The 115,343-nt window shown below is 44.7% G+C and carries 105 protein-coding genes and 1 pseudogene (1 of these 106 cut by a window edge); 58 read left to right on the top strand and 48 right to left on the bottom strand.

What is annotated here, in order from left to right:
* Positions 1 to 284 precede the first annotated feature (284 nt).
* The 5 genes from R7Z50_RS10460 (at position 285) to R7Z50_RS10440 (ending at position 6,655) form a co-directional block, all read left to right on the top strand.
* Positions 285 to 1,589, top strand: a complete 1,305-nt coding sequence (locus R7Z50_RS10460; protein WP_225455759.1) for an MATE family efflux transporter — start codon at positions 285 to 287, stop codon at positions 1,587 to 1,589.
* Positions 1,590 to 1,761: 172 nt separating this feature from the next.
* The gene (locus tag R7Z50_RS10455; protein WP_225455758.1) at positions 1,762 to 2,523 is read left to right on the top strand and encodes an ATP-binding cassette domain-containing protein; all 762 of its coding nucleotides are present in this window, start codon (positions 1,762 to 1,764) and stop codon (positions 2,521 to 2,523) included.
* A gap of 20 nt (positions 2,524 to 2,543) precedes the next feature.
* Positions 2,544 to 3,392 (top strand): dipeptide/oligopeptide/nickel ABC transporter ATP-binding protein, encoded by an 849-nt coding sequence (locus R7Z50_RS10450; protein WP_318149062.1) that lies wholly within the window; start codon positions 2,544 to 2,546, stop codon positions 3,390 to 3,392.
* The gene (locus R7Z50_RS10445; RefSeq protein WP_054578660.1) at positions 3,382 to 4,896 is read left to right on the top strand and encodes an ABC transporter substrate-binding protein; all 1,515 of its coding nucleotides are present in this window, start codon (positions 3,382 to 3,384) and stop codon (positions 4,894 to 4,896) included. The genes R7Z50_RS10450 and R7Z50_RS10445 overlap by 11 nt, the downstream gene beginning before the upstream one ends.
* A gap of 4 nt (positions 4,897 to 4,900) precedes the next feature.
* Positions 4,901 to 6,655 carry an ABC transporter permease subunit gene (locus R7Z50_RS10440; RefSeq protein ID WP_372052375.1) on the top strand — a complete coding sequence of 585 codons (1,755 nt, stop codon included), beginning with the start codon at positions 4,901 to 4,903 and terminating at the stop codon, positions 6,653 to 6,655.
* Positions 6,656 to 6,832: 177 nt separating this feature from the next.
* Here R7Z50_RS10440 and R7Z50_RS10435 read toward each other — a convergent pair whose 3' ends face one another.
* Positions 6,833 to 7,591, bottom strand: a complete 759-nt coding sequence (locus R7Z50_RS10435; protein WP_005375354.1) for a DeoR/GlpR family DNA-binding transcription regulator — start codon at positions 7,589 to 7,591, stop codon at positions 6,833 to 6,835.
* Positions 7,592 to 7,865: 274 nt separating this feature from the next.
* On the opposite strand from R7Z50_RS10435, the gene ltnD reads away from it, so the two are divergent.
* The 6 genes from ltnD to R7Z50_RS10405 all read left to right on the top strand — a co-directional run bounded on the left by ltnD (position 7,866) and on the right by R7Z50_RS10405 (position 14,005).
* A complete protein-coding gene (ltnD, locus tag R7Z50_RS10430; protein ID WP_318149061.1) occupies positions 7,866 to 8,774 on the top strand; it encodes an L-threonate dehydrogenase in 909 nt (302 codons plus the stop codon).
* Between the two features lie 25 nt (positions 8,775 to 8,799).
* A complete protein-coding gene (otnK, locus tag R7Z50_RS10425; RefSeq protein WP_206970811.1) occupies positions 8,800 to 10,056 on the top strand; it encodes a 3-oxo-tetronate kinase in 1,257 nt (418 codons plus the stop codon).
* An 11-nt stretch (positions 10,057 to 10,067) separates the two neighbouring features.
* Positions 10,068 to 10,715 carry an aldolase gene (locus tag R7Z50_RS10420; RefSeq protein ID WP_005385078.1) on the top strand — a complete coding sequence of 216 codons (648 nt, stop codon included), beginning with the start codon at positions 10,068 to 10,070 and terminating at the stop codon, positions 10,713 to 10,715.
* A complete protein-coding gene (gene otnI / locus R7Z50_RS10415) occupies positions 10,715 to 11,491 on the top strand; it encodes a 2-oxo-tetronate isomerase (RefSeq protein WP_017635261.1) in 777 nt (258 codons plus the stop codon). Before R7Z50_RS10420 ends, otnI begins: the two co-directional genes overlap by 1 nt.
* A 61-nt stretch (positions 11,492 to 11,552) precedes the next feature.
* Positions 11,553 to 12,512 (top strand): D-erythronate dehydrogenase, encoded by a 960-nt coding sequence (gene denD / locus R7Z50_RS10410; RefSeq protein ID WP_258481723.1) that lies wholly within the window; start codon positions 11,553 to 11,555, stop codon positions 12,510 to 12,512.
* Positions 12,512 to 14,005 (top strand): GntP family permease, encoded by a 1,494-nt coding sequence (locus tag R7Z50_RS10405; protein ID WP_005375369.1) that lies wholly within the window; start codon positions 12,512 to 12,514, stop codon positions 14,003 to 14,005. Before denD ends, R7Z50_RS10405 begins: the two co-directional genes overlap by 1 nt.
* Before the next feature lie 266 nt (positions 14,006 to 14,271).
* Here the strand turns inward: R7Z50_RS10405 and rcnR are convergent, their stop codons facing one another.
* Entirely contained in the window at positions 14,272 to 14,544 is a 273-nt protein-coding gene (rcnR, locus tag R7Z50_RS10400) for a Ni(II)/Co(II)-binding transcriptional repressor RcnR (RefSeq protein WP_005375370.1), read from the bottom strand.
* Positions 14,545 to 14,679: 135 nt separating this feature from the next.
* Between rcnR and R7Z50_RS10395 the strand changes: the two are divergent.
* Positions 14,680 to 15,756, top strand: a pseudogene (locus tag R7Z50_RS10395) (nickel/cobalt efflux protein RcnA).
* Between the two features lie 549 nt (positions 15,757 to 16,305).
* Complete coding sequence (locus R7Z50_RS10390; RefSeq protein ID WP_017635256.1) at positions 16,306 to 17,865, top strand: methyl-accepting chemotaxis protein; 1,560 nt, start codon at positions 16,306 to 16,308, stop codon at positions 17,863 to 17,865.
* A 147-nt stretch (positions 17,866 to 18,012) separates the two neighbouring features.
* Here R7Z50_RS10390 and R7Z50_RS10385 read toward each other — a convergent pair whose 3' ends face one another.
* On the bottom strand, positions 18,013 to 18,912 hold the full coding sequence (locus R7Z50_RS10385; protein ID WP_064376759.1) for a LysR family transcriptional regulator: 900 nt from the start codon (positions 18,910 to 18,912) through the stop codon (positions 18,013 to 18,015).
* A gap of 141 nt (positions 18,913 to 19,053) precedes the next feature.
* On the opposite strand from R7Z50_RS10385, the gene accD reads away from it, so the two are divergent.
* Positions 19,054 to 19,917 carry an acetyl-CoA carboxylase, carboxyltransferase subunit beta gene (gene accD / locus R7Z50_RS10380; protein WP_017821534.1) on the top strand — a complete coding sequence of 288 codons (864 nt, stop codon included), beginning with the start codon at positions 19,054 to 19,056 and terminating at the stop codon, positions 19,915 to 19,917.
* A gap of 31 nt (positions 19,918 to 19,948) precedes the next feature.
* Here accD and R7Z50_RS10375 read toward each other — a convergent pair whose 3' ends face one another.
* Positions 19,949 to 20,926: a hypothetical protein gene (locus R7Z50_RS10375; protein WP_033906792.1), complete on the bottom strand. Its 978-nt coding sequence runs from the start codon at positions 20,924 to 20,926 to the stop codon at positions 19,949 to 19,951.
* Between the two features lie 449 nt (positions 20,927 to 21,375).
* On the opposite strand from R7Z50_RS10375, the gene R7Z50_RS10370 reads away from it, so the two are divergent.
* Positions 21,376 to 23,802, top strand: a complete 2,427-nt coding sequence (locus R7Z50_RS10370) for a M9 family metallopeptidase (RefSeq protein ID WP_005375382.1) — start codon at positions 21,376 to 21,378, stop codon at positions 23,800 to 23,802.
* A gap of 282 nt (positions 23,803 to 24,084) precedes the next feature.
* Positions 24,085 to 24,315, top strand: a complete 231-nt coding sequence (locus R7Z50_RS10365; protein ID WP_005375384.1) for a PAS factor family protein — start codon at positions 24,085 to 24,087, stop codon at positions 24,313 to 24,315.
* Between the two features lie 77 nt (positions 24,316 to 24,392).
* On the opposite strand, the gene R7Z50_RS10360 is transcribed toward R7Z50_RS10365, so the two are convergent.
* Positions 24,393 to 24,770: a carboxymuconolactone decarboxylase family protein gene (locus R7Z50_RS10360; RefSeq protein WP_206970781.1), complete on the bottom strand. Its 378-nt coding sequence runs from the start codon at positions 24,768 to 24,770 to the stop codon at positions 24,393 to 24,395.
* Positions 24,771 to 24,828: 58 nt separating this feature from the next.
* Positions 24,829 to 25,185 carry a MerR family transcriptional regulator gene (locus R7Z50_RS10355; RefSeq protein ID WP_005375386.1) on the bottom strand — a complete coding sequence of 119 codons (357 nt, stop codon included), beginning with the start codon at positions 25,183 to 25,185 and terminating at the stop codon, positions 24,829 to 24,831.
* A gap of 520 nt (positions 25,186 to 25,705) precedes the next feature.
* Here R7Z50_RS10355 and R7Z50_RS10350 point away from each other — a divergent pair.
* On the top strand, positions 25,706 to 27,055 hold the full coding sequence (locus R7Z50_RS10350; protein WP_206970782.1) for an alpha-amylase family protein: 1,350 nt from the start codon (positions 25,706 to 25,708) through the stop codon (positions 27,053 to 27,055).
* Positions 27,056 to 27,163: 108 nt separating this feature from the next.
* Here the strand turns inward: R7Z50_RS10350 and R7Z50_RS10345 are convergent, their stop codons facing one another.
* Entirely contained in the window at positions 27,164 to 27,457 is a 294-nt protein-coding gene (locus R7Z50_RS10345; protein WP_005375388.1) for an ArsR/SmtB family transcription factor, read from the bottom strand.
* A 245-nt stretch (positions 27,458 to 27,702) separates the two neighbouring features.
* On the opposite strand from R7Z50_RS10345, the gene R7Z50_RS10340 reads away from it, so the two are divergent.
* Positions 27,703 to 27,996: a hypothetical protein gene (locus tag R7Z50_RS10340; RefSeq protein WP_005375389.1), complete on the top strand. Its 294-nt coding sequence runs from the start codon at positions 27,703 to 27,705 to the stop codon at positions 27,994 to 27,996.
* Between the two features lie 92 nt (positions 27,997 to 28,088).
* Here R7Z50_RS10340 and R7Z50_RS10335 read toward each other — a convergent pair whose 3' ends face one another.
* The 3 genes from R7Z50_RS10335 to R7Z50_RS10325 all read right to left on the bottom strand — a co-directional run bounded on the left by R7Z50_RS10335 (position 28,089) and on the right by R7Z50_RS10325 (position 31,259).
* Complete coding sequence (locus R7Z50_RS10335; protein ID WP_005375390.1) at positions 28,089 to 30,053, bottom strand: monovalent cation:proton antiporter-2 (CPA2) family protein; 1,965 nt, start codon at positions 30,051 to 30,053, stop codon at positions 28,089 to 28,091.
* Positions 30,050 to 30,667: an NAD(P)H-dependent oxidoreductase gene (locus R7Z50_RS10330; protein ID WP_005375391.1), complete on the bottom strand. Its 618-nt coding sequence runs from the start codon at positions 30,665 to 30,667 to the stop codon at positions 30,050 to 30,052. Before R7Z50_RS10330 ends, R7Z50_RS10335 begins: the two co-directional genes overlap by 4 nt.
* Positions 30,668 to 30,833: 166 nt before the next feature.
* On the bottom strand, positions 30,834 to 31,259 hold the full coding sequence (locus R7Z50_RS10325) for a universal stress protein (RefSeq protein WP_005375398.1): 426 nt from the start codon (positions 31,257 to 31,259) through the stop codon (positions 30,834 to 30,836).
* 445 nt (positions 31,260 to 31,704) lie between these two features.
* Here R7Z50_RS10325 and R7Z50_RS10320 point away from each other — a divergent pair, with 445 nt between their 5' ends.
* The 7 genes from R7Z50_RS10320 to R7Z50_RS10290 all read left to right on the top strand — a co-directional run bounded on the left by R7Z50_RS10320 (position 31,705) and on the right by R7Z50_RS10290 (position 43,521).
* Positions 31,705 to 33,276 (top strand): ATP-binding cassette domain-containing protein, encoded by a 1,572-nt coding sequence (locus R7Z50_RS10320; RefSeq protein ID WP_318149060.1) that lies wholly within the window; start codon positions 31,705 to 31,707, stop codon positions 33,274 to 33,276.
* A 206-nt stretch (positions 33,277 to 33,482) separates the two neighbouring features.
* The gene (locus R7Z50_RS10315; protein ID WP_206970784.1) at positions 33,483 to 35,642 is read left to right on the top strand and encodes a prolyl oligopeptidase family serine peptidase; all 2,160 of its coding nucleotides are present in this window, start codon (positions 33,483 to 33,485) and stop codon (positions 35,640 to 35,642) included.
* A gap of 527 nt (positions 35,643 to 36,169) precedes the next feature.
* A complete protein-coding gene (locus R7Z50_RS10310) occupies positions 36,170 to 36,961 on the top strand; it encodes a hypothetical protein (RefSeq protein ID WP_017821525.1) in 792 nt (263 codons plus the stop codon).
* Between the two features lie 90 nt (positions 36,962 to 37,051).
* Entirely contained in the window at positions 37,052 to 38,194 is a 1,143-nt protein-coding gene (vmeP, locus tag R7Z50_RS10305) for an efflux RND transporter periplasmic adaptor subunit VmeP (protein ID WP_017635246.1), read from the top strand.
* Between the two features lie 10 nt (positions 38,195 to 38,204).
* A complete protein-coding gene (gene vmeQ / locus R7Z50_RS10300) occupies positions 38,205 to 41,345 on the top strand; it encodes an efflux RND transporter permease subunit VmeQ (protein ID WP_318149059.1) in 3,141 nt (1,046 codons plus the stop codon).
* A 116-nt stretch (positions 41,346 to 41,461) separates the two neighbouring features.
* Positions 41,462 to 42,547: an OmpP1/FadL family transporter gene (locus R7Z50_RS10295; protein ID WP_206970786.1), complete on the top strand. Its 1,086-nt coding sequence runs from the start codon at positions 41,462 to 41,464 to the stop codon at positions 42,545 to 42,547.
* A 176-nt stretch (positions 42,548 to 42,723) separates the two neighbouring features.
* Positions 42,724 to 43,521: a hypothetical protein gene (locus tag R7Z50_RS10290; RefSeq protein WP_206970787.1), complete on the top strand. Its 798-nt coding sequence runs from the start codon at positions 42,724 to 42,726 to the stop codon at positions 43,519 to 43,521.
* 47 nt (positions 43,522 to 43,568) lie between these two features.
* Here R7Z50_RS10290 and speG read toward each other — a convergent pair whose 3' ends face one another.
* Complete coding sequence (speG, locus tag R7Z50_RS10285; protein ID WP_005375417.1) at positions 43,569 to 44,108, bottom strand: spermidine N1-acetyltransferase; 540 nt, start codon at positions 44,106 to 44,108, stop codon at positions 43,569 to 43,571.
* 245 nt (positions 44,109 to 44,353) lie between these two features.
* On the opposite strand from speG, the gene R7Z50_RS10280 reads away from it, so the two are divergent.
* The gene (locus R7Z50_RS10280) at positions 44,354 to 44,506 is read left to right on the top strand and encodes a hypothetical protein (protein WP_005375418.1); all 153 of its coding nucleotides are present in this window, start codon (positions 44,354 to 44,356) and stop codon (positions 44,504 to 44,506) included.
* A 112-nt stretch (positions 44,507 to 44,618) separates the two neighbouring features.
* Here R7Z50_RS10280 and R7Z50_RS10275 read toward each other — a convergent pair whose 3' ends face one another.
* From R7Z50_RS10275 to R7Z50_RS10245, 7 genes are all read right to left on the bottom strand, one after another.
* Positions 44,619 to 45,668: a sensor domain-containing diguanylate cyclase gene (locus tag R7Z50_RS10275; protein ID WP_053303796.1), complete on the bottom strand. Its 1,050-nt coding sequence runs from the start codon at positions 45,666 to 45,668 to the stop codon at positions 44,619 to 44,621.
* 282 nt (positions 45,669 to 45,950) lie between these two features.
* Positions 45,951 to 46,802, bottom strand: a complete 852-nt coding sequence (locus tag R7Z50_RS10270; RefSeq protein ID WP_005375420.1) for a carbenicillin-hydrolyzing class A beta-lactamase CARB-42 — start codon at positions 46,800 to 46,802, stop codon at positions 45,951 to 45,953.
* 325 nt (positions 46,803 to 47,127) lie between these two features.
* Positions 47,128 to 47,694, bottom strand: coding sequence for a copper-resistant cuproprotein CopI (gene copI / locus R7Z50_RS10265; protein ID WP_206970788.1), 567 nt, complete (start codon positions 47,692 to 47,694; stop codon positions 47,128 to 47,130).
* Between the two features lie 76 nt (positions 47,695 to 47,770).
* A complete protein-coding gene (locus R7Z50_RS10260) occupies positions 47,771 to 50,950 on the bottom strand; it encodes an efflux RND transporter permease subunit (protein WP_318149058.1) in 3,180 nt (1,059 codons plus the stop codon).
* Between the two features lie 2 nt (positions 50,951 to 50,952).
* A complete protein-coding gene (locus R7Z50_RS10255) occupies positions 50,953 to 52,671 on the bottom strand; it encodes an efflux RND transporter periplasmic adaptor subunit (RefSeq protein ID WP_206970790.1) in 1,719 nt (572 codons plus the stop codon).
* A 164-nt stretch (positions 52,672 to 52,835) separates the two neighbouring features.
* On the bottom strand, positions 52,836 to 54,227 hold the full coding sequence (locus R7Z50_RS10250) for a TolC family protein (protein ID WP_206970791.1): 1,392 nt from the start codon (positions 54,225 to 54,227) through the stop codon (positions 52,836 to 52,838).
* 135 nt (positions 54,228 to 54,362) lie between these two features.
* A complete protein-coding gene (locus tag R7Z50_RS10245) occupies positions 54,363 to 54,785 on the bottom strand; it encodes a hypothetical protein (RefSeq protein WP_205461304.1) in 423 nt (140 codons plus the stop codon).
* 304 nt (positions 54,786 to 55,089) lie between these two features.
* On the opposite strand from R7Z50_RS10245, the gene fdhF reads away from it, so the two are divergent.
* Both fdhF and R7Z50_RS10235 read left to right on the top strand, forming a co-directional pair.
* A complete protein-coding gene (fdhF, locus tag R7Z50_RS10240) occupies positions 55,090 to 59,328 on the top strand; it encodes a formate dehydrogenase subunit alpha (protein WP_318149057.1) in 4,239 nt (1,412 codons plus the stop codon).
* 398 nt (positions 59,329 to 59,726) lie between these two features.
* Positions 59,727 to 60,098, top strand: coding sequence for a hypothetical protein (locus R7Z50_RS10235; protein ID WP_005375433.1), 372 nt, complete (start codon positions 59,727 to 59,729; stop codon positions 60,096 to 60,098).
* 109 nt (positions 60,099 to 60,207) lie between these two features.
* On the opposite strand, the gene R7Z50_RS10230 is transcribed toward R7Z50_RS10235, so the two are convergent.
* The 4 genes from R7Z50_RS10230 to R7Z50_RS10215 form a co-directional block, all read right to left on the bottom strand.
* Entirely contained in the window at positions 60,208 to 61,305 is a 1,098-nt protein-coding gene (locus tag R7Z50_RS10230; RefSeq protein WP_017635233.1) for an ABC transporter permease, read from the bottom strand.
* Complete coding sequence (locus R7Z50_RS10225; RefSeq protein WP_017635232.1) at positions 61,305 to 62,231, bottom strand: ABC transporter ATP-binding protein; 927 nt, start codon at positions 62,229 to 62,231, stop codon at positions 61,305 to 61,307. Before R7Z50_RS10225 ends, R7Z50_RS10230 begins: the two co-directional genes overlap by 1 nt.
* Before the next feature lie 4 nt (positions 62,232 to 62,235).
* A complete protein-coding gene (locus tag R7Z50_RS10220) occupies positions 62,236 to 63,186 on the bottom strand; it encodes an HlyD family secretion protein (protein ID WP_017635231.1) in 951 nt (316 codons plus the stop codon).
* 207 nt (positions 63,187 to 63,393) lie between these two features.
* On the bottom strand, positions 63,394 to 64,185 hold the full coding sequence (locus R7Z50_RS10215) for a PhzF family phenazine biosynthesis protein (RefSeq protein WP_053307854.1): 792 nt from the start codon (positions 64,183 to 64,185) through the stop codon (positions 63,394 to 63,396).
* Between the two features lie 187 nt (positions 64,186 to 64,372).
* On the opposite strand from R7Z50_RS10215, the gene R7Z50_RS10210 reads away from it, so the two are divergent.
* Entirely contained in the window at positions 64,373 to 64,906 is a 534-nt protein-coding gene (locus R7Z50_RS10210; RefSeq protein ID WP_053307853.1) for a YbhB/YbcL family Raf kinase inhibitor-like protein, read from the top strand.
* A 19-nt stretch (positions 64,907 to 64,925) separates the two neighbouring features.
* Complete coding sequence (locus R7Z50_RS10205; protein ID WP_017635229.1) at positions 64,926 to 65,705, top strand: AraC family transcriptional regulator; 780 nt, start codon at positions 64,926 to 64,928, stop codon at positions 65,703 to 65,705.
* A 36-nt stretch (positions 65,706 to 65,741) separates the two neighbouring features.
* On the opposite strand, the gene arsB is transcribed toward R7Z50_RS10205, so the two are convergent.
* Together arsB and R7Z50_RS10195 are read right to left on the bottom strand one after the other, a co-directional pair.
* The gene (gene arsB / locus R7Z50_RS10200) at positions 65,742 to 66,797 is read right to left on the bottom strand and encodes an ACR3 family arsenite efflux transporter (protein ID WP_005385145.1); all 1,056 of its coding nucleotides are present in this window, start codon (positions 66,795 to 66,797) and stop codon (positions 65,742 to 65,744) included.
* Between the two features lie 85 nt (positions 66,798 to 66,882).
* Positions 66,883 to 67,224: an ArsR/SmtB family transcription factor gene (locus R7Z50_RS10195; RefSeq protein WP_005375451.1), complete on the bottom strand. Its 342-nt coding sequence runs from the start codon at positions 67,222 to 67,224 to the stop codon at positions 66,883 to 66,885.
* 270 nt (positions 67,225 to 67,494) lie between these two features.
* Between R7Z50_RS10195 and R7Z50_RS10190 the strand changes: the two genes are divergently transcribed.
* Both R7Z50_RS10190 and R7Z50_RS10185 read left to right on the top strand, forming a co-directional pair.
* The gene (locus R7Z50_RS10190; protein ID WP_017635228.1) at positions 67,495 to 68,079 is read left to right on the top strand and encodes an NAD(P)H-dependent oxidoreductase; all 585 of its coding nucleotides are present in this window, start codon (positions 67,495 to 67,497) and stop codon (positions 68,077 to 68,079) included.
* Between the two features lie 167 nt (positions 68,080 to 68,246).
* On the top strand, positions 68,247 to 68,612 hold the full coding sequence (locus R7Z50_RS10185) for a winged helix-turn-helix transcriptional regulator (RefSeq protein ID WP_005375456.1): 366 nt from the start codon (positions 68,247 to 68,249) through the stop codon (positions 68,610 to 68,612).
* Positions 68,613 to 68,807: 195 nt separating this feature from the next.
* On the opposite strand, the gene R7Z50_RS10180 is transcribed toward R7Z50_RS10185, so the two are convergent.
* Complete coding sequence (locus R7Z50_RS10180) at positions 68,808 to 69,491, bottom strand: hypothetical protein (protein WP_170897035.1); 684 nt, start codon at positions 69,489 to 69,491, stop codon at positions 68,808 to 68,810.
* 511 nt (positions 69,492 to 70,002) lie between these two features.
* Positions 70,003 to 70,542, bottom strand: a complete 540-nt coding sequence (locus R7Z50_RS10175) for a redoxin domain-containing protein (protein ID WP_318149056.1) — start codon at positions 70,540 to 70,542, stop codon at positions 70,003 to 70,005.
* Between the two features lie 564 nt (positions 70,543 to 71,106).
* On the opposite strand from R7Z50_RS10175, the gene R7Z50_RS10170 reads away from it, so the two are divergent.
* Positions 71,107 to 72,864: an SgrR family transcriptional regulator gene (locus R7Z50_RS10170; RefSeq protein WP_318149055.1), complete on the top strand. Its 1,758-nt coding sequence runs from the start codon at positions 71,107 to 71,109 to the stop codon at positions 72,862 to 72,864.
* 9 nt (positions 72,865 to 72,873) lie between these two features.
* Here R7Z50_RS10170 and R7Z50_RS10165 read toward each other — a convergent pair whose 3' ends face one another.
* Positions 72,874 to 73,749 (bottom strand): LysR family transcriptional regulator, encoded by an 876-nt coding sequence (locus tag R7Z50_RS10165; RefSeq protein ID WP_213965120.1) that lies wholly within the window; start codon positions 73,747 to 73,749, stop codon positions 72,874 to 72,876.
* A gap of 154 nt (positions 73,750 to 73,903) precedes the next feature.
* On the opposite strand from R7Z50_RS10165, the gene R7Z50_RS10160 reads away from it, so the two are divergent.
* The 3 genes from R7Z50_RS10160 to R7Z50_RS10150 all read left to right on the top strand — a co-directional run bounded on the left by R7Z50_RS10160 (position 73,904) and on the right by R7Z50_RS10150 (position 75,816).
* Positions 73,904 to 74,872, top strand: a complete 969-nt coding sequence (locus R7Z50_RS10160) for an aldo/keto reductase (RefSeq protein WP_182039341.1) — start codon at positions 73,904 to 73,906, stop codon at positions 74,870 to 74,872.
* A 9-nt stretch (positions 74,873 to 74,881) separates the two neighbouring features.
* Positions 74,882 to 75,268: a GlcG/HbpS family heme-binding protein gene (locus R7Z50_RS10155; protein ID WP_042521512.1), complete on the top strand. Its 387-nt coding sequence runs from the start codon at positions 74,882 to 74,884 to the stop codon at positions 75,266 to 75,268.
* A 167-nt stretch (positions 75,269 to 75,435) separates the two neighbouring features.
* Positions 75,436 to 75,816, top strand: coding sequence for a hypothetical protein (locus R7Z50_RS10150; protein WP_005375467.1), 381 nt, complete (start codon positions 75,436 to 75,438; stop codon positions 75,814 to 75,816).
* 109 nt (positions 75,817 to 75,925) lie between these two features.
* On the opposite strand, the gene R7Z50_RS10145 is transcribed toward R7Z50_RS10150, so the two are convergent.
* Entirely contained in the window at positions 75,926 to 76,258 is a 333-nt protein-coding gene (locus R7Z50_RS10145) for a helix-turn-helix transcriptional regulator (RefSeq protein WP_256900403.1), read from the bottom strand.
* A gap of 141 nt (positions 76,259 to 76,399) precedes the next feature.
* Here R7Z50_RS10145 and R7Z50_RS10140 point away from each other — a divergent pair, with 141 nt between their 5' ends.
* The 3 genes from R7Z50_RS10140 (at position 76,400) to R7Z50_RS10130 (ending at position 79,160) form a co-directional block, all read left to right on the top strand.
* Positions 76,400 to 76,711 carry a hypothetical protein gene (locus R7Z50_RS10140; RefSeq protein ID WP_005375472.1) on the top strand — a complete coding sequence of 104 codons (312 nt, stop codon included), beginning with the start codon at positions 76,400 to 76,402 and terminating at the stop codon, positions 76,709 to 76,711.
* Between the two features lie 723 nt (positions 76,712 to 77,434).
* Positions 77,435 to 78,592, top strand: coding sequence for an amino acid permease (locus R7Z50_RS10135; RefSeq protein WP_054577106.1), 1,158 nt, complete (start codon positions 77,435 to 77,437; stop codon positions 78,590 to 78,592).
* A gap of 232 nt (positions 78,593 to 78,824) precedes the next feature.
* Positions 78,825 to 79,160, top strand: a complete 336-nt coding sequence (locus tag R7Z50_RS10130; protein WP_080996217.1) for a hypothetical protein — start codon at positions 78,825 to 78,827, stop codon at positions 79,158 to 79,160.
* Between the two features lie 144 nt (positions 79,161 to 79,304).
* Here R7Z50_RS10130 and R7Z50_RS10125 read toward each other — a convergent pair whose 3' ends face one another.
* From R7Z50_RS10125 to R7Z50_RS10110, 4 genes are all read right to left on the bottom strand, one after another.
* Positions 79,305 to 81,176: a methyl-accepting chemotaxis protein gene (locus tag R7Z50_RS10125; protein ID WP_132936350.1), complete on the bottom strand. Its 1,872-nt coding sequence runs from the start codon at positions 81,174 to 81,176 to the stop codon at positions 79,305 to 79,307.
* Between the two features lie 436 nt (positions 81,177 to 81,612).
* Positions 81,613 to 82,977, bottom strand: a complete 1,365-nt coding sequence (locus tag R7Z50_RS10120) for a YjiH family protein (protein ID WP_017635848.1) — start codon at positions 82,975 to 82,977, stop codon at positions 81,613 to 81,615.
* Between the two features lie 455 nt (positions 82,978 to 83,432).
* On the bottom strand, positions 83,433 to 84,104 hold the full coding sequence (locus R7Z50_RS10115) for a YoaK family protein (protein WP_047101645.1): 672 nt from the start codon (positions 84,102 to 84,104) through the stop codon (positions 83,433 to 83,435).
* Positions 84,105 to 84,257: 153 nt separating this feature from the next.
* On the bottom strand, positions 84,258 to 84,659 hold the full coding sequence (locus R7Z50_RS10110) for a GFA family protein (protein WP_025768472.1): 402 nt from the start codon (positions 84,657 to 84,659) through the stop codon (positions 84,258 to 84,260).
* A gap of 200 nt (positions 84,660 to 84,859) precedes the next feature.
* Here R7Z50_RS10110 and R7Z50_RS10105 point away from each other — a divergent pair, with 200 nt between their 5' ends.
* Both R7Z50_RS10105 and R7Z50_RS10100 read left to right on the top strand, forming a co-directional pair.
* Positions 84,860 to 85,489 (top strand): hypothetical protein, encoded by a 630-nt coding sequence (locus tag R7Z50_RS10105; RefSeq protein ID WP_318149054.1) that lies wholly within the window; start codon positions 84,860 to 84,862, stop codon positions 85,487 to 85,489.
* 124 nt (positions 85,490 to 85,613) lie between these two features.
* The gene (locus R7Z50_RS10100) at positions 85,614 to 86,897 is read left to right on the top strand and encodes a peptidoglycan DD-metalloendopeptidase family protein (RefSeq protein ID WP_064369150.1); all 1,284 of its coding nucleotides are present in this window, start codon (positions 85,614 to 85,616) and stop codon (positions 86,895 to 86,897) included.
* Positions 86,898 to 87,003: 106 nt separating this feature from the next.
* On the opposite strand, the gene R7Z50_RS10095 is transcribed toward R7Z50_RS10100, so the two are convergent.
* Together R7Z50_RS10095 and R7Z50_RS10090 are read right to left on the bottom strand one after the other, a co-directional pair.
* A complete protein-coding gene (locus tag R7Z50_RS10095) occupies positions 87,004 to 88,824 on the bottom strand; it encodes a putative bifunctional diguanylate cyclase/phosphodiesterase (protein ID WP_005375494.1) in 1,821 nt (606 codons plus the stop codon).
* Between the two features lie 183 nt (positions 88,825 to 89,007).
* Complete coding sequence (locus tag R7Z50_RS10090; RefSeq protein ID WP_025768470.1) at positions 89,008 to 89,895, bottom strand: LysR family transcriptional regulator; 888 nt, start codon at positions 89,893 to 89,895, stop codon at positions 89,008 to 89,010.
* A 105-nt stretch (positions 89,896 to 90,000) separates the two neighbouring features.
* Here R7Z50_RS10090 and R7Z50_RS10085 point away from each other — a divergent pair, with 105 nt between their 5' ends.
* The 3 genes from R7Z50_RS10085 to R7Z50_RS10075 all read left to right on the top strand — a co-directional run bounded on the left by R7Z50_RS10085 (position 90,001) and on the right by R7Z50_RS10075 (position 91,986).
* A complete protein-coding gene (locus R7Z50_RS10085; protein WP_017821607.1) occupies positions 90,001 to 91,194 on the top strand; it encodes a multidrug effflux MFS transporter in 1,194 nt (397 codons plus the stop codon).
* 176 nt (positions 91,195 to 91,370) lie between these two features.
* Entirely contained in the window at positions 91,371 to 91,718 is a 348-nt protein-coding gene (locus tag R7Z50_RS10080) for a hypothetical protein (RefSeq protein WP_005375501.1), read from the top strand.
* A 133-nt stretch (positions 91,719 to 91,851) separates the two neighbouring features.
* Positions 91,852 to 91,986 (top strand): hypothetical protein, encoded by a 135-nt coding sequence (locus R7Z50_RS10075; RefSeq protein WP_017635854.1) that lies wholly within the window; start codon positions 91,852 to 91,854, stop codon positions 91,984 to 91,986.
* A 127-nt stretch (positions 91,987 to 92,113) separates the two neighbouring features.
* Here the strand turns inward: R7Z50_RS10075 and R7Z50_RS10070 are convergent, their stop codons facing one another.
* From R7Z50_RS10070 to R7Z50_RS10060, 3 genes are all read right to left on the bottom strand, one after another.
* Entirely contained in the window at positions 92,114 to 92,728 is a 615-nt protein-coding gene (locus tag R7Z50_RS10070) for a glutaredoxin domain-containing protein (RefSeq protein WP_005375543.1), read from the bottom strand.
* A gap of 43 nt (positions 92,729 to 92,771) precedes the next feature.
* A complete protein-coding gene (locus R7Z50_RS10065) occupies positions 92,772 to 93,629 on the bottom strand; it encodes a DMT family transporter (RefSeq protein ID WP_005375542.1) in 858 nt (285 codons plus the stop codon).
* 464 nt (positions 93,630 to 94,093) lie between these two features.
* Complete coding sequence (locus R7Z50_RS10060) at positions 94,094 to 95,065, bottom strand: porin (protein ID WP_005375535.1); 972 nt, start codon at positions 95,063 to 95,065, stop codon at positions 94,094 to 94,096.
* A gap of 609 nt (positions 95,066 to 95,674) precedes the next feature.
* Here R7Z50_RS10060 and R7Z50_RS10055 point away from each other — a divergent pair.
* A complete protein-coding gene (locus tag R7Z50_RS10055; protein WP_033906817.1) occupies positions 95,675 to 96,733 on the top strand; it encodes a porin in 1,059 nt (352 codons plus the stop codon).
* A 220-nt stretch (positions 96,734 to 96,953) separates the two neighbouring features.
* Positions 96,954 to 97,568, top strand: coding sequence for a fumarylacetoacetate hydrolase family protein (locus R7Z50_RS10050; protein WP_206970806.1), 615 nt, complete (start codon positions 96,954 to 96,956; stop codon positions 97,566 to 97,568).
* Here R7Z50_RS10050 and R7Z50_RS10045 read toward each other — a convergent pair.
* From R7Z50_RS10045 to R7Z50_RS10035, 3 genes are all read right to left on the bottom strand, one after another.
* Positions 97,565 to 97,876, bottom strand: coding sequence for an AzlD domain-containing protein (locus R7Z50_RS10045; protein WP_005385193.1), 312 nt, complete (start codon positions 97,874 to 97,876; stop codon positions 97,565 to 97,567). The two genes, R7Z50_RS10050 and R7Z50_RS10045, sit on opposite strands and share 4 nt — an antisense overlap.
* The gene (locus R7Z50_RS10040; RefSeq protein ID WP_213885957.1) at positions 97,876 to 98,586 is read right to left on the bottom strand and encodes an AzlC family ABC transporter permease; all 711 of its coding nucleotides are present in this window, start codon (positions 98,584 to 98,586) and stop codon (positions 97,876 to 97,878) included. Before R7Z50_RS10040 ends, R7Z50_RS10045 begins: the two co-directional genes overlap by 1 nt.
* A 79-nt stretch (positions 98,587 to 98,665) precedes the next feature.
* Positions 98,666 to 99,493, bottom strand: a complete 828-nt coding sequence (locus R7Z50_RS10035) for an AraC family transcriptional regulator (RefSeq protein ID WP_005385198.1) — start codon at positions 99,491 to 99,493, stop codon at positions 98,666 to 98,668.
* A 229-nt stretch (positions 99,494 to 99,722) separates the two neighbouring features.
* On the opposite strand from R7Z50_RS10035, the gene R7Z50_RS10030 reads away from it, so the two are divergent.
* Positions 99,723 to 100,355 carry a LysE family translocator gene (locus R7Z50_RS10030; RefSeq protein ID WP_005375522.1) on the top strand — a complete coding sequence of 211 codons (633 nt, stop codon included), beginning with the start codon at positions 99,723 to 99,725 and terminating at the stop codon, positions 100,353 to 100,355.
* 79 nt (positions 100,356 to 100,434) lie between these two features.
* On the top strand, positions 100,435 to 100,857 hold the full coding sequence (locus R7Z50_RS10025) for a GNAT family N-acetyltransferase (protein ID WP_256900406.1): 423 nt from the start codon (positions 100,435 to 100,437) through the stop codon (positions 100,855 to 100,857).
* A 99-nt stretch (positions 100,858 to 100,956) separates the two neighbouring features.
* On the opposite strand, the gene R7Z50_RS10020 is transcribed toward R7Z50_RS10025, so the two are convergent.
* A complete protein-coding gene (locus R7Z50_RS10020; RefSeq protein ID WP_025768465.1) occupies positions 100,957 to 102,651 on the bottom strand; it encodes a phospho-sugar mutase in 1,695 nt (564 codons plus the stop codon).
* A gap of 330 nt (positions 102,652 to 102,981) precedes the next feature.
* On the opposite strand from R7Z50_RS10020, the gene coxB reads away from it, so the two are divergent.
* From coxB to R7Z50_RS10000, 4 genes are read left to right on the top strand one after another with little or no spacing between them, the layout of a single operon-like run.
* Complete coding sequence (coxB, locus tag R7Z50_RS10015; protein ID WP_318149053.1) at positions 102,982 to 104,145, top strand: cytochrome c oxidase subunit II; 1,164 nt, start codon at positions 102,982 to 102,984, stop codon at positions 104,143 to 104,145.
* Positions 104,142 to 105,773 (top strand): cytochrome c oxidase subunit I, encoded by a 1,632-nt coding sequence (gene ctaD / locus R7Z50_RS10010; RefSeq protein ID WP_318149052.1) that lies wholly within the window; start codon positions 104,142 to 104,144, stop codon positions 105,771 to 105,773. The genes coxB and ctaD overlap by 4 nt, the downstream gene beginning before the upstream one ends.
* A gap of 20 nt (positions 105,774 to 105,793) precedes the next feature.
* Entirely contained in the window at positions 105,794 to 106,333 is a 540-nt protein-coding gene (locus R7Z50_RS10005) for a cytochrome c oxidase assembly protein (RefSeq protein ID WP_005385211.1), read from the top strand.
* A gap of 51 nt (positions 106,334 to 106,384) precedes the next feature.
* A complete protein-coding gene (locus R7Z50_RS10000) occupies positions 106,385 to 107,269 on the top strand; it encodes a cytochrome c oxidase subunit 3 (protein WP_005385214.1) in 885 nt (294 codons plus the stop codon).
* 24 nt (positions 107,270 to 107,293) lie between these two features.
* Here R7Z50_RS10000 and R7Z50_RS09995 read toward each other — a convergent pair whose 3' ends face one another.
* Positions 107,294 to 107,530, bottom strand: coding sequence for a DUF2909 domain-containing protein (locus R7Z50_RS09995; protein WP_005375504.1), 237 nt, complete (start codon positions 107,528 to 107,530; stop codon positions 107,294 to 107,296).
* Between R7Z50_RS09995 and R7Z50_RS09990 the strand changes: the two genes are divergently transcribed.
* From R7Z50_RS09990 to cyoE, 4 genes are read left to right on the top strand one after another with little or no spacing between them, the layout of a single operon-like run.
* Positions 107,529 to 108,320, top strand: a complete 792-nt coding sequence (locus R7Z50_RS09990; protein WP_213900050.1) for an SURF1 family protein — start codon at positions 107,529 to 107,531, stop codon at positions 108,318 to 108,320. The genes R7Z50_RS09995 and R7Z50_RS09990 overlap by 2 nt on opposite strands.
* Positions 108,310 to 108,846 carry a hypothetical protein gene (locus R7Z50_RS09985; protein ID WP_017635864.1) on the top strand — a complete coding sequence of 179 codons (537 nt, stop codon included), beginning with the start codon at positions 108,310 to 108,312 and terminating at the stop codon, positions 108,844 to 108,846. Before R7Z50_RS09990 ends, R7Z50_RS09985 begins: the two co-directional genes overlap by 11 nt.
* A gap of 11 nt (positions 108,847 to 108,857) precedes the next feature.
* Positions 108,858 to 109,877 (top strand): COX15/CtaA family protein, encoded by a 1,020-nt coding sequence (locus tag R7Z50_RS09980; RefSeq protein WP_136976473.1) that lies wholly within the window; start codon positions 108,858 to 108,860, stop codon positions 109,875 to 109,877.
* Positions 109,870 to 110,769, top strand: coding sequence for a heme o synthase (gene cyoE, locus R7Z50_RS09975; protein ID WP_170893325.1), 900 nt, complete (start codon positions 109,870 to 109,872; stop codon positions 110,767 to 110,769). Before R7Z50_RS09980 ends, cyoE begins: the two co-directional genes overlap by 8 nt.
* Positions 110,770 to 110,851: 82 nt before the next feature.
* Here the strand turns inward: cyoE and R7Z50_RS09970 are convergent, their stop codons facing one another.
* Together R7Z50_RS09970 and R7Z50_RS09965 are read right to left on the bottom strand one after the other, a co-directional pair.
* The gene (locus R7Z50_RS09970; RefSeq protein ID WP_005375638.1) at positions 110,852 to 111,325 is read right to left on the bottom strand and encodes an FKBP-type peptidyl-prolyl cis-trans isomerase; all 474 of its coding nucleotides are present in this window, start codon (positions 111,323 to 111,325) and stop codon (positions 110,852 to 110,854) included.
* 13 nt (positions 111,326 to 111,338) lie between these two features.
* Positions 111,339 to 111,971, bottom strand: coding sequence for a thiol:disulfide interchange protein DsbA/DsbL (locus tag R7Z50_RS09965; protein WP_005375635.1), 633 nt, complete (start codon positions 111,969 to 111,971; stop codon positions 111,339 to 111,341).
* A gap of 282 nt (positions 111,972 to 112,253) precedes the next feature.
* Between R7Z50_RS09965 and R7Z50_RS09960 the strand changes: the two genes are divergently transcribed.
* On the top strand, positions 112,254 to 112,880 hold the full coding sequence (locus tag R7Z50_RS09960; RefSeq protein WP_318149068.1) for an OmpA family protein: 627 nt from the start codon (positions 112,254 to 112,256) through the stop codon (positions 112,878 to 112,880).
* A gap of 191 nt (positions 112,881 to 113,071) precedes the next feature.
* On the opposite strand, the gene R7Z50_RS09955 is transcribed toward R7Z50_RS09960, so the two are convergent.
* The 4 genes from R7Z50_RS09955 to R7Z50_RS09940 form a co-directional block, all read right to left on the bottom strand.
* Positions 113,072 to 113,431 carry a glutaredoxin family protein gene (locus tag R7Z50_RS09955; protein WP_005375631.1) on the bottom strand — a complete coding sequence of 120 codons (360 nt, stop codon included), beginning with the start codon at positions 113,429 to 113,431 and terminating at the stop codon, positions 113,072 to 113,074.
* Between the two features lie 111 nt (positions 113,432 to 113,542).
* Positions 113,543 to 114,085 carry a hypothetical protein gene (locus R7Z50_RS09950; RefSeq protein ID WP_017635869.1) on the bottom strand — a complete coding sequence of 181 codons (543 nt, stop codon included), beginning with the start codon at positions 114,083 to 114,085 and terminating at the stop codon, positions 113,543 to 113,545.
* The gene (locus R7Z50_RS09945; RefSeq protein ID WP_005375627.1) at positions 114,072 to 114,617 is read right to left on the bottom strand and encodes a YaeQ family protein; all 546 of its coding nucleotides are present in this window, start codon (positions 114,615 to 114,617) and stop codon (positions 114,072 to 114,074) included. The genes R7Z50_RS09950 and R7Z50_RS09945 overlap by 14 nt, the downstream gene beginning before the upstream one ends.
* An 89-nt stretch (positions 114,618 to 114,706) precedes the next feature.
* A complete protein-coding gene (locus R7Z50_RS09940) occupies positions 114,707 to 114,916 on the bottom strand; it encodes a cold-shock protein (RefSeq protein ID WP_005375625.1) in 210 nt (69 codons plus the stop codon).
* A gap of 365 nt (positions 114,917 to 115,281) precedes the next feature.
* On the opposite strand from R7Z50_RS09940, the gene R7Z50_RS09935 reads away from it, so the two are divergent.
* On the top strand, positions 115,282 to 115,343 hold the beginning of the coding sequence (locus tag R7Z50_RS09935; RefSeq protein WP_017821594.1) for an alternative ribosome-rescue factor A. 226 nt of this gene lie beyond the right edge of the window; 62 of the gene's 288 nt are visible here — the first part of the coding sequence; it begins with the start codon at positions 115,282 to 115,284; the stop codon falls past the right edge of the window.

Below are 115,343 nucleotides of genomic sequence, written 5' to 3'. Positions count from 1 at the left end.
ACGGTCTCTTTTCACCAATCACTACCGTTATGACATGGCAGATACATTCTGATCTGCCATGCTCAACCAAACGCTAATCTTTCCAAACTAGAAACTCATTTATATGCAATTAACTTGGCTTTTCTCATAAGTCGTTATCCTATTTCAAGCTTTGGTATGAGAATACGTTTGCTGGTTGTATCAATTATCAATGCTATTCCTTGCTGGCGAACTTTGGTTCATGTTCGGACGCCATTCGCATATGATAGCGACCTTATAAAAATTAACCCTGTTCATAATTTAAGATGTCCCTGACTCATAAAGACTATTTTAAAATCGCATTTCCTTTCATCGTTTCTACTGTTACCCAACCATTATTGGGGGCGGTGGACACCGCGGTGATCGGTAAACTCGGTGTGGCTGAGATGATTGGTGGTGTAGCGATCGGCACCGTCATCATGAATACCTTGTATTGGCTGTTTGGCTTCTTCCGCGTCAGTACTACCGGGCAAAGTGCAATCGCATTAGGTAAAAATAGCCCAGAGGATCAAGCGAGTAGCTTATTGCGTCCTTTCGTGCTTTCGCTCTGCCTTGGCTTGATTTTCATTGCGTTGCAGTCCGTGATTTGGATGGGGGCAGAGCTGATTATCTCCCCTGATGCAGTCGTGGCCGAAAACGCTAAGACTTACTTCGATATCATGATCTTTGGTGCGCCGTTTGTACTGCTGAACTACACCGTGATTGGTTGGTTGATGGGGCAGGCGAAAGCCAAAGAAACCTTGTTCACGCAAGTGTTTGGTAATGTTCTGAACATCGTGCTGGATATCGTATTTGTGTTGTACTTTGATATGGGCATTGCTGGTGTTGCGGTGGCGACACTTATCGCGCAAATCTCGACGTTTGTTATTGGTGCGGTGCTGGTGCTGAAAACTTGTCGCTTCCCGCTGTTTGATTACATTCAGACCGCAAAAATGACGCGTAAAGATCTCAAAGTTATCGCATCTTCCAATATGGATCTGCTGCTTCGTACTGTGTGTCTATTGGTGTTCTTCAACATGATGGCGCGTGTAGGCTCTCAACTAGGTTCTGATGTGCTCGCGGCGAACGCAATCATGATGCAAGTGACCTTTATCGTCAGCTACATGTTTGATGGTGTGGCGAATGCGTCGAGTGTCTTCGCTGGTAAAGCGGTAGGGCAGAAGAATCCGACATTGCTTGATAACGTGATTAAGCTAAACACGCAATGGACCGCGGCGTTCATTGTTGTATTGACCTTGCTGTTGGTGCTGTTCAAACACCAAGTGGTGACGTTGTTTACCACTTTGCCAAACCTTGTTGCGTTGTACTTAGACATGAGCCCTTGGTTATTGGCATTCCCGTTGGTTGCTGGTTTTGGTCTTACGTTTTACGGCATCTTTACTGGCACAGGGACGACGCGACCAGTACGTAACTCTACCTTTCTAACCATGGTGTTGTTCTTAGTGACTCAATTTATTGCGGTGCAATATTGGGGCAATCACGGTTTGTGGCTGGCATTCACCTTGTTCTACGTTGGGCGCTTTGTCTTCTTGTTCCCATACCTCGAACAAGTCAAACAAAAGTGTCAGTAATTCACACTGTCACAAACGACCTAATTTAGATGTTCTTATAACAAGGGTGGACTCATCTGCCCTTGCTGATAAATCTGAAAAAGGTGATGAAATAACCTTTCCGACTGGTTTCCTTGCTTTAACCCGCATGATATTATTTGTGATGTTATATTATTACATTTAGTTTTATGCCGTGATTTCTCAACCAATACTCTCCGTTAATAATCTCAGCCTTACAGACTCAGAGCGCACACTCTTCAAAGACATTTCTTTTGAGCTGTTTCAAGGTGAAGTTCTTGCCATTATGGGACCTTCCGGCATTGGTAAATCCATGTTGTCGAAAGCCGTCGCAGGTTTTTTGCCGTCTGATATTTGGGTAGACGGAAGTATCCAGCTTAACAGCAGTGAGGTCGCACAAACTGCCATGCTGCAACGGAGTCAATCTCAGCGTCCTGCGGTCATTTTCCAAGATGCACTTAAAGCACTGAATCCATTGGCCTCTGTCGAACAACAACTGTGTTTGGCATTGACGGGCAACAAAACGCGCTTGTCTTCAGCAAACCGAGAAACGGTGACGACCTTGTTGTCTCAACTCGGATTTGCGGATCCAAAAGCAGCATTAGCGCAGCATCCAAGTCAGCTATCTGGTGGTCAACGTCAGCGTATTTGTATTGCCATTGCATTGCTTGGTAGTGCCAACTTGATCATCGCTGATGAGCCCACCAGTGCGCTCGATCCAATCACCGAAGCGGAGATCCTTGAGTTGTTCCGCTGCAGTGTTCAGCAACGCAGCATCAGTGGTTTGTTGATCACGCACGATCTGTCTGCGGCTTTGGCGTGTGACAAAGTCTTGGTGATTGCGGACAACACCATGGTGGCTTATGGCGCACCGTGGCAAGCCATTCAGCAAAGTTCGCATCCTTTCTGCAAACAACTTGCGCAACTGCTGCCTTAACCTCATCTCTGGAGCCTATTTTGACTAAGCACAACTTGAGCGGGCACACACAGCCTAAATCGGCGGAAGTTCGCTTTGAGCAAGCCAGTGTTCACTATTACTCCAAACCAAGTTGGTTAGGGGGCAAACCGTTCAAAGCGCTCGAACAATTGGATCTTGCCATCGACACAAAGAACATTGCGATTGTTGGTCCTTCTGGTGCGGGTAAATCGACTTTGATTGAGCTTCTGTTTGGTCTTCGTAAACCCAAATCTGGTGAAGTGTATGTGTGTGGTTATCCGTTATCGCGTAGCTCGGCTAAGCAGCGACAAGAGTTGTGTCAGCACATTCAGCTGATCCCACAAGAGCCGCAATCGAGCTTGAATCCGTACTACACCGTTCGCCAGATCTTACTGGAGCCGCTAAGCAATATTGGTTTAACGCAAGAGCTTAACGAGAAGGTGGAAAAGGTTTTGGCGGATGTCGGTTTAGATCTCACATTGTTAGATCGTAACCCGCAGCAATTATCAGTTGGGCAAGCCCAACGTGTGGCTATCGCTAGAGCTTTGATTGTCGAGCCTTGTGTGTTGGTTGCCGATGAGCCAACCAGCAGCCTAGACCCCGTCAGTCGTAAACAGGTTCTTGACCTGTTGGCAGGCATTCAAAAGAGTCGTCAGATGCGCCTGATTTTGGTGACGCATGACCTCGATGCGGCACAAACCCTATGCGATGAAATCCTAGTGTTAGACAAAGGACGTGTTGTCGAGCACGGCACAGCACAGAACGTGACAAATAACCCATCACACTTGATCACGAGAGCCTTGATGAGCGCTCAACACAAAAGTAATGAATTCACAAAAACCATTGGAGAGGTTTCTTATGCACCTTAGTACTCCCAAGTTAGCTTTGTCGCTGGCTTTAAGCGCACTGCTGACGGGTTGTTTTGACTCTGGCGAAAGCAAGCCAGAAGCGGAAAAAGCAGCTGCACCGCAAGCAGCGGAAATTCGCGTTGCGATGATGCAACCACCACGCACAGGTTTGTCACCACTTTCAGATGACGCGTTCAAACTGTCACGTTGGAGCACAGCAGAAACGCTAGTGAACTTAAACGATCAGTCGGTAGCAGAGCCTATGCTGGCAACAGAGTGGGAACAAGTTGATCCGATGACGTGGCAATTTACGGTACGTAAGGGCGTGGAATTCCACGATGGTTCTGACCTTGATGCCAACGCGGTTGTGAACTCTCTACAAAAAGCATTAGATGCCGCACCAAAGCCACGCATTTTGGATGGTATCGAATGGCAAGTTCGCGCATTGGACGACTTCACTGTTGAAATCAAAACGACCTTTAACGATCCATTGTTGCCAAGCCGTCTATCTAGCCCACAGTTAGCGATCCTTTCTGGTGCTGCATATCAAGAAAACGGTCGTGTTGTGCCAATCAATGCGGGTACGGGTCCATTCGTTCTGACAGAAATTAACGGTACAACCAGCGCGAAACTGAAGCGTTTTGACGGTTACTGGGGCGAAAAAGCAAAAGTAGACAGTATCTTTGCTGAATACGTACCAAACGGTTTTGCTCGTGCTGCGGCACTACGTACCGGTGAGGCGGATGTAGTTGAAGCGGTTCCTGTTTCGCAAATCGCGATGATGGAATCTTCACAGCTGCACGAAGTTGCAATGCCACGTACCAACACGCTTTACCTAAACAACAAATCAGATGTGTTTAGCCAGTTCGGTTTGCGTAAAGCAGCGGCTCAAGCGGTTAACCGTGAGCAAATCATCAAAACGGTTTACGAGAACCACGCCGATTCAGCGAAAGGTCTGTTAGGTCCAGCATTGGCATGGGCTCAACCAATTCGTGATGCGAACCCTCGTATGGAAACCATGGAAATGCGCCACGCGAACGGTGAGAAGATCACCATCGGTACATTTACCGACCGTGCTGAGTTGCCAGAAGTAGCGGTGCTGCTAAAGCAACAACTTGAAGCGGCTGGCTTTGTGGTTGAGCTAGACGTTCGTGAATACGCACAAATCGAAAACGATGCACTAGCAGGTAAGTTCGATGCGTTCTTGTTGTCACGTGCAACGGTGCTGGATTCTGGTGACCCAGTGGCGTACATGCAAAGTGACTTTAGCTGTAAAGGTTCTTACAACCTAGGTCAGTTCTGCTCTGAAGAAGTGGACGCAGCATTGAAACACGCTGACCGTCAACCATTGGGTGAGAAACGCCAACAAGCGATCATCGAAGCAGAAAGCAAAATCCTTGAGCAATACGCTGTGATTCCACTGCTTCACGAGCGTGTAATCCAAGGTGAGAGTGACCGCGTGAAGAACGCACAACGTGACCCACGTGAGCGTCGCCTGATCGACCAGTTTACTGAGGTGAACTAACTCGATGTCGTCTGTTGCCAACATGCGCTCTCGTTGGAGCGCTTGTATGCCTGAATGGTTTACGCGTTTTTTGTCGCGCTTCCTGTCACTCGGGGTAGTGGTTGTGCTGGTGGGTTTGATGCCGGATATTGCCGGTATCGACCCAAGCCAATCAATCCTCCGTGCCCGTGCGGGTGCTCAACAATTGCTGACGGCAGAAGCTCTGCAAGCCATTCGAGAAGATCTTCAACTTGACCGCAGCGCTGCTGAGCGACTGTGGGATTGGTTGACGCTTGCCATGCAAGGTGACTTAGGTGTCTCTTGGGTGAGCGGGGCGTCCGTCATGGAGAGCGTTCAACAAACCGCAAAAACGTCACTATTACTGATGCTTACAGCGTTAGGTATAGCATTTGTAATGTGCATGGCGAGCGTGCTTTACACCGTGCGTCGTTGGCAACAGAATCGTTTAGACAAGCATCACGACACGCTCAGTTCGGTGTTGGTCTCATTGCCGGAATACGTGATTGCTTCATTGCTGATCATGGTATTTTCCATTTGGTTGGGTTGGTTCCCACCTTATGGTTGGCAAGGCGTGCAAAACCTCTGGCTACCAAGTTTGGCAATGGCATTGCCTGCTGCTGGTTTGTTCGGGCGCTTGCTCAATGACAGCCTCAAGCGAGTATTAGATGAGCCTTGGGTGATCACTTGGCTATCGGCAAACGTCAGTAAGTTTCAGATCTTACGCTTTGCCTTGTGGCGTGCCGTTAGTAACTTGATTCCTCAAATCGCAATGACGGTGATTGGTTTAACCGGCGGCGCGGTTGCTGTGGAACAAGTGTTTTCCATTCCGGGCATCGGACGACTAATCTTAGGTGCAGCGAAGTCACAAGATCTGCCGATGCTGCAAGGTGGCTTGTTGGTGTTACTGGTGTTCTCGATGTTGATCAGCAGTGCGAGTATTTTATTGCAACGCTGGTTACTCGGGCACAGTGTCACAAGTGGCAAGTTGATCAGCAGTCACAGCACGTTCCGTTTTACCCAAAGCACCACCAAACGTATCGTCAGTGCCACAATCTTTGTCTTGCTGATTGGTTGTGCTGGATGGGCGTTAATGCGCGATCCTTACACCATCCAATTTACCCGCCTTGAATCGCCAAGCTTAGCTGCCCCGTTTGGTGCCGATGCGGTCGGGCGAGATCTGCTTGCTCGCGTTGGCGGCGGTATGATGTCGACAATCAAAATGGGCATCATCGCGACGTTCCTAAGTTTGGTGATTGGCTTGCTGCTCGGTTTCGTGACTCGTTATAGCCAAGGCTTAATTGAGATCACCAAAGGTGTGCCGTACATTGTGGCGGGTCTGCTGATTGCTGGTCTAACGGGGATGGACCCAAACAGCGCTTTGATTGCGATTGTTATGGTGTCATGGGCACCATTAGCAGCGCACTGTGCAAGTTTGTTGATGGAAGCCAAAGCGCAGCCTTACACGCATCTTGCGCCCATTTGGGGAACCAGTCAGTGGCGAGTACTCCGTTACTACTTGTTGCCTTACGTACTACCGCCATTGATTCGTCACGCGTTTCTCCGTTTGCCATACATTACGCTTAGCCTGACTTCTCTGAGTTTTATCGGACTTGGCGTTAAGCCACCAGAACCTGAGTGGGGTTTATTGATTGCGGAAAACTTGCCTTATATCGAGCGCTCACCATTGGGCGTCTTGCTGCCAATCTCAGGTTTAGTTTTGATGGCAATTGCGGTGAATTTGATTTTTGATGACAAGTGACGAGCAGCGATAAAGCGAAGTGAGCTTCCATATCCAGATGTAATCAGTAATTTGGTAATTTAGAAAACAAAAGGATGTGTTTTCTGCCAGAAAGTACACAGCACGGTCTATATATATTGGAAGCACCTATAAATTAACGAGTATAAAAGTTACGCGAACTCAGATGTTTAGGTAGTGTTACTCTTTATACACACGTAATCCTTTATCCGTTAATTCTTGAGTGACCACTTCGGATAGGTTTCGATCGGTAATAATTCCGTCCAATTGCTCGATGTCTAATGCATGAAAGCTCGCTATCTGACCGTATTTAGTTGAGTCTGAGATCAGATAATTGGTTTGTGCCGCCTTGATGATTGCTTTTTTAACGAGAACTTTATTTTCATTAGGTGTTGATAAGCCTTTCAAGCTCCAAGATGAAGTCGAAATAAAGGCGATATCAATATTTAGCCCATTCAAGAACTCTGCGACTTTTCCTCCAATGGTGGATTGGTTCTCGCGGTCAATTTTTCCCCCAGTGTGGTAAAGCTCACATTCACTGTGCGTCATAAGGAAAGCAGCAATAGAGAAGTCATTGGTGATCACTAAAAGATCATTACGATTTGCTATTTGATGGGCGATTTCTAGAGAGGTTGTTCCCGCATCCAAGTAAATCGTAGCGTCTTGACCAATTAACGTAGCCGCCAGCTTACCAATTTGAATTTTTTCATCCGCTTGTTGCTCGACCTTCGCATCATGGGAAAGTTCGGAATGTAGAGCTTGAGCGAGTTGCACTCCACCAGAAACAGAAACGACTTTACCTGAGGATTCAAGCTTCACGATATCACGACGAATGGTCATATGTGATACGCCAAGGTGGTCGGTTAAATCTGAAATGCTTAACACTTCTTGATGTGATAACAGGGATAATATGGTTCTTTGACGTTCTGCTGGGATCATAGTTTCACTTCTATATTCTTGTTTTTCAGTATCCTACCAATCTTTTCATTTGTTGTGAATATCTGTGAATTATGTTCTCAACGTTGTAAGAACAGCCTTCGCTTGTGTTAACTGCTCGGAATATCTCTGCCCATAAAGAGGTATATATCACGACATTGTTAATTTGTGTGAAAAAATGTGATTAAAAGCGAGGTCTTAGTATTAATCTTCACATATAATCACATCAACCAAACAAGAGTTAACAAAGTTTAATAGACCAGAAGGCATTGTTTTTATGAGTGAAGTTCAATCTGTAGGTGTTATCGGTTTAGGCTCTATGGGAATGGGCGCCGCAAAGTCATGTGTGCGTACAGGCCTAGATGTCTATGGTTTCGATTTAAATTCTCAAGCGCTTGAAGAGTTAGGTTCATTCGGTGCAAAAGCTGTTTCTACAAATGCAGTTGAGTTTGCAGATAAGCTTGATTCGGTTCTAGTTCTTGTTGTGAACGCAGCTCAAGTTAACACGGTCTTGTTCAAAACCGGTCTTGCTAAAGTGCTTAAGCCGAATACGCCAGTAATGGTTTCAGCAACCATCTCAGCAGAAGACGCAAAACAAATTGAAGCGAAATTGGCAGAACACAACCTTGTGATGCTTGATGCACCGGTATCTGGTGGTGCTGCAAAAGCAGAATCAGGTGAGATGACTATTATGGCGTCGGGAGCGCAAAGCACATTTGATGCACTTGAACCAGTACTCAACGCAACGGCAGCTAAGGTCTACAACATCGGTGAAGCGATTGGCCTAGGCGCAACTGTGAAGATTATCCACCAATTGCTAGCAGGTGTTCATATCGCAGCTGGTGCTGAAGCAATGGCATTAGCGGCACGTGCAAACATTCCTCTTGACCTGATGTACGACGTGGTGACGAATGCAGCGGGTAACTCTTGGATGTTTGAGAACCGCATGAAGCATGTAGTTGATGGTGACTACTCCCCTAAATCTATGGTCGACATCTTTGTGAAAGATCTAAACCTCGTATCGGACACAGCAAAAGATCTCAAATTTCCACTTCCTCTATCAAGCACAGCACTAAACATGTTTTTGAGTGCAAGCAATGCTGGTTTTGGCCAGGAAGACGACAGTGCCGTTATCAAGATTTTTGATGGTATTGAGCTTCCAGGTGTAGAAAACAAACAGAAGTAAGCGCACGTAAAACGGAGAAAAAATGATGTTATTAGGCGTTATCGCAGACGACTTTACTGGCGCAACAGACATCGCAGGTTTTCTTGTAGAAAACGGCATGCGCACAGTTCAGCTTAACGATATTCCAAAAGAAGAGATTGATGTAAATGCAGATGCGGTCGTGATCAGTCTTAAATCTCGCTCTTGTCCTGTAGATGAGGCAATCGAGGATTCAGTAGCTGCGCTTAAGTGGCTGCAAGCAAATGGCTGTCAGCAGTTTTACTTCAAGTACTGCTCAACGTTTGACAGCACAGCAGAAGGTAACATTGGTCCTGTAACGGATGCACTGCTTGCAGAGCTAGGTGAAGCGTTCACCATTGTATGCCCATCATTACCAGTGAATGGTCGCACAGTTTACAACGGCCATCTATTTGTATTCCAAGACTTGCTAAGCGACTCAGGTATGCGTAATCACCCTGTGACACCAATGACTGATTCAAGCCTAGTTCGTATGATGGATGCTCAATCTCAAGGCAAATCTGGCCTGGTAAACTTCCAAATAATTGAACAAGGTCCAAAAGCGGTAATTGAGCGCTTTGAAGAGCTAAAAGTACAAGGTAACCGCTATGCAGTGGTTGATGCATTCAATGCAGAGCATCTTGTCACACTTGGCCAAGCGGCGAAGTCTCTAAAACTGGTAACTGGTGGTTCTGGTTTGGCTGCGGGTATTGCTAAGAACTGGATAGAGAACCTTGAAGATCAAAGTGATGCGAAGCAAGAGGGGAACCCTAAAAAGGCACCAACCGTTGTGTTATCTGGATCTTGTTCTGTCATGACCAACCAACAGGTCGCTGTTTACAAAGAAAAAGCGCCACACTTTGCTATTGATGTGAAGGCGTGTCTGACGGAAGAAGATTACTTAAATCAAGTGTTTGATTGGGTCATGACCAACATCGAAAGCGAGTTCGCACCACTGGTTTACGCAACCGCAGATGCAGCGGCGTTAAAAGCGATTCAACAAGAGTTTGGCGCGCATGCTTCAAGTCACGCGGTTGAACAATTCTTTAGCCAACTTGCAATCAAACTTCAGCAGCACGGTGTGAAAAATTTCATCGTTGCGGGTGGGGAAACCTCAGGGGTTGTAACCCAAAGCCTAGCCGTAAAAGGTTTTCATATCGGTCCTCAAATCGCACCAGGTGTACCTTGGGTGAAGTCACTTGAAGGCGAGCTTTCTTTGGCTCTGAAATCGGGCAACTTCGGCGATGAACACTTCTTTGCCAAAGCACAGTCGTTTTTTGAATAGGTGAGGTTGTGATGAATAAAGAATTGATGACAGAACAACAACTGCGAGAGCAAATGGTCACTATGGCGCGCTCTATGTTTGAACGTGGCTATGCGACTGGCGGCGCTGGCAACCTTTCTCTAAAACTGCCTAATGGACACTTTCTGGCAACGCCAACTGGTTCTTCGTTCGGCCGCTTGATTGCTGAAGAGCTTTCGGTTGTGGATATTGATGGCAACCATATCTCTGGTGAAAAGCCATCAAAAGAAGTGGCTTTTCATCTGGCGATTTATCGAAATAACTCAAAGTGTAATGCGATTGTGCATCTACATTCTACTTACTTGACGGCGCTTTCTTGTCTTGAAGGTTTAGATCGCGAGAATGCCATCAAAGCTTTCACACCTTACTTTGTAATGCGCATTGGCGAACTGCCAGTGATTCCGTACCTGCGCCCGGGCGACCCTCAGATTGCTGAAGAACTTGCGCAGCGGGCAAGTGACTACCGAGCTTTCCTCCTGGCGAACCATGGTCCAGTGATCACGGGTACGGACTTTGAAGATGCAGTGGATAACGCAGAAGAGCTAGAAGAGACAGCGAAGCTAGCGTTCATTCTTAAAGACAGCAACATCCGCTACTTAACGGATACTGAGATTCAAGACCTAAAAGGGAGAGGTAAGTAATGGCTAAATTCGCGGCAAATCTGACAATGTTATTCACAGAAGTTCCTTTTCTAGATCGTTTCGAAAAAGCACACCAAGCGGGCTTCAAAGCGGTGGAATACCTTTTCCCATACGCATTCGAAGCGCAAAAACTAGCAAGCAAGATACAGCAGTTTGGTTTTGAGCAAGCGTTATTCAACATGCCTCCAGGTGATTGGGATGCAGGTGAACGAGGTTTTGCAGCTATTCCGGGGCGTGAGGATGAATTTAAAACGAGCGTCGAGACTGCTCTGATGTACGCCAAGGCACTGAACTGTAAAAAGGTTCACGCTATGTCTGGCATTGTTGATTCTCGCTTCACTCGTGATCAGCATATTGAAACCTTTATCTCAAACATTCGTTATGCAGCGGATAAGTTTGCCGAACAAGGTGTTGAGCTGATGATTGAGCCACTCAACAATCGCGATGTACCGAACTACTTTGTTGCACATCAACGTGAAGCGGTGGAACTCATCAAACAAGTGGCTCGTCCAAACGTGAAATTGCAGCTCGATCTCTATCACGCACAAATTATGGACGGTGATCTGAGTACGTTGATTCGCGATGTGGCGCCATACACAGGCCATATTCAAATTGCTTCTGTGCCTGAAAGGCACGAACCATCGGAAGGCGAACTGAATTACCCACACCTATTCAATGTTTTGGATGACTCTGGTTACCAAGGCTGGATCGGTTGTGAATACAACCCAAGGCATAGCACGCAGCTGGGCCTTAGTTGGGTTAAACCATACCTATAACAATTTTAATTTCTATCCATAAATAACTTGAAACCAATTACAAAAACAAAGGGTCGTGACTATGAATATTATCATAACTGGAGGGGCGGGTTTTCTCGGAACCCTACTTGCCAAATCACTACTAAAAGAAAACAAAGCTGAAAGTATTACTATTGTCGACATTCAAAAGTCGCGCTTAGAGGGCATTGATGACCGAGTCGTTTCTTTAGTCATGGATATGACAAAGCGAGAAAATATAGACCAAGTTATTACTGCCGAAACGACACACATTTTTCATTTAGCGGCAATTGTATCGAGCCATGCTGAGCAAGATTTTGATTTAGGCGTAGCTGTAAACCTGACGACCACACAGTTATTGCTTGAGCGTTGCCGTAAAGTAAACCCTAATATTCGTTTTACGTTTGCTTCATCTTTAGCTGTATTTGGTGGTGATCTTCCGGAAACGATTACACCAATAACAGCACTTCATCCTCAGTCATCCTACGGGACGCAAAAAGCTATAGGTGAGTTATTGGTGAACGACTATGCCCGTAAAGGCTTTGTTAAAGCTATATCCGTACGTTTACCGACTATTTGTATTCGCCCTGGGAAACCAAACCTTGCCGCTAGCTCTTTCGTAAGCGGAATTATTCGTGAGCCTTTGAATGCTCAAGAATCAAATTGTCCTGTAGACCCTACGCTAAAACTTTGGATATCGAGCCCGTCTAGAGTGGTGGACAATATTCAATATGCAGGGCTAATGCCTTATGAGCAGTTAAATAATCTGTCCTATAGAACGCTTAATTTACCTGGTATTCAAACTACACCAGCTGAGATGATTCAAACAATGGACACTCTAATGGGTAAACAACTTTCTAATTATATTACCTATGAGCATGATGCGGGTATTGATCGTATTGTGAGTAGTTGGCCACAAAAAATTGATTGTACTAAAGAACTGGAGCTTGGATTTAAATCAGACAGTAATTTCAAGGATGTATTACAACAATTTATTTCTGTTAACAATATGGAGATTGTCTAATGTTACCAACCTCAGTAATTGGACTAATAGTAGCCGTATCAGTCCTTGTTTTTCTTGTATTACGTACAAAAGTACATGTGTTAATTGCGATGTTAATTGCGGCATGTATCGCAGGTATTATTGGTGGGTTAAGTGTTGACGACACGATTGCGACCGTTAGCAAAGGATTTGGTGGAACATTAGGCGGTATAGGGATTGTCATCGGTCTCGGCGTTATGATGGGGGCTATTTTAGAGGCTTCTGGAGCAGGAGAAAGTATTGCCTATAATTTTATAAAGTGGTTAGGAAAAAAGAAAGAAGAGGCCGCTCTTGCTGTAACTGGCTATATTGTTAGCATCCCAATCTTTGTGGATAGCGCGCTTATCATTCTTTATCCAATTGCGAAGTCTTTGTCAAAAACGTCCAATCGCTCGATTTTAACGCTTACGGTTGCTCTGGCGGGCGGCTTGGTCGTAGCGCATCACGCTATTCCGCCGACTCCAGGGCCTTTGGGCGTTGCTGGTATCTTTGGTGTCGATCTTGCCAGCATGTTAGGTTTTGGTTTGATGATCGCAGCGCCTTGTGTCATGGGTATTGTTTGGTATGCAAGATGGTTAGAAAAGCAGTTTCCTGAATTCATTCCAACCGAACATTTCTCGAAGTCTAGTGAGCAACTGATTAATGATCACAAAGAGTACATTGCAAGTAAAGAAGCGAAAGACCTACCATCTTTAAGTAAATCTATCGCTCCAATTATTATCCCTATTTTACTTATACTTGCGAAATCAGTGATGGGTTTATTAGAGGGGACTTTCGGTTTCGAAGGGCTGACTGCAACAACATTTGGTCAATTTATCGCTTTTATCGGCAGCCCTACTATTGCACTATCAATAGCGACGTTATTAGCGGTTTACACATTGGGTAATAACCTTACCAAAGAAGAAGCGAATGAAAAGATGGAACAAGGAATCTCCACTTGTGGCATCATTTTGTTAGTAACAGGAGCTGGTGGCGCGTTAGGTGCCGTATTGCGTGAAACGGGTGCGGGCGCAGAGATTGCTAACCAAGTTGCAGGGCTTCCTATTTCTGCGGTTATGATTCCATTTATTATTGCGACGTTAGTTCGTATTATTCAGGGCTCTGGTACAGTCTCCATGATAACCGCTGCTTCTATATCTGCCCCAGTTTTAGTAAATATTCCTGACGTTAACCTTTTATTCGCAGCGACGGCAGCTACGATGGGATCTCTATTTGCTGGCTACTTTAATGACTCGCTATTCCATATTGTTAATCGATTAATGGGGGTGACTGAGGTTAAGAAACAACTCATTATTTGGACTATTCCAACAACAATTGCTTGGGCTATTGGTGGTTCATTAGTCATGATTCTTAACTTATTCTTCGGATCTCATGGTTCAATCTTTGATCCTGTGTTACCACTTGCTGTACTTTTGGGGTGTGTTGCATTTACAAAATCTTACAGCGCTAAGCACGTCGAATTACAAGAGGTATAAAGGTTTACTTGTACTCTTCCATAAAGTAAAAACCTATCACAATATGTATTTTTATCAGATAGTTTAGAGTTTTTTAATAATATGAACGGCCCTATGTTTGGGCCGTTTTAGTTCTTATAAATAAACTATTTAACTTGAACCGATATAGGTTCCATCTTCAACTTAATCAATATGAAATGGAATTTTTATTTCCCGCTTAGTAAGCGATTACCTATAAAGGATCTATTCGAGTTTAACCCTAGTGACTTTACTCTAGCGAAGTAGGGTTACTTTATATAAGAGTCCAGTACTTTTAATACGACTTCCATATCTTTTTCACGTTGAGTTTTGTCTTCCTCAAGTACAACGTGCTCAAGTAAGTGACCTTTAATTACTTCTCGCATCAAACCATTTACTGCTCCCCGAATAGCGGCAATCTGCTGCAACACATCTTGGCATTCATGCTCTTCTTCCAGCATTTTTTTAAGTCCATTCACCTGACCCTGTATTTTACTGACTCGAGTGTTGAGCTTCTTTTGATCTCTGGTTGTATGCGACATGTCTTATCTTCTTTAAGTTACGGGCCGAGTTATTCTAACTGATAATGTAGCACTCAATTTATACTGGGGGGTAGTATTTAATACTAGGGGGGAGTATAGTTTGCGATAAATTAGAATCAACAACAGAGAACAACAATGGATTTTGTCGCGTTACTACAACAAGGTAATGGGTGGTTCTTTATTCCCAGTGCCATTTTGCTTGGCGCTTTGCATGGTTTAGAACCTGGGCACTCTAAAACGATGATGGCGGCGTTCATTGTCGCTGTGAAAGGAACGGTCAAACAAGCCGTGATGCTGGGTTTAGCTGCCACACTTTCTCACACTGCAATTGTATGGTTAATCGCTGTTGGCGGGATGTATATTAGCCAGAAATTCACCGCTGAAGCGGCTGAACCATGGATGCAACTTATCTCTGGGGTCATTATCGTGACAACCGGCGTATGGATGTTTTGACGGACATGGAGCGATGAGCGAGCTTGGAACAAAGTTCAGGATCATGCTCGCGATTGGACGACGCAAGTTGTGGATACAGGACATGGGCATGTTTCGCTTTCGATTACAGAGGAAGGGGAGCATCACCGTTTCCAGTTGCGAACACTCAGCGGTAAACCTTTAACTGCTGAAGGTATCAAGGTTTCGGTATCGAGTGATGGTTATCAACCTGCTGATATTTATCACTTTATAGAGCGTGATGGATACTTGGAATCGGCGTCTTGCATTAAAGTCTCTAATGGACTTTCTGTCACTTTGATCATCGGGCACCATGATCATACCCATGACTTTGATGTACATTTCCGTCCTGGTTCTCATTTAGAAAGCGAAGATAAGGAATATCAAGATGCTCACGAACGCGCTCACGCTTTAGACATTCAAAAACGCTTTGAGAATCGAGACGTGACGAATGGGCAAATTCTGCTGTTTGGATTAACGGGCGGTTTGATTCCATGCCCTGCTGCGGTAACGGTTTTGCTTATCTGTTTGCAGCTTAAGGCAATGACTCTTGGTGCGACATTAGTTGTGTCATTCAGTATTGGCTTAGCCTTGACTCTGGTTGCTGTTGGCGTTGTGGCAGCAGTGGGCGTGCAAAAAGCGACATCTAAATGGAGCGGTTTGAATGATGTTGCACGTCGAGCTCCTTACTTATCGGGCGTCTTGATCAGTGCAGTTGGTTTGTACATGGGTATGCATGGATACATATCGCTGACAAGTTAAACTCTGTGGTAAAGATTCTTTTCCTTTCTTTTTGCATGGGTAATAGCTTCATGCCTTGGTTTGCCTATTTTGCTGCCGATTCTTGATTGAGAATCACTCGATCTGACATCGCTGCCATATCTACAAACCAAGTCATTCTCGCTTCACCAAGCATCTCGGATTACAACCGCTGCAATTGTGGCTCTAATATCTGAACCTGAGATACTAAATGATAAAACGGGAGCACTGACCACAGCGCTCCCGACGGCAAAACGCTAATTAGAACTCTTTTCTTTAATGTTCGATACCAATTTGGTCGCATAGTTAAATTTAACTATGCAAACGTTTCCTTTTGCGTACTCGTCCCTTCGCCAAACCTCGTAGAAATGTGACGTTTTGAAGACTTTTTTTCCTTCTGTCTAAAGTAATCGGGAACCAAGCAGATACATAGTTATAAAGTTATGTCTTGCTCTGCCAAACAGACCCAAAATGCAGTTTGGTTGGTTTTGGAGAAGAAAGGCTTAGCGCTCGATTAATGAGCATCAATTGAATTGTATTGAGACAATTATAATGAAAAGAATCATCTTATTAGCAGTCTGCGCCATGTTTGGTATTGCTGTCGTGGCGAGTATGGCATCAACGTACCTAATTTCGAGTCAGAAAATCGATGACATCATCTTAAACAAATCCCAAGTTCAAGCTGAGTTTCTAGCGGGAAATGCGAGTTATATTTTGGAGAACTCAGCCAATCCAATGCAAGATTTACAATCGCTTGTTGAGGGGCTGAAACAACGTTCAGACGTGAGTTATGCCGTTGTAATTGACCGTAACGTAACGGCAGTAGCCCACAGTGATAAGCACAAGCTGAACAAAACCTATAACGATGAATATACTGTTGAAGGCGCGACGAGAGGTGTTCAACAGTACTCAAAGTGGTATGCCGATGTCCAGAAAGTATGGGTGTTTGACATCATGGCACCAATTTATGTGGATGGTCAGTTATACGGTACTTTTGATATTGGTATTCCTATTACCGAAGTGAGCCAAGCGACGAATGGAATTATTACTTACCAGTTGATCTCTATGGTGGCGATCTTCGTTATGTGTGTTTTGATTCTGTCACTTCTGCTAAATAAACTGATGAGACCGCTTTCTGCGCTTAAAGACGCTCTACAAGACATCTCAAAAGGAGACGGAGACTTAACCGTTCGTTTGCCAGCGAAAGGTAATGACGAAGTCGCGCAAATTTCTTCTGCTTTCAACGTTTTTGTTGGGAAAGTACATGAGATTATTACACAAGTTGTAAATACTGGTGTGGAGCTTAATAGTTCAGCTGTCGCTTTGCGTGGGCAATCTCAGCAAGCGCTCACAAGAGGGCAAGAGCAGAACGAGCAAACCATGCTGGTTGTCACATCCATGAACGAAATGATTGCGACGGTCAATGAAATTGCCTCCAATGCTGCCGGAGCGGCAAATGCTGCGAGTGCAGCAAGTAATGAAGCGCAAGATGGCTACACGACGCTAGAAAGAACCAAAACGGCGATGACTAATCTTGAAAACGAGATGAACAGCACTTCCAACATTATCGTGAGTCTTGCTGAAAATACTCAGTCAATTGGTAGTATTCTAGAGGTGATTAGAGGTATTTCGGAGCAAACCAATCTATTGGCTCTCAATGCGGCTATCGAAGCGGCACGCGCTGGTGATGCCGGCCGAGGTTTTGCAGTAGTCGCTGATGAAGTTCGCAACCTAGCGACTAAAACGGCTCATTCTACCGATGAAATTGACAATATGATTCACCAGCTACAAACTGAAGCTCAAAGTGCGGTGAATTCAATGAGTAATAGTAAGACTCTTATTGAAGAAGGAACGGCAGAAACTGAGTTAGCTCGACAGGCTTTAGAAGCAATAGCTGCACAAGTGACGACTATTTCAGATATCAATACTCAAGTAGCAACCGCAACAGAACAGCAATCAACGGTAGCAAACGAAATTAATATGAACATGGATACCGTCAGCCACTCAGTGAAAAGTGCGCTAACAGCGAGTGAGCAACTAGAAGAATCAAGTCAACAACTCGCGGAGCTATCGCGAACACTCGATCGTCACGTAGGAGCGTTTAGAATCTAAACGCCAACTGACCCTCTTTAATAAAAGCCAGTAAATGTTAATTGCTGGCTTTTTTATTTGAAAAAATCGAGTCTCAAATCGCTTAGCGGTGTTTGTCCTTTCTAGACGATAAAACAGAATACGATAAATTAGTTGAGTAAAGCTTAGCTAGGCGTTAAGTTTTGCGTTTTGCTTTAAATGTTCAACAAACATAGATATTTTCTTAGCTACATGTTTTCTTGACGAGTAAAAGGCGTAAAGCACTAAATCCTCAGGTTCGTACTCTAGAGTGACGATTTCTAGCTCACCATTTTTGATCTCATTTTGGCATGACTCAATTGGCAATATTGCGTATCCAAGCCCTGATAACGCGCCATATCTGGCGAGATGACCGCTGTTTACTTTGAATGAAGATTGCACAGTTTGAGTAATATGGCCCCCAGCAGGGTTTCTGAATACCCATGGTGCACCATTTACTGCGGTAAGCGTCGTGATGCAGGGAACATGACTTAGATCCGTAATTTTGTAAGGGGGGGCGTATTTCTCAATTAGTTGAGGCGCGGCTAAAATGGCACTGGGCCAGCGTTTTATCTCTCTCGCCACCCAGTTACTGTCTGACAAAGTCCCTCTATGAAAACTCAAAATGACATCAAAGCTGTCAATAACATCATCTTTAGGGTTTAGCGTTGTATCGCAAGACAAAGAGATTGACGGGTATTGCGTGCAAAAGGTGACAACCGCTTTGGCCAGTACAGGTGTGTCTGGCATAAGAGTTCGCAGTTCCCCTGTTACCGTGTGCGAGTGGCGCGTTACAGTTTCTAGTGCGGCGTTGAGTTGCTCCAATAACGGACGAGTGCTGCTATAGAGCTCTTCTCCAGCCTCGGTGGGCGTCATTCGCCTTGTTGTTCTATTGAACAACCTAATGTTTAACTTTTCTTCAAGCAGGGCAATGTGTCGGCTGATATTTGATGTTGGTATATTCAAACACTCAGCGGCTCGCTTAAAGCTGTTGTTCTCATAAACACAGTGAAAACTTTTTAACCAGATTTGGTCAACGTTATCAAACATTTCATTATCCCACTTTATTGGATTATCAAGCCAGCATATCGCACTTTATCCCTGTACTAAGTTACATACAATTTTATTTACAAGTTTAAGCGAACAAACAACGAGATATCGCGCTAGAACGTAATCAATAGTGGTGAATTTATGAGCTGGTTAGAACGGTTATTTGAGAATAAAAATATAATAGGTTCGCGCAAAGCGTCTATCCCTGAGGGCGTTTGGACAAAGTGTCCTGAGTGTGAACAAATACTTTATCGTGCCGCGTTAAAAGAAAATTTGGAAGTATGCCCTAAATGCTCATATCACATGAGAATGGCTGCGCGTCAAAGGTTGATCTCTTTTCTGGACCATGGAACACAACAAGAGTTGGCAAGTGAGTTGGAGCCACAAGATATTTTGGGTTTTAAAGACTTAAAGCGATATAAAGAGCGAATTGCTTTAGCACAGAAAACGACTGGAGAAAAAGATGCGTTGGTGGTGATGGAGGGCAAGTTATTGGGGCTGCCTGTTGTTGCGTGTGCATTCGAATTCTCTTTCATGGCAGGCTCGATGGGCGCAGTGGTTGGCGAGAAGTTTGTCCGAGCAGTTGAAAGCGCAATTAATACAAAATCTGGGTTAGTATGTTTTTCCGCTTGCGGAGGGGCGCGCATGCAAGAGTCTTTGGTGGCACTCATGCAAATGTCAAAAACCAGCGCCGCGTTAAACCACTTATCTGAGCACAGATTACCCTATATCTCAGTATTGACGGACCAAACTTATGGTGGCGTCTCGGCGAGTTTAGCCATGTTAGGAGACATCAATATTGGTGAACCTAAAGCAAGTATTGGCTTTGCGGGAAGACGGGTCATTGAGCAAACGGTACGTGAAAAGCTACCAGACGAGTTTCAGCGAAGTGAATTTTTACTAGCGCATGGTGCGCTAGATATGATTGTCGATAGACGTGAAATGCGCGATCGCGTTGGCCGCTTACTGGCTAAGTTAACCAACGCGAGGGTGGTCTCAGAATAGGTTGTATTAAAATTAGACTTAGTACTTGCGTTTATTGAGCCGTAATCATTACAAACCGTTCATTTTGCCCCCATCTTGGTTCCGCATTCATTAGGCTGAGATCCAACGCCGTTTGGTATGGGTCAACAGCAAAATGGTTGCTTACTAACCCCCAGAGCATCCAGTTGATTGCGGTTTCATTCTCGGTAAGCTCTTCGAGTGGCGCTTGGAGGAAAAAGTACTCATCTTCGCCATCGTAACCGAGCCGATCATAGATAATGTTGCGTAGCTCTCGATCCAAATCATGTTGGAGGTTGATTGAGTCGTACAGTTGCTCTTCTGTTGGGCCATTCTCATGGTGATAAACATTGCGTTTTGACTCTTTGTGTAAAGTACCTGCGCCAGTTTCAATGCTTACTTTCTTTTGCGAGTGTTGCTCAAGAACTTGAATGATTTCATCCTCTAGTTGATCGAGTTTACTCAGCAAAACTTGATTGTTTATGTCACCAGCGGGGGAGGCCATCGTTTGGAAGGCTTTCACTCTCTCGTAGACTGCTTTCCCGTGAGGAAGGGCTGCAAAACACTGTTCTTGGAGCGCTTCATTGGCTTGCCAAATGCCCGAGTAGAGCTCGTAATCATGTGTATATGGTGGAAGCTCTTCAGTATCTTCCCCTAATAATTCTCGCCAGTGCTTTTGCCACTGTTCTTCTTTTGCGTGTTTTACACGCGCGTATTGCTTAACCCAGCGGTTACGAAGTTTTACCCCAAAAATGGCAAGTCCCCATGGAGCGAGCAAATAAAAATAATAGTGAGAAGAGTTATCCCAAAAGTAACCGTAAACGTAAACACCAAAAGCAAGCACCCAAGTTCCAATAGTACAAGCAATAACCCCGGACATTATTGATGATTGGCGCTTTGTTTCTCTTAATGTATTACCTTCAGCACATAACCAAAAAATGCCGCCAAAAACAAAGGCAAACGTTGTCATGAAGTAGGCAATCCCCGCTCCCCAAAATCCCCAAAGTGACATGTATTATCCCTAGCCAAATATCTGCTTTATTCACTCATCAATGACTGGAGGAGTAAATGTGTTTGATTTGGCGGAGAATTTACCATTAATGCCAACCTTTTGATATGCACTCTATGACTTATTGGGAATGAGTCACAAATAAAAATAGATGGTATCAAGCATCAAAATTTAATTTAGAACCTTTGATTGTCGTGAACTCTATCTGGAAGAGTTAAGGGGGGGCGTTTAAGGGCAATTTTCCTCATAAAGTCGTTATTTAGAAAAAGGTAAATTAATGTTTTTATTGATAATTGTGAGTTTTTTTGGAGTGGGATTGCTCCCATTTAATTAGAGTAAAAGACCTATTTTTGGGAGCGGTTTCATAAATTTTATGACACTGATTTCACTGTTTGAGCTGTAAAGAATATAAACCCCCACTCAATGTATGTTAATAATCAATGAGTGTTGTTATGTCTCATATCCGTTTTTTCCCGCGCCATCGTTTGGCGCTTGCTTGTATGCTAGCGAGTGTGTCTGGCTTCTCTTTTGCACAAAATCAGTGTGCTGTTGCTGATTTACAACAATCGCGAGATCTGGCTACTGCCGTTTCTGGTGCTGAGTATGATTGCTACCACGCTTGGTTTTCAGCACCTTCAGAAACGCTGAATGATATCTATAGTGAAGCGAGCCTAAGCCGTATCCAAGTCGCGCTGGATCAAGAAATCGCTCGCTATCGTGGTGAAGCAGATCAAGCTCGTATTCTAGAGAACCTAGGCGAATTTATTCGAGCGGCCTACTACGTTCGCTACAACGCTGGTACTGGTACACCTGAGTTTTCGCAAGCGTTGAGTCAGCGTTTTGCTCAGTCGACGAACCTATTCCTAAACAACCCTCATGCTTTGGATCAAGGTCGTGAACAAGTTGGTGCAATGAAGAGCCTGACTTTGATGGTTGATAACGTTAAGCAGTTGCCGCTGACCATGGATAGCATGATGGCCGCGTTGATGCACTTTAATCGTGAAACCGCGCAGGACACGCAATGGGTCGATGGTTTAAACAACTTGTTCCGCTCTATGGCAGGCCATGCGGCGAACGATGCGTTCTACCGATACATGGCAAACAATACACACCATATTGATACGTTGGTGAAATTCGCATCTGATAATGCTTGGGCATTAGATACGGATGCAAGCTTTATCGTTTTCAATGCATTACGTGAAACTGGTCGTTTGCTCGCGAGCCCAGATCAGGAGACCAAACGCAAAGCATTGGCAGTAATGCAACAGGTGATGCAGCGTTATCCACTGGGTAGTGAGCATGACAAACTATGGCTTGCTGCCGTTGAAATGATGAGCTACTACGCACCAGAAGGCCTAAATGGTCTGAATATTGAGCAAGCCAAGCAAGATTTAGCTGCACGTGTAATGCCAAATCGTTTTGAATGTCAGGGACCTGCCATTATTCGCTCTGAGGATCTGACCGATGCTCAAGCAGCGAAAGCGTGTGAAGTGCTAGCGGCAAAAGAAGCCGACTTCCATCGAGTTGCGAATACGGGTAATCAACCTGTCGCTGATGATTTGAATGATCGTGTTGAAGTGGCGGTATTCGCGAGTAACACTAGTTACGTTGATTACTCTTCATTCCTATTTGGTAATACAACGGACAACGGTGGTCAGTACCTAGAAGGTGACCCTTCAAAAGCGGACAATACTGCGCGTTTCGTCGCTTATCGCTACGCGAATGGTGAAGATCTCTCTATCTTGAACCTAGAACATGAATACACGCACTATTTAGATGCACGATTTAACCAATACGGTTCGTTCAGCGATAACTTGGCTCATGGTCATATTGTTTGGTGGCTAGAAGGTTTTGCTGAATACATGCATTACAAGCAAGGTTACCAAGCTGCGATTGAGCTGATTGCAGATGGTAAACTGAGCCTTTCCACTGTGTTTGATACCACGTACTCTCACGATACCAATCGTATCTATCGTTGGGGTTATCTAGCTGTTCGATTCATGTTAGAAAATCATCCACAAGACGTCGAAAGCTTGTTGGCATTGTCGCGCTCTGGCCAGTTCGAACAATGGGCACAGCAGGTGACGTCTTTAGGTCAACAATACGATGCTGAGTTTGAACGTTGGTTGGACACATTAAAAGTGGAACCTGAGCAACCTGATACAGACCCAGAAGAGCCAACAGAACCAACAAGCCCTGAAGCACAAGTGACTGAATTGACGGCGAACCAAAGCCTTCAGCTCAGTGGCGAAGCATACAGCGAAAAACTGTTCTACGTTGATGTTCCAGCCAACACCGTTAACTTCAATGTATCTATTGAGGGTGCGGGTGATGCGGATCTTTACATGAGCTACAACAAAGTCGCGCATTACTATGATTTCGAAATGAGTCAATATGCTGATGGCAGCAATGAAGAGATTGTGTTTGAACCAGAGCAAGATGGTTACGTTAAAGCGGGTCGTTACTACATCAGCTTAACTGGACGTGATAGCTATGACTCAGTGAATCTTGTGGCTGCGTTAGAAGTGGAAGCGCAAACACCGCCAACCCAAGTGCAAGATGATTTAGCACCTGTGGTATTAGAGTCTGGTGAAGCCAAAATGCTTACCGTTCACAAGCAGCGTTATGCAGCAGTTTATGTGCCTGAAGGTGTTGAAGAGGTTCGTGTATGGCTAACGGCTCACTCTCAAACTGGTAATGTCGATCTATACGCGAGTAGGGAGCATTGGCCTACAGTAGAGCAGCACGAGTATGCGTCCAACTATGCAGGCAGCAATGAATACCTTGCGATTCCTGTTACTGAAGCAGGGTACGTGCACTTCGCTCTTCAGGCTCCAGAGCAAGGCGATGACGTTGAAATGCTAGTGCACTTCAACTAAACAGGTTCGATTAACTAAAGTCGAGATAAAACGTCGCTGATACAGCGACGTTTTTGTTTATATCGGACACGATTATAAACAAACAGCGGCGAATGCTAGTTAATCGGCTGATCTATCGAGTTATCAGTTGCCCTTTTTCTAAACGGCTTTAGGTTTGTATTGCAATTTACCGCGCACATAAACTTTTTTAGCGACGCGTTCTGTGACCTAGCTTCTGATTTGTGCTTCCCAAATGGATACAATATATATGCACCCCGTGCAATAAAGTGAAAAGGGAAAGACATGAAAACGCTTATTTATGAAACGTTGATTAGCCTTGCTAACCAAGAACCAGAACAACATGCAAGAATCCGACAAAATCTCTATGAACAGTTGGATCTGCCGTTCGATAAGCAGCTGGCTTTGTATTCTTGTGCCCTTGGTCCTGCAAGTTCAGGCAAGTTGGAGAGCAGTCAAGGCATTAACAACGCGGTAGATTGCGCGGTTAAACTGCTTGAAACTCCTGAGCGCTAATTCACTCGTTGTTTTAATCACGGCCCGAACCCCAAGGGCCGTTTTTAATTGCGGTTAAATTGATTTCAACGTCGTTATTACTCTGCTCTTTCCGCTAGCACTTCTTTGAATGCAAACATGCCGTTTAATGCCGCGGGAAAACCTGCGTAGACGGACATCTGCAAAATGATCTCTTTAATCTCATCCTCGCTACAGCCTACATTCAGCGCTGCATTTAAGTGCACTTTTAGTTGCGGCGCGCAATCCCCCATTGCCGTTAGCGCGGCGACGGTTGCGATTTCTCTCGATTTTAGGTCTAAGCCCGGGCGAGCATAAATATCGCCAAACGGATACTCAATGGTGTACTGAGCTAAATCTGGACAAATATCTTGTAAGGTTTCGATGACATTATGACCAGCGTCGCCATCAATTTGAGAGAGTAGTTCTAATCCTTTGTTAAAGCGTGATTGTTCCATCGGTATGTTCCTAGTGAATAAACGTAAACACACCTTAATCGTTAGAGTTAACTCTAAGTCAACGAACTTTTCCGCTTTTATACAAGGCAATTTTTTCTTCTAGAGCCGATAAGTGCTTTTTCTGTTGCTCAATGTGGCGTTTGAGGTTTTCTTGGTGTTGTTCTAACAGGGCTTGACGTTGTGGTACAGATTGAGAGCCGACTTCCCTTAATTTGGCATACTCTAGAATCTCTTCAAGTGGCATTGCAGTTTCTTTTAAACGCTTAACAAAGCTTATCCAGTTTAGATCTTTCGAACTATACATTCGATGTCCACTCGCGTTTCTATGGACATGTTTAAGTAAACCGATTTTTTCATAGTATCGAAGTGTATGAGCAGATAGCCCGACGAGGTCAGAAAATTCTTTGATATTCATTATTATCCTCCAAGGTAGAGCATACCCCATAGAGATAAGCTAAGTTTCGCATTTTGAAGTCATTTCGGGACAGATACAAACAGAAATCTTTAGTCTTTTAACGCTAGGTATGGTGATTTACTGGATTTTTGAAACGCGCCAAACGTGATCCATCTGCCAGTTTCGTTTTATTAACAATTGATTACTCAACGGGTTGGCTTGGCTATTTTTATCCTTTGGGCCTATTTTAGGGCGTACATAGGTCTTATGTTCTATCTTTTTAAATTTAAGTTTTTGTTAATCAAAACAATGCCTTAGTTTTGTTTTGGTCTGTTCGGGTTGTATGTCGTGTGCCCGTTATTCACTCAGAACGATTTATCGCTGTGCAATGGATGAGTCGCTACGCCTTCGATTTCAGCCTTGAGTTAGTGCTAAAAGGGTGAGTGCCTCTGATGAATAGCTTTTATAATTTCGATTATTGAATTCACTCACAAAAAAATGCAAACAAGTAATCGTGAGTGGAAACGAGCAGGAGAACAACATGAGTGGCTCACAGGAAACACAATCATTCGGTGCAAACGTTATCTTACATGCGTTTGATTGGAAGTATGCTGACATTGCCCAACGAGCAAAAGAAATCCGCGAGCTTGGTTATGGCTCTGTGTTGGTTTCGCCACCAATGAAAAGCGCACACGATGAGCGCTGGTGGCAGCGTTATCAACCACAAGATTATCGTGTTATCGATAATGCTTTGGGTGATACCAAAGATTTTATTCATATGGTTCGTGAACTGGAGCAAGTTGGTGTGTGGGTTTATGCCGACGTAGTGTTTAACCATATGGCAAATGAGGCCCACCTTCGCAGAGACCTTCAGTACCCAAGACAAGAGGTCTTGGAGGAATACCAGAACAACAAACAGAAATATCAGTCGCTAGCGTTGTTTGGCGATCTATCTCAACCACTTTTTGATGAAGAGGACTTTGTTGAAGCATTCGGCATCAAAGACTGGAAAGATAAGTGGCAGGTTCAAAACGGACGTATCACAGGTGGACCAACCGATCCTGGCTTGCCAACTCTTCGTGTTTGTGACCATGTCGTTGAGCAGCAGCGAGCGTACCTAAAGGCGCTGAAAGCTATTGGTGTGAAAGGTTTTCGTATTGACGCTGCGAAACACATGACGTTAGAGCATCTTAAGCGTGTTTGGACAGACGACATCACGCGGGATGTGCATATATTTGGTGAAATTATTACCGATGGCGGTGCGACGGAAGAAGAGTATCAGCTGTTTCTTGAGCCGTATCTACAGGAAACTCGCCTAGGTGCGTACGATTTCCCTTTGTTCTCAACCATGTTTAAGGCGTTTGCTAAAAAGGGCAGCTTCAAGTCTCTGATTGATCCCTATTGTTTTGGTCAGGCTTTGTCCCCCGGTCGTGCGATTACATTTGCTATCACACATGATATTCCTAACAATGATGTCTTTCTTGATCTCATCATGGACGAGGAAAACGAATGGTTAGCTTATGCCTATATTCTAGGCCGAGATGGCGGTGTGCCGTTGATTTATACCGACTTAAACACCAGCGGTATTAAAGGTAAAAATGGTCAGCCAAGGTGGCAAGGTGCATGGAGCGACCCGAGAATGACAAAAATGATCCAGTTCCATAATATGACGCATGGCGAGCCGATGAGTGTTCTTGAAGGTAACGATGACATGCTCGTACTTAAGCGAGGTGACAAAGGTATTGTGGTGCTTAATAAATCACAGCGTCAACAGTCTTTGACATTAAAAACGGATGGCAATTGGGTTGATTTGATGACAGAACAAATCATTCCGACTGACGGTAAGTTAATCGTACCATCTAAGTCGTCGATGTTACTTGTCGCGAACTAGAAGATGTACACACCGAGCTTAGCAACTTCGGTGTGTATGTTTTTCATCGTCATTCACGTTCTGCTGAAGTTCAATAGAAACTCAAACTCTCTCGTTTTTGCTAGAAATTTATGAGCACTCGTTAACGCAACATTCTGCTTTTAAAAAACCAATTACGTCATCTAAGCACTGATACTCTGCAACACAAAAAAGGGTTCTACCCTCGCGGCGCTGGGTGAGAAGACCAGCTGAAGCAAGGCTCGAGATATGATGAGAGAGAGTGGATGCTGGAATGCCAAGCTTTTCTTGTACGCCGCCTACCGCGATACCTTTGTATCCCGCTTTGACGACTTCTTTGTAAATACTTAAACGAGTCGGATGCCCTAACTCTTTTAGTGCTTTAGCAACGGCTTCAAGCTCCATACTGACCTCTAAAGAATGACCACAGTAATTTTGTTTCGATAATAGGGAAAGTCTCGGTAAATGCCAACTATTACGATCTCAGAACAGTTTAAATCAGATGAGATTCATACTGGCTCATGCCTTCATGACAACAATTGTCTGTTCTAATGAGACAGATCAATCTTCATTATTATTTCACGCCACGTTCAAAATCCCTCGTCTACACTCAATGTTGAGTTGTCAGTTGGCAGACCAAGGAGGCGGCCATGATTGCGGTTCATAGAGATTATTGTTTGTCTAACAGTTCGGAGTTACATGCCCACGTTAAAGTCAACCCTGTTGGTAAATTAGAAGTTGAGATTGTTGAACTTCAAGAGCGCCACACCACAGAGTTTGATGATTTGTCTTTTGAGAGTCGTGGGTGTGAAACTCGAATCTGTGGTAAAGAAGACACAACTCCGTGGCAGTTCAATCTTGCAGTTACTGATGCGTTAGAGCTTTCTCATTTAGTGGAAGAAGCAAACGAAGAGTATGAGATTTTAATGAATGATCTTATGTAATATCGAGAAGATCATTTTATTCTGCACGGCGTGTGGCTCTGTACTGAAAAAATAAAAACCTCCCAAGCGGGAGGTTTTTAATATGGAGTGCGTTATCGTTGGATAGGCTCTTCTCTTGGTGGTGTTAGCTCTTGGACGTTATCTTCATTAAAGTCATCGGCGTAACCTTTAGGTGGCGGTGTCCAACCACGTTCTGACCGCGATAGTTTGTCATGACGATCTTTTTGCATCTCTTCCGCCATTTTCTCCTCTAACTGAATAAACAGTTGTCGGAAATTGTTGTCATAGCGTTCACCTTCAGAATCATCTTCCCAAGCTTTGTAAAGTATTTCTGACTTACGTGCTTCAACACGCTTATATGTCGCCTTCTGTTGTTCAACAAAGAAGGGGTGAATGCCAAGGGCTTTCATTGTGTGACCGCCCATCTCCAATGCAGAATGGTAGGTCTCTGATTCAATAATATCAGCCCCCGCTTGACGCAAAAGATAGCCATGTCCACGGTCAAAGGCACGTGCAATCACTGTTACTTTTGGGTACGTGTGCTTAACGTACTTCACCAGTTCTACACTCGATTCTTGGTTATCAATCGCCACAACCAACGCAGCGGCGTGCTCAATGCCGGCTGTATGTAGCATATCTGGTCGAGTCGCGTCGCCAAAATAGGCGCGAGTGCCAATCTGGCGCATGTTATCGACTTGGTCAGATTGATGGTCAAGTACCACGGTAGTCACGCCGTTTGATACCAATAGGCGATTCACTATTTGTCCAAAGCGGCCGATGCCGGCGATGATCACCGTGCCTGTTTCCTCAATCGTATCGCTTTCGCGTTCATTTGACTGGCTTTCAAAGCGCGGCAGAATCACTCTATCAAACAGAATAAACAAACCTGGTGTCAGGAACATCGAAATCGCAACCACTAACGCAAGAGTTTGTGAAAGTTCAAATGGGATGACGTGGTTTTGCACTGAAAAGCTTAGAAGTACAAAGCCGAATTCACCTGCTTGAGCCAAGCTTAGGGTAAACAGCCAGCGGTTGCTGCCTTTCACCCTAAATATCAGTGCAAGAATAAACAGCACCAAGGCTTTCAAAACCATCACGCCAATGGTCAATGCCATGACCAACCAGAAATCACCAAAAAGGACCGAGAAGTTGATCCCTGCGCCAACGGTAATAAAGAACAGACCTAACAATAGGCCTTTAAATGGTTCGATATTGGATTCTAACTCGTGGCGGAATTCACTGTTCGCCAATACAACGCCAGCCAAGAAGGTTCCTAAGGCAGGAGATAAGCCCACTAAACTCATCAGTGCAGCGATACCAATGACAAGCATGAGTGCAGTTGCGGTAAAGATTTCTCGCAAACCAGAGCTAGCCACATAATTGAGCAGCGGTCGACTTAAAAAGTGTCCACCAACGACGACGATTGCTATCGATGCTGTGATTACGATGCCGTATGCCCAGCCTGGCAACCCCGCAACGAGGCTTAATTCTTCATGGTGCGCTGCGGCTGTTTGTGCTGCGGACTGTGCCTGTTCAATTAATTCAGGTAAGGCCAATAGGGGAATGAACGCCAACATTGGTATCACTGCAATATCTTGAAAAAGCAACACGGAGAAAGCGTTTTGTCCACCTTCCGTCTTCGTTAATCCTTTTTCGCTAAAAGTTTGCAAAACAATCGCAGTAGAAGAGAGGGCGAAGATCAAACCTATGGCTAAGGCTATGGTCCAAGGCTGGTCAAAGTATAAGGCAATACCCATAATCGCCGCGACGGTACCGCCGACTTGCAGACCTCCTAAGCCCATTAAGCGATTGCGCATCGCCCACAACATTTTGGGTTCGAGCTCTAAGCCAACGAGAAACAGCATCATCACCACGCCAAACTCGGCAAAGTGCTGGATTGTTGTTGTTTCTTCACCGACTAAACCGATAATTGGGCCAATAACCACACCTGCGATGAGATAGCCTAAAACGGACCCAAGTCCCAAACGCTTAGCAAGTGGGACTGCAATTACAGCAGCAATCAAATATACGAAGGCTTGTAAGAATATCCCTGTCATGAAGCCTCCTTAATGAGCTCTGGCAATGCGCTGTTAAGCTTGATTAATGACGCCGCAGCTTCAACATCCAACCTATCTTCGACTAAAGCTGTTAGCAGGCTCTTGTACCGCTCAACATGACGAGGGATTCGCCCTTCTTCATCTGCTGTACGTGCGCCAAACATCGCGAGAGGGGCAATGTAGTTCATGCCGGTCAGTGCGGACATTTGTTCAATAGGCGCAAGCAGTTGACGAATCGTAAAGTGGTTGTAGCCCTCTGCCTTATAAGCTTCTTCTTTGCCCCCTGCAGACAGCACACAAAGCATGGTCTTGCCTTGCAGTGCTGTGCCATCTGTACCGTAAGCAAAGCCATATTCCAAAACCAGATCTTGCCACTCTTTTAAAATCGCAGGCGTTGAATACCAATATAGTGGGAATTGGAAAATCACCACGTCATGCTCACGTAAGCGTTGCTGCTCACGGTCGATATTAATATCGAAACGAGGGTATTCGCCATAGAGATCAACACATGTCACGCCTTCAATTTTTTGAGCTTCTTTGAAAAGTGGAGTATTCACTTCTGAACGATGCTGGGAAGGATGAGCAAAGAGAATGAGTACTTTTTTATTTGCCATAGGGATCCTTGCTATCTAAATAACCATGCCCAGTAGGAGCGCGGGTTGGTTAGAAAATGTAACTCATAAATGATCACCAAGCTAGTTTGGAAAACTGTTTAAGCTGTTTCAATATCAATAAAAAACCACCAAATAGATTGGTGGTTTTGGGAAGCGTTACGTTTTACTAATCATGAATAGGGACGACTAGAATATCCACCGGTGACTTGTTAATTAAGTGTCTGGAGTAAGAAATAATCTTGCTCCAGAAATCTTGGTGGTGACCACATATCAGAAGATCCACTTCTTGCTCTTTAATGGTGACCTCTAATTTATCAGCCAAGTCGCCAGTACCTACGAAGAAATGTTTAAGTGGGTAATCCATGTAATCACTAAATGTTTTTAAACATTCCATTGAATGCTCATTCAACGGCCTTTGATCCGGGTTTTCTTTAATGTCTACAAGCTCACGATAGATTTCTCCGTGCGTACCATCAATATGAATAAAGGAGATATCGGAGTCGAGATAGTTTGCCATTGATACCGCTCTGTCGATAAGCACGGTGCTTTCATCTGACAGTTCGAGTGCAACAAGGATATGTTTGTATTTCATAACCACGCCCTTATGTGGATTATCTTTACCCTAAGCATAGTATGGCTTGGATAAAAATTGTGTTGCTAAGATCTCGAAATTGTTCAAAGACTTGTTAAAAAGTTAATGTGATATAACAACTTACTGTGAAACTTTCTTTTTGTTCGCATTTGGTTAGAAAGCTTGCTTTTTGAACAAAAAAGCGGCTACACTTTGGGCATCATTTCTCTAGGAGATTACGCCAACATGAAGAACTAAACCTGTCATCCATATTTTTACTTATTTTTTGGATCTGCAGGGGTAGTAGGCGTAGCTCACTTTCCGATATTTCTTTGCAACAAGACGACTTTTTGATTTGACGTATATCGTCGAGCTTTACATAGAGCTTAATGCGTTTGTGCACGCGTTTTGTTGCAATTTCAAATCATAGCTACGGCTGTTGTCCCTGTCATACAGGAGGCAAATTATGCCAGTTTTACAAGCTTTTAATGTTAGCCATCAGTTTGATAATGGCGATACGCTATTCCAGTCTATTTCTTGTTCCATGACTAAACGACGTGTTGGTTTGGTTGGGCGCAATGGCATCGGCAAGTCGCTTTTGGCTTCCATTTTAGCGGGAGAAACTCAGCCTGCCAGCGGTGTTGTGACTGCTCCCTCTTCTTTCATGATGTATCGCCAGCAGCCGTCTGATCTGCTTTCAGGTCAGCAATCGATCGCCCAGTTTCTGGGCAAAGATGCGGTCTTGCATGCTTTAAAGCAGATTGAACAAGGTGATGTTTCTGAACATTGGTTCGAACTGGTTGGCGAGCAGTGGGATATTGAATTAAAACTCAAACAGCAGCTCGCTGCGATGGGATTACCGCAAGACCCTGATTTCTCTTGTGCTCGGCTCAGTGGTGGTCAGTCGGCACGTTTGCAGCTATGGCAGTTGTTTGAAAACGAAACGGAGCTTTTGATTCTCGATGAACCATCCAATCACCTCGATACCGAGGCGAAACAATGGCTGATAGAGTCTATGACGCATTTCAGCGGCGCGATTTTACTCATCAGTCACGATCGTGAGCTGCTGCGAGAGATGGAGGAAATTTGGGAGCTATCGGGCCTAGGTTTCCAGGCTTTTGGTGGAAATTACGATGTGTACGCCGAGAAAAAACGCACTGAACTGCAAGCGGTCGAGAGGCAGTTAGCGCAAGTCGATAAACAGAAAAAACGGTTAGCCGAGCAAGCCCAGAAAAATCGCGAAAAAGCAGACCAACGCGCCGCGCAAGGGAACAAACTGCGCAAAGACGGCAGTCAGCCCAAAATTTTGCTTGATGGAAAAAAGGATAGCGCGACCGCCAGTGCCTCAAATCGCAATAAGAATGAGCAACTCAGACAAGCGCATTTACAAGCCAAAGAACAGGCGTTGCAATCGCGACATGAGCAGCTCAAGGCGCAAAAGTCTTATCTTACAGATAATCCGAACCGTTCGCGAAAAGTATTGTCGATACAAGAAGGTATATTACCTTTTGGGAATTCTACACCTATCACGTTGCAGATTTTTGCGAACGACAAAGTCCATCTCAAAGGGAAAAATGGCTGCGGAAAATCAACCTTGTTAAAGGCATTGCTTGGCGAGTTATCGTTGCAGAGTGGTGAGTTGCAAGTGAATACGCCTTTGTATTATCTCGACCAACATTTTGGCGCAGTGAATCCAAATCTTTCGTTACTTGAAAACGTAATGGAGAGCTGCCAAGAGATGACGGAAAGTGAAGCGAGGACCTTATTGGCCGGGATCGGTTTTCGTCGAGATGCTGTGTTTCGGTTGGGGCGCCTACTGAGCGGTGGCGAGAAGATGAAGCTCGCGATGCTGATAGTCAGCCACCAAAATTCTCAGCCTTTGCTGCTGCTTGATGAACCAGATAACCATCTCGACCTCGAGTCAAAAATAATGCTTAGTCAGGCGTTAAACACATACAAAGGTGGATTTGTTCTGATTAGTCACGACCAAGATTTCGCTTCTGAGTCTGGGGTTTTGCGTCAAATTGAACTGACTTAGACGAAAGAGAGTAAACGCCATCGTAGCTCTTAAGTATTGCTCCTAAGCTCTACACCGCCACTTACCGATATGTAGAATTCGCAGGAAATGAGGGAGTTAGGATGGCTTTCACAACTCGTTTAATGAAATTAGATTCATTTTGTCGATATATAGTAGAGTTCTGATGTATTGCACAAAAAGACAACAGAAAAATAAAAAGGAATTTCATGAAAAAGAACACCCTAGCACTCACAACGGCTCTCGTACTCGGAAGTGTGTTGTCTGTGGCGTATGCCAATGAAGCGGCGCAATCGTCGGTTGAACAGGTAACCCCGAAAACCATCACGTATCCAACCACACAAAAAGTGGATGTTGTCGATGACTACTTTGGTACAAAAGTGAGTGATCCTTATCGCTGGTTGGAAGACGATCTCAGCCCAGAAACCGCAGAATGGGTGAAGGCACAAAATGCAGTGACGTTTGATTATCTGTCGAAAATCCCTTACCGCGAGCAGATTGAAGAGCGCATCACTAAGCTCATGGACTACGAAAAGCAAAGCCAACCGTTCAAAGAGGGTAAGTTCACTTATTTCTACAAAAATGACGGGTTACAAAACCAAGATGTGCTTTATCGGCAGTTAGGTGATGGCGAAGCAGAAATTTTCCTCGATCCAAATACTTTTAGTGAAGATGGCACCACATCGTTAGCGGGAGTGAGCTTTTCACGTGATGGTTCTTTGGTTGCATACAGCATTTCGGAAGGCGGTAGCGATTGGCGCAAAGTCATTGTGTTAGACACAGAAACCAAAAAGCCCGTCGGCGAAACGCTGGTGGATATTAAGTTCAGTGGCATCAGTTGGTTCGGCAATCAAGGCTTCTATTACTCAAGTTATGACAAGCCAAAAGGGAGTGAACTTTCTGCGAAGACAGACCAACACAAGCTCTACTTTCATAAACTAGGGACGAAACAAAGTGAAGACCAATTAATTTTCGGTGGTGTAAAGGACGAAAAGTATCGCTACGTTGGGGGTTACACGTCGGAAGATGAACGCTACTTGTTTATCTCAGCTAGCGTATCGACGTCGGGCAACAAACTGTTCTTCAAAGACCTGAGTAAGCCAAATAGCTCGCTCAAAACCATTTTAGATAACACCAGTTCTGATACTTGGGTGATAGACAACCAAGGCACGAAACTGTACTTGGTTACGAACCTTAATGCGCCGAACAAACGCGTCGTGATGGTGGATGCAAGTCAGCCGCAGCCCAAAAACTGGAAAGATGTGATTCCTGAAACAAAGAACGTGTTACGTGTTTCTACCGCGGGTGGCAATTTGTTTGCGAGCTATATTGTTGATGCGATCTCGATGGTGAAGCAATACGACATGAACGGCAAACTCATCCGAGAAATCAAATTGCCTGATATTGGCAGCGCATACGGTTTCTCGGGGAAAAAAGAAGAAACCGAAGTCTACTATTCTTTCACCAACTACAAGATGCCAAGCACTACCTATCGTCTGAACATCAAAGACGGTGATAGCGAGGTGTACTACAAATCTAAAGCGCCATTTGACCCTGTTTTGTATGAATCTCGCCAGGTGTTTTACACCTCAAAAGACGGAACAAAAGTGCCGATGATCATCACCTATAAAAAAGGGACACCGATGGACGGCAGTGCACCAACCATCCTATATGGTTATGGCGGTTTCAACGTTAGCCTCACGCCATCTTTTAGCCCGACACGTGCGGCTTGGTTAGAGCTTGGTGGTGTTTACGCGGTAGCGAACATTCGTGGTGGTGGGGAATATGGCAAAGAATGGCACAACGCTGGCATTCAAATGCAAAAGCAAAATGTGTTTGATGACTTTATTGCTGCGGCTGAATTCCTAATTGATGAAAAGGTAACGTCATCAAACAAGTTAGCCATTAACGGTGGATCGAATGGTGGCTTGTTAGTGGGGGCCGTTATGACGCAACGTCCAGAGCTGTTTAAAGTGGCGCTGCCAGCAGTCGGCGTACTGGATATGCTGCGTTACCATACTTTTACCGCAGGTGCTGGTTGGGTGTATGACTACGGCACGGCAGAGCAAAGTAAAGAGATGTTCCAATATCTGAAAGATTATTCGCCAGTGCACAATGTAAAGGCGGGGGTGGAATACCCAGCAACATTGATTACAACCGGTGATCATGATGACCGTGTTGTTCCTGCTCACTCATACAAATTTGCTGCTGAGTTGCAATCGAAGCAAGCGGGTTCAAATCCGACTTTAATTCGCATCGAAACCAATGCAGGACATGGTGCAGGCACACCAACGCGTAAAATAATTGAGACAAATGCAGATATTTATAGTTTTGCACTGTTCAATATGGGAATAGAGAAACTGCAATAGTGCGAATTGTTTGCGTTTTAGTTATCGAAACGCATCGGCGCTTTATCGCTCGATAATAAAAGGGAATCACAGAGAGTGATTCCTTTTTATTTATTATAGGCCTACTATTCTAATCTGATGCTAGGCTAATCAAACTAAGGTTTTTTACATTATTATAATGTTCTAATTAATCTGAAGAGTGTGGTACGATCGAAATGAAACATTGATCGCGATCACCTAAATCCATTGCACTCTCTATTTATATGGTAAAATTAATTAATCATTTGTTCTAATGATAATTGAATTTTCATAATTTTTAATATTTCCTTCTTCATTAGTATTACCAAATTTCAAGTTATATAAGATATAAGTAGCGGTGATTGAACTTTTACGATGCTTTATTTTATTTTAATTAAAACGTCGAATGTTTCGTCATTATTGAATTTGCTTTGATAATTTATGTTATCCAAAGCGAGTTGTGTTGCTTGCTATTTATGATGACCTCATGACGTGAATAATTTTATAATCATTAAAATGGATACAGTTTTATGAATTTAGTGAAACCGTCTGTTGCCATTGTGGTTGCAGCCCTACAACTCGCGTCTTCTGCCTATGCGCAAACAAATAATAGCGAAGAACTACAAGATATGTCTGACCCACTTGCGGTATACACCCAAGCTGGCTTTGGTATTACTGATAAAGGCGCGAACATCAAAATCGGTCAAACTTACCAATCTAGCCAGCCTGGTACCATGGCGATGAACATCATTGAAATGAAAGGCATTGGTGGTGAGCTATTTGGCATTCGCGACAATGACGATCCAATATATGCCAACGTTGATGACAGCATTGACTCTTTCCGACTACGTAATTTCCAAGTAGAAGTCGCAAAAGGTCTAGGCCGTCAATTAGATGTAAACTACGACGTTGATAACGATAAATTAGATGCATCTTATAGCTTTATTCAAGGTCTACCTAAGTTTGGTATGTTGCAGCTATTTCCTTTAGCTGGTGCGGGTGTCACTATTGCTAATGATTTTAGTGGTGATGACAAAGGTTATGAAATTCCAGGTACTTTCACTGTTGTGGGTATGTACTCAAAAATTGAATTAACCGATAAAATCTGGATTAACTACAACCCAATGTATATGCATACGTTGTCAGGGTCTAGTCAATATAAAGATACTTATTACGCGGGTGAAGATAATATCTTGACTCATGAGTTTGCGTTGTCTTATCAAATTAATCCTCGCGCAAATATTCGTTACTTTGCAAACTGGAATGAGCACGTTAATTTCGGTGATGGTGATCACCGTATCGAATTTAACTACCAATTCTAACTCCCTCGTTTATTTCCAGAATAGAAAGTGTGTTTATCCATATATTTAAATATTTAGGCTAGGGCACTTTCTAAATAAAGTAGGTTTATCATGAAAGCCAAATATAAATTTGCGTTGGTATCTATTGCTATATCTTCTGCATTACTATCAGGATGCAAAACTGGCGATATCGCAACGAAAACAGCCCAAGCACCCTCTGTTGAAACCGTTACCCTAACCGAAACAAAAATCACTCCTTATCATACTTTTATCGGTCGAACTGAAGCGGTAAATGACGTTGATATTATGCCGCGAGTCGGTGGCGAATTAACCGCGATTCATTTTAAAGATGGCGATATGGTCGAAAAAGGCCAATTGTTGTTTGAAATCGACGACCGTCCTTACAAAGCGGCACTGGCGTATGCAAAAGCGTCGTTGCAAAAAGCAAAAGCACAACTCGTTCAAACTACGCGTGATGCAGAACGTGTGAAGAAACTCATCAAAGATAAAAGCATCAGTGAGCAGCAATACGATGACGCCATTGCCGCGCAAGCCGCAGCGATTGCTTCGGTAGAAGAGGCGAAGGCGACGCTGGTTTCAGCAAGGCTCGATCTTGAATTTAGCTCTGTGCGTGCTCCTTTCTCTGGTCGCGTGGGTTTCAGCAACTTCCGAGTGGGTGACCGTATTTCGAAAATTCAACTCGTTCCTCTTGTTTCGATCACTCAAGTAGACCCAATTCGCTTTGGCTTTGATGTGGATGAGAAGCTCTACCGCCGCGTAAGAAGTGCGATTGATGTGGCTCATCGTAACGATGACAAACTGGATGTTGATTTAACACTGACGCTTTCAGACGGTTCATTGTATCCGCTGGATGGCAAGATCTACGCCGTTGGCAACAAGATCGATTTAGAAACAGGCTCAATTCGAGCAGAAGCACAATTCGATAATCCAACTTACGCGCTTATGCCGGGTGAATATGGCAACTTGACCATCAAGCTGCGCAATAAAACCATTGATGGTTTGCTTATCCCATCGGCGGCTGTTCAACAAGACCAAGCGGGTGACTACGTCATGGTGGTTGGTGATGATCACGTGGTGTCTCGTCGTAACGTTGAACTCGGTCAGACCTACGGTGTGAAACGTGCTGTGCTGACTGGTTTGGCGGCTAACGAAAAAGTCATCGTCAATGGTCTACAAAAAGTGCGTCCGGGTGCAACGGTGAAAGACGTTGAGCTACAGAGTGAACAAGGCTGAGTGAGTACTGATGTTAAGTAAATTTTTCATTCACCGGCCGAAGTTTGCTTTGGTGATCTCACTGGCGATGACATTGATGGGTATGCTCGCCCTGAAAGTCTTGCCAATTTCTGAGTATCCTCAAATCTCTCCAACGGTAATTACGGTGAGCACCATGTATCCGGGTGCAAACGCGGACGTGGTTAAAAAGACCGTAGCACAACCGATAGAAGCCAAAGTCAACGGCGTTGAAGACATGATTTACATGTCTTCTGTGATTGGTAACGATGGCTCATACACATTGCGTATTTACTTCCGAGTGGGCGCAGATGGCGATATGGCGCAGGTTCGTGTGAACAACTTGGTGGCACAGGCGACGTCGTCTCTACCACAAGAAGTAAACCAAATCGGTGTGACGGTTAAGAAGAAATCTTCCGACATGCTGGGCGTTATCACACTGCGTTCTCCGAAACAGTCTCACGACAGTATCTACCTTTCTAACTACGCGGATCTCAATATTGTCGAGCGTCTAAAACGTATCGAAGGTATGAGTGACATTACGCTGCTGGGTAAGAAAGACTACTCAATGCGTATTTGGTTGAACCCAAATAAACTGGCTACCTTGAAGCTTTCTGCTAGCGATGTTATTGGCGCAATTAAAACGCAAAACATCCAAGTGGCGGCGGGTAAGATCGGTGGTATGCCAGCTCCAGGTGACCAGCAATATCAATATGTTTTGCAAACCAAAGGCCGCCTCACTTCTGCGGAAGAGTTCGAGAACATCATCATTCGTGCGAGCAAGAAAGGTTCTTTGATTCGCTTGAAAGATGTGGCTCGTGTGGAAGTTGGTGCACAAGGTTACGAAGCTGATGGTCGTATGAATAACGAACCAGCCGCCGTTCTGGCCTTGTACCAGTTGCCGACCGCGAACGCGCTAGACGTGATGGAACGCGTGAAAGAGGCCATGAAAGAGTACGAGAAATCGTTCCCAGATGATTTGGTCTACGACATCGCGTATGACTCTACCGAATACGTAGATACATCGATTGATGAAGTGTACGAGACGCTGGTGATTGCAGTACTTCTTGTCACCTTCGTTGTGTACGTTTTCTTGCAGAACTGGCGAGCGACCATCATTCCAACCTTAGCGATTCCGGTTTCCATCATTGCGACGTTCGCAATCATAGGCGTGATGGGCATGACCATTAACACGATCTCGTTGTTTGGCTTGATCCTCGCCATCGGTATCGTGGTGGACGATGCGATCATCGTGGTAGAGAACGTGGAGCGGGTTATCCATGAAGAGCATTTAGACCCGATTCCGGCCACGATCCAAGCTATGAAAGAAGTGACAGGGCCAGTATTGGCAACAACGCTTATTTTGTTGGCGGTATTTGTACCGGTTGCGCTATTGCCGGGTATTTCTGGTCGAATGTTCAACCAGTTCGCGGTCACCATCTGTGTATCGGTGCTGCTCTCTGCGATCAACGCATTAACGTTAACGCCAGCGCTTTGTGCGTTGATTTTGAAATCTACTCACTCGCAACCTATTGCGCCTTTGCGTGCGTTTAACCGAGGTTTTGAAGCAATAACGCGCAAATACCAAGGTTTAGTTGGCTTCTTGAGCCGCCGCATTGTGCTGAGTATCGGTGTTTATGGCGCGCTTATTGCGGTGCTGGCATTTGCGTTCATGACCGTACCTTCTTCTTTCGTTCCGAACGAAGATAAAGGCGTGTTCATGGTCGAAATGCGTTTGCCAGACGCAGCAGCATTGCAGCGTACTGCACCATTAATGAAGAAGTACGTTGATGAGCTAAAACAGATGGAAGGTGTGGAGAACGTGGTTTCGGTTGCGGGCTTCTCGGTAATTAACATGGCGTCGATTCCAAACTCGGGCATGTTGATCATCAAACTGGATAACTGGAGCAAACGTAAAGACCCTGAACTACACCAACGTGCGTTGATGAACAAAGTTAACCAAATGCTGAACTCAACGCCAGATGCCGCTTCGTTCGTTTTCGCGACGCCGGCAATCAAAGGCATGGGTGCGGTGGATGGTTTCAACCTTGTGCTGCAGGACAACTTGGGCCGTTCTCCACAAGAGTTGGCAAAAACAACCGCTGATTTTGTTGCCCAAATCAATCAACTGCCTGAAGTGGCGCGTGCGTTCTCGATTTTCCGTGCGAACATTCCGCAACGCTACATCGATATTGATCGCGATAAAGCGATTTCGATGGGCGTACCGTTGAATGAAATCTTCAGCACACTGCAAGCACAGTTGGGCGGTGCCTACATTTCTGACTTCAACTTGTTTGGTCGTTCGTACCAAGTGAAAGTGCAAGCAGAAGAGCAATACCGTGACAACATCGACGACATCGACCATCTGTTTGTTCGCTCAAGCTCTGGAAAAATGGTGTCACTGGCAACGCTAGTGAAAGTGAAGCCGATCTTCGGCCCTGATACCTTATCGAACTACAACATGTTCAGTTCTGCAACCGTGAACGGTGCGCCAGCGCCAGGTTACAGCTCGGGTGATGTTGTAAAAGCCATTGAAAAACTGGCTGCGGAATCTTTGCCAAGTGGTTACTCGTACGAGTGGTCAGGCATGACTTACCAAGAGATGAAAGCAGGCAACATGGCACCAATCGCGTTCGCATTGTCTTTGCTGTTCACCTACTTGTTCTTGGTGGCTCAGTACGAAAGTTGGACCATTCCTGCTGCGGTAATGATGGCGGTTCCAGTCGCGATTCTCGGCGCAATGGGCACGCTACTGCTGGTGGGACAACCGTTCGATTTGTACGTGCAGATTGGTGTCGTCATCTTGATCGGTATGTCCGCCAAAGTGGCGATTCTTATCGTGGAATTTGCCAAAGTTCTGCGAGAAGAAAAGGGCTTATCCATCATTGATGCTGCCAAAGAAGCTGCTCGAATTCGTTTCCGTGCAGTACAGATGACCGCATTCGCCTTCATCTGGGGGGTATTCCCGTTGGTGATTGCATCGGGTGCTGGTGCGGCATCTCGTCACTCACTGGGCTTTGCGGTATTCGGCGGCATGATTCTCTCTACGTTTGTAGGCACGTTGCTGACGCCGGTGTTCTTCGTGATGATGCAATCTCTGCGCGAGAAGTTTAAGCGAAAGAAACCCACTGAACTTGAGGTGAGCGAGCAATAACGCTGATTTCAACTGACTCCACAACACCCCCACGCTGTGTGCGATTGGCCAATGCCTTTCATTGATATACAACCACCGTCGCAGCGTGGGTTCCCCAAAAAATAATAGGTTTTAGCATGAAAAATCTTTCAAAAATCGTCGTAGCGAGCTCTCTACTGACGTGTGCTGCTGCGCAAGCGGGTGGGTTATACCTTTACGAAACAACAGCATCGGATATTGGTTTGGCATCCGCTGGTATGGCGGCTCGTGCGCAAGATGCCTCAGTAATGGCAGCAAACCCGGCTGGTCTGGCGAATGTTTCTGGTAAATCTTTCTCTGGTAACCTGATTGGCCTTTACGGTGACGCGCAACTAGACACGATGACTGGCGATGCGGGCAACGTGATTGGTTTTGTTCCTATGGCGTCGGCATTTTACAGCCAACAAGTAAACGACAAATGGACGCTGGGTATTGGTCTGTATGGCAACTACGGTCTTGGCCTCGAGTACGAAGGTCTTTTGAATAATCATTTAGATATTCCTACAGCAACGACGCAAGCCTTAACCATTCAACCTTCCGCTTCTTACCGCATCAATGATCACTGGTCTGTGGGTGCGGCGCTTGGCATTCAGTACGGTATGTATGAAGTGGAAACGAAGGGAGCCCTGAACTTCAATGACGAAGACCAAGATACTCAGCTCAACGGCCGAGTAGGTGTGCTTTATGAGGCAACACCAGGCACGCGTCTTGGGTTGTCTTACTCTTCTGAAACCGAATTTGAATTCGACAATAGTAACTCCATTGCTCCACAACAACTGATCTTCAGTGCTTACCATGAAGTGAATGATGACCTAGCGGTGATGTGGAACGTGAACTGGCAAGACTGGAGCGAATACACAACCACGCTGGGCGTAGAGACACAAGACACTTACCAAATCGCATTGGGTACTCAGTACAAACTGAATGAAAAAATGATGTGGAATGCAGGTTTTGCATTCGATACCAGCATGTATGAAAGCCAATCAAACGGTGACATTACCGTTCCTACTGGCAAGGCGTACCGCATTGGTACAGGCATTGATTACAAATTGGATTCAGAAAACTCAATTGGTTTCGCGTTGGAAGCGATCTTGATGGAATCGTCGGAAACGCCACGCTTACAAGCTGGCTTTGATGAGCCTGCTCTCTACTTCATGAGCATGAGCTACAACTGGAAAAACTAATCATTCCTAATCGCTAAAACGCCTTCCTTACAGGCCATTCCACCCTAACTACCTGCACTGGATGCTGTCACGCCATCTAAGGTAGTTAGGGCGCTTCTGTCACATCCAGTGAGTGATGATTCAAAAAATATCTGCGCAGCTAAGTGCGGGTATTCAACATCTCAAAGGACTAAAAAATGAAAAACAAACTAGCGTTAGTGTGTACGACTTTGTTGGTCACTACGTTGGCTCATGGTGCCGAGCATCGAGTAAAAGACAATAAAAACAAGTTGGCGAATGACCCAACAAAAGTCATCACGAAATTTGGCGCGTCGTACGCAAACAACTACGATTTTGATGATCAAAACATCTCATTCTCGGGCTCACTTGCGCTTGACCAAGCGCGCAAAATTAACCTGCGTATCAATGATGATGCGAGCGAGTGGCGTATTGGTGGCTCGTGGTTGTTTCCGGTCGGTATCGTGAACTTCAACTTCGGTAAAAATGAATACGTAAACGGCGCGGATCAAACCAACTACAGCGTTGGTACCTTTATGCCGCTAAGTTATTTCGGGATTGAGCCAGCAGGCTTCCAAATTTTCCCAATGGCAGGCTATACGTACAACACTGGTGATGTTCCTGTTTGTGACGGTGCAGAAAGTAGCCACTGTAGCGAGCCTAACTTTACGGGCACGCCAAGTGCAGAGAATGGCTTCAATATGATGAGCTCTTCAGGCAGTAGCGGTTACGTTGGTGTATTTGCGCTGAAATCGTTTACCAAAGAGCTGACGTTAATCAGCTTCGCAGCGGGCACTTACGGCTCAGAAAACAGTGAAGGAGAGAATTACAAAGGCTTCTTTGGTGGGATCGGTCTTGGTTACCTTGTGAACAGACGCCACTCGTTTAACGTAATGACGTTTGTCATGGACAACAACACCTATTTGGATGAAGCAGACAAGCGCATCGTATTATCATATCAATATCAATTTGAATAAATAAAAACGCAGCCCAAATAGCTGCGTTTTTACTTTGATAGAATGAACTAGTGAATTGAGTTGTTTTCTTCGATCTTTTTCTGGTACTGGTGTTTTAATATATACATGCGCTTAACATCGCTGTAAGCGCCGTTAATAAAGTATTCTTCTACAAGGTGACCTTCTTCAATAAAGCCGCATTTTTTGTATAAGTGAATAGCGACTTCGTTATCCACTGCGACTAATAAGTAGATTTTACGTAGATTAAGAATTGAGAATGAGTAATCTAACGCACGATTAATCATCTCTGTCGCATAACCTCGGCCTTGATGCTCTGGGGCGATGATTATCTGAAATTCCGCGCTGCGGTGAATGTAGTTAATCTCGATCAGCTCAACTAAGCCAATTACGATGCCGTCTTCATCTTCGACGACAAAACGCCTTTCAGCGTCATCATGTATATGTTTTCGATAAAGTTCTTCGAGCTCGTCATAAGACTCGTAAGGTTCTTCGAACCAGTAGGCCATGATATTTCGGTTGTTATTCAGTTCATGAATAAAGCGCAAATCAGAACGCTCTAATGCACGCATTTTTAGGCCTTTCTTCATCATTTTTCTCCAATGAGGGCGGAGAATACCTCCGCACTTGATGCTAGAAAATATTACCGTATTTCACAAGAATAGCGCATCTTTTTTGGAAAATATCCTGTGATTTTCAATGTGGAAACTTAGAGTTCACGACAAATATAAATTAATCTTTACGATAAAAAACTCGATTAGGTGCTTTGCCTAATATCGTATTAAATACCGCGCAACGACTTAGTGTCTTAATCTAAACAAACAAGGTATTCAATATGTTTTCAATCGGTGACGTAGTAGTAGCGACTAAAGGTATCGATCTTGGCGAAATGGTTGTTACAGGTTTAAGCAGTGGCGGTTTTTACACACATGTAAAAGCAGGCGAAAAAACACTAACTTACCCAGCTAAAGATCTTAAGAAAGCATAATTAAATTTGCTCATTCTTATTTTTAACTGGCTTAAAGTTCGTATTAGTTATTTTAAGCGGGTTAGAATCGATAAAAGGTAGCGCAATGAGTCGCTACCTTTTTTTATTTTTTCTACCTTTCTTCACCAATATGAAACTCAACGCGATTTCTTCCGGTTTCTTTTGCCTTGTAAAGTGCTAAGTCGGCGCGTTTAACGAGTGGTTCAAATGAGTCGTCGAGACGACAGACTTGAGTTACCCCAATACTCGCGGTGAAGCTCATATCACAACCTGAATGTTGAACGGTCGTCGTTTCTAGTGCATTACGAATCGTTTCTAATGTGTCTAGAGCTTGCTGTGATGAGCGACTTCTTAATACGATGGCAAACTCTTCACCGCCAACTCTGGCAAGTAAGTCACAATCAAGTAGATGACTTTTAATAGTATTAACTGCATGGATCAGTGATTTATCGCCTGCGTCATGACCAAATCGGTCATTGAGGCTTTTAAAATTGTCGAGATCTAAAATAGCAACATGGAAGTCAATGCCCTGGGTTCGGTATTCATTTAGGCGGCTTTCGATTTGTCGCATGAACTCTCTGCGGTTTGGAATACCTGTTAGATCATCCGTCGTGGCGAGGTGCTCCATTTTCATGATCTGTATATGAAGGGCAATGTTTAAAGCAATCCAATTAGCGATGCACTGAAGCTGTGCCGCTTGTTCGTTTGTGTAAATGTGCGTTTGATGATGCGCAACATTAAGCGTTCCTAGGCAGACTTTACCGTGCATTAAAGGCGCGTCCATACACGTACCCATACCATTGGATGCGAGCATCACACAATCGATCTCATCAGATTGAGTAACATCGTCGCAGATCATCAGTTGTTGCTTTTTGAACACTCGGCCAACAAACGCTTGATGAATGGGCACTAAAAATTCAGCGGGAATCGCTTTACTACCAGAGAAAGAGTAGACCTTTAAATGATCATTGTTTTCATAAAGTGTGATACTCGCACGGTCAGAATTAAATATGCGATTTATCCATTCTGCCACCGTATCAAGTACTTGCTGTAGTGTTTCCGATTGAGCTAAAAAGTGAACAAACCCTATCGGCATACATATCGGACTTTCCATGTTTTGCATCGATAAGTCATCAGGGTTAAAAGTTCTTTCAAGTCTCAATAGACATCTCCTTGGCAATGTTGCAAATACCAACAATAAATTACGTGAAGCTATTTTGTAGAAAATGTGCTTCTTGGTAAGAGTATGGTTTAATTATCGCCGTTTGTGTGCATTTGGTTGCTTAATGTGGGCGTTAACTCACCCTAAATAAGTAAATCTTATACCTATTTATAAGTAAGTCATTACTCAATAAGTGGTGTTTTTAAGATGGAAGTACAGAATGAGCCCTTCTGGAAGAGAAGGGCTAGAAAAGGATACAAATAGGGTCAGGTGAGTGGTGACTTAATTGTCTTTGTACTTTTGTAAAATCAACTGACTTATCTGCGCAACGAGTTGGTCCCTAGCTTGAAGTGAGAGCTCGGTTTCTGTGACATAAATACTAATGTAAACAGGTCGATGATTTTCCTTCCATATAATCGCGTTAATGCCACGCGAACCATGACCTCCCGCACCAGAACGGTCTGCAATAGACCAACCTGTTGGTAATACAGAACGCATTAACGAGTCTGAAACTTTGTTGTCCTGCATCCAGATTTTTAATTGTACACGAGACTCATAAGACAACGTTTCGCCTTCGACCAAAGTTCGAAGAGTGTTTAGTATGGCGTTAGGTGTGGTTGTGTCGCGGCTGTCGCCTGGTGTGGCTTCGTTCAAGCGAGGTTCTATTCTGTCTAGGCGCGTTGCTTTATCTCCAATTGTTCGCAGAAACATTGTTACGGCCTTAGGGCCGCCAATTTCATTTAATACTAAGTTGGCTGCGGTATTATCACTCATTAACATAGCGGCTTCACACGCGTGCTCTATGCGTGTGTTTTGGCCTGCGAGCTTATCCATCACTGGAGACCATACAACGATACTGCGCTCATCGACTTTTGCGGTCGCATTTTTACTTAGCTTACCGCTGTCCATATCACTTAGCATTTTGGCACAAGCTAGGGTTTTGAATGTGCTCATGAGTGGGAAGCGTTCATCGCCACGGTAATCCCAACGCTCGTCTGCTTGGGTATCCCAAACTGACACCCCAATTCTGCTTGAGGTTTGTTGCTCGAGGAGAGAAATGTCCTCATTCAGTTGGGACGCGTAACTTAGGGTTGAGCAAACCATTAGCCCAGCCAACAAAAATAACTTTTTCATGGATCGTGTTCTTCAATTTTAGTTTTAGTTCGCACGGTAGCGATGTCACGTAAACTATAACGAGCCAATACTCTAAACACTGTTAAATCTATGTCTATTTTATGTAGGATTCTTTGCAATACGCTTAAACGGTCTCAATATGGGGAGAAGAGTGTTGCTATCAAGGCCTGTAGTTTGGCTTATATATTACGTCGGTGATTCGGTCACAAAAATATCTTAGCGAGAGACACTGGCTCAGAATTTCTTATCATGAGCTAACGAATAGTTTGATCCAGAAATACAAGGAGCTGAATCATCAGCTCCTTTTGTCTCTTTGGGTAATTACTTACAGTTCAATCTTTTTAACCATGCCTGCTTCTGCATGGCCTGGAATGTTGCACGCGAACTCAACGTTGTTGTCACCGTGGAAATGCCACAACAACTGCTTCGCTTTACCTGGTTTTACCGTAACTGCGTTGCCTGAGTCATGCATGTGATCGCCGCTCATTGTCTTCATCATTTCGCGATGTTCTAGCTGCTCTTTAGCCGAACCAATCGTAAACTCGTGGTTGATCTTACCGGTGTTCATGACCACAAATTGCACCACATCGTTTGGCTCAATTTTAACGTCTTTTTTGAACTTGATGGTCATGTCATCACCCAAGATAACGTGTACCACCTTGTCTGGCTTTGCCCCTTTTGCTGGCATACCAACTGCCGACATGCCCGGCATATCCATCATGTTTGAATGGTCCATTTTACTGTGGTCCATCTTCATGCTGCCGTGGTCCATATTTTCATGCTTCATGTTGCTATGATCCATGTTCGCGTGGTCCATGTTTGAATGATCCACTTGGGCAAACGCAGTCGTTGTTGTTAGGGCTAGAGCAAGAGTGATTAGTGTCTTTTTCATTTTTATATCCTTGTTTTAATTCATTATTAACTTGGTTGCTTCCCCTCAAACGGCATGTTTGAGAGGAAGGTAGGGGTTAAGCCTTGTTGTTTACATCACTAGCTTGAGTGCTAGCTTGGTGATTAGTCGTATTGCTATGACGCAACTCACGTTGTTTCCACAGCTTGAAGATGGCAGGAAGCACCAACAGCGTCAGTAGCAGTGCTGATGCCATACCACCAATCATTGGCGCGGCGATACGTTGCATTACTTCTGATCCTGTACCTTCGCCGTACATGATCGGAATCAGACCAATAATTACTGTCAGTACCGTCATCATTACTGGGCGAACACGCAGGCCTGCGCCTTCACGAATGGCATCGGTTAGGTCTTTCGCCTCAAGCTTCTGTTGGTTCTCTTCCGCATCGAGTTTTTTGTAGTGCCACGCTTGGTTGAGGTAGACGAGCATGATGACCCCAATCTCAACTGCGACACCTGCTAGGGCAATAAAGCCGACCCCGACGGCAATCGAGAAGTTGTAGTTGAGGATATGCATGAGCCACAAACCACCGACCATAGCGAGCGGTAGGGTAAGCATGATGATCATCACTTCACCGACACGACGGAAACTGAAGTAAAGCAGCAGCATAATGATGGCGATGGTGATTGGTACCACGACACTCAAGCGATCTTTCGCACGTTCCATGTATTCGTATTGACCAGACCAAGCCAGCGAGTAACCCGCAGGAAGCTCCAATTGATCAGCCACGACTTGCTGTGCTTCCACGACGTAAGAGCCAAGGTCACGACCATCGATATCGACAAACACCCAGCCGTTTGGACGCGCGTTTTCCGTCTTGATCATCGGAGGGCCGTCTTCGTAACGAATGTCCGCTACATCAGCCAGCGCAATACGAGCGCCATTTGGTGTCACCAATGGTAGGTTTTGCAGTTTAACCACTGAGTCGCGGTAGTCTTGTGGGTAACGAACGTTGATTGGGTAACGCTCCAAGCCTTCAATGGTTTCACCCACATTCATGCCACCCACCGCAGTGGAGATCACTTGTTGAACGTCTTTGATGCTTAAGCCATAACGCGCTGCGGCACGACGTTTAATGTCGATCGTGACATAACGACCACCTGCGACACGTTCTGCGTAAACCGATGCTGTACCTTGTACGCCATTAAGAATTGGCTCCAGCTGGGAACCGATCTTCTCAATCACTTTCAGGTCGGGACCCGCGATTTTAATGCCGATAGGGGTTTTGATGCCCGTTGCCAGCATGTCGATACGCGTTTTGATCGGCATTACCCAAGCATTAGTAAGACCAGGGAACTGAACCAGTTTGTCGAACTCTTTGCGCAGTGACTCGGTTGTTACCCCTTCACGCCATTGGTCGCGTGGCTTCAACTGAATCACGGTTTCAATCATGGTGAGTGGCGCTGGATCGGTTGCGGTCTCAGCTCGGCCAATTTTGCCCCATACGGTTTTCACTTCTGGAACGGTTTTGATCAGCTTGTTGGTTTGTTGTAGAAGCTCGCGCGCTTTACCAATTGAGATACCCGGATAGGTCGTTGGCATGTACATTAAGTCGCCTTCATCCAGCGGCGGGATGAATTCGCTACCCAGTTTACTGGTTGGGTAGTAAGCCGATGCCGTCAGACCTAATGCGATAACAATCATGGTCTTAGGGTATTTTAAGCTGGTGTTCAACAACGGGCGGTACAACGCGACCAAGCCACGGTTAACTGGGTTTTTGTGTTCCGGTAATACCTTACCGCGAATGAAGTAGCCCATAAGAACAGGGACGAGTGTGATTGCCAAACCTGCTGCCGCTGCCATGGCGTAAGTCTTAGTGAACGCAAGCGGCGAGAACATCTTGCCTTCTTGGCCTTCTAAGGCGAACACCGGTACGAAGCTAAGAGTAATGATCAGCAACGAGAAGAACAGCGGTGCGCCAACTTCTTCTGCGGCTTTACCTATTACTTGCCAGCGGTTTTTGTCGGTCAGTGGCGTTCGTTCAATGTGCTTGTGAACGTTTTCAATCATCACGATTGCACCATCCACCATGGCACCGATGGCAATCGCGATACCACCAAGGGACATGATGTTGGCGTTGATGCCTTGCCAGTGCATTACGATAAACGCAGTGAGAATACCGACCGGTAGGCTCAGAGCGATAACCAATGAAGAACGAATGTGGAACAGGAACAACGCACACACAATCGCAACGACGATGAACTCCTCTGCAAGCTTTTTCCATAGGTTTTCTACCGCTGAATCGATAAGGGTAGAGCGGTCGTAGGTTGCAACAATTTCCACGCCTTCTGGCAGGCTGCGTTGTAGGTCTGCGAGTTTGTCTTTGACTTTCGCAATCACTTCACTGGCGTTTTCACCAAAGCGCATCACGATAACGCCACCGACCGCTTCACCTTCGCCATTCAGCTCTGAGATACCACGGCGCATTTGTGGACCAAGGTTAATGTCTGCGATGTCTCCTAATAGCAACGGCGTGCCTTTCTCAGTGACTTTGAGAGGCAGTGATTTGATGTCTTCAATGCTGGTTAGGTAACCCGTGGTACGAACCATGTGCTCGGCTTCGGCCACTTCGATAACGGACGCGCCGGTTTCTTGGTTACCGTTTTGGATTGCCATGTTCACTTGTTGCAAAGTGAGGTTGTAAGCACGCAGTTTGGCAGGATCAATCTGCACTTGATACTGCTTCACCATACCGCCCACGGTTGCGACTTCAGAAACGCCATCAACGGTTTGCAATTCGTACTTCAAGAACCAGTCTTGCAGGCTGCGAAGATCCGCTAAATCATGCTTGCCGGTTTTGTCTTGTAATACGTAGCTGTAAACCCAGCCCACGCCCGTTGCATCAGGACCTAGGGTTGGTTTTGCGTTCGGTGGCAGCTTAGGTGCCACTTGGCTTAAGTACTCCAACACGCGTGAACGTGCCCAGTACATGTCGGTATCATCGTTGAAAATGATATAAACGTAAGAGTCACCAAAGAATGAGTAGCCACGAACTGTCTCAGCACCCGGCACGGCAAGCATGGCGGTGGTGAGTGGGTAAGTGACTTGATCCTCGACGACTTGAGGAGCTTGCCCCGGATAGCTTGTCTTGATGATCACTTGCACATCAGAAAGATCCGGAATCGCATCAACAGGCGTATTCTTTACACTGTAAAGTCCGCCTAATATAAGGGCTAAGGTCGCGACCAACACTAGGAATCGGTTGCTCAGTGACCAACGAATAATAGCATTGATCATAATTAACCCTCGACGGCTGTTGTTGCAGGAACTAGCTGTCTAAGAACGTAGTCAGATCCTTGTTTTTCAACTAGAAACCGAACTTTCTGTCCTTCTTCAAAACCCGTTAGATCAACCTCTTCACCCACAGAGAAGTTCATCTCGCCTGCATCCCAGTTCCATTCTGCAACCGGTAGGTGGTTTAAGGTGATCATGCCAAAATCAGCCATCAGCATGGTGATGTCACCAGTTAGCCAAACTTCTGCGGCAATGACGCTGTTGTCTGCCTTATAGTCGATGATTTGGTACTGACCGGACTCCGTCTTTTGCATTTCAAATTCGATAGCCTGACCTTTTTTCAAGTCACCCATCTCAACGCCATCTGCGAAAGTGAAGTTCATTACCATGCCCGGCCAATCCCATTCTGGTACAGGCTGGTGGTTGATGGTCAGCATACGGTGATCTTTCATCACATCCGTGATCTCACCTTTAGCCCATGCCGTTTCTACTGCCGCTTCTACACCATTGATGCGAGACAGATCCGCCGACTGGCTTGATTCAGAATCGAGCATGAAGTGAGATGAAGTAACGATCTTGTCGCCTTGCTTAAGCCCTTGTAATACTTCGATTTGTTCTCCAGCTTCGCGGCCAACTTCAATTCGAGCAGAACGGTATTTGCCATCACCTTCCGCCAGAACAACGCGAGTCATACCGCCAGAGCGAATAACAGATGATTTAGGAATCGTTAATACTGCGTCGTCAGTAACAGGCTGCAAGGCAATATTGGCGAACATGTTTGGCTTCAATGCGCCATCTGGGTTAGGGAATTTAAGGCGCACACGCAACGTACGTGTTTTCGGATCAAGGATTGGGTACACGTAATCGACAACACCTTGCCATTCATTGCCCGGAATCGCGTCAAGGGTCATCGTGGCTTGAGAACCCGCTTTCATCCAGTGCGCTTGACGCTCAAAGACTTCTGCATCAACCCAAACATTGTCCAAAGGACCTGCACTGATCACCGCTTGAGCAGGGGATAAATAGCCACCTTCACGCACGTTTAAGCTCGCGATAACGCCATCAGCAGGCGCTTTGATTTCAATGGTTTGCGATGCTTTACCGCTACGAGTAATGGATTTGATTTGAGCGCGGTCAACCCCAAGCGTTACCAAGCGTTCGGTCGCGCCTTTTACAAGACCTTTGCGGCCAGTGCGGTACGCATTTAGCAATTCTTCTTGTGCTTTAACCAGTTCAGGAGAGTAGAGCGTGAAAAGCACATCGCCTTTCTTCACTTTCTCACCGACGGCATTGATGTAGAGTTTTTCTACCCAACCCGCCACACGAACGTTGGTTTGCCATAACAGACTTTCATCAAAGGCAATATAGCCAACCGTTTCGATGCGTGGTGATAGCTGTTGTAGTGTCGCGTTTGCGGTTTTAACCCCGAGGTTGTTCTCTACTGAAGGGTCAATAGTCACTGTACCCGGTGCGTCTTGTTCACCGGATAGGTCTTCTGCGTAAACAGGAATCAAATCCATGCCCATTGGGGACTTACCCGGCTTGTCGCGTTTGTAATTCGGATCCATTGGGGCAACCCAGTAAAGCGGATCATTAGAGCTTGCAGCAGATTCGCCACCCATCGCACTCATGTCGTGAGCCGAGCCCGTAAGAAAATGATTAGCACCAAACCCTAAAGCACCACCAACAATCAGCGCGATGGTTGCAATCTTAAATGTTTTCATTGTTTTACCTTATTTTCCCCTTCACATTTGACGCTACAGCATTGTTGCCTGCTCTCGTTCACCCAAATCACATAGCAGATCCCTTAGTTTGTTAGGGAAAGTGCTCATGGGATTCTCTCGTTTGCCGCCTAGCTGTAGCCCCAACTGTCTTGGGGAATCACAAATTAATATGTCGAAATAGAGCGAGCTTCCGGTGAAGCCACTTGGTAGTCGAAACCACCGAGTAGGGTGGCTAAATTGCTGTTTGCGATGTTGAGATCGGTCAGCAGACGTTGTTGCTCTAATTGCAGAGCCAACTCGTCAGTCGTGGCAGAAATCACATCGTTAAACTGCGCTGTGTTGTTTTGATAACCCCGCTCAACGGCTTGAATGCGCGCTTTCGCTTGAGGCAATAAGGTGGATTGATAACGTTCTAAACGCTGGGTTAAGTTGCCGCGATCAACCAGCAAAGTGTTCACCTTGGCATTCATCTGCGTTAGTAAGGTGTCTTTTTGTGATTGTGCCGCGCCAACTTGGTATTGAGCGGCAGCAAGATTGCGATCTTGGCGGTCACTCGTAAACAACGGAATGTCCATGGTTAGGTAAGCGCTGACCAAGTCTGATGCTGGCTCACCCATCATGTTGTCGGCTTGGCGGTAGGCGTACATTACTTCGACGCCAAATTGTGGGTTGTAGGCTTGCTCAGCAATTTCCACCTGAGTTTTATTGGCAGAGATGCTGACGTCGGCCATCTTAACCATCGGGTGTTGGCTGAGTTGTTGATAATGCTTGGTGGAACCCTGACTAGCAGCAAGTTTGCCGTTCAGTGTGTCCCAATTAAGTTGGTTGCTCGCGTGCAGAGCCTGTTCATTCGCCAACCAATCTGAACCCAACCATTCGGAGAGTTGAGAGATAAGACGACGTTGCATTTGTGCATTGGCTTGCAGTTTCTCATCCAACTTGCTGACTTGTAATTGAGCGTTGAGTAGGTCTTGCGCTTCACTCTTACCAATCGAATAGTTGGTTTGAATAAAGCTTTCCATCTCCTTCATCAACTTGCGGTTCTCAAGCATGATTTGCTCCGCGCGTTGCTGGTAACCAAGCTCTAACCAAAGTTGAGTCATGCTGTTGGCTACCTCAAGCTCACGAGCATGGACTTGAAGCCCAAGGCCGTCAGCTTGTTGATTGGCTTTCTTCTGCTGTAAATCAAGCGTCGACCCACGCTCAAATTGTTGCATTAAACCAACGGAGATATTGGTCATTGGGTCTTCATCGAATTTGAAGCTGTCGACAGGCAAGCCACCAAAACCCACTTTCAGTTTTGGGTCCATCAAGGTCGCGCTCGCGACGCCCGTTTCACGCATGGCAGCAGATTGCGCAGAGTATTGCTTACGATTGCCATCGTTACTCAAAGCGACGTTGATCAGTTGGGCAAGCTTGGTCGTTGAAGCTCGCTCACTTGATGCGGAATTTTGCGCTGCGTGCGTCTCTTTACCAGCGGCGTTAACCAAGGTTGGCGCAGCGACCAGAGCCACCATAAAAATAGGTGCAGCTAAGCGGTATGGTTTGATATCCATAATCTAAATCCAGTGTTCGCCGGATCGATGGAGGTGCGGATTTTATTGCGGGAACAGTAAAGCCTTGTTACCTCATCGCTCAGGCGCATTAAAACAACCTGCGATACACGCGCAGGGTCGAATGCTAGGACGGATTTAGGCTATAGGAGGTCGGTATAGGTCGCGGCTGACGTGTACGACTGGGGAAGCAACTTCAGGAGTAATAGTTGCGCGATAGACGACGGGCATTGGGCTATTGATAGGATTCGGTAGGGGGACGAAAACTATCGTACACGCGGCAGTACAGCAGGTATGAACCATGCCGGAGCCTCCACCACAGTTCATGCTGGTTTCTCTTGCATCGCCATCTTCGGACATAGAAGCGTCTGTCATGGAGACGTCCATCATGCCAGGCATACCGCAGTGTTCGCTGTCACTCATCATAGAAGGATGGTGAGCCATGCCAATAGACATCATTTGAATATTCATCAACGGCTCACTGTTCGCCACACTAGATACCAATAGCACTAGCGTCGTGAAGAGAGTTAACCAGATTGTATGCAGCGATTTTAAGTGCATACCCTTTCCCATGTGTTTGATGAAAATGATGAAAACCCTTCGATTCTAAAGGTTAACCTAAGGGTAAGGTCAATCATTTATTACTCTTATTATCAAAATAGTCCAACCCTTCTGTTTTCGCACTTAAACGTTTGTTAAACACCGAGTGTTGAAAGTTAGCGAAAGAAGCTCTCGCTTTTTATGACACGTGAAAAATGTGGTTTATAAGTTTTACATCACACTAACTTGTCTTACAAATGATTATCCTTATAAAATGCATGGTTTTACTTGTGCAGATTTGGATTTGCTTTGCTGCGGGGGTTGCATGATAGAAATTGTCATCGATGGAAAATATAGAATTGTAGAAGAGGGTCTAACCCTTTTAGAAGCAGCAAAAGTGTGTGGGGTCGAGATCCCATCGCTGTGCGGAATGAACAAAAGTAATGAAAAAGTACCGTGTGACTTGTGTGTGGTTGAAGTCGAAAGCGGCGGTACTAAGCGTGCGTGTGAACTTGAAGTTTACCGCGGCCTTAATGTGGTCACGCAATCAGAACAATTAAGCGAGCACCGCAGAAAAGCACTTAACCGTATCATGACGGATCATTACGCCGATTGTGAAGCGCCATGTAAAACAGCATGTCCAGCGGGCGTGGATATCCAGTCGTACCTATATCACATCGCACAGAACGATCATCAAAAAGCGATTGAAGTGATTAAGCGTACGTTGCCTATGCCGTTATCGATTGGCCGTGTGTGCCCGGCATTTTGTGAGAGTGAATGTCGCCGCTCGTTAGTCGATGAGCCTATTGCAATTCGTCAGCTAAAACGTCATGCCGCGGATGCGGATTTGTCTGCGCATGAAGCCTACGTACCAGAAAAGAAACCAAGCAAAGGTTTGAACATTGCCGTCGTCGGCAGTGGTCCTGGTGGTCTGACAGCTGGCTACTACCTATCGAACGAAGGCTACGACGTTACGGTCTTTGAATCCATGCCAAAAGCGGGCGGTTGGTTGCGTTACGGTATTCCAGAATACCGTTTACCAAAAGACATTCTCGATAAAGAAATCGAACTGATGTGCCGCAATGGCATGCAAGTTCACACCAATCAAAAGCTAGGTGTGGATTTCACGCTTTCTCAATTGAGCGAAGAATACGACGCAGTGTGTTTGGCTGTCGGTGCGTCTCAAGCGGTTGAAATGCGTTACACAGGCAGTGACCTTGAAGGTTGCTACTTAGGCGTTGATTACCTTAAAGATTACGTCACTGAGCAAAACTATGTAACGGGTCAAAAAGTCGCGGTGATCGGTGGTGGTAACACGGCAATTGACTGTGCTCGTACTGCGCGTCGTGCTGGTGCAGACACCACGTTGATTTACCGTCGTACCCGTGACGAAATGCCAGCAGAAGACTACGAGATTGTCGAAGCGGAACACGAAGGGGTGAAATTCCACTTCTTGACCAACCCGGCAGAAAACCTTGCCGATGAAACCGGACGCGTGAGTGCGATTCGTCTAGAGCGCATGGCGTTGGGTGAGCCGGATGCATCTGGTCGTCGAAGCCCTAAACCAACCGGCGAGTTCTTTACCGAAGAGTTCGACACCGTAATTGCGGCAGTATCGCAAAAGCCAGACCTGAGCTTCCTAGAAGGTGAAGACTTATCTATTCCGCTAACGCGTTGGAACACCTCCGATGCAGATGAAAAGACCATGCACACCGGCACGGGTAACATCTTCAGTATTGGTGATTTCCGCCGTGGTCCAGCAACGGCAGTTGAAGCCGTGGGTGATGGTCGCGTTGCGGCAAAAGCCATTGATCTGTTTTTGAATGGCGATATGGCAGACATGCCAAAGGCGGCGTTCAACTCACGAAAAGAGAAGAAACTTTCTCAAGTCGATCCGCTTCACTTCGAGAACATCCAAAAAGTCGCTCGTTCTATCATGCCTGAACTGACTCCAGCACAACGCGAGCAAAGCTTCGCTGAAGTGGAGTTAGGCTTTGATAACGAAGAAGCGATGAAGGAAGCTGCGCGCTGTCTAGAATGTGGTTGTCAGGCAAATACCGATTGTGCGCTGCGTGATTACTCCACCGAATATGAAGCCGAGCAAAGCTTTGACTTCTCCTTGCAGATTAAATCGCATCAAGATTGGTTAGATCTTCGTGCGAAAGACTTGCGTCATAAGTACGAAGTTGACCGTAGCTCTGAGTTTATTGAGTTTGATGCCAACCGCTGTATTAGTTGTGGTCAGTGCATCCAAGCGTGTCGTGACAAAGCCGTGCACGGCGTACTGAACTTTGTGTGCGACAAACAAGGTCGTCCTGCATTACGTCCTGACGACCGTCCACACTTTGGAAGTAACAAGAATGGCTTAACCCTAATGGGCGATTCGAACTGCGTGCAATGTGGCGCGTGCGTTCAAGTGTGTCCAACGGGCGCGATGGTTGATAGTCGTGACCGTTCACAAGGTCGTACTGAAGATCTGAAAGCGGTCGACACCATTTGTACGTACTGTGGTGTGGGTTGTAAGTTGACTATGTTCGTGGACGAAGCAACCAATACGATTCGTTACGTGAAGGGCGGTGACTCGCCAGTGAACCAAGGCATGCTGTGTGTGAAAGGGCGCTTTGGTTTTGATTTCATCGGCAGTGAAGAGCGTCTTACCACGCCATTGATTCGTAAAGACGGTTGGTTGCAGCCTGCAAGTTGGGAAGAGGCGATTCAACTGATTGCAAGCAAGTTCTCTGGCATCAAGCAAGATTTTGGCAGCAACGCATTGGCGGGTTTCTCTTCAGCGAAAACCACCAACGAAGACAACTACGCGTTCCAAAAATTTGTCCGTCGTGAACTGGGCACTAACAACGTCGACCACTGTGCGCGCTTGTGTCACGCATCGAGTGTAACCGGTCTTGAGGCATCACTCGGTAGTGGTGCAATGACCAACGACATTCCAAGCATTAAGCACTCTGATGTGATCTTTATTATTGGTTCGGATACCACTTCGGCGCACCCGATTATCGCTTCACATATTAAACAAGCAATTCGTCACCACGGCGCTCGTTTGATTGTGGCTGACCCGAAACGTGTCGATATGGCAGAGCATGCTGAGCTGTATATGGCGCACCGTCCAGGTACAGATGTGATGCTTTTAAATGGCGTCATGCAGCAGATCATCAAGAACGGTTGGTACGATCAAGAGTACATCGAAGAACGTGTCGACGGCTTTGATACCTTACTGCAAGAAGTAATGTCGCCAGCTTACAACCTCGATAAAGTGGAGTTGGTTACAGGCGTTAAAGCTGAAGACATTCAAGCAATGGCGCGCATGATCGGTACGGCAGATCGTACGGCTGTTTACTACTCGATGGGTATCACTCAGCATACGACAGGTCATGACAACGTGCGTTCTATCGCTAACTTGCAATTGCTGTGTGGCAACATCCGTATTGAAGGTGGTGGTATTAACCCGCTACGTGGTCAATCAAACGTTCAAGGCGCGTGTGATATGGGTGCTTTGCCAAACAGCTTCCCGGGCTACCAAAAGGTATACAACCCAATTGTGCGTCAGAAGTTTGCGATTGAATGGAACGCACCAAATCTGCCTTCTGAGCAAGGTCTAACCCTGACAGAAATCATTGATGCGGCTTGCCATCGTGACGTTCGTGGTATGTACATCATGGGTGAGAACCCAGTATTGAGCGACCCGAACCAAGCGCATGTGATTGAAGGTTTAGAAGCACTCGACTTCTTGGTGGTTCAAGACATCTTCCTAACGGAAACTGCGCAATACGCGGATGTGGTTCTGCCTTCTTGCTCGTTTGCAGAGAAAGCGGGTCACTTCACCAATACGGAGCGTCGTGTTCAGCGCGTGAATCCGGTTGTCACGGCACCGGGTGAAGCGAAAGAGGATTGGTGGATTATTCAAGAAATCGCCAATGCCATGGGTAGTGATTGGGATTACCACTGCGTGTCTGATATCACCAATGAAATCGCACGTGTGACACCTCAATACGCGGGTCTTCGTTGGGACGCCATTACGCCAAACGGTGTGCAATGGCCGAGCAATAAGAACAACCCTGCGGGTACTCGCATCATGCACCAAACCCAGTTTACTCGTGGTAAAGGGCAAATGGTGGGTGTACCGTTCCGTTATGCGGCTGAGCTGCCAGATGAAGAGTACCCACTTGTGTTAACGACGGGTCGCGTACTTGAGCAGTTCCACACTGGCACCATGACACGTAAGACCAAAGGGTTGGATAACCTTGCTGGCCCTCGCGCGATGGTGAGCGTGGAAGACGCAGAAGCGCTAGGCATCAGTAATGGTCAGCGTCTGACAGTGTCTACACGTCGCGGCAGCATTGAGATTGATGCTTTTGTGACTAAGCGTATTCAAAAAGGTGTGGTGTTTATTCCATTCCACTTTGTTGAATCGCCGGTGAACCGTTTAACGACAACGGCGACTGACCCGCATGCGAAGATCCCTGAGTTCAAGGTCGCTGCGGTTAAAGTGGAAGTGAGCGAAAAGACAACGCAGACAGAGTCTCTCGAAGATAGTTACCAACACGTTTAAATTCGGCGAGTCACGTTGTTGTGGGCACTGACAATTTGAGCCTAGTTGATGGGCGGATAATCTACTCTTGATTTCCGCTCTCACTACATTCACTCGGATTGTCTTTTTCTTCAAACTCCTTTTACTTTTCTGTTATCACCGCGCTCCGGTTAGTTTTCCTTTCTTACTTCTTACTTCTTACTTCTTACTTCTTACTTCTTACTTCTTGCTGTCTCTGTGGCGTATTTTTGTTCAAGCCCATGATGAGAGTGCAATAAAGTTTGTTGTTGAGCTTGTCATAGAATTGACTGTCTCTGACTGTCCCCTGTTATTTGGGCAAGTTCTATAACCTAAACTTTGCTCGCTTCCTATACTGAATTAACGAAGCAAGATTTTTATAACAACAAGAGGAAGCTTGTATGACAAGAACAACCTCATTTGCACTCGTTTTATTACTTATGTGCGCATACTTTGGTTACAACCGTTATTATGTATACCCCCAGCAGTTGGAAACACAGGCGAAATCGATGCTAATACAAATGGCAAATCGCGAAGAGTGGGTCGATGTGTTTGAGATGATGAATCGCGTAGACGCGCATAAGGGCCATTTGGAACTTGTTGCTGACGTGACATCCTCTGATGGTCAGCGAGCGTACAGTGAAGGTATTATCACGTACACGGATCGCGAAGGCGTTGTCTGTAAACAGGTAGTGTTCAACTTTAAAATAAACTCTTTGAAAAACTACAATATTTCCGATTTACGAGATTGTTCCTACGGTGAGTACTATTAATATTGTCTGAGAGTTGAGCTCGATAGCACAGTGTATGAATACACAAACAAAAAATAGCCCTTCGTTGGGGCTATTTTTGTTTTTAAGGAATGAACGCAATATCGTGGGATTAGTCGAGTGATTTTTTGAAGCGAAATGAAGCGACAATAAGGCCGATAACAGTGAATCCAAGTAACCAGACTGTATCTCGCCATAGCTCCATTAAATCTGCACCACGCAACACCACACCACGAATAATGCGCATAAAGTGAGTGGCAGGCAGGGCTTCTGAGATCCATTGTGCCGCGACGGGCATTCCTTCATAAGGGAACATAAATCCGGACAGAAGAATCGATGGCAAAAGAATAAACACCGTCATCTGCATGGCCTGAAGCTGTGTCGTCGCAATGGTGGATATCACCAAACCTAAGGTTAAACTCGCGGCGATAAACAGCAGCGTGCCAAACAGTATCTGACTAATGGCGCCGTTTATTGGCACGCCAAATATCCAGTGCCCCAAGCCTAAAATGATAAACACCTGTATCAGACCAACAAAGATGTAGGGAATGATCTTCGCCACCATGAGTTCGATGGAGTGGATTGGCGTAGTAATCAGTAACTCTAAATTGCCGCGTTCCCGCTCACGAACAATGGCTGCACTAGTGAACAAGATCATCGTCATAGTCAGAATCACGCCCAATAAACCGGGGACAATGTTCACCGCCGAGCGCCGACTCGGGTTGTAATACAGCGCAACTTCAAAGGTTTTGGTTGGGGCAGGGCGTATCTCAAAATCAAAATCCGTTAACGGCATGGTTTGTAGCGAGAGAATCGCAGAGCTGATCATGGTGTCTGAACCATCCACAATCCACTGTCCAAGTTCTCGACCTTGCACCATACGTTGGGTTAAGTCGCTAGGCAGAATCAAAGCCGCTCGTACCAAGCCGTCTTGAATGGCTTGCTCGGCTTCTGATGCGGTAGCGAAGGTTTCAACCACATCTACCACTTGCGTTACTTTGACGGACTCAGTGATCACGCGCCCGGCAGTACTGCCACTTTGATCGACGACGCCAACGGGAATGTTGCGAATATCGGTATTAATGGCAAAGCCGAACAGCAGGAGCTGAATCAACGGGATCATCACGACCATGCCAAAGGTAATGCGGTCACGTGAAAGCTGACGGATCTCTTTGATCATTACCGCTTTCATACGGGCAATAGATTTCATCATTGGCGACCTTCTCCCGTAACACTGACAAACACATCTTCCAAGCTCGGGCGAGCAATGTTCATCTCGCAGCCCTCAAGCTCTGGAAAGGTTTGGGTTAACCATTCGATCGGTTGTTCGATGTGCTGGTGGATCAAAATGCGTAAGCGAATGCCGAGCTGTGCGGCAGAACGGACTTCTTCGCGTCGAATGACTTTCTCTTTTAGCTCGCGTAAGTTATCCGCTTTGACTTCGACGATGTTAACGCCCATTTGCGTCATGAGTTCTTCTGGCTCACCATCGGCGCGGATTTCCCCAGCTTCCATGATAGCCAGACGATGGCAACGCTCCGCTTCATCCATGTAGTGCGTTGTGACCAAAATCGTCGTACCTTGGTCAGAGAGATCAAACAACTGCTCCCAGAAATCGCGTCGGTTCTCTGGGTCAACCGCAGACGTGGGTTCATCGAGAAACAACAGTTCTGGTTTATGCATGGTGGCTGCGGCGAGAGACAAGCGTTGTTTCTGGCCGCCGCTCATTCCTCCGACGCGCTGTTTACGCAGTTGGTCGAGACCGTAGGTGGCTAGTTGTTCTTCGATGCGAGCCTTTAGGGCCTTGGTTTCCATACCAAAGATTTGTCCAATAAACTCAAGATTCTCTTGAACCGTCAGGTCATCATAGAGGGAAAACTTTTGTGTCATGTAGCCAATCTTGAGGCGCAGCAGTTCCGATTGTTTTGGGATCTCTAACCCAAGCACGTCCACGTTGCCCTCACTTGGGCTAAGCAAACCCGTCAACACACGAATGGTTGTCGATTTACCGCAGCCGTTCGGGCCAAGAAAACCATAAATACTGCCTTTGGGCACATTGAGCGTGATGTTGTTGATGGCGGTGAAGTCACCAAACTTTTTCACTACATTTTCAGCTTGAATCGCGTATTCGGTCATTGGCTTACTCCACCAAATCCACTTGCGCTGGAATACCCGAAGGCAAGGATTGTGCGGAGTCTTGTAGGTCGACTTCTGCTAGGTACATCAAACGCGAGCGTTCTTCCTCGGTAAGCGCGAAATAGGGCGTGAATGAAGGCTCAGTTGCTACCCAACGAACGGTGCCGCTATACGGTTGCTCAACGCCATCTACATGCACGTTAACCGTTTTACCCGGCACAAAGTCGACTCGATAGTTAGCAGGAACATAAACGCGAGCGTATGGGACGCGGCTGGCTTGAATTACGGCAACAATACCATTAACAGGAACGCGTTCACCAAGGTTAAACGGTAGGTTATCTAACAAGCCATCTCGCGTGGCCGTGATGGTGAGTTCTGCCAGCTTTTGTTCTTGCAGTGCTACATCGGCTTTTGCAGCCATGAGTGCGGCTTTCGCTTGTTCAATATCTTCAGGGCGAGAGCCAGCGGTCAGTTTGCTGAACTCTTCTTGTGAGGAGTCTAGCTCTGCACGGGCGGAATCTCTGGCTGCTAAAGCGCTGTCTTTTTCTGATTGGCTGATGAGTTTCTTGCGAACTAACTCCGCTTTACGTTGGTAGTTCTTTTGCGCTTCAACCAATTGAGCTTCCGCTCTGGCAACGCGAGCTTGCGCTGCGGCAATGTCTTCTGGTCGCTCACCATTGGTCAATTTCAAAAGATAGGCGTCAGCCTTGGCTTGTTCGGCTACGGCGTGAGCTAAAACGGCTTCTTGGTTCTTTGTATCGAGCTGAACCAGCACTTCTCCTTCGGTGACTTGGCTGCCTTCCTTGATGGGAAGGGCACGAATTATCTCGCTAGAGGTTGCAGTAAAGGTTACGCGGTCACGTTCTAGTGTGCCAAGGGCTTGCTGTCCGTCATCTTTGGAACAGGCAGTTAAAAGAGTCAGGGCTAGGGTGCCAAGAATGATTCGCTTCATCATGCGACGCTTCCTCTAAGAAGGTGAACTCGAATTCGTATCAAGCTATAGAAGAGTGTGGGACTGCGTTCAGTGTAACGTGAGTCAGTTTTGTCCGGCTAGGAAGTTAATTCCTTCAATATTCATCAATTGATTAATTATTGAAGCTGGCTTGATCCTGCGGAAGCCGTGCTTTACTTGGCTCTTTTAAGTTGATTACATGAATATCATTTAAACAAAAATCTTGCGTTTCATGTAGAGCACACCGTCGCCAGATACTCTTACTTGTTCGCCAGTAACTTCACAGTGCAAAATGCCTCCGCGCTGAGAAGCTTGGTAAGCGACCAGTGATGTTTTGCCTAACGCTTCTGCCCAGAACGGTGCTAACCCAGCGTGAATCGAGCCAGTTACGGGGTCTTCGTCACCACCATTTGCAGGCCAAAAGTAACGCGATACAAAGTCTTGTTGATCGCCTTTTGCGGTAACGACCACATCGTAAGGAGCGAGTGTCTTGAGGTGCTCTGAACGGTATTGAACCTCAAGTACCTCCTGCTGGTTGCCGACCACCACGAAATACGCTTGAGGGCTAAGCAGTACGCGTTCCACATCGCAACTTAGGCCTTCAATCAATGCCGAGGGAATATCAGAAACGGCTTTTGGAGGACGAGCAGGGAACGTCATCTCGATCTTACCTTGCGCATTCTTCTCTACGGTGAGGGGCCCTACTTCCAGAGTATGAAATTCAATCGTGCCATTAATGCCAAACTCATCAAACAGAACTAACGAAGAGGCCAGTGTTGCGTGTCCACAGAAATCGATTTCAGTAATCGGAGAGAACCAACGAATCTCATATTGGTTTGCGCCAATGGACTTTAGGAAAGCCGTCTCTGATAAGTTGTTTTCTGTCGCGATATTTTGCATCAATTCTGGGGCTAGCCATTCCTCTAACGGTATCACCGCTGCTGAGTTGCCTTTGAATTGCGTATCGGTGAAGGCGTCCACCACGTAGATATCCAATTCCATTTTCCTTCCTTGTTCCGTGAGCGATTAATTAGCATAAACCAAGTGCAATTAAGAGAGTAAGAAATTTGTGTTAGAATCTTAAAGTGTCAAAATTATAGATTATTTTGTGTTTTTTGATACTTACTGACAAGGATTCGGACTGCTGGGTACTTACACTAGTGTTGAATTCATTGAAAGGAAGAAAAACATGAAAGCGATCTACAAATCAGTTTTGGCATTGAGTGTTTTTGCGGTCGGTTCTGCCCATGCATTTGAACTCGTGAGTAGAGATATTCAAGAAGGCCACCCGATGGCGAAGACATTTGAATACTCTGGTTGGGGATGTGATGGCGGGAATCAATCACCACAATTGATGTGGAAAGAAGCTCCAAAGGGCACAAAAAGTTTTGCGATCACCGTGTATGACCCCGATGCGCCAACAGGCAGTGGTTTTTGGCATTGGATAGCGTTTAATATTCCATCCACCGTTAGCGAGCTGCCTCGAGGCATTGATATGAACAAGTTAGGCGGCAAAGAATCTCGTATTGACTACGGCACAACGGGGTTCGGCGGCGCGTGTCCTCCAAAGAATGATGGGATGCATCGTTACCAGTTTACGGTGTGGTCATTGCCAACTGAAGAACTGAATTTGGATGAAAACACGCCTCCAGCCATTGTAGGGTTTACTTTGAATAGTGTTGCTTTGGGTAAAGCGACATTAACCACGACTTACACGCGATAATTGAATATAAGGGGAGAGAATGGGTCACCAATATCAGGTTACGCTGTTTCGTGCGGAGCAGCAGCAGAAGCTTCGTAATGTCAGGATTCACTCCCCAAGCCTTATTCAGATTGTTAAGGGGAGTAAACATCTTTTCTGGAAAGATGAAGTACTCGACATCCATGATCCAAATATCATGCTTTGTGAAGCAAATGCATCCCTAAATTTTGAAAACCTTCCTCTACAAGGGCGATTTCTTTCTCGAATGTTCAGTTTTCACTGTGTGCCTAGCGATGAAATGTTGGAGCTAAGCATGAGCAACGCATTAGGAAACTATGTACCCGTTGTTGAGACAGATAAAGCATTGAAAGCGACGTTAAATGCTTTGTTTTCGTTTGAGCGGGAAAGCTTAAGTGAAGCGACACAACGCTATTGGATTATGGGCCTATATCAGCAGCTAGCTGAGAGAGGGTTATTGCATCGGTTGTTCTCGAGTTCACATATCTCTTTTAGTCAGAAACTTAGTCGTTACTTATCGCGCTCTCCAGGGGAGGAGCATCCATTAGACATGGTCGCGGGGCACTTTGCTATGAGCCGAGCAACATTGATACGCAAACTGAAACAAGAAGGTACCCAGTATCGTGAAGTATTGGCAGAAGTGCGCTTAAATCACGCACTTTACTTGATGCAAAATGGCTCGTATAACGTTGCTATGCTCGCACAGTTGTGTGGTTATCAGTCAGAGGGGCGTTTTAGCCAACGCTTTAAAAGTAAGTTCGGCCTAACGCCCAGCGAGTATATTAAAACGGTAGTGAGTTAATGTTTTACCGCTTTTGTATTTTTTGTGCTTTTTAGGTTAGCCATAATATTTGGCTTTCATTCGCAATGCTACATTCACCAAAGCAATCAATACAGGCACTTCGATCAGTGGACCAATGACACCAGCAAAAGCTTGGTCTGAGTTTAGGCCAAACACCGCGATAGAAACCGCAATTGCCAATTCAAAGTTGTTGCCTGTTGCCGTGAAAGCAATTGACGCGTTTTTGTCGTAGTCGATGCCCATTTTCTTACCAACGAAGAAGCTGACAAAGAACATCAACACAAAGTAGATAGCCAGTGGAATTGCTACACGGAATACATCCATTGGCAGTTCAAGAATCATTTCACCTTTCAAGCTGAACATCAGTACGATGGTCGCAAGCAGGGCGATAAGCGTAATTGGTGAAATGCGTGGGATGAATACGTCGTTGTACCATTGCTCACCTTTCGCAGCGACCAGCCATTTACGGCTTAGGAAGCCCGCTAGGAATGGGATACCAAGGTAAATCAGAACGCTTTCCGCGATGTCCATCATCGAGATATCAACCACGAAACCTTCGTAACCAAAGACTGGTGGCAACACAGTGATGAATAACCATGCCATCACACTGTAAGTCACGATTTGGAAAGCGCTGTTTAGTGCAACTAGGGCTGCACCGTATTCTTTGTTACCGCCACCGATATCGTTCCATACCAATACCATGGCAATACAACGAGCAAGACCAATCAGAATGATACCAACCATGTAACCCGGATGATCACCTAGGAAAGTCAATGCAAGGATGAACATCAAAATAGGGCCGACAATCCAGTTCATGACCAAAGACAGCGTGATCGCTTTTTTATCTTTCGTCACTGTGCCTAGCAAGTTGTAGTTCACCTTTGCGAGTGGCGGGTACATCATCAAAATCAAACCAATCGCTAGCGGTACGTTTGTGCTACCAACTGACATTGACTCGTTCCACTCAGCAACTTGAGGGAATGCTGCGCCAATACCTACACCGATTGCCATTGCCACAAAAATCCACACCGTTAGGTAACGGTCCAAGAAGCTCATTTTGTCGCTGGCACTATTTAAAACTTGAGTAGTCATAGTGTTCTCTTATTCGTTTATCGTCGAAAGGCGATAGTTAAAGGTATAGTTTATCTCTGCACGCCTGAACAGCGTGCAAAGGGCATTAATCAAATAACTTGGAAAATCCTAGATTGAACTGATCAAACGCGTCGCGTTGAATGCGGTAACACACCTTAGGTGGGTTTGGCTCGGCGCTGATAAAGCCTGCTTGCTTTAGAATACGCAAGTGCTCGGAAACAGTAGATTGCGCAAGACCCAGTTCAGAAACCAAATCACTGTTCAAACAACCGCCCATGGTATCGAGCGTGTGCAGGATATGCAGAATGCGCAAACGTGCTGGATGCGACAAAGCTTTTGCTTGCGCTGCTAGAGTTTGTTCTTTCTCGAGCTGTTGTTGCGTTGTCTGAAAAACGACTTCGCACGTGTCCTTGCACTTATCACTCATTCGCTGGCCTTAATAGTTAATCGTCGAATTGCGATAAAGTGTACGCCTGCTCTGTGGAAGATGCAACAAGTCGAAGAAAAAATTAATCGTGAAATAACGATGGATAAAAAGTTGAAAAAATATATCTTTTAAAAACAGTGATATAATTAAAAATTAAGTAGGTTACTAAAAGTTAACTAATTGCACTATATTTCTAGGTTACCATAATAAACCACATCCGACGCACAATGGTTACTGCGTCATCTTGTGAACTTATTTAAAGGTAATCCCATGAGCAACGTACTGATCATCAATGCACACGAACCATCACCATATTCAGAAGGTCGTCTAAATGCTTCTCTTGTCGACAAAGCACAGACGCTTCTGCAAGCAAAAGGCCATGAAGTTCGCGTTGTGACAATGCAAGATGAGATCAACGTAGATGAGCAACTCGCACACTTTGAATGGGCTGATCGCGTGATCATCCAAAGCCCAATCAACTGGATGTCTGTGCCTTGGTCATTCAAAAAATACATGGACGACGTGTTTACTGCGGGTATGGGCGGCGCACTGTGTGCATTTGATGGCCGTAGCGCAGAAGAACCAAAGAAAAACTATGGTACAGGCGGTACTCAAACCAACAGCAAATACATGCTTTCACTGACATTCAACGCGCCAGAAGAATCGTTTGATGATGAGAGCGAATACCTATTCCAAGGTAAAGGCGTGGATGATTTGATGTTCCACATGCACGCTAACTTCCGCTTCTTTGGTATGTCAGCATTACCTACATTCGCTTGCTACGACGTGATGAAGAACGCAGATATCGAAAACGATTTTGTTCGTTTCGAAGCTCACATTAACGAAAACTTCTAATCCTTTTAGAAAGATAGTGCGAACTGAATGATGAATTGAGATGGACTGCTGTACGCGGTCCATTTTTATTTGTTTGCGGCGAGGTGACGTTTTTATTACTCTAAAGCACTAAATGTATCTAGCTTACTTTTCGTTACCTAGATTAGGTGCGTATCTTGAGGTGTATTGTGGAAAGCAGAATCAGTGTAGATAGCAAAGGTCGTAAGTCAGTGGCGAACGTATGTGCGGAGCCATGTGCTATCGAGAAAGGGATGCGTCTAATTGGTGGTAAATGGAAAGGTTCTCTGATTTATCATTTGAAAGACGGCCCAGTTCGTTTCAATGACTTAGCACGCATGCTAGGCGGTGCAAGTAAAAAGATGATCGACCAACGTCTTAAAGAGCTAGAAGCGGAAGGTATGGTGGTGCGTAAAGTGATCAGCGACCGCCCAATTGCCGTAAGCTATGAACTAACAGAGTTCGGCCGTACCGCACTTAAGATTCTTGATGATTTGCGAATTTGGTCTGAAAAGCATCAAATTGAGCTTCGTTAAGACCAAAGTAGTTAATCGCAAACGTTACTCTCTTTTGAAAGCTGATTAACAATACATCGCCGTTTATACCCAAGTAACTTAGATGTGCTTCATTTAAATCGTAATTTGTTTCGTAAAACAACGTACTCTTTCGAGTCAGGCATATCGAAGCTACTTGAGCATAATCGTACTTTTTAAGTTTTTGATTTTTAGTTATTATTTTATCATACTTAATAAGTTGTAGAATAAATCACTCACTTCAGTTGAATTTAAAAAAGCACTATTTAATTCCAGTTTCTTTTCAAAATCGGAATATTTATCGAATTCCTCTTTCTCAACTAAACCTATTGGTGAGTTGTCGTTAACGTGGCTTTCATATTTTTTGATGGTATATAATTTAGACTTTTCGTCAAAATATTGAATTATCTTAATGTTAACGTCAGGTCTCTCCGTATTATACGTGATCGTAATTTTTTCATAATCTTTATTAATCGGAGTCGTAAGCCCTGTAGGGTAGATGATTTTAAACCTATTAATGTCATTCTTCTTCGTGCTTTTATAATGTTTTGAGTATGAAAAGTTTTCAATTGCACTTTTAGTGACGATAATTGACTCACCTTTCTTTAAACCGTATTCGGTACATTCATAATCGTCGACAACCGTAGAATTTCTTTTCTTTTCAATGAGGTAGGACATGGTTGCAGATGTCCCTCCGTGTTCCAGTTTTTGTTGGTTTACAGAACAATAGAAATGACCTTTGTCCACCGTCATTGCGTTGACTTGTTCCGGATTTGAAATGGTGGGATGTATATCTTTTGCTGGATCGTTGTCGCTTCCTCCTGAACCGCATCCAACTAATCCGATACAAACGGACATATAAAGCAAAGAGATTTTATTCATACTGTATTTCTCAATTAAGATGTGTGATTGCAAATAACGATTAATTACATTTTTATAAAGTGAAATGTTTTTATTTTAATTGAACGGTGTTTTATTGGTAATTTAATCGTTTGCTTTTATTTTGTCTCTTACGGTATCTATGTTTTCATTTATGGTATGAATTATTAGAATTGCACAATTTTGAGTTGCAATAGGATAATAATCGCTAGCCAACTACTTGTGTAGGTACCGTTATGATTTATATATCCGTTAAGTCTAAGTTTTTAGTCTTAATTTCATGTATTTATCGTGAAAGTGACTTAGAAGTAAATAACTAACGTTGTTTGAGGGGAGTCTGGGCTTCACTAATCTTGTTTTTCATCAAGGCGTTGTATAATGAACAAGGACTCTATTTCCAACTTGTTGATACATATCAGATCTCACGGATCTGATATGCATTCTAAGTTATTCTCACCAAGGCAAGAATCCTAGCTTATTTAAGGATAGAAAGTTTACTTGGGTGTAGAAGATATTAGTAATCCAATGTGCCACGGATAGGGTAGTTATTGTTTGGATCGCGAATCCATGCCAATCCGCGTGATAGTGCGCCAAGCTCAGGGCGAACAAACGGGTTGTTTGAAATATCCACCACGTGTAAGTCGCCGTGTTCATTCACCACAAACAGACCTGGTTCTGCGAAATTATGATCGGTTTCCTGTTTAGATCGAGGAATAGATACATACAAGCCTAGCGTTTTCATTTGTTCTTCGGTCAGGCCGTAAGCGATAGGGAAGCTGATTTCGAGTTTCTCTAGATGCCCCTCTAGCTGTGCTTTTGAATCGCCAGAAACGGCAAGAATATCGACGCCAGCATCAGCGAAAGCCTGTTTGTAACTCTCAAGCTCGTTGAGGTACTTAGTACAAAGAGGGCAGTGTTTACCACGATAAACGAATACTGCTTGCCAAGTCGCATCACCTTGCGGCTGACCCAACGTTACGCTTGAACCATCTAGCAAAGTGGCTTGAAGATGAGGGAAGCTGTCGCCCGCTTTAAGTTTCACTGAAGTTGCCATATTGACTCCCGAATTGATGGTGTATATCCATGAATGCCCCTTTCTTAACAAAGCGATGGGGGGATGAGACTTCAATGTAGACTCTGTTTTGAGGTGTTTCAACTAGTTAACTTTTAGTAACCTGCAATAAGGCATTAGAGTGCAAAAGATGAAAAGCAGAACTTAAGATACAACGAAGTGGGGGTGTAGTATCAGGAGCTAAGTTCTGCTTGAGGTTAGGCTATGACCACTGGAACATATCGTTAAGATAGACCAGAGTCATCACTTCTATTTTATTACTCGATTGAGCTAGGCGTTGCTGAAAAAAGTACGCCATCATTGGCTTCTTCATTTCTTCCTCCTTTACGCTGACGAGTAAATTATGCGTATAAAAGGGGAGATAAAAAAGAGAGTGCTTTTGTTGACTTTATTCCTAATAACGTAAATATCTGGGGCTTTAAAGCCGAATTTGGAGGTTAATTGTGGAAAAGGGGAACAGATAATTAGGAAGTTTTCTTATTTTATTACCGCCAACTTAAGTAAACTATTCCTATCCACAAACTTCACAGATCTAAGGTTGATTCAGTGTCTGATCTCAATTTGTTTCGCTATTACCAACGATTACTCTCGTTTAGCGTTGGTGATGAAACAAAAACCACGTTACAGGACATTGCCGACATCATGTTCACTTCTTCTCGGCATGCTCGTAGCCTGCTAACGCAGATGCAGCAGAAGGCGTGGTTGAGCTGGCACCCGAAAGCTGGGCGGAACCAACGATCGACTCTTATTCTGAATATGGAGTTAGACGTTTTAAAAGAGAGCTTGGCTCTTGAACGTATCAAGTTAGGCAAGTATGAAAAAGCACTGGCGATATTAGATGAAGACGAAATGGCATTTGGCCGTTTGTTAAAAACAACGTCTGGTGCTTCTGTGCAAGAAGGACAGCTCAATATTCAATTAACCTATAAGCGAATGTTTGAGCGCGTCGTTCCACATCAACTTCAGCGTAGCAGCGAACGTTTCTTATTAAGGCAAATCTATTGTTGCTTAGTTTCGAGTGATAACAATGGGAAAGTGCAACCAGAACTCGCACATCACTGGCGTTATGACGAAGACACCTACGAATGGACTTTCTACCTTCGTCCAGGTCTGACTTTTCATAATGGTAATTCCATTGATGCAGAAACAGTGGTTAGCTTGTTTGCAAAGTTGAGTTCACTACAGTACTACGAAAAAGAGTTGGCACATGTTGCTAACATTACTGCGCCAACGCCATTGAAAGTTGTTTTTAAGCTTAATCGAGCTGACTTGGGCTTTGCTGGACTTATTTCTGGAGTGAAATACGGCATTCAACCAGTAAGCCAAGTTAACGTAGCGAATAACAAGCTGGTGGTCGGAAGTGGCCCATTCTCTGTTGTCGAGCACAATGAAAGTCGTTTAAAACTGCAAGCATTTAATGGTTACTATGCATGTAGAGTTCTAACGGATTTGGTGACTATCTGGATTGTTAATGACGAGCAAATGGAGAACCCGTCATTGGCAGCAAATACGTTGCAAAGGGATGCTTCGCCCGAGGAGGATTTGTGTGGACACTATATGTCGACGCAAAACCGAGAAAACTCATCGGCGAGCAAGCGTAGTCGAATAGAAGATGGTTGCTTATTCGCCTTATTTAATCAGCACGCTAAGCACAAACTCTCTTTAGCGCAGCGCCGTTATATTAGTGAGCTAATTCAGCCTGAGCACTTGGCCGAAGTGATGCGCCGCGAGAATATTGTATTTGGGAGTATACCCGCTTATAACCTGCTACCAGGTTGGAAGCCAGTGCTCCGTCCGTTTAGTGAGCCGCTTAAGTTACCTAAACACATTACGATAGCAGGATATAACTATACCGCGTTGCGTCGCTGCGCGCGGGCTATTTCTAATCGTTTGGCGAGTGTTGGCAGTAAAGTAGAAATTGTTATGTATTCCTACCGTGAGCTGAACGAGAAGGCTAAGAACGGTGAGCTAAATGAGACAATGGTCGTAACGAACATAAACCTAGATGATAATCGTCATGCCTCAGCGTTCACGAACTTCTTCAGCAACGCTGTGCTATTCCACACTTTGGGAGAAAAGAACGCACAATGGTTAGATGAACAACTACAGAGAGTCAGATCTTTCGTTCCACTTGAGGGCTACCTTAATGCATTGGAGCCAATTGCATCGACGTTGATCAGCGAATACTGGATTGCACCCATGTTCCACCATACACAAACTTTGCGTTTCCAAGGTGTTTTAGAAGACGTCGCTCTCACTAACTGGGGTTGGCCAGATATTCGCTCGGTGTGGTCGGCAGATTAACTACCTTAGTTATTTAGCAAAGTGCTGCTTCACGAATTCAATGAAGGCTCTGGTTTTCGCCGATTGATAGATAAGTTGTGGGTACACCAAGTAAACCGCGTTGTGCTGGTGGTCGGTTTCTTCCGATAAAACCTGCATTAGACGACCATGTTCAACGTCTTGTTCGACAAAGTAACTTGCTAACCGAGCAATGCCATTGCCAGACAGGGCTGATTCTTTGAGTAAGCGGTTTTCATTGCTTGAAAGCCAGCCTTGGGTTTGAACTGTTCCCGTTTTTAAAGGCCATTCTTTTTGATGCAACGTGGTTAAGCATTGATGCTGTTTTAAATCCGCTAACGTCTCTGGCGTACCTTCTTCTTGCAGATACAGAGGTGAGGCAACCAGCCAGTGGTGGTAGTCCAAAAGGTGATGCGCAATCATATTCTCGGGCGGCGTTCTTGTTGCTCGAAACGCAAAGTCGACGCTGGTTTCCGTCAGATTAAACGCTTGATAGCTAGAAAGAATCTCGAACTCTACGTTTGGATGTAAAGCGCGAAACGCCACACACAAATCATGCAGCACCGCTTCGGCAAACATCTTGGGAGCAGTAAGACGAATCAGACCGTCTATTTGTTCAGATCGCTGACTTAAACTCTTTTCCATTTCCATTACGCGGCGTTTGAGATCTTCCGCTTGTGCAAAGATCGATTCACCTTCTGCCGTCAATCTCACGCTGCGTGTGGTTCGAACAATCAAAGGCGTGGCGAGTTCCGATTCCAATCGCTTGATTTGTTCCGACAGGTAACTTTTAGAGATACCAAGTTGCTCTGCTGCTCTAGAAAAGTTGAGTGTTTGAGCCACTTCAGCAAACAGCATCAGTTTTTCGATTCTCTTATAATCTGCCATCTTTATTGCTCGTCTTTATTGTTCGCTTTAATTGTTCGGTAACGAGGATAATGAATTCGATTTTACGGTATTAAACTAATTTTTACGAACGGTAAGATGGTTCGAGTTAACTTAAGAAATTGAAGATGCAGAAATCGGAAAAGTGAGAATAACGATGAACAATCCAACACTACCGCTCGCCAAAACCTTACCTAACGTTAGCCGCTTGGTCTTCGGCTGTATGGGACTTGGAGGGGAGTGGAATCGCAACCCATTAACCGCCCAAGATGAAAACCAAGCTTATGCCGCTGTCGAGGCTGCATTAGAGGTTGGCATCAATCTCTTTGATCATGCGGATATCTACAAATTCGGTAAGGCAGAAGAAGTGTTTGGGTGCATCTTAGCCAATGACTCAACCTTACGAGAGCGAATTTATCTGCAATCTAAGTGCGGCATCCGTCTAGGAGATGAGCAAGGTGTTAAGCAGTATGACTTCTCTGCCAAATGGGTGACGGCTTCTGTTGAGGGCATTCTTGAGCGCCTTGGCGTGGAAAACCTTGATGTTTTGATGCTGCATCGTCCTGATCCTCTGGTTGAATTTGAAGAACTGGGCACAGCGCTCCAAGCACTGAAACAAGCTGGCAAAGTTAACCACTTCGGTGTTTCTAACATGAACAGTGCTCAAATTGATCTTCTTCAACAAGCAACGGGCGAAATTGTTGTGGCGAACCAGTTGGAAATGAGTCTGGCTAAGTCTGACTTCATCAAGCAAGGCATGGGGCTTCCTTCGTCTGCATCTGACTACGTTGCAGGAATACTGGAACATGCCCGTAAGCACAATATCCAACTGCAAGCGTGGGGCAGTATGGCGCAGGGAAGATTCTCAGAGCGTGGTTTACATTCTGATGATCACAACACCAGACAGGCGGCGGAGATGGTAATGGCGCTAGCAGCTGAATATGGTGTGTCGTCTGAGGCGATTGTTTTAGCCTTCCTAACGCGTCATCCAAACCAAATTCAGCCTGTTATTGGTACTGCAAACCCACAGCGTATTCGCGCTTGTGCTCAAGTAGAGAACGTCACGCTATCACGTAGCCATTGGTATGGCTTGTTCGAGAAAACCCTTGGTCATGAGATCCCGTAGGAGAGAAAAATGAAATACGTACAAGTTCAAACTCTGATTCAAACGGCATTGGAAATTGCGACTGCTCGCAAGCAAAACATTGCGGTTGCCGTGGTTGATACACATGGAGAATTGCTCGGTTTTGCCCGAATGGATGATGTGAGTGTGCAAGCAGGTTTGTTGGCACAGAACAAAGCTTACACCTCGGCTAGAGACCGTCAGCCTAGTGGCAATCTGGGCGCTTGGGCTCGTGAGACGGGTAAGCAGTTGAGTTATTGGACTGACCCGAAGATCACAGGCTTTATGGGTGGTGTGCCTATAGAACAAGAGGGGAAAATCGTCGGTGCAATTGGCATTAGCGGTTTGGCTGAGCAAGATGATGAAGCACTTGCGATGGAAGTATTAAACGCGCGTTGAGTATAATGTTTATCAGTAGGTGTGATGCTTTGTCCAGCTTTGTACTCACTGTAGGGACTCAAGTTCACAGGCTTCGTCGAGTCACAATGCTATCTAATAGCCTGAAGTAAGCAGAAGTTGAAATCGCGAACTATGATTAATTTATTTGAAAGCTTTGAGGCCTAAATATGTTTCATAAGGTATTCGTTTCGCTATTTTTTGTTCTCCTCTCAGGCTGTGGTACGAGTGACAGCGCGTTAAAAGAGAGCGGTTATGATGAAGCTTATATCCAAGGCTTTCATGACGGTCGGCATAGTGGTATGCAAGAGGCAGGGAATGATTTTGAACACTATATTAAGGACGAAACAAGGTATCAAACCGACTCAGATTATCGACAAGGCTGGGATGCTGGTGAGGTAGAGGGTAACAAGTTACAAAAGCAGGCGACCGCGATAGGACAAGGCATGATTGATAATTCGTATGAAGAACGTGATGTCTTTGATCCTGATAAAGTGGCGAAAGATGCAATAAAAGGCGTTGATACATCGGAATTGAAAAGCCTAGAGTAACGGACTGATATAAAGAATAAAACTCGTCATTTGACGAGTTTTTTTTGTCTAAACGGTTCATGTTTCAACGCTCAACAGGGCATTCATCGTTTGAGTATGAGTAATGTGGTTAATCACCTTTCTTGTTCTTTTGTTCGAGGGTTAACGATAACAGGCGAACGAGCAGGGACTGAGCTTCCGGTGAGAGCAATCGCGCCACGGCTGTTAAGTCATTTGCTGTGACATGCTGAACATCACGTACATCTAAGGCAATATCTAGGTCAGTCAAATGAAGCGAACGCAATATGGCACGATATTGTGAGAGTTTAAGATCGGACTCTCCGCGCTCGATCCTTTGATATGTTTTTACGCTCATTCCAGCGATGTTTGCCATTTGCTCACGGGAGAGGCCATTCGATTTTCGTCTTGCGATCAGTGCTTGAATTATAGGGTCTACCTGCATGTGCTCTCCTGAAAGGACAGTTTTGACCTAAACGGAGCAAGAAGTGGACCAGTTTAACCACCACATATTTACCTGCTTTGCAATCAGTATAAAAATAACTGTCTTATAAAAACGTAAATATTTTAGTCAGTTATTAACTCAATGGAAAAGTATCAATCATACAAATCAATAGAAACGAAAGCTTCTATTCGCAAAATGCAACGCATTTTAGATCATTTATTTAGTGAAATTGATCAGCAACATCGTGAGACTAAAGAGAATGTTGTGACACTGATTCAACAGTCACAACAGCGATTGATGAACTACAAAGAGCTTTACCTTCACAAAGAATCGATAAGTGAAGTAGAGCTGCGGATGGCGCATGAAAATATGAGTGAGACTGAGAAGCAGGTCGCCGATATGGGTATTCCAGTGTTAACTTATATCATTGGCGCGCTAGATAAAGCGTATTAACACAGTCGTAAAGTCGGGCGATACAAGATTTACGCAATTTCGATCAATTGATGACATCTAAAAGAAAGGATGCAAATGCTGGGGAACCACACCCAGCATTCGGACACTCATTTACCTATATTTTCGAACCGTAAATCAGTGTTTAGAGGTATGTGAACCGAACAGTGTCGGTACGCAGCGAATAATAGCGATATTGTCCGATCTAGGCTACGTCCTTGGAATCTAACACCTTCACTTAAACTGTAAATTAATCTGTACACCCAGCCAAATTGAGCCATTGAGCACGTTCTTCCTTCTCTTTAAGCGATAAAAGACTAATTAGTGACGAAAAAAACAACACATCTTAGGTAAAAGATAAGAGTTGTTAAAATATATCGCTATAAGATTGACCTTTTGCTTTTCAATCGTCCTGCTTATGCCTTACAATCTTTTCGAACCAAATCCATTCATAACGAATGGGGTTGATGAATTAAGATGAACAATTTTGCTTCGAACCCAAAGTTGCGCACATTTCATCAACGATGACATCGCCAAAAATGACTCTCAAGTGTTCATGTGCAAATGATTAACCACCTTTTGTTGCATGTTTTCTTAGCCATACAGGGCTCTTGTAACATAGTGCTCTTGTAACCAAATTTTGACTAAGTCGGAGCGTTTTGCTGTGTGCTTTAGATAAAGCACAACTGGCGAGAAATTAACGGATTGAATTTAGAGGTATTAACCGTGAACCTAAAACTTGTCGGCAGCTCCCTGATCGTTGCAGGTACTGCTCTTGGCGCTGGTATGCTTGCTATACCAATGGTGCTTGCTCAATTTGGCCTCCTTTGGGGCACTCTTCTTATGTTGTTCATCTGGGCTGGAACGACTTATGCTGCGCTGCTCCTTCTTGAAGCCAGTTGCAAAGTAGGTGGTGGTGTGAGCATGAATGCAATTGCTCGCGAAACGCTTGGTAAAGGAGGCCAGTTGGTAACCAACAGCTTGCTTTACGCCCTGTTAGTTTGTCTATTAATGGCTTACATCATTGGTGCGGGTGATCTCGTACAAAAAGTAACAGCCTCAATTGGGCTTCCAACATCTACGATCTCAAGCCAAGTCGGTTTTACTCTTTTAGTTGGTATCATTGTTTCGGCAGGTACAGGGGTAGTAGATAAGCTGAATCGCGGTTTGTTCCTAGGCATGATCGTAGCGCTGATCCTGACACTTTTTGCGCTTGCACCAAGCGTCTCGTTTGAAGGACTTGATGAGGTTGTGAGCGACGATAAAATGGCACTTATCAAAACCAGTTCGGTGCTTTTCACCAGTTTCGGTTTTATGGTCGTGATCCCATCGCTTGTAACTTACAACAAAGAAGCGAGTAAAATACAGCTGCGTAATATGATTATCGTGGGCTCAACTATTCCGCTTGTTTGTTACCTATTATGGTTGTTAGCGGTTGTCGGCAACCTACCACCTCATGAGCTTGTTCAATACTCCAACGTAACAGAGTTGATATCGGTACTAGGTCAGCAATACGAGGGCTTAGAGTTCATCCTATCCATGTTTACTGGTTTGGCACTACTAACGTCGTTCTTAGGTGTTGCAATGGCGCTATACGATCAAAATGCAGACCTACTGAAAGCAAGTAGGCCAGTGATTTTTGTTACTACTTTTGTGCTACCACTATTAGGTGCTGTATTTGCGCCAGAACACTTCCTAGCTATTCTTAGCTACGCGGGGATTATTCTTGTGTTTCTCGCGGTCTTTGTTCCATTATCAATGACCATGAAAGTGCGCCGAGTGCCGGTAGAAGATGACAATATTTATGAAGCTGGTGGCGGCGCAATGGGAATGAGCATGATCTTCCTATTCGGCTGTTTCTTGCTGTTTGCCCAAGCAGTATAAAATCACGCTAGCTTATTTAAAAACTGAGCCGCTCGTAGTCAAACGGGCGGCTTTTTTGTATTCATAGCCGAACCCAGGCCACTCGAAGTCATCAGCATTTGTGGTGTTTGACGTTTCTCTGATAATCACGGTTAGCGCTGACTTTTTAGTAAAACTCCTTAGCGAAAGGCTGACATGTACAGTGATTCACCCTTCTATTATATCGATGTTGATATGAATAAGAGGCTCTGTTGTGTCAAAGCAATTATCTTTTGCCATGGTTGGCGTTATGTTGTCTTTAGGTGTGTTGAGTACAGAAGCGGTGGCTGACCCGAAGCATAAGCATGGACATCGGTACGATCACCATCATGCGCATCACCACCATCATAAACACAAGCGCAAGCATAAACACAAACATCGTGACGTTATTTATGTGGAGACCCGACGACCAAGGCGCAGTTACTATTACCATGACCGAATTCCTCGGAATAGTACCTACATAAAGATTGGAGATTTCACTTATCTAAAAGTGGACGACCGTTATTATCGTCGTTCTAATGATCGCTATATCCATGTCGAGTTCAATTAAACTTGAAAGGGTACATAGTCGGCGTTCTTGTAATGTTGAGCTTAATAGCAACAACATGGCACATGTAACATCGACCAATACTAGGGTAGAGGGTTAAAAACAAAAACAGCGAGCCGGTGCTCGCTGTTTTTGCTTAGATGAGTGTTAGACAGTAAATCTATTTAAGATTTGATCTTGTTTATGTACATCTTCTTGTTGCGCCTGCATCGCGTCGTTGGTTCGATTTGCCGATTCGGCGACTTGAGTCGATAGGTCTTTAATATTCACCGTATTGTTGTTGATCTCTTCAGCGACAAGACTTTGCTCTTCCGCCGCTGAGGCAATTTGCAAGTTCATATCGGAAATACGCTGAATCGCATCACGAATGCGTTGTAACGCACTATTTGCCAAACCCGCTTTTTCAACGGCCTCTATAGCACTACCTTTGCTTTGATGCATGGCATTTGCCACAGATGAAGCGCCAGATTGTAGTTGCTCAATCATAGTACGAATCTCTGTTGTCGACTCTTGAGTACGTTGTGCCAGTGTACGTACTTCATCTGCAACAACGGCGAAGCCTCGGCCAGATTCTCCCGCACGTGCAGCCTCGATTGCGGCATTCAACGCGAGTAAGTTTGTTTGGTCCGCAATATCGTTGATGACTTTTAGAATCGTTTCGATATTGGCGGTAGCAGATTCCAACACTTGTACTTCTTCGACTGCAAGGTCAATGCTATCGGAAAGCATGTTTATCGTTTGTGTCGATTCACCAACGATAGAAGACCCCTCAACCGTTGCTTGGTCGGCTTCTTTAGCTGCACTTGCCGCACCTTGCGCATTATTAGCAACCTCTGTCGCGGTGACAGACATCTCATGCATCGCGGTAGCAAGTTGTTCTAGCTCTTGCAGCTGAGTGTGAATTGCGCCTGCCGAGTCTTTTGCGCCCTCAGCGGTGATTTGAGTTCCGTTTAAAATTTGATCAGAAATACGTTTCGACTCAATGATTTGCTGTTGTAAGTTCTCCATGAACGTATTGAAGTTTGTGGCAAGCTCAGAAAACTCTTGGTCAGTATCTGTTTCGAGGCGTTGTGTAAGGTCGCCTTTCCCTGATGCTACATCTTTAATCGCATTGTTTAGCGTGTCCAAAGGACGCATGAGAGTGCGAATCAACAGAGTTAGGGCGATAATAGATGCAATCACGGCAATGATTGAATAAATAATAGCGTTGTTACGAAGCTCTCCTACGGCAGAATAGGCAACAGCTTCATCGATCACCGAACCTACGTACCAGTTCTCGCCAGGAATGTGAGTCAGGTTAACCATGTAGCGGTTGCCATCAATCTCAACATGTTGTGCTGATTGCGTAAGTTCGATTTGCGGGAGGTAGCTACCGACTTTCTCACCGTTGTATTTACTTTGAGGGTGAGCAATGGTTGTGCCATCAGCTGTGACCAGAAATAAGTAACCAGCATCAAACAGATTCACTTGGTTGACCAGATCTGAAAGGGTAGTTAATTCGAGGTCATAAAACATACCGGCTAAAAACTGGCCATTTTCTTTTACTGGTGTACCAACAGAGATGATAACGTTTTTCGAAGACGCATCGACGTACGGATCGGTTACGACCAAATCGCCTTTGCTCTTAGCTGCAATAAACCAAGGACGCTGACGTGGGTCGTAGTCTGGACCCGCATCCCAGCCGTCGTCATTTTCAATCACAAAGCCATTACTTTCATAACCAAAACCGATGGCAAGGAAGCTGCTTTTTGGCGTCGGTCTTTCAAGTATGTTTTGAACATAGCTATGTGAACTGGGATCAAGCTCAATCACTTCAGTAATGGAGCGAGCGAGATCCTTCTTTGCATCCATTTCTGATTGCACAGTGTTACCAACACTGGTCAATATCTCGTTGACACTTGAGTCGATTTGCTCCTGAGTTTGGGAGCGGATGGTCATAACTTGTTGTGTCGACAATAACGACACGGTAATTAGCAGCAAAAATGAAGAGGCTGTGACAACCTTATGTCTGAATTTCATGAGCTTTCCTCTGATTCTCCCGGTTGGTTCCACTTTGCTTTCGCCTCTTTTAAACCGAGCGAATTGGGCATAAAGAGAAACCTATTGTGTTTGGTTATATTTTTATCGACATCTTTGTCAAAAACATGAACTCATTTGTCGTCTTTTTTAACCAAATTTAAACAAACCGACAATTTACGTTAAAACTTGTGAGTGTGATCATGTTTGCGAGCTCAATTAATGAAATCGTCATAATGAAAAGAATTGCTTAACAAACAGTGGCATCAACTGGCTTTACAGGTGAGGTGATGAAAATTTTGTTGGTGCTGACAGGTGTTTTGTTGAAGTTTTGTCTTTGTAAATTATGAGCTTTTTACTAAAAGTCTAATGTGGACGGAGTTTTAGGTATAAAAAAGGCCCCGACGATGCGGAGCCTTTGTTTATTGACGTCTCGATTTTAGAAAATAAGATGAGCAACGCCAGCAATCACAGGTAATGTGATTAACGTACGTAAAATGAAGATTACGAAGAGCTCTACAATGTTTACTGGAATTTTGCTGCCTAACAGTAGGGCACCTACTTCCGACATGTAGATAAGCTGAGTTACTGACATTGCCGCAATAACAAAACGTGTCATTTCGTTATCGATTGAGGCCGCTAAAATTGCTGGAATAAACATATCCGCAAAGCCAACAACGATTGTCTGTGATGCTGCAACAGCTTCAGGGACTTGCAGTAGCTCTAGGTATGGGATAAACGGTTGACCCAGAATTGCAAATACAGGCGTGTATTCTGCAATCACCAATGCAACGGTACCAAGACCCATCACTACAGGTAATACGCCAAATACCATGTCGACTGCGTTGTGTACGCCTTCTTTAAATACAGACTGAACCGATGTGACTTGACCAGCACGCTTAAGAGCTAGATCCATACCCCAAGAGAATGTGGTGTGGCCTTCTGGCACTGCATCTGCGTCTTTATCTGGGTTGCTGCCGTCAATGTAGCGATCTTTCTTCAGACTAAGCGGAGGCAGGCGAGGAATGATAATCGCAGCTACGATACCAGCTAGACAGATAGCGCCGTAGAAAGGCAAAAATAAGTGCTCTAGTTTTACCTGAGCGATAACAACTAGGCTAAACGTGATCGATACTGCTGAGAAAGTGGTCCCGACAACAGCCGCTTCACGCTGAGTATAGAACTTATTTTCGTATTGCTTGCTGGTTAGCAAGATACCAACACTTCCGTCGCCTAACCAAGATGCCATACAGTCAATTGCACTGCGGCCAGGTAGGTTGAATACCGGACGCATTATTTTACTGAGTAACGCACCAAATAGCTCCAGAAGACCGAAGTTCAAAAGAAGCGGAAGCAGTAAACCCGCGAAAATGAAAACGGCAAACAGAGTAGGTAGGAGACCAGTAAGAACAAGCCCGCCAGTGTTTTCTTCCCAAATTGCTTTTGGACCCACTTGGAAAAACGTCATTAACACGGCAGCGCCGCCGATTAAACGAACAACGAGCCAAAGTGGAGATGGGTTGAAGAGACCGTTTAAAAAACCATTACGTAAAATTGCAGCTGGCTTAAAAATTTTGCAAAGAACAGAAGCAACGGCCATGAAAGCGATGATACTGGTGACGATAGCAATCAAGGTATCGCCTAACACCGCTGGGATGACTTTTGCCATCACGGCAACGGGAATGGTTAGGCCACCATCGTAAGAGATCGGAGCCATAAAGAGTAGAAGACCAATTAGGGAAGGGATGAAAAACATCCAAAAGTTGCCCTTAGGAGCTTCAGTAGCATTAGTGGTGTTATGCATAGTTGTCTCGTGTTACTACTAGTCAATACTTGCCATTTCCATGACATAAATATTCACTAAACATCCGTATTTAATCACAGTTTTGCGGAGGGTACCCGCAAACTGCATCCATTGCAATACTATTCATTAAATACATCTAGTTATTCAGCCGATTTGTCGGGTAATTGGTCAAATAACGTCTAAGTGTATGCGAATATGTTGCTTGTGTTAGAAAATTGTAGCACGAGGGGCGAATTGCGCAGTGAATTATGGGGCGCATTGTGACTGGAATAATAAAATGGTAAACAAATGTGATTTTGATCTAACTAACTTCTTTGCCAGAAATTCAGTTAGCCTTATCTATTCTAAGGTTTTTAGTGGTGTCAAAATACCGTTCAGCGTTTCTTGTACCGTTGCAGTGTGAACCTATTGAGCCAAATCCGATTGAAGCATGTCGCTTCAATCGGATCGAAATTTTATGCTTTTTGTTGACGGCTAAGTATGTATAGGTAACTCCAGTAAATCAGAGCCGTAGAAAAAGCCAATATTGCTGGGAAAACCAGCGTATATAAACCATATACCGTAAATAGAGCCGCTCCCGCGACGCCGCCAAACAAAAAGCCAAAGAAAATGAATAGGAATAATTTTGCTTTACGTCGGTCAAATTGACGACCTCTCAAGCTTTCTCCAATCATAATCCCTAGATCGGTGATGATTCCGGTCATATGTGTGGTTCTGACTACTGCGCCGCTAAACGTGGTGATCATTGCGTTTTGTAATCCACATGCTGCTGATGCTAGATATTGACCGTACAAATCCCCTTGCACCAAAAAGCCCAAGCTGAGTAAGAGCAAGCTCCCTTCTATGCACAGTGCAACACCATATCTTCGCCCTAGTTTTAACGCACTGCTTTCAATAAAAAAGCCGCTAAAGGCAGCGCCAATCAAAAAGCTAAATACGATGAAGAGCAGGTGAATGGAGCTCTCCACACCTGTTAGCAAGCTGTTCCCTAGCTGAGTTACGGTTCCCGAAAGATGAGTTATCGCTTGGTGTTGAAAGCCGAGAAGACCAACGGCGTTGACGCAGCCCGCGAGAAGAGCTAGTAGAAACGCGCCATATTCCACCCAACGAGGAAGTCTGGAAATCACAATAAACCCCCACCAAATATTAGGAGCCGATTATAACGCTCACACCGAGTTACGAAACCCTTTACAGTAAAACTCGATTGATCATTCTCAAAAAAATCTCACTTATAGGGCGTTTGTCCGAGCCAAAGTAAATACGTGAACGAGGATTGCTCGCTAGCAGATGTGTTCCGTTGTGCATTCGAAACTCACCCACCCGTGTTTCATTTGTTCATAGACTGAAACGGTAGGTTGGTGGAACTCTTTATCGGTAAATAGACCGACGGGAATGATCATGATTTCTGGGTATGCAGCAACGAACAACCTCATTGTCGTGCCGCAGGATGGACAAAAGTCATACTGAACCTCACTGCCATCATCGCCAATTCGGGTATAGCTAGTGACTTCACCGTTTAAAGTGACGTGTTCTTTTTCAAAGCGAGCTTGTACCCCAAAAACACTGCCAGTTCGTTTTTGGCATTCGAAGCAATGGCAGACAGACGTGTGGGTGGGCTCTCCCTTACAACGGATCTCAACTAAACCGCAGGCGCACTCGCATGTATGAATGGTTTTTGTCATCGTGATTACCTATTTGTCCCAATACACCAATAGACCTAGAGCACAGAGCTTGTGTCACTAGCTCGTTATGAGCTCTGGACTTGAAACTATTTGGATACAATCAGTTTAGTTTAATCTTGAAACACTTGAAGAGGTGAAATCATTTGGGTATACAATGGTATACTCGCTTTTCGTTTATACCTTGAAACAAGGAAGTCTTCATGACTCACAAAAAAATCCTGCCGATACCACTTATTCTACTTATTCCAATCGTTTTATTAGTTGTGGTTGTGATCGCAGGTGTTTATCGTTTTAGTTTGTCTGATGACGAGATCATGGCTAAGTTTCCTCAAACAAAAGTAGAAACGAACGTTATTGTGCAAGAGACGCTTGGTATCACTGCACGTAATCCTTGGACGATCCAAGTCCCCGAGCAGGGTGCGGTCACTTTTCTTGATGAGTGGGATAAAGAAAACGACTATTTGATAGGTGACTATGATGCAGGTGTGACGAAAGGTCAGGTACTTGTTCCAACTGCGTCGATTAGTCAGCGTGAGATTGAAGGTGTTTCATGGGTTGTTGCACCGATGATTGTAACGACACAAGGTAGCGGTTCGTTTAACTATGTTGGCTTGTTCAAGTTTGACCCCTTGCCGAGCCGAGTTGTCCTTTTAGACAGTATTTTTGTTGGTGACCGCGTGAAATTTACTCAGCTCGAATGGAAAAGTGATACAACTATCACGCTTTCATATTTAGCGCACGGTGACGATCAAGCAATGGCAGACACGCCAAATCGATTCAATTCATCCACATTACAGCGTGTAGGGAATAACTTACATATGCAACAGTGATGAATTTTTTTTGAGTTCTGTAAAAATTCAGTATTTTCTGCGCTAGATCTCGAAATTTCCTAGTGATTTCTTATTCGGGAATGCATAAGCTATGAGCCTTGTTTGAAAGGAGATAGTAATTCCCGTGTCTACAAATGAAATTACAAGACGGTTGCCGAATCTGACAAGTCGTAGAGCGCTGCTGTTATACTCCTTGCCAGTTTTAGTTGCGATTGGTGTTTCTCACTCTCTCAAAGAGTCATCTTTAACCAAAACCATCGCATTGAACCTACCTGAATCTCAGGTCGTTGAAAAAATTCTTGATGCGACAACTGCCGAAGTTGTCACTCCCCCGAACTTCGAATATCAAATCCAAACAGGTGACAACCTAAGCACTATTTTTAGTCAGCTCGGTTTCGGTTACAGCTCGTTAATGAAAGTAATGGAAACGGATTTGAACTACTTGGCACTTGATACACTTAAGCCGGGCAATACGCTCCGTTTCTGGCGTGATGATGCAACAGGCGAGTTAGCGAAAATGGAACTGCAATTTTCTATTGCAGATAAAGTGGTCTACAAGCTGAATAGTGATGGTAGCTATGACTTTACTGATATTTCCATTCCTGGCGTGTGGAGCCAAGAACCTTTAGTTGGCGTTATTCAAGGCAGTTTTTCTTCTTCTGCCAGTCGTTTAGGTTTAACGTCGGCGGAAGTGAGTCAAGTCGTAAGCTTACTCAAAGAACAACTTAACTTTGGACGTGATCTTCGTGCAGGTGATCGATTTGAAGTTGTTCGTCGCTCACAAAGCATCAATGGTGTACCAACAGGTAAGAACGAAATTGAGGCGATTAAGATTTATAATCGCGGCCGCGAGATCACCGCTTACCTTCATACTGATGGTCAATTCTACAATGCCAAAGGTGAAAGCTTACAGCGCGCATTCCAGCGTTACCCTGTAAGTAGCCGTTGGCGTATCAGTTCTGGCTTTAATCCTAATCGTTTACATCCAGTAACGGGGCGTGTTGCGCCGCACAACGGCACTGACTTTGCTGTACCAACCGGTACACCAGTCGTTTCTACTGGTGATGGTACAGTGATCATGACTCGTAAACACCCTTATGCGGGTAACTACGTGGTTGTTGAGCACGGCAGCAAATACAAAACCCGTTACTTACACCTAAGTAAGATTTTGGTGAAGAAAGGGCAAAAGGTTTCTCGAGGCCAGCGTATCGGTCTTTCTGGTAAAACAGGTCGAGTGACTGGGCCACACCTTCACTATGAGTTGATTGAATACGGCCGTCCAGTTAACGCTATGCGAGCAAATATCCCAATGGCGAGTTCTGTTCCTAAGAAAGAGATGGCTACTTTTGTCGCGAACAGAGATGAAATGGATAGACTATTACGCGATAAAGAGAAAGCAGTGCTGTAATAAAGTACTTCGCTCAAAAAACAAAAAGAGACTAAGCATAGCTTGGTCTCTTTTACTTTGTGCATTAACTAGATTTGAATTCTATGACAGCAGTCTGTTCAGTACGTTAGGCACTCCGCACTTCACGTTCATTTATCAGGTGTACGATTTCTTCAACACTGTGTGGACGAGAGTAAAAATAACCTTGGATGTAGTGGCAGCCCATTTCAATTAACTTTTGTAGTGCTCTATCGTCTTCTACGCCTTCGGCAATCAAATCCACATCAAGCAGCTCTGCCAATTGCGCTATCAAAAACACTACTTGTTCAGAGGTTGTATTTGAGAGCATGTTCTGCACAAAGGTAGCATCGATTTTGATGCTATCAATCGGATAATTGTGTATATAGTTCAAGCTTGAGTATCCCGTACCAAAATCATCCAGTGCGACTTTAAAACCCAAGTATCGCAACGAGTTAAGTACCATCTGTTCACGGCCACTTTGTGAGAGTAAGACGGTCTCGGTGAGCTCTATAACAAAGTCTTTTGCTTCGTGCTGATACTTTTCAACCATGTTGGTTAAGTGATTAATATAACGGTTGGAATCAACCAGCTCATACGCTGAGCAATTGATGGAGAGTTTGACTTTATAGCCTAGGTTCGCTTCGAGTTCTTGCTTTGCGATACACGCGAGTTCAATAATCCGTTCACCTAACTCGATAATCAGGCCTGATTGCTCGGCAGCTTCAATGAACTCCGCTGGAGAGATATTTCCATAGATATTGCTATTCCAACGAGTCAAAATTTCAAAGTAATTCCAGCGGTCGCTCGTGATATCGACGATCGGTTGAACCACTACATATAACTCATCGCTGTCTTGTATATCAGTACTTAGCTGGATTCGCATTGCCTCAATAAGCTGCGTCCTACGGTGGTATAACGCACTAAGGTGTGTGTCGTAATGCTGAATCCGTGTATCGCGGTGTTTTTTACAATCTTTGAGAGCGAGACTGGCATTCAAAATCAGCTCATCGCTGTTCAACATATGTACTGGGGCACGTGCAATACCAATACTAACGGTGAAAGAAATCCGGTTAGATTTGTCGCTGTAGCCGCTTTCAATTTTGTCGAGTACTTCCTGACACACGGCGACAGGATCTTCGTCGTACGTGATGAAGGCGAATTCATCTCCTGCAACACGGAACGCATTGTTTGGCGACGACAAGCTCTGTTGAATGGCGTTAGCTGTGAACTTAATGATTTGGTCGCCGATATAGTTTCCGTTGATATCATTGATCGATTTGAAATTATCGATATCAAGATACGCCAAACTGAATGGGCGAGTCGCCTGCTGCGTTAATGTCTCCAAGGTATCAGCTAAACAGCTACGGTTGAGCAGTCCAGTTAGGTTATCATGCGATACCTCATAGCTAAGCTGATTAAGAAGCTTATCTGAACGTTCACTGACCCACTTTTCACGTAAGCTATGAATAATGACATTGGCATAAAATCGGTGGAAGTCGAGGATATCTTGCGCTTCTTTCGCGTGGATGCTTCGGGTAAAGGTAGACAGTAAAATTCCCAGAACTTCGCCATTTTGTGTCTTCAATGGCAGGCCAATGTAAGCTTGAATGCCATCTTCTTGAAACATCTGATCTTCAGGAAAACGCTTGTATACCTGGTCTTGATAGAAAATATGTTCGCCAATGTCTTTCGCCACTTTTTCACAGGGGGTGCCTGAAAGGTGGTAGCTTAGGTTGTCTGTAATTTTTCCATTGCTGGCGAAGGAGATGGTATGAGCCGAATGCTGAAGATGCGCAACTTCTACAACGCAAGTGCAATGGCTCTGCAAGTGTTGATGAATATCTAGCGTGACTCGGTTTAGCTGAGCCGTGCCGTTTAGCTTCAATATCTCATCAATTTTGTGGAAACTGATTTGTACCTGACCCATTGAGCATTTCACCTAGCGTTGTTATTAACATATCGTGTAAGACACGACGAATTATTATTTGATATGCATCAAATAAACTATCGGTTACTAAGGCAGATTTTTCAAATTTTGTGAACGAACAAATCATTATTTTCATGTTTTTATGCTTGAACCTTTTAAAGCTATAACGATAAAAACGCTAAGCTAGGCGCGCTTCTCCTCTTCCAATCGTGATTTGAGATAATCGAGGAATAGCTTAGTTCGGGTATGCTGATAATCCAGCTTTGGATAGTAGGCATATACAGTGGCTTTATCCGCTGTGATATCGGGCAGGATAGGGACTAACGCGCCGGATTTGAGATCATCTTTGATCATGACGTTGTTCGTCATCAAAATACCCATGCCTCTTTTGGCACCATGAAACAGCGCTTCTGGGTTGGTCGTGGCAAAGTTACCGGACAAGCTGATACGTTTGCCTCGATTTGTTTTGATTTCTCGTGAGGGTTTTTCTCCCCAAATCAGGACATTATGCTCTGTCAGATCCTCAACGCATTGTGGTGTGCCATATTTCTTTAGGTAACTAGGCGCGGCGTAAAACTGGGCTTTATGTTCGAAAAGTGCAGTAGCTTTGAAACTTAGAGAGTTCAGTTGCTCTAATTCCCGGCTAATAAACAGGTCTAAGCTTAGCTCTGGCAATTGGCCTGGTAGCGTTGTTGTTAATTGAAGTGTGATGTCTGGATATTTATCAAGAAAATCATCAAGATAATGAACTAGAAATTTAGAACCAACGGCCAGCGTTGCCCCAATTTTTAATAGCCCCGCTGGTGATTGGTTGACTGAGCGAGTTTCATCTAATACCGATTGCCATGAATCAAGCTGACTTTTTGCTCGTTGATAAAACAGCGCACCAGCTTCAGTTTGGCTAATTGAGCGGGTCGTACGTTTGAGTAGTTGAACGCCAATTTTATCTTCTAGCCATTGAACTCGCTTACTGATAGCTGAGCTGGTGGTATTGAGTTTCCGCGCTGCTGCATTAAAGCTACCTTCTTCGACCACACGAATATAACTCTTCACGCTTTGAATCCAGTCCATTGTATCTCCTTGGGAATTAATTCCTTTCCAACTTAGCTGATTATCATCTTTGAGTATCAAATATACACTGTTTGCCATCAATCTGTCACAAAGTAGGAGGAACGTTTGCGTAAAACACCATTGTTATTAGCGATGATGATCATTGCCACAGGCCAAGTTGGCGTTAGTATTTATCTTCCTTCTTTGCCGTTGATTGGTCATGACTTGAATTTGCCGCAACATTCGATTCAGAATCTCGTCACGCTATTTCTCGTTGGCTTCGGTATCTCTCAGCTTTTTTACGGCCCATTGTCTGATGCGATTGGTCGTCGGCCGGTGTTTATTCTGGGGCAAAGTGTATATCTAGTTGGTACGGTTATTTGCATCGCGTTTTCGGACAACATTGTTGCCCTTGAAGCGGGACGGTTACTGCAAGGCCTAGGAGCGGGCAGCGCTTCGGTACTTGGTCGGTCAGTACTGCGTGATAGTTATGACGGTATGCAATTAACCAAAGCGCTATCTTATATTTCAGTCACTGCTTCAGTGATGCCAATTATTGCTCCGCTGTTTGGTGGCTGGATTGCTTTTCACCTGAGTTGGCATGCTGTCTTCGTGTTTGTACTGATTTACTTAATGGCAATTTTTACACTTGGTTTATTGGTGCTGCCAGAAACGCTGCCTTATCCGAAGAGAAAATTTAAAGTAGGCGAAGTAAGCGCGAACTATTTGCGTCTGTTAACGAATACACAAGTGATTGGTAGTGCGAGCTACAACTGGCTTAGTTATTTATCGGCTCTGGTTACTCTCTCCTTGTATCCATTTTTAATGCAACAAGAGTTAGGATTAACGGCGGCAGATTACGGCTCTTTGATGATCATACCATCAGTTGGTTTGCTGACGGGTAGCTTAGTGCTGAACTTGATCAATGCTCGTTACAAAGCTCAGCAAATCTTGCTGATGAGTTTCGCGATTGTTGCTGTTGCAGGCTTCATGTTGTTGGTTACCCCCTTCAGTGTATTTTCATTGCTGACGGCATTCACGTGTTTAAGTTTTGCTCAAGGAATGTCATTCCCGGTATCGATCAGTTTGCTACTTTCACCACATAAGCAACAGGCAGGCGCGGTTTCTGCGCTATCTGGTTCTATTCAAATGTGTTTAGCAGGTTTGTTTGGTGGGTACTTAGTAGACTCATGGGTTACGAATCAGCAGCAGCTTGGGGTGTTTTATTTGTTTATTGCGTTACTTTCTTGCTTTGTTCTTGTACTAAGCCAATTTCGTAAAGTGCCAGAAGGGACGGTTCAAGCAGAAACTTCCATCTGAATATACTTGCAACCAAAAGGTCGGCTTTCTAAAATGCGCAGCTAAATTAAGTCTGGCCTGTTGTGTATACTGAATGACTTGGTTTGAAAGGAAGAGGGCGAACCTTGATACTTCTCTCAAGCTTGGAATACATTTCTGCCCAATGGCTATCCGATCTCTAATCGTTAGGTGAAAGAATGCAACAAAACGAATTTGAAACACTGGTAAAAGAAATTACTCAGCAAGAAAGCATGCCAAAGGCACTTGAAATCTTGAAGGCGTGTGAGGAAGAAGAAGTTGCACAAGCGGCGCAATCCCTAACGGGTCAGTTTGGCCTTGCAGAAGTTGATGGTGAGAAACGTATTTACCATATTACCACTCAAGAAGATGAGTCCGGAGAAGAGCAAGAATACGTAGAGCACGTCATGAATGAAGGCGATCACTTGATCAAGTTTGCTGCGTGGTTCTTTGAAACATTCTTTGAAATCAAACAGAAAGATACGTACGTCGCAGCGGGTAAAACATACCAACAACCTAAGCGATAGACGCTCATTTCAAGAAATCCACGAAAATCAAACTGAAAGTTAATTACAAAATAAATGTGACTGGAGTCTTGTTTTTATCTAATTGTGGTGTAAAATTACAACATAGTTAAGTCAATACATTCAGGAGAAGGTCATGGGTAACGAACTTGGTGGTGCTTATATTGGCCAGATGATTGCAAAAGACGCGATGCACAAAGCGCTTTACGGTAAAGCGAAGAAGAAAAAAGCTTCTGTTTTTGCTCGTGTTATTAAAAAACTGGCGAAATAATTTAAAAAGCCCTGATTGAAAAATCAGGGCTTTTTGCTTTTCTCTGTTTTGTTGTTAGTAAGTAGCCAACATATTGCACAACATTGGCAAAACGCTACTCAAAGACTGATGACATTTAAATCTAGAATTACGCGGATTGGCTTGGTATCTCCACAACATTGTTAGGCACTTTATCTAGCCCCTTTGCTGATAACCACTTTTCTAAATCGTCAGCGCCTCCAATATATTTTCCATCTAACCAGATTTGCGGCACTGTTACCGGTGTTTTTTCGCCAATGATGGCTTTTACTTCAGGAATCATGCGGTATAAGGCGGCGCTGTCTTTAACTACATCATGGTACTCATACTGAACGCCAGCCTCGTCAAGTAATTGTTTGGTTTTGACACAGTAAGGGCAAGTTGCTTTACCATAAACAATGTTGCCTTTTAGCTCATCGCGTTTTACCCACTCAGCAATAACAGACTGTACAAGCACACCCCGATTCAATGCTTCTCCTTGGCTGATAACTTTCCCTTCGACAAGAAGAATGGGTGCATGCCAAGCACCAGCTTTTAATGGTTCCCACCAGTGCGATAACCAATCTTTTACTTCAAGTTCAACGGGCACATCGGCTAGTTCGTTTTCAAAAGTATCCTTTAAAATATCTTTGGTTAATGTACATTCACCACAAGGAATATTGACTTTGAATGGGCCCCAACTACCAGCCCAGCGATACAGTGTAATTTTGATTGGTTGACTCATATGGGTTCCTCATTTCCTTTCCTGAAAATATAGAACTTTTAAATTAGATTTTTCTTTCAACTAACTTTGTCTTTTTCGCTTCCCAATGCGTAATAAACGCAATAGATGCAATAATAATCGCAGCACCTAACCATAAACGACCAGGTGGCACCCAACCAAACACCAACCAACCAGCAACAACATTCAAAGGCAGTTTGGCGTGATCAAATGGTTGCACAAATGAGGCGTCTGCTACTGCATATGCTTTAACGATAGCCCATTGAGCGAGTGCTGTAAGTGCACCTGCGGCTAAAAGCACACCCCATATCGTCCACGTATCTGGCATAGTAAACGTCGGTATCGCTAACAAGATATTAAATGGCGTTATCAGCAGTAATAAATAGACGACCATGGTTGAAGGCGGATCGTTTACCGACATTTTTTTAACCATTAATGAATACGCTGCCCAGAAAAATGCGGCGCCAACAGGGAGCAGGGTCGCCCATGTAAATGAGTCTGCCCAAGGCTCAAGAATGATCATGGCACCAACAAACCCCGTCAATGTAGCGAGCCAGCGTGCAGTACCTACTTTCTCTTTGAGTAACAAGCCAGAACCAACTGTGGCAAATAACGGAGAGGTCATGAGAAGTGCAATGCCTTGCCAAATTGGAACTGGGTAAGCGAGAGCCCATAACCAAAGTTGAATCCCGATAACAGAGAGAAAAATGCGGAATGCATGCCAGCCAAAGTGTTGGGTTCTTAAAGAACGTCTAATCCCAAGTGTACGTAGGTAGGGCAGAATAACAAATAAGGCGATTGCATATTGGAATAACGCAAATGTGGTGGAGGAGACACCAAAGTTGATGCTAGCAATTTGGGCGAAGCTGTTCACTATGGCGAATGCCAAGCCAGCTGTTAGCATCCAGGACGCACCTTGAACAGGATGATGATTCAATTGAAAAATTCCAGTTTGATAGAGGTGGCGGGATCATACGTCCTATTGTTTTTCGCGCCAATAAAAAAATGCCTCCCAGAGGGAGGCGACATTACCAATTCAAAGGACGTGCCTGTTATAACAGGTACAAAGAACGAGAAGCACAAACGCTGCCATGCATTTGCATAAATAATATTGCAGAACACGTGCCAACTTTTATATATTTGATTTTAAATGGTTTTTTGGTTTTTCTATGTTGTCGATTAGATGAAATGCACTAACTTAGTGATCAATCGCATTAAAAGAGGGCAGAAGTAGGCGTCGTTACGCTCGTCTTTCATTGCTGAGCGATGCTTGGATAGTGTGAAAACTTATCGAGTTGTGTTGGGTTAAATAAAAAATGGCCAGCAAAGGTGCTGGCCAAGTGGACTCGCTCTTAGGACAAGAGTGAATTAGAAATCGTAACGTACGCCTAGGCGCAGTGTATCTTCGCCTTCTGTTACTAGACCTGTTGTTGCATCTTTTGCTTCATCAAGTTGGTTGATGTAGTAAGACAGGTAAGTACGGAAGTTGCTGTTTAGTTTGTAGTAACCAACAAGCTCGATACCTTCAACGGTGTCGTACTTTGAACCGTTGTCTGGATCATTCTCTTGAGCTGTGTATAGAGCTGCAAGTGTCACTTTGCTTGCTACTTTGTAGCTTGCGACTAGCTCGTAAGCCGTAAAGTCTTCAGAGTCAGTCAGGGAACCTTGAGAATAAGTACCTGCTAGGTAAAGGTTGTCCATCGAGTAAGCGATACCACCTAGAATTTGATCTTCAGAGTTATCTTTATCTACATCGCCACCAGAGTATGCAAGACCAAAGTCGAGGCCCATTGGTAGTGAGTACATTCCAGAGATGCCGTATTTATCTTCGTTATCGCTAGAGTTTGCTTGGTAGGTTGCTTGAAGTTGTAGTGCATCAAACGCACCACGGTATGCGAAAACGCTGTCTTGCTTATCAGACGACGAATCAATAACTTGCTGAACACCAGAGAATTCAGTGATATCCGTCATGTCAGAGATGATGACTGCAGCCATGTCTTGACGACCTACAGAGAAAGCACCGATATCAGAGTCGACGCCTGCATACATGTAGCGGTTTTTGAATTCACTCTTGCCCGTTTTTTGTTCGGCTTCGTAAACACCGAAAGCAGAAAGGCCGTTGCCGATGTCTGTTTTACCTTTTAGGTTAAGACGAGCACGGCTTTTATCTTCCATAGAACCTTCAACTTCAGCACCGTCTGAACCGATGAAGTCACCACGAAACTCAACGCGGCCGCCAACTTTTAATTCAGTACCGTCGTTTTTGTATACAGTTGCTGCGAATGATGGTGCTGATACCAATGCTGTAAGAATTGCAGTAGTTAGTGCTGCCTTTTTCATTTTCTTATTACCCTAGTTGTAATCGATGGGCTTTCTTGCCCGATGTGTTGATGACGCTAAGGTAAAGGCTGAAAATGAAAGATAGATTTCTGTTAAGTTATGATTTGATTGCACTTTTATTGCTGGCGAGAATAAGTGCCCCTTCTCATACCACTTATAAAAAGAAAGGTTTATCTTTTTTGAGGTTTTTTCCTCTCCGTTGAAGACTGTGTTTTTTTCAAAAAGTTCCTGAATTGTTTCTTGACCCTAAATGTAAGTAAACATTTCAATTTGGCAGGGAAGTTTGGCCTAAAAATAGCGAATCATCAGCTATTTGTGAGCTAACTCTCTCTAAAGCATTTCTTATTGTAAGGTTTTTATTTCTCGATTTCTTGAAGGCTAAGTAAACGATTGCTTTTTAGGTTTTGTCTGAGATCTTTTCACTCGGTTGTCAGGAACTAATCAAATAAAGTGTTGGCAGTTGTTACACAAAGGTAAAACTAATCTGGTGGAAACGATGCCTCGGATAGCCTTTGTATTCCTCTCTTTGTTCATCATTTCGTTTTTACGAAAGTGAACCAAAGCCGGGTCTAAAACTGACTAACCAACTAATAAGTAATGGATTTAGAAATGAATAAAAAATTATTAGCAGCGGCAATCGCGGCAGCAACTTTCGGTACTCAAGCAGTTGCAGTGGAACTATATAATAACGATGGCACAACATTTTCGATGGGCGGCCACGTTTCTGTTAATTTAAATGGATCAGAGCAAGGTGACACGGATGTGGGTACTAACTCTCCTCGTATCAATATCTCTGCGACACAGGATTTGGGTAATGGCTTCACCGCAGACGCACGTGGTGAATGGGCGCTAAACTACTTAGACGGTGGTGAAGAGTCGTTTAAAACTCGTCTAGGTTACTTAGGTATAACGCATGAGGTTTATGGTCGTGCAGTAGGTGGTACGCAATGGTCACCTTACTACGATGTCGCAGGTATTGCAGATATGCCAATCGCGTTTGCCAACGACTTCATCTATGACGATCATGGAAGCCTTGGTACTGGCCGTGCGGATAAAATGCTTTCTTACCGTAATGCCATCGAGCTGGGTGAAGCTGGTGTGATCAACTTTGGTCTTGGTTGGCAGGGTGCAAACGATGATTACACGCGCAACGATGCTGGAGTTATAACTGGCGGTGCTAAATACGATGACCGTGTGCAAGCTGCGCTTTCTTACTCAATCATGGGCGCTAAAATCGGTTACTCTTACAATGGCGGCGATTTCCAGCACCCTGCATATGCAGGTAAGCACACGGCGGAATCACACGTTGTATCAGCATCTTACGGTGCGTACGGCCAAGGCCTATTCCTTGCTGCGGTTTATGGTTCAAACGAAAACATGAACTTCAGTGCAAAAGGCGACCGTTTAGAAGAAAGTGATGCGTACGAAGCGATCATCGCATACGCTCTAGCAAACAGCCTAAACTTGAGTGTTAACTATGAGATGGTGGAAGGTAAAGAGTTTAAGAGCTCTAAAACAGAAACTGCTCGTGAAGAAATGGCACTACAAGCAGAATACAACTTCACGCCTAAATTTGTTGGTTACGCGGGTTACCAGTTTGACCTAAATGACGACAATGGTCGTGAAACTGATGACAAATGGGCGTTAGGTGCTCGTTACTACCTATAATAGGATTTAGCGAGAACTATTATTCAGCTCATTGATCTAAAGCCAGCCTCGTGCTGGCTTTTTTGTCTATTTGTTTTACAAATACTTTGCTGTTTCAATTAGATGATACAAAACTCAAAACGGGGTGAATGTCTTATTTTTTACACTAGAGGTTGCTATTTAGTGTCGTTAAGTCAATAGGTTAGATTATGATGGGATTTTTGTTTTGCAGGGAAGAATGATGAGTGTTATTCAAGTTGAAGAAAAGAAAGTAGAAGTGGGTAAAGTGCTTTGTGTTGGACGAAATTACGTTGAACATATTCATGAGCTTAATAATGCAATGCCTGAGCAAATGGTGGTATTTAATAAACCCGCAACTTCCGTATCAACAACTCTGCGTTCATTCCATCAAGAGCCCCTTCATTATGAGGCTGAAATCTGCTTTTTGATCAAGGATGGACGTTATTCAGCGGTTGGTTTGGGATTGGATCTGACCAAGCGTGGTTTGCAATCCTCGCTTAAAAATCAGGGGTTGCCGTGGGAGCGTGCTAAGGCATTTGATGGCTCTGCTGTGTTTAGTCGGTTTGTCTCTTTGGATAACATTGATATCAACGATCTTAACCTTGAGCTCTTAATTAACTGTATTCGTGTACAAAAAGGTCACGTTAACCAAATGCTCTACCCGCCGCTAACTATCCTGGATGAATTAACCAGTTACACAACACTTCAAGATGGCGATGTAGTGATGACTGGTACACCAAAGGGCGTTGGTGAGGTACATGAAGGTGACATCTTCCTTGGTCGATTAAAGTGTGGCGATGTCACCTTGTTGGAGATTGAGTGGTTGGCGGATTAAAGCCAAATTCGTAGAACGAGAAATACCACCATACTGATAACCGTCGTTAAAAGAACATTTTTAGTAAAATACGCGATTAAAGCAGCCAGTACGGCAGCCAGTAAAAATGGGTTTTGCACATTGACGCTGAGCTCCCCATCGGGAATGAAAACGATAGGTGCCCAGATCGCAGTCAGTACTGCGGGGCTAGCGTAATTGAGTACTTTTTGAGTGCGCGTCCCTAATCGCAATGGTAGCTTGGGTTCTAAAAACAAGTAGCGGCTGGTGAAAACAAGTACCGTCATCAGCAAAATAGCCAACATGATCATTAGCGTTTCTCCTTTACTTGTTCCACAAAGTAACCAGTAAGCATGGCTAAAATGCTTGAAATCATCAAACTTCCCTCAATTTGATAATAGGTTAGGGCAACTGAGCTCACCAAAGCCACAATAACACTCGCGAGCACTGCTGCATTTTTAATGGTGGGTACTACTATCGCGATAAAAGTTGCGGCTACAGCAAATTCCAAACCCATTTCGTTCAGTTCAGGGATTAGACTTCCCGCAATAATGCCCGTCAATGTCGCGACATTCCAAAACAGGTAAAAACTCAGACCAGCCCCAAGTGCATACCAGCGATTAAACTGTTTATCGGAATGGTGGCCTACAATCGCAAACAGCTCGTCAGTAAGTAAGAAGCCGAGTGATAATCGCCATTTTAGAGGGAGCGGTGCAATTTTACTGCGCATCGATACACTGTAGAGGAAGTGTCGAGAGGTGATAAAAAGCGTTGTCAGTAACATGGTCACTAGACCTGCTCCCGTTTTAATCATTCCCATCGCGACGAGCTGTGCAGAACCTGCGAACAAAATGGCGGATAGTGCTTGCCCTTCCAAAGGGTGAAGCCCAGTATCAATTGCGAATGAGCCTGCGAGTAAGCCCCAAGGGAGCACTGCGATACTCAGAGGCATCATCGCAAGTGTACCTTGCCAAAATAGCGTGGCTTTTGATTCTTTTTGTAACGGCAAAGTGTGGTCCATAGTTTCTTCTTATTTATTCCTAAATCAGATTACCAAGATAGCTCGGTAGTCGCATAACGCCTTGTACAATATTGCTGCTTTAGCTATGACGGACGTATTGGCCTGGAGTGACGCCCATGGCTTTTTTAAAGTGTCGATGCAGATGGCTTTGATCATGGAAGCCGCATTCTTGTGCCACGTCTGAAATTTTTTGTCCCATTTTTAGTAGCTTCTTCGCCATACGTAAACGTTGCTGAATTTGATAGGCATGAGGCGGAAAGCCAAATTGCTTTTGAAACTCTCTCAGCAGATGAAAAGGGCTTAATCCAGACAGTTTCGCGAGTTCTTCTAGTGAGACGTCCGTTTGTGGAAAGTCTTCCAAAAATTCTCTGACGAGCTGCACTTGTCGCTGAGCTCTGGTTGACTCTTTCAGTGGTGCCCGATGAGTGCTGTGTTTACTGGCTAGCTTGATCAACGTGCCGTAAACCAAAGTTTCTCTCAATAAACGGTTGTCTGATTTTTCTAGTGTTTCAAATACCAATCGTAACTGACTAGCCAGTTCAGGATCGTAAACCACAGGTTGAGGGAAATAGGGCAGAGCTACATTTGGTGAGCCAAGCTCTTGTCCTAAAGTTTGAAACTGCTGAGGTACGGGGTACATTGCTTTGTATTCCCAGCCGCCTTCCGAGGCTGAATGCCCGTTGTGTACTTCATCTGCATTAACAAGGATGATGCTGTCCTGTGGCGCGATATGATTCCCGCCCGTCCTAAAAAATTGTTGTGCCCCTTTTTCGATGACACCAATAGTGTAACCTTCGTGGCTATGGCGTGAAAAATTCTGCTTCTCATACTTTGCATCGAGAAGCTCTAAACCTCCGAGCTCTTGAGCTATCTTGAAGGTAGCGATTTCCTTATTCTTTTCTTTCATCTTTATCCGGTCTGCTCAAGAAAATCATTTTAGAAGTGTAACGGATCCATCGTGCTTATTTTTGTACAAAATTGCTATTCGATTTTGATAAATAGGCGAATTGATTGCTATTTTTCATATGGGCAAACTATGATTTTTATTTTTTGAATTATCTTGGCTATTTTGGGCTGGATGATGTCATTTTGTTGGTATAACATTCGCCGCCTTGTTGTAGAAAAGCGGTTCCATCATGATTGATTTATCTGTACTTCCTGTTTATCTCACCGCAGTAGTGGCTTTGTTGCTGTTACCAGGGCCCGATATGTTGCTGATAGCGAGCTCTAGTATGAGTTACGGTAAGAAGGTCGGTCTGTTTGCTAGCTTAGGCAATGCGACGTCTGGTGTTATTCTTACTTTGCTTGCAGCAATGGGTGTATCTACCCTGATTGCCATGAGCCCAATAGCCCTTAAAGTCCTTCATCTACTAGGTGGCGCTTACTTGTTAAAAATGGGTTGGGACTGCTTACGAGCTGAGGCATCTTCGGCTCCAGAGCTTGATGGTCAAAACAAAATGGCATCAACTTATTATCAACGTGCTTTGATGAGTAATTTGCTCAACCCTAAAGCCTTGGTCTTTTTTGTGATGTTTTTGCCGCAGTTTGTCTCAAGCAATATCACGGCATCTTCTGGTGAGCAGATGCTAGCGCTAGGGTTATTGTTGAACGTTCTTGGCTTGTCATTCAATTTATTACTTGTTGGGTTAGCAGGCACATTGGGCAAAGGGCTGCTCGAGAACGAAAAATTCCGCACGTATCAACATAAACTAATGGGGTTAGTGTTTGTTATTCTGGCGTTGTGGATGCTGAGTAGTTTCGCCTTGTAAAGTTATCATATTCCATCAGAAAGCCAGCAATTGCTGGCTTTTTGTTTTAGGATATTGGTGTTTCCTAAGGAGAGGATATATGAAGCTTGAATTTTGTTTAAATCCAGATCAAACAGACCTTGATTTTGTTCGTGAAGGTATTCGATCTTATAACCGACTGCATTTACCTGGAGGGGAAGTGCATGCTGTAGGCTGTTTCGCAAAAGATGAGAATGGCAAGATCATGGGTGGCTTGACTGGCGAAATGTTTAAAAATACGGTATTTGTTGAGTTTTTGTGGGTAGACGCTGAAAGTCGAACCTCTGGTCTCGGTAGCCAATTAATGTCGATGCTAGAACAAAAAGTAAAGCCTCATGGGGTTACCCATGTTTATTTGGATACCTACAGCTTTCAAGCTCTTGAGTTCTATCTCAAATTGGGTTTTGAGAAAGTGGGGCAGTACTCAGGCTATCCTGCAGAGGGCATCCACAAGTACTTTCTACAAAAGGAAATTGTAGGCTAGGGAAAGCACGGGTTAGCTTGACTTGTTCTCGTTAAAATCAAAAAATGAGGCGCGAATTTGCGCCTCTTGTTGTATCAAATATCTATGTTTCTCTTTGACTTACAAACTTTGCTGGTGCGCGTCGATAAGTTCGTTCATCTTCGCTTCTGCTGCTTGCTGTGCTTGTTCATAGCTCATATCCGCAGGGAAGAGGTTGATGACTTCGTAGTAACATTTTAGTTTTGGCTCAGTACCAGAAGGACGAACAATCACGCGAGATTGATCTTCTAGGTGATAAATCAATACGTCACTTGCTGGTAAGTCAATGGATTCTTCAGAGCCGTCGTCAAACATGCGAACCGATGTTTTAAGATCTTCGGTTACTGCAACTTTTTTACCAGCAATCTCTGTTGGTGGATTTGCTCGGAGTTTGTCGCCGATTGGTGGAGAGTTCGGGTCGAGAGCGATGCTGCGTTGTGCGTTGAAGTAGAAACCGTGCTCGCGGTACAGCTCTTCCAGTTTATCCCACAGTGTTTTGCCTTGCGCTTTAAGCTTGCCTGTTAGCTGTGAAAACGCGACGATTGCAGATAAACCATCTTTATCCCACACCTTGTTACCCACGGTATAACCGAGCGCTTCCTCATAAGCAAACAAGAATGGGTTGGTTTCAGTCTCTTGTTCCATGGCAACGTTAGTAAGCCATTTAAAGCCAGTTAATGTTTGATAGTATTGTGCGCCATGCGCCTTAGCGATGCTGCTCAGCATTCTTGAGGATACGATGGTGTTGCCAACCAAAGCGTTAGGTTGCTGTTCCAGCAAGTAATCGCCAAACAGTGAGCCCACCTGATCACCTGTTAGCATTTGATACTCGCCATCTGGGCGTTTAACTGCCACGGCAAAACGGTCTGCATCTGGATCGTTCGCGCAAGCGATATCGGCATCTACGGACTTACCTAATGCCATCACCATATCCATTGCACCGGCTTCTTCAGGGTTTGGGAAGTTGACGGTTGGGAAGCTTCCATCAGGTTCGCGCTGTTCCTTAACACTTGCCACTTTTTGGAAGCCTGCGTCGGCAAGTAGCGTTTCCGCCATATTCGCGCCAACGCCATGCATTGCTGTGTAAGCAATAGATATATCGGTATTGTTGTCAGGAGTAAGCAGCGCGTTTTCGTTCATTGTCTTACGGTAAGTTTGGTAGTAGTCGTCTTCCAACCAAACTAACAAACCGTGCTGTTTTGCATCATCGAGAGACATTAAAGGTAATGGCTTCGTTGTTGCGTCATCAATTTTCGCTGCGATTCCAGAGTCGTGCGGAGGAATAATCTGTGCGCCATTCTCCCAATATACTTTAAAGCCATTGTATTCTGGTGGATTGTGACTGGCAGTAACAACAACAGCGGCCGCCGCATTCAATGTACGGACACCAAACGCGACAATTGGGGTTGCTGCAACGTCATACGTTAGGTAAACCTTGATACCAAGGGCCGTCAGTACGGATGCGGTATCATGCGCGAATTGCTTTGAATCGGGACGACCGTCGTAGCCAATAACGACACCACGACTCGCGGCATCTTTGACTTGCTCAAGCAAATAGTTCCCTAAACCAGTGGCGGTCTCTTGAATCACCAAGCGGTTCATTCGGTTTGGACCTGCGCCCACTTTGCCACGTAAGCCTGCAGTACCAAAGGCAAGGCGTGAGCCAAAGCGATCAGTAAGTTCTTGTTCATTGTTCGTATCGACGAGGTGTTGTAGCTCTTCACGAGTCTTAGGGTCAGGGTCTCGTTCTAGCCATTGCGTAATTAGTGCTGTCATATCAGTCATTCCTTAGTAGGGGGAGCCTACTTTCTTGGACACTTCGTTTGGTAAGTATCTCAATGTTTTCTTTTAAATCAATGTAAATGGTTCTCAATTACATTTCAAAGAGGGCAATCGATAAACCGAATTAATTTTTCTTATCCGAACAAAATTTAATCATATTTAATTTCTTGAAGAACCTTGGAACTATAACTAGCCTTTTAACATAAATATAACAAACCGTGTCGAAATCGTAGTTTTTGTGATTTTTCGTAAAGTTGTTCGATATTTGCATCGGGACGCAAGGAAGCTCGCGTAGGCGTAGCGGCTGAGCAGAGGAGAGATCTTTTGAAAAGATTAACGACTACTCTAGCCTTATCACTGAATGTGATTTTAATCACATTTTCCTCTTTTGGTTGGTCAAAGGAAAATGACTACAACATGACAAAAGGGGTCACAGAGATAAGTGGGCAAGTGTATGAATTACATATGCTGATTTTCTATATCTGCTGTGTAATTGCTTTGATTGTTTTTGGTGTGATGTTCTATTCCATCTTCCGTCATCGCAAGTCAAAAGGAGCAGTTGCCGCACATTTCCATGAAAGTACAAAAGTGGAAATTATTTGGACGGTCATACCCATCATCATTCTTGTCGCTATGGCGATTCCCGCAACGAAAACTTTAGTCGCAATGGAAGACACAAGCCAATCGGATATCACGGTCAAGATCACAGGCTCGCAATGGAAATGGCATTACAGCTATTTTGGCGAAGATGTTGAGTTTTTTAGTTTGCTTGCCACCAGCCAAAAACAAATTGATGGAATCGAAGCTAAAGGCGCATATTACTTACTGGAAGTAGACAACCCTTTGGTGTTGCCTGTGAATCGCAAAGTGCGTTTTTTGATGACTTCTGATGATGTCATTCACTCTTGGTGGGTACCGGACTTTGCCGTCAAGAAAGACACCATTCCAGGTTTTATTAATGAAGCATGGACAAGAATTGATGAGCCAGGCGTATATCGCGGCCAATGTGCGGAGCTATGTGGTCGTGCACACGGATTTATGCCAGTGGTGGTGCATGCGATGGAAGAAGAAAAGTTCGATGAATGGCTAGCGAGTAAGAAGGAAGAACTCGCACTTCAAAAAGCGGCGGCACAAGAAGCGCTCTCTCAAGACCTATCTATGGACGAATTGATGTCGCAAGGCGAATCGATATACACGGCGCGTTGCGCTGTGTGTCATCAGGCAAATGGTGAGGGGATTCCGGGTGCATTTCCCGCGATTAAAGGCAGTCCTATTGCAACCGGAGACGTTACAGAGCACATAGATATTATTGTCAACGGTCGCCCGGGCACCGCAATGCAGGCTTTTTCTAATCAGTTAAGTGACAAAGAAATTGGCGCGGTTATCACATATCAACGAAATGCATGGGGCAACGATACTGGCGATACAGTGCAAGCATCCGATGTGAATGCCTTTAAGGCACAAGACAGTGCTAAGGAGGAAATATGAGTAAGCCAATAGATAAGGCAGTGAAGTCTGCGCCAGCAGAAGCCAGTGCGAACAGTACCATTGCGATTGATGATGGTCACGAGCATCATGCACCTCAGGGCATCACTCGTTGGTTGTATTCCACAAGCCATAAAGACATAGGCACCCTCTACCTTTGGCTTAGTTTTGCAATGTTTCTAACAGGAGGTGCGATGGCTATGATCATTCGTGCCGAACTGTTCCAGCCAGGGCTACAGCTAGTCGATCCGCAGTTTTTTAATCAAATGACCACGGTACACGGTTTAGTGATGGTATTTGGTGCGGTGATGCCAGCATTTACTGGTCTTGCTAACTGGATGATTCCGATGATGATCGGCGCTCCAGATATGGCGCTGCCGCGCATGAACAACTTGAGCTTTTGGATCTTACCTTTTGCATTTCTTATTTTGTTGAGCTCGTTGTTTTTACCTGGCGGCGGTCCTGATTTTGGTTGGACGTTTTATGCTCCGCTGTCCACGACTTATGGCCCGGATAGCACTGCGCTGTTTGTATTCTCTGTTCATATCATGGGTATCAGCTCCATTATGGGCGCGATCAACGTTATCGTGACGATCGTAAATATGCGAGCTCCGGGAATGACTTGGTTCAAGTTACCAATGTTTGTTTGGACTTGGCTAATCACCGCTTTCTTGTTGATCGCGGTTATGCCGGTACTAGCGGGTGCGGTGACCATGGTTCTTACTGACAAATATTTCGGGACTAGCTTCTTTGACGCAGCTGGTGGTGGTGACCCGGTAATGTTCCAACACATCTTTTGGTTCTTTGGTCACCCAGAAGTGTACATCATGATTTTACCGTCGTTTGGAATCATCTCCGCTATTCTGCCTGCTTTCAGTGGTAAGAAGCTGTTTGGTTATCATTCGATGGTTTACGCGACGTGCAGCATTGCATTGTTATCTTTCCTTGTGTGGGCGCACCACATGTTTACCACGGGGATGCCAGTTTTTGCTGAGCTCTTCTTTATGTATTGCACTATGCTGATTGCGGTACCAACGGGGGTTAAAGTCTTTAACTGGGTTGCCACCATGTGGCGTGGAGCTCTGACATTTGAAACGCCAATGTTGTTTGCCATTGCCTTTATTGTGCTTTTTACTATTGGCGGCTTCTCGGGACTGATGTTGGCGATTGTGCCGGCGGATTTCCAATATCATGACACTTACTTCGTGGTTGCCCATTTCCATTATGTGTTGGTATCTGGTGCGGTATTCTCGATCATGGCAGCAGCATACTACTGGCTACCTAAGTGGACGGGCAATATGTACGACCACAAGCTGAGTTTATGGCATTTCTGGTGCTCAATTATTTCCGTCAATGTCCTGTTTTTCCCAATGCACTTCCTAGGCTTAGCAGGCATGCCAAGGCGCATACCGGATTACGCCATTCAGTTTGCTGATGTTAATCAAATAGTATCAATTGGTGGGTTTGCATTTGGGTTGTCACAACTGATCTTCTTATGGTTGGTGATCAAGTGTATTCGTGGCGGGGAGAAGGCTTCTGCAAAACCGTGGGAACGTGCGGAAGGCTTAGAGTGGACAGTGCCAAGCCCTGCGCCGCATCATACGTTTACTACACCGCCTAAGATTGACTAGCAAAGAGTGGGGTGAGTGACATGAAACCGAATCCATCAAACAAGAAGCTCACAGTGAAGTTGCTTTTGGCGACCCTGTTAATGTTTGGCTTCGGCTATGCACTGGTCCCACTTTATGACGTGATGTGCGACGCACTGGGAATCAATGGAAAGACAAGTGAAGTAGCCGCCATTCAACCGACAGGTATGCAACCGGACATGAGCAGAACTGTTCGCGTGGAGTTTATGGCGCATGTCAGCCCAGATATGCCTTGGGAGTTTAGACCCAAAGTGATTTCGATGGATGTTCACCCAGGTGAAGTCGTACAAACCGAATACCTTGCATTTAATGAAAGCGGGCAGAAGTTGGTGGGGCAAGCCGTTCCTTCTGTTTCTCCCGGGACTGGAGCTGCTTACTTCAATAAGATTGAGTGTTTTTGCTTTAACCAGCAGCCTCTGGATGGTAAACAGCAAGCTCAAATGCCGTTGATTTTTTACATCGAACCGGACTTGCCGGAGTCTATACACACGTTAACGCTGTCTTACACACTCTATAAACTACCCCCTCCTACAGGCTCCTAGCCACTCAGGGAGAGAGATACAGACCAAGGTTGGTCAGTAAGGAGAGAAATTATGAGTAACAAGCCAGGAACATATTATGTTCCCGCTCAAAGTAGCTGGCCGATCATCGGTGCATTTGCTCTGTTTTTGGTTGCTGTTGGCGCAGGCATGACCGTCCAGGGGACACAAAGTGACGGTGCAGTGGGAACCATTGGTGGCATTGTGCTAGCGGTGGGCTTCTTGTTCTTGCTTTACATGTTGGCTGGTTGGTTTAGTAATGTGATTACTGAATCACTGAGTGGAAAATACAGCTCGCAAATTACTCGTTCTTTTCGCCAAGGAATGAGCTGGTTTATCTTTTCTGAAGTGATGTTTTTTGGTGCCTTTTTTGGTGCCTTGTTCTACGCCAGAATGATTTCTGTGCCTTGGTTAGGTGGGGCAGATAATAACTTCATGACCAACGAAGTCCTGTGGCCAACCTTCGAAGCGATGTGGCCACTCACACTGACGCCGGGAGGAGAAACAACACAAGCTATGCCGTGGCAGGGCATACCCCTTACCAATACTATCTTGCTGCTATTGTCGTCTATTACACTACATATGGCGCATATAAGCCTTGAACAAGACAAAAGAACGGCACTGATTGTTTGGTTAGAGATAACCATCGTACTTGCTGGCTTTTTCCTATATTACCAAGCGGTTGAGTATGTTCATGCTTATCAAGACATAGGGCTCACGTTGCAGTCCGGTATTTACGGTAACACGTTCTTCATGTTGACGGGGTTCCACGGTTTACACGTTTGTCTTGGGACTATCTTTTTGATCGTGCTGCTGTTCAGAATCGCTAAAGATCACTTTTCGCCAAAGAACCATTTTGCCTTTCAAGCGGGCAGCTGGTATTGGCATTTCGTGGATGTGGTTTGGTTATGTCTGTTTGTGTTTGTTTACGTACTTTAGGCGCAGTGTGAACTCTTGGTTCGACTAATAAGGGCGAGGGTTTGGTGCTAGCCAACCCGAGCTGAGCGCAATAAGCAAAAGGACGACCACCAAAGCGGAGAACATGACTCGACGGCCTAAGTAATGACTCATGGGTTTGTCTCTTTTTTCAGGATTATCTGGGTCTTCACGAACCATTTCGATAAGCGCTTTTGCGAGGTTGAAGATAATGAAAAGCAGCAAAAGGACAAGCGTCAGTTTGAATAGAAATACGGTGGACATGGCACCTCCGGTTTCATCATTGTTGTTATCAAGACAATTATGGCTATCGAAACGGTTTTGGGTTGCAGTTGGTTTAACTGTGGTTGTGTTTTCTCTTTTGGTCAAACTGGGTTTTTGGCAGTTTGAGAGAGGGCAGGAAAAACAAGCATTGGAACAAGCCATTCTCGCGCGTGCGGATAGTGCGTACCAAGCACTAAGCGTCGTTCTTGAAGACAACGACTGGCGAGAGGAAAGTATCCTCGGGAAAAAAGTGGAAGTTAATGTTGTTCCTCAGGCGTTTCCCGTAATTTTGTTAGACAACCAAACGCATCAAGGCAGTGTGGGATATTTAGCATTTCAGATTGTATTGACGAGCGATGAGCCTAGTACCTATGCGTTATTGGAGCTTGGTTTTGTCGAGGGAAGAGCAGAACGCTCAGTGTTACCAACGGTCACCAAACTCGATAATTCGACTTTCATCACAGGACGCCTGTACCGAAAATCTACTAATCCACTGAGTTCAGAGTTAATGCCGGAAGTTGGCGATGTTATTCGCGTGCAAAACCTAAACATCGCGCAATTGAATCAGCTACTGAATATTGAACTTATGCCCGCAGTCTTGCAGCCAGACAATTTAACTCGTTGGCCCTATGACTTTCCTTGGAATCCATTGCCACTCAATAGTGCCAAACATTTTGGCTATTCGATTCAATGGTTTTCGATGGCAGGTGTTTTCTTATTACTGACTGTAATTGTTTTTGTTCGTTGGCAAAAAAAGTTGCGTCACATGGAGGTGAAGCATGACATCTAAAGTAACCAAAGGACGACTAATGTTGATTGCGCTGGTTTGTACGTTCGCGCTTCCCGCTGTCATTGCAAAAGTCATTCTTACACAAGGGTGGTATCAAAGCGGAGTGACCAATAGAGGCGAGTTAGTCGAACCATACACGACGTTAGAGCAGCTTGGTCAAGAGTCACCTCTCAAAGACCATGGTTGGCAACTCGCTTATGTATTGCCTAACGAATGCACTGAGCAGTGTAAACAGCAGCTTTACCTGCTTCAGCAAAGCCATGTTGCTTTAGGTAAGTATCAAGAGCGAGTAGTGCCAGTCGTTTGGCAGACTGAGCATTCAGATCCCATGGAAGTATCGATGTTAGCGATGCAAATGAATGAATTGGTTACCGCAAAAGTGAAACCTGGGCAAATGTTGATCGTTGATCCTCTTGGGCAGCTGGTGATGTCTTACTCGCCGAAACCAAATGAGGACTTAGTCCTATTGAATAAAGGTATGTTGGCGGACTTACGCAAGCTCTTAAAACTGTCACGAGTCGGTTAGAGGAAGTGCATATGAAATTAATTCAGTTGGTTAGATTCAGTTTGCTGCTAACTCTCGTGGTGATCATGTTAGGGGCATATACTCGCCTTTCAGATGCAGGGTTAGGTTGCCCGGACTGGCCTGGTTGTTATGGGCACTTTTCTGTGCCGCATCAAGAAGAAGACGTCATACGTGCTAACCTGAACTTCCCCGAGCGGGCAGTAGAGCATGAGAAAGCATGGCTTGAGATGATTCATCGCTATTTTGCAGGAACGTTAGGTTTAGTCATTTTTGCGATCGCTGCAATATCAGTAAGGTCTGAGCGTGTAAATTCAACCATTCCGATGTTGCTAAGCGTATTGGTGATTGGGCAGGCACTTTTGGGAATGTGGACAGTTACTCTTAAATTAATGCCCGTCATCGTGATGCTTCACTTGCTCGGTGGTTTTGTTTTATTGGCGTTACAGGCGATTTTTTACTGCCAATTAAAAGCGCAAAACAATCTCTATTTCTCTCCATCTTCTAGCTCTCTGAGAGGCTTTTCATTGTTGGTTTTTCTGGTTGTTTTGGTGCAAGTGCTCCTTGGAGGATGGACTTCGTCAAATTATGCTGCGCTGATGTGTACCACACTGCCGATTTGTGAGGGAGACTGGATGAGCCATCTCTCATGGAAAGAAGCGTTTTCTTTCTGGCAAACTGGATTCGAGAATTATGAATTTGGTGTTTTGGAGTATCCGGCAAGAATGACTATACACGTCACTCATCGTATAGGCGCTATTGTTACCGCCACCGTGGTATTGGCTTATAGTATTGGGCTTATGAGGCAAGATTCTCATCATTCACAGAGAATCGGAGGGTGGTTGTTATTCACGCTGGTGTGCCAAATTATGCTGGGTGTAAGCAACGTAGTATTTCAACTTCCTATTTATGTCGCGGTGGCGCACAACCTTGGTGCCGCTGTTATGTTGAGTCTCGTTTGTGTTAGCCAGTTTTACTTGTGGCAGGGTAAAACGGCTTGGAATTACACCGCGAAAGGAGTTCGCTATGAGTAAAGAAATCGCGCTGTCGTTAAATGGGCGAAAGCGACTAAGTTCCGTTTATTTGAAGTTAACGAAACCTAAAGTGGTGGCGTTAATGTTGGTGACGGCAGTAGTAGGGATGAGCTTAGCCCCAGTTGATGATTTCCCCTGGTTTCAGGCGGTAGTTGGCCTAACGGGGATTGGTCTGATGGCCGGGTCTGCGGCAGCGTTTAATCATCTAATTGACCGCCGAATTGATGCGAAAATGGCACGCACACACAAACGACCATTGCCATCGGGTGAGACTAAGCCATCATCGGTGATAGCCTTCGCTACAGTTTTAGGTGTCTTAGGGTTTGTACTTCTATATGCGATGGTCAACCCGCTGACGGCATGGTTGACTTTGATGAGTTTGCTCGGCTATGCGATGGTATACACAATGTACCTCAAACGTGCTACGCCCCAAAATATCGTCATTGCAGGGATTGCCGGTGCGATGCCGCCTCTTCTCGGTTGGACTGCTGTAACAGGGCAATTACATGCGAATGCTTGGCTGCTCGTGATGATCATTTTTATCTGGACGCCACCACATTTTTGGGCTCTCGCTATTCATCGTGTCGAGGATTACCGCAAGGTAGATATTCCCATGCTGCCAGTGACACACGGCATTGAGTACACCAAAACTTCTATTCTGTTGTATACGGTGCTATTGACTTTGGTTTGTGTTCTACCGGTTTTGGTTGGCATGGTCGGCGTGGTGTATCTTTTTGCCTCGCTACTACTCAATGTTGGCTTTATGTACCAAGCATGGAAGCTAAAATATGCACCAGAGCCAAATACCGCGATGGAGACGTTTAAATTCTCTATCTATCATCTTTTGGCGTTGTTCATTGCATTGCTTTCGGATCACTATATTGGTTTTTAACCTCTCTTAAAGCAGAAAACGCCGCGTGGTTCGCGGCGTTTTTGGTTTTGATACTTTGGCTTTAAGACAAAGCTTTCTAGATTTATTGAATTTCTAGCAGCTCAACATCAAAGATCAAAACACTTGCTGGTGGAATTGGGCCAGAGCCACTCTTACCATAGCCAAGCGTGCTTGGTACGAAAAGGCGGATTTTCTCACCTTCTACCATGTATTGTAGACCTTCTTGCCAGCCTTTAATGACTTGGTTAAGACCAAATGAAATCGGCTCACCACGATTAACAGAGCTATCGAATACCGTGCCATCAATCAGGGTGCCGTGGTAGTGTACTTTTACTTTACTTGTTGCAGTTGGGTGAACCTCACCTTCGCCTTTTTCAAGAACCATGTATTGAAGGCCACTTTCTGTTGTGATAACGCCTTCTTTTTTCGCATTTTCTAGTAAGAATGCTTGGCCTTTGGCAAAGTTTTCATCTGCTACTTTATGGTTTGTCCAAGTACGGTAAATGAAAAAGCCCGCCAAAATAAAAATAATAAGAGGAAACAAAAATTTAGACACGTGATCTCCTTGTCTATTTAGGTTGTTTTAGCAAAAAGTTGATGGTTTCTGCCATGGCTTCAACGCTGTCATGACCACCAGTAATCACTTGATATTTTCCGTTTACGATAAAGGCTGGAACGGAGTTAATTTGGCCGCGAGTCGTGATCGCTTCTGCCTTAGTGATGTACTCAAACAGCGTTTTTTGCTGTGCTTCATCTAAATGGTAAGGGCTGATAAGGTTGCGAGACTCAAAGGCTTTCTCAACAGCGATTTGGCGTTCCTCAGCCGTTGCATCGGCACCCATTTGCACAGCAGTAAAAAGATCCGCCATAAACGCTTTATCTGGTGTTGATTCAAGCTGCATTACGGCAGTATAGAAGATGATGGCGCTCACTTGTGCACTTTCATTGAACGTTACATGCATTTTTTCAACGCTTTGATCGGTCAATGATTCAATTTGAGGGACAAACTCTTCCATTGAGCGGCAGTGGCCACAAGTTAAAGAGAATGCTTCAGTCAGGGGAGCTAAATCATATTCTTCAAGGGATACTGGCAAAACTTCGTATTGTTTGCCTTGCTGAGGCTGACTCTTGCCGCTATCGCATGCCGACAAAGCCATTACGGCAACAACAACAGCAAAGCCTTTCGATATGGTTTTTAACATAGTAGTGCTCTAAATGAGAAATTTGCGTTAGTTTATCGGTTAACGATAGTGACTAAAACCATTAAATAACAATAAAGTGAGACCATTGGTAACAGACTTTGCCTGACGTATGGGCTGCAAGGGTAGGGTATTTTAGTGTTGCTTTTTATTTGAGAGATGATTTTGCATTGACTCCAGTGGCATGAACGCTGCATAGACAAACCAATCGGTGGACAAAAGCGCTAAAGATTCGGCGTGTTTTGTCGACACAATGAACAAGAGTTTTTCTACGTTGGTAATGGTATGAAGCATTGGTTTTTAATTGTTTGTGGCATTCTGGCCGGGTGCAGTAGCCTCGATCAAGATATGGTCCCAGTTGGGAACATTTTAGATACAGCTCCTAAATCAAACACTGAGCTGAGACACCCAGAATGGGGATACCCGAGCGCATCCAATGTGGCTTCTTCCCCTCGTTCATATCAAACGGCGAGGGCGTCAGTAAAAAAGTCGCAAAACGTGACCTCTCTGGAAATGTTCCTGAGCAGGCATAACATTCCTCACGAGACGCTCAGTGGTGGTCACCTGATGATACGTTTGAAAGAGCAAGTGCATTTTCAAACGGGTTCTGCACGGTTATCTGCTCAATCTCAAGACTGGATTCGAAACATTGGTCACTATCTGGCTGGAAGAACTGATGTTGATGTCGTGATTGATGGTCATGCGGATAGCACGGGAGCTGAAAGCTTCAATGACACGCTATCTGAAAAGCGAGCTCGTGAAGTAGAAAAACAACTATTGGCGACGAGTATTCCACGTCAACGAGTGTTTTCTAGAGGCTTCGGAGAGTATGTACCGAAGTGCAGCAATGCGACAGCGAGTGGTAAAGCTTGCAATCGGCGCGTAGAGCTAACATTGATCGTGGATGAATAACGCAGACGTTAGGCGGTAATCTTCGTTGTGTTGTTCTCACATACCCGTTATTTGCTTAGTGGAGTTTAAGTTCGGAGTTGAGCAAGAAGACTGAATAAGGAAAGCTCGCACGGCAACATTTAGCTAGAAAAAATAGAAAAGAGGCACCGTTAGGTGCCTCTTTTACATCCGCCAATGTTCATAGGGGGAACTTAGGCAAATTCTTTTTCAACGTAAGCGACGATGTCAGATGACTCGTATAACCACTGTGTTTCGCCATCTTTTTCGATACGAAGGCAAGGGACTTTAACTCGCCCACCACCTTGCTCTAGTTCAGCTCGATGAGTCGGGTTATTTTTTGCATCACGTAGCTCAATGTTCACCGATTGACGCTTCATTGCACGGCGGACCTTTACGCAAAAAGGGCAGGCTTCAAATTGGTAAAGTGCGTATTGTTTCGCTTTTTCATCAATACGTTGCTGTTCTTCTGCGGTGCGCTTAATACCACGAGGTGAGAACACCGCGTTCAGCAATAAGATAACCTTGCCTAAAATCCAACGGATAAACTTCATAATGATCCCTTGATGTTCATTGGGTAATTGTCCTTTAAGAATGCAATCATGATGCTTGTTGCACTGAGCGTGAAGTCTATCAGTTGTTTGAAATGGATAAAACCATGTATTTTATGCGGAAAATAGACGTTTAAACCAACCCCAAAAGCCACTTGCTGAAGCCGGACGGGCTTCTTTACCTTGATAAAAACTTTGCATGAGTTCGGTTCTGAATGCATCAACGTCCATGCGTTTCATGACAAGTTCGTGCTGCAATGTATTTTGAGTCTGCTCGGCATGATCGTGCGCCAAGCTGAAATCCATATTTAAATAGCCTTGCGTGTATAACCAAAGGTGGGTGACTAAGATTAGGTCTTCAGCAGATTGGTTAGTAAACTTATCCGCGTGCTCATTACCCAAGGAGTCAGTCAGAACTTGCTGCATACGCTGGGTAGAGTGAGCATGTTGCTCGTAGTTAGCACTTGCTTCAATATGTGATTTGGTCAAAAGGCCAAGCAGGTGAAGAGTAGGTGCTGTTGTGGGTTTGTTCTCACAAACTTTTGTAAATAGTTGTGACTGTTCTTTTAACCAACGTCGCTTTGCTGCTTTATGTTCTTTAACAAAGGGGATTTCTTCAAATCCCATCTCTTGACTCAGTTCACTAAGAGACGTCATGGTTTTTTAGTTCCTTCACCGTTACTTCGATATGTTGATCATTGATATCAACAAAAATTGAGCTGCCAGTAATCATAACAGAAAGGCTAGTACCTCGGTCAAGATGCTGACAAATCAAGTCGATAGCGTCATAGTCAAAGCTCTCTACGTTGACGGGAAGCATTGAGAACTTTCCTGACATTTTGTCCCACCAGACAGCCGCTTTGGTGTTATAAGTGTAAACTTTTACATGCTTTGCGAGGCGAGAAGCTTTCTTAATTCTGTCTGGTTCTGGTTCGCCAATTTCAATCCAGTGAGTAATGCTTTGATCATCGCCAACATGCCATAAATCAGGCTCTTCAATCGTAGAGAGTCCTTTTGTAAACTCTAGATTGCTTTGAGCATTTAAACAGTAAGCTAGAATGCGAGCCAACATTCGTTGCGGCTTTTCAGAAGGGTGAAGGGCGATAGTTAGATTTTTAGAATCGTAATAGTCATTATTCATATCGGAAATGGCGATACGAAATTTGTAAATGGTTGGTTTAAGAGCCATAGATTTATATCGTTTTGTTGGCAAAATAAGTTTTAGGCAAAAAAATAGCCAGCTTTAAAAGCTGGCTATCGTATCAAATTCTTTAAGAATTAAAGTACTTTGATTTGCTCTGCTTGAGGGCCTTTTTGGCCTTGAGAGATAACAAATTCTACTTTCTGGCCTTCAACTAGAGTACGGAAGCCGTCACCAGTGATTGCAGAGAAGTGAGCAAATACGTCAGGACCGTTTTCTTGTTGAATGAAACCGAAGCCTTTAGTTTCGTTGAACCACTTAACTGTGCCAGTAGCTGTGTTAGACATGTCTATTTCCTAAATATCTAAATAATGTAATCTTTCGCCTCAACGGCGCTTATAGCGTGGAAAAATAAATTGCTATTGCGTACCACAGGACGACGGGTTACAAGTAATCCAACGAAATGTGAAAACAAAGAACTTTCTTTCTAGCCGTGTTTGAGTCTAGGTTAATTCCACGAAGAGTCAACATATATTAGTGCTTTATGGACAAATATTTGTATTTAGTCACTATTTAACCAGCATGTTTTTGATTAAATTTCAAATAAATGACGGTGATGTGAAGTTTTTTAGCATAAAATTCAACTAAATCTATAAATTTGACTTATTTATATAATTATTGTCCAATCTGGTTCGACCATTAAGGAGGATTTATGGCAAAGCGTAAAATCAGTCCTCAACCGAGTGGCTCACAACATGAGACCGACTTCGGCAG

Source organism: Vibrio sp. 1249-1, from assembly GCF_033340495.1.
Note: the sequence above shows the minus strand (reverse complement) of the source record. Positions and strands in the feature narration are given on the sequence as shown.

Coding starts and splice junctions, on each gene's coding strand:
- denD (WP_258481723.1), top strand. CDS start 11,553: ATGAATATTATCATAACTGGAGGGGCGGGTTTTCTCGGAACCCTACTT.
- R7Z50_RS10310 (WP_017821525.1), top strand. CDS start 36,170: ATGAATTTAGTGAAACCGTCTGTTGCCATTGTGGTTGCAGCCCTACAA.
- R7Z50_RS10140 (WP_005375472.1), top strand. CDS start 76,400: ATGGAAAAGTATCAATCATACAAATCAATAGAAACGAAAGCTTCTATT.
- R7Z50_RS10175 (WP_318149056.1), bottom strand. CDS start 70,542: ATGGCAACTTCAGTGAAACTTAAAGCGGGCGACAGCTTCCCTCATCTT.
- R7Z50_RS09945 (WP_005375627.1), bottom strand. CDS start 114,617: ATGGCTCTTAAACCAACCATTTACAAATTTCGTATCGCCATTTCCGAT.
- R7Z50_RS10405 (WP_005375369.1), top strand. CDS start 12,512: ATGTTACCAACCTCAGTAATTGGACTAATAGTAGCCGTATCAGTCCTT.
- R7Z50_RS09980 (WP_136976473.1), top strand. CDS start 108,858: ATGAAATTAATTCAGTTGGTTAGATTCAGTTTGCTGCTAACTCTCGTG.
- R7Z50_RS10255 (WP_206970790.1), bottom strand. CDS start 52,671: ATGAAAACATTTAAGATTGCAACCATCGCGCTGATTGTTGGTGGTGCT.
- R7Z50_RS10195 (WP_005375451.1), bottom strand. CDS start 67,224: ATGAGTGATAAGTGCAAGGACACGTGCGAAGTCGTTTTTCAGACAACG.
- R7Z50_RS09960 (WP_318149068.1), top strand. CDS start 112,254: ATGAAGCATTGGTTTTTAATTGTTTGTGGCATTCTGGCCGGGTGCAGT.
- R7Z50_RS10370 (WP_005375382.1), top strand. CDS start 21,376: ATGTCTCATATCCGTTTTTTCCCGCGCCATCGTTTGGCGCTTGCTTGT.
- ctaD (WP_318149052.1), top strand. CDS start 104,142: ATGAGTAAGCCAATAGATAAGGCAGTGAAGTCTGCGCCAGCAGAAGCC.
- R7Z50_RS09985 (WP_017635864.1), top strand. CDS start 108,310: ATGACATCTAAAGTAACCAAAGGACGACTAATGTTGATTGCGCTGGTT.
- R7Z50_RS10125 (WP_132936350.1), bottom strand. CDS start 81,176: ATGAAATTCAGACATAAGGTTGTCACAGCCTCTTCATTTTTGCTGCTA.
- R7Z50_RS10235 (WP_005375433.1), top strand. CDS start 59,727: ATGACAAGAACAACCTCATTTGCACTCGTTTTATTACTTATGTGCGCA.
- R7Z50_RS10165 (WP_213965120.1), bottom strand. CDS start 73,749: ATGGCAGATTATAAGAGAATCGAAAAACTGATGCTGTTTGCTGAAGTG.
- R7Z50_RS10060 (WP_005375535.1), bottom strand. CDS start 95,065: ATGAAAAAGGCAGCACTAACTACTGCAATTCTTACAGCATTGGTATCA.
- speG (WP_005375417.1), bottom strand. CDS start 44,108: ATGAAGAAAGGCCTAAAAATGCGTGCATTAGAGCGTTCTGATTTGCGC.
- fdhF (WP_318149057.1), top strand. CDS start 55,090: ATGATAGAAATTGTCATCGATGGAAAATATAGAATTGTAGAAGAGGGT.
- vmeP (WP_017635246.1), top strand. CDS start 37,052: ATGAAAGCCAAATATAAATTTGCGTTGGTATCTATTGCTATATCTTCT.
- R7Z50_RS10110 (WP_025768472.1), bottom strand. CDS start 84,659: ATGACAAAAACCATTCATACATGCGAGTGCGCCTGCGGTTTAGTTGAG.
- otnK (WP_206970811.1), top strand. CDS start 8,800: ATGTTATTAGGCGTTATCGCAGACGACTTTACTGGCGCAACAGACATC.
- R7Z50_RS10065 (WP_005375542.1), bottom strand. CDS start 93,629: ATGCTAACAGCTGGCTTGGCATTCGCCATAGTGAACAGCTTCGCCCAA.
- R7Z50_RS10225 (WP_017635232.1), bottom strand. CDS start 62,231: ATGACCGAATACGCGATTCAAGCTGAAAATGTAGTGAAAAAGTTTGGT.
- R7Z50_RS10385 (WP_064376759.1), bottom strand. CDS start 18,912: ATGTTTGATAACGTTGACCAAATCTGGTTAAAAAGTTTTCACTGTGTT.
- R7Z50_RS10220 (WP_017635231.1), bottom strand. CDS start 63,186: ATGATGAAGCGAATCATTCTTGGCACCCTAGCCCTGACTCTTTTAACT.
- R7Z50_RS10095 (WP_005375494.1), bottom strand. CDS start 88,824: ATGGGTCAGGTACAAATCAGTTTCCACAAAATTGATGAGATATTGAAG.
- R7Z50_RS10345 (WP_005375388.1), bottom strand. CDS start 27,457: ATGGAGCTTGAAGCCGTTGCTAAAGCACTAAAAGAGTTAGGGCATCCG.
- R7Z50_RS10420 (WP_005385078.1), top strand. CDS start 10,068: ATGAATAAAGAATTGATGACAGAACAACAACTGCGAGAGCAAATGGTC.
- R7Z50_RS10155 (WP_042521512.1), top strand. CDS start 74,882: ATGAAATACGTACAAGTTCAAACTCTGATTCAAACGGCATTGGAAATT.
- R7Z50_RS10190 (WP_017635228.1), top strand. CDS start 67,495: ATGAGCAACGTACTGATCATCAATGCACACGAACCATCACCATATTCA.
- copI (WP_206970788.1), bottom strand. CDS start 47,694: ATGAAAAAGACACTAATCACTCTTGCTCTAGCCCTAACAACAACGACT.
- cyoE (WP_170893325.1), top strand. CDS start 109,870: ATGAGTAAAGAAATCGCGCTGTCGTTAAATGGGCGAAAGCGACTAAGT.
- R7Z50_RS10460 (WP_225455759.1), top strand. CDS start 285: ATGTCCCTGACTCATAAAGACTATTTTAAAATCGCATTTCCTTTCATC.
- R7Z50_RS10325 (WP_005375398.1), bottom strand. CDS start 31,259: ATGAAATACAAACATATCCTTGTTGCACTCGAACTGTCAGATGAAAGC.
- R7Z50_RS10050 (WP_206970806.1), top strand. CDS start 96,954: ATGAGTGTTATTCAAGTTGAAGAAAAGAAAGTAGAAGTGGGTAAAGTG.
- R7Z50_RS10150 (WP_005375467.1), top strand. CDS start 75,436: ATGTTTCATAAGGTATTCGTTTCGCTATTTTTTGTTCTCCTCTCAGGC.
- rcnR (WP_005375370.1), bottom strand. CDS start 14,544: ATGTCGCATACAACCAGAGATCAAAAGAAGCTCAACACTCGAGTCAGT.
- R7Z50_RS10045 (WP_005385193.1), bottom strand. CDS start 97,876: ATGATCATGTTGGCTATTTTGCTGATGACGGTACTTGTTTTCACCAGC.
- R7Z50_RS10075 (WP_017635854.1), top strand. CDS start 91,852: ATGGGTAACGAACTTGGTGGTGCTTATATTGGCCAGATGATTGCAAAA.
- R7Z50_RS10055 (WP_033906817.1), top strand. CDS start 95,675: ATGAATAAAAAATTATTAGCAGCGGCAATCGCGGCAGCAACTTTCGGT.
- R7Z50_RS10080 (WP_005375501.1), top strand. CDS start 91,371: ATGCAACAAAACGAATTTGAAACACTGGTAAAAGAAATTACTCAGCAA.
- R7Z50_RS10320 (WP_318149060.1), top strand. CDS start 31,705: ATGCCAGTTTTACAAGCTTTTAATGTTAGCCATCAGTTTGATAATGGC.
- R7Z50_RS10250 (WP_206970791.1), bottom strand. CDS start 54,227: ATGGATATCAAACCATACCGCTTAGCTGCACCTATTTTTATGGTGGCT.
- R7Z50_RS10070 (WP_005375543.1), bottom strand. CDS start 92,728: ATGAGTCAACCAATCAAAATTACACTGTATCGCTGGGCTGGTAGTTGG.
- R7Z50_RS10205 (WP_017635229.1), top strand. CDS start 64,926: ATGGGTCACCAATATCAGGTTACGCTGTTTCGTGCGGAGCAGCAGCAG.
- otnI (WP_017635261.1), top strand. CDS start 10,715: ATGGCTAAATTCGCGGCAAATCTGACAATGTTATTCACAGAAGTTCCT.
- R7Z50_RS10145 (WP_256900403.1), bottom strand. CDS start 76,258: ATGCAGGTAGACCCTATAATTCAAGCACTGATCGCAAGACGAAAATCG.
- accD (WP_017821534.1), top strand. CDS start 19,054: ATGAGCTGGTTAGAACGGTTATTTGAGAATAAAAATATAATAGGTTCG.
- R7Z50_RS10335 (WP_005375390.1), bottom strand. CDS start 30,053: ATGACAGGGATATTCTTACAAGCCTTCGTATATTTGATTGCTGCTGTA.
- arsB (WP_005385145.1), bottom strand. CDS start 66,797: ATGACTACTCAAGTTTTAAATAGTGCCAGCGACAAAATGAGCTTCTTG.
- R7Z50_RS10215 (WP_053307854.1), bottom strand. CDS start 64,185: ATGGAATTGGATATCTACGTGGTGGACGCCTTCACCGATACGCAATTC.
- R7Z50_RS10350 (WP_206970782.1), top strand. CDS start 25,706: ATGAGTGGCTCACAGGAAACACAATCATTCGGTGCAAACGTTATCTTA.
- R7Z50_RS10260 (WP_318149058.1), bottom strand. CDS start 50,950: ATGATCAATGCTATTATTCGTTGGTCACTGAGCAACCGATTCCTAGTG.
- R7Z50_RS10245 (WP_205461304.1), bottom strand. CDS start 54,785: ATGCACTTAAAATCGCTGCATACAATCTGGTTAACTCTCTTCACGACG.
- R7Z50_RS09940 (WP_005375625.1), bottom strand. CDS start 114,916: ATGTCTAACACAGCTACTGGCACAGTTAAGTGGTTCAACGAAACTAAA.
- R7Z50_RS09955 (WP_005375631.1), bottom strand. CDS start 113,431: ATGAAGTTTATCCGTTGGATTTTAGGCAAGGTTATCTTATTGCTGAAC.
- R7Z50_RS10025 (WP_256900406.1), top strand. CDS start 100,435: ATGAAGCTTGAATTTTGTTTAAATCCAGATCAAACAGACCTTGATTTT.
- R7Z50_RS10315 (WP_206970784.1), top strand. CDS start 33,483: ATGAAAAAGAACACCCTAGCACTCACAACGGCTCTCGTACTCGGAAGT.
- R7Z50_RS10360 (WP_206970781.1), bottom strand. CDS start 24,770: ATGGAACAATCACGCTTTAACAAAGGATTAGAACTACTCTCTCAAATT.
- R7Z50_RS10090 (WP_025768470.1), bottom strand. CDS start 89,895: ATGGACTGGATTCAAAGCGTGAAGAGTTATATTCGTGTGGTCGAAGAA.
- R7Z50_RS10230 (WP_017635233.1), bottom strand. CDS start 61,305: ATGAAATCTATTGCCCGTATGAAAGCGGTAATGATCAAAGAGATCCGT.
- ltnD (WP_318149061.1), top strand. CDS start 7,866: ATGAGTGAAGTTCAATCTGTAGGTGTTATCGGTTTAGGCTCTATGGGA.
- R7Z50_RS10030 (WP_005375522.1), top strand. CDS start 99,723: ATGATTGATTTATCTGTACTTCCTGTTTATCTCACCGCAGTAGTGGCT.
- R7Z50_RS10295 (WP_206970786.1), top strand. CDS start 41,462: ATGAAAAATCTTTCAAAAATCGTCGTAGCGAGCTCTCTACTGACGTGT.
- R7Z50_RS10355 (WP_005375386.1), bottom strand. CDS start 25,185: ATGAATATCAAAGAATTTTCTGACCTCGTCGGGCTATCTGCTCATACA.
- R7Z50_RS10445 (WP_054578660.1), top strand. CDS start 3,382: ATGCACCTTAGTACTCCCAAGTTAGCTTTGTCGCTGGCTTTAAGCGCA.
- R7Z50_RS10120 (WP_017635848.1), bottom strand. CDS start 82,977: ATGCATAACACCACTAATGCTACTGAAGCTCCTAAGGGCAACTTTTGG.
- R7Z50_RS10040 (WP_213885957.1), bottom strand. CDS start 98,586: ATGGACCACACTTTGCCGTTACAAAAAGAATCAAAAGCCACGCTATTT.
- R7Z50_RS10290 (WP_206970787.1), top strand. CDS start 42,724: ATGAAAAACAAACTAGCGTTAGTGTGTACGACTTTGTTGGTCACTACG.
- R7Z50_RS10005 (WP_005385211.1), top strand. CDS start 105,794: ATGAAACCGAATCCATCAAACAAGAAGCTCACAGTGAAGTTGCTTTTG.
- R7Z50_RS10210 (WP_053307853.1), top strand. CDS start 64,373: ATGAAAGCGATCTACAAATCAGTTTTGGCATTGAGTGTTTTTGCGGTC.
- R7Z50_RS10270 (WP_005375420.1), bottom strand. CDS start 46,802: ATGAAAAAGTTATTTTTGTTGGCTGGGCTAATGGTTTGCTCAACCCTA.
- R7Z50_RS10180 (WP_170897035.1), bottom strand. CDS start 69,491: ATGAATAAAATCTCTTTGCTTTATATGTCCGTTTGTATCGGATTAGTT.
- R7Z50_RS10330 (WP_005375391.1), bottom strand. CDS start 30,667: ATGGCAAATAAAAAAGTACTCATTCTCTTTGCTCATCCTTCCCAGCAT.
- R7Z50_RS09950 (WP_017635869.1), bottom strand. CDS start 114,085: ATGACGTCTCTTAGTGAACTGAGTCAAGAGATGGGATTTGAAGAAATC.
- R7Z50_RS10035 (WP_005385198.1), bottom strand. CDS start 99,493: ATGAAAGAAAAGAATAAGGAAATCGCTACCTTCAAGATAGCTCAAGAG.
- R7Z50_RS10435 (WP_005375354.1), bottom strand. CDS start 7,591: ATGATCCCAGCAGAACGTCAAAGAACCATATTATCCCTGTTATCACAT.
- R7Z50_RS10365 (WP_005375384.1), top strand. CDS start 24,085: ATGAAAACGCTTATTTATGAAACGTTGATTAGCCTTGCTAACCAAGAA.
- R7Z50_RS10160 (WP_182039341.1), top strand. CDS start 73,904: ATGAACAATCCAACACTACCGCTCGCCAAAACCTTACCTAACGTTAGC.
- R7Z50_RS10020 (WP_025768465.1), bottom strand. CDS start 102,651: ATGACAGCACTAATTACGCAATGGCTAGAACGAGACCCTGACCCTAAG.
- R7Z50_RS10440 (WP_372052375.1), top strand. CDS start 4,901: ATGTCGTCTGTTGCCAACATGCGCTCTCGTTGGAGCGCTTGTATGCCT.
- R7Z50_RS10280 (WP_005375418.1), top strand. CDS start 44,354: ATGTTTTCAATCGGTGACGTAGTAGTAGCGACTAAAGGTATCGATCTT.
- R7Z50_RS10000 (WP_005385214.1), top strand. CDS start 106,385: ATGAGTAACAAGCCAGGAACATATTATGTTCCCGCTCAAAGTAGCTGG.
- R7Z50_RS09965 (WP_005375635.1), bottom strand. CDS start 111,971: ATGTTAAAAACCATATCGAAAGGCTTTGCTGTTGTTGTTGCCGTAATG.
- R7Z50_RS10340 (WP_005375389.1), top strand. CDS start 27,703: ATGATTGCGGTTCATAGAGATTATTGTTTGTCTAACAGTTCGGAGTTA.
- vmeQ (WP_318149059.1), top strand. CDS start 38,205: ATGTTAAGTAAATTTTTCATTCACCGGCCGAAGTTTGCTTTGGTGATC.
- R7Z50_RS09995 (WP_005375504.1), bottom strand. CDS start 107,530: ATGTCCACCGTATTTCTATTCAAACTGACGCTTGTCCTTTTGCTGCTT.
- R7Z50_RS10105 (WP_318149054.1), top strand. CDS start 84,860: ATGACTCACAAAAAAATCCTGCCGATACCACTTATTCTACTTATTCCA.
- R7Z50_RS10375 (WP_033906792.1), bottom strand. CDS start 20,926: ATGTCACTTTGGGGATTTTGGGGAGCGGGGATTGCCTACTTCATGACA.
- R7Z50_RS10390 (WP_017635256.1), top strand. CDS start 16,306: ATGAAAAGAATCATCTTATTAGCAGTCTGCGCCATGTTTGGTATTGCT.
- R7Z50_RS09990 (WP_213900050.1), top strand. CDS start 107,529: ATGGCACCTCCGGTTTCATCATTGTTGTTATCAAGACAATTATGGCTA.